We start from the raw sequence: 108,022 nt of genomic DNA, 5'->3' as shown, positions 1-108,022 counted from the left end.
GCTGGCGATGGGCGGTGGCAGCTGGCCCGAGCTTGGCTCGGACGGCGCGTGGGTGGCGCCGCTGGCCGCACGCGGCATCGACCTCGCACCGCTGAAACCGGCCAACTGCGGTTTCGACATCGACTGGACGCCCTACTTCCGCGACCGCCAGGCCGGCGCCCCGTTGAAGCCGGTGGTCGCGCACTGGCTCGGGCTCGACGGCCAGGAACGCACGCAGCAGGGTGAGTGCGTGATCACGGCCAATGGCATTGAAGGCAGCCTCATCTATGCGCTTGCCGCGGACCTGCGCGACCGCCTGGCGCGTGATGGCCACGTGCAGCTGCAGCTGGACCTCTTGCCCGGGCAGACCGAAGCGCAGTTGCTGGACAAGCTGCACAAGCCACGCCAGGGCCGCAGCTTCGGCGAACACCTGCGCCGGCAGCTGGGTCTGAGTGGAGTGAAATCGGCGCTGTTGTTTGAAGTGCTGGGCAAGGACGCCGGCCAGCTGCCGGCCGAAACCATCGCCGCCGCGCTGAAGCGGCTGACGCTGTCGCCGCTGCGGCCGCGACCGATCGACGAGGTGATCAGCACCGCCGGCGGCGTGCGGCTGGAAGCGCTGGATGACACGTTGATGCTGCGCGATCTGCCCGGCACGTTCTGCGCCGGGGAGATGCTGGATTGGGAAGCGCCTACCGGCGGGTATCTGTTGACCGCGTGTTTCGCCAGCGGATTGCGTGCCGGGCGCGGGGTGGTGGAGTACCTCGCCCGCTAGCGCGATTTGCTGTTGCGTAGTGCCTGGATGCGTGCTGGTGGCTGGAACGAGTCGCTGCGTGCATCCGCCCAGAAGTCGTGGAATACCGCGTGGTCGGGCACCCGGCGCAGCAGTTCGCCCGGGGTGAGGTAGCGGTACAGCGAGGCCAGCGAGCGGATCTCCACCGGCGACACGCGGCGCACGATGTGTTCCGGGCCCAGTTCGGCCGGATGTTGCAGGCCGGCCGCGCACAGCAGGTCGCGCAGCGCACGCAAGGTGTTCTCGTGGTAGTTGTGCACGCGGGTGGCCTTGTCGGCCGGGTCCAGGTGCCGCCATCGGTTCGGGTTCTGGGTGGCGATGCCGGTCGGGCAGCGGTCGCTGTGGCAGCTCAGCGACTGGATGCAGCCCAGCGCGAACATGAAACCCCGCCCGGCATTGCACCAGTCCGCGCCCAGCGCGATGGTGCGCGCGATCTCGAAGGCACTGCTGATCTTGCCCGCCGCCCCGACCCGGATACGGTCGCGCAGGTCCAGGCCGACCAGCGTGTTGTGGACCAGCAACAGCGCTTCATGCATCGGCACGCCGACATGGTCGATGAACTCGGCCGGCGCCGCGCCGGTGCCGCCTTCGGCACCGTCGACCACGATGAAATCCGGCAGCAGCCCGGTCTCCTGCATTGCCTTGGCGATGCCGAACCATTCCCACGGGTGGCCGATGGCCAGCTTGAAACCGACCGGCTTGCCACCGGACAGCTCGCGCAGGCGCACCACGAACTGCAGCAGTTCCACCGGCGTGTTGAACGCCGAGTGCTTCGACGGCGACACGCAGTCCACGCCCATCGGTACGCCGCGGGTGGCGGAGATCTCGGCGCTGACCTTGGCGGCCGGCAACACCCCGCCGTGGCCGGGCTTGGCGCCCTGCGACAGCTTGATCTCGATCATCTTCACCTGGTCGGTGTTGGCGTTGGCGACGAAACGTTCTTCGCTGAAACCGCCGTGCTCATCGCGGCAGCCGAAATAGCCGGAGCCGATTTCCCAGACCAGGTCGCCACCCATCTCGCGGTGGTAGGGCGAAATCGAGCCTTCGCCGGTGTCATGGTAGAAACCGCCACGGCGCGCGCCTTCGTTGAGCGCGCGGATCGCATTGGCCGACAGCGAGCCGAAGCTCATGGCCGAGATGTTGAACACGCTGGCCGAATATGGCTTGGCGCAGTTGGGCCCGATCAGCACGCGGAAGTCGTGGTCGGCCACCTCGGTCGGCGCCAGCGAATGGTTGATCCATTCGTAGTCCACCGCGTAGGTGCTGCGCAGCGTGCCGAACGGCACCACGTCCATTTCGTTCTTGGAGCGCTGGTAGATCAGCGCGCGTTGCTGGCGCGAGAACGGCACGTCCTCGAGATCGCTCTGCACGAAGTACTGGCGGATTTCCGGGCCGATCGATTCCAGGCCGTAACGGAAATGCGCCATCACCGGGTAGTTGCGGCGCAGCGTGCTGCGCTTCTGCAGCAGGTCCCAGGTGCCCACGATGACCATCGCCGCGCTGATGCCCACGCCCCAGTACCAGGCGACCCAGTACCCGGCCAGGTACAGCGAAACCGGGAGCAACAGGATGGCGAGCACGTAGACCAGGTAACGATGCATGGCTTTCCTCGATCAACAAGCGGGTTCGAGTCTACAGGCGGTCGTCGACCACGTCCCGTGGCCAGACCGACTTCACGTCGTAGACGATCCCATCCGGCGCCAGCAGCGCGCGGATCCGTGCGGTGTCCATCGCGCGGAAGCGGTCATGCGCCACCGCCAGCACCACCGCGTCGTAGCCCTGCGGGTCGGGCTGTTCCACCCACTGCACCCCGCTGCCTTCCAGCGTGGCCGGACCGACCCACGGGTCCTGCACATGCACCTGCGCGCCGCTGGACTGCAGCGCCTGGGCCAGTTCCAGCGCGCGGCTGTTACGCAGGTCCGGGCAGTTCTCCTTGAAGGTCACCCCCAGCACCAGCACGCGTGCGCCCTGCGGTGCCTTGCCGCGGCTGGCCAGCAGCGCCAGCACGCGTTGCGCCACGTGCGCGCCGACGCGGTTGTTGACCTGCCGCGCGGTGTGGATCAGGTCGGGGTGGTAGCCCACGCTTTCGGATTTGTGCAGAAGGTAGTACGGATCCACGCCGATGCAGTGGCCACCGACCAGGCCGGGGCGGAACGGCAGGAAGTTCCATTTGCTGCCGGCGGCATCCAGCACATCCTGGGTATCGATGCCGAGCCGGTCGAAGATCAGCGCCAGCTCGTTGACCAGCGCGATGTTGACGTCGCGCTGGATGTTCTCGATCACCTTGGCCGCTTCGGCCACGCGGATCGACGGTGCCGGCCAGGTGCCCGCAGTGATGATGCGCGCGTACAACGCATCGACAAGCGCGGCGATCTCCGGGGTGGATCCGGAGGTGATCTTGCGGATGTCGGGCAGGCGCCGCTGGCGGTCGCCCGGGTTGATCCGTTCCGGGCTGTAGCCGCAGTGGAAGTCCTGGTTGAAGCGCAGCCCGGAGCCGGCTTCCAGCAGCGGCACGCAGACCTCCTCGGTGGTGCCGGGGTAGACGGTGGATTCGTAGATCACCAGGTCGCCGGGCTTGAGCACGCTGCCGATCAGGATGCTCGCGTCGCGCAGCGGGCCAAGATCCGGCTGTTCGTGTGCGTCGATCGGGGTGGGCACGGTCACGATGTAAACGGTGCACGCGGCAAGGTCGGCCGGGTCGACGCTGTAGCGCGCCTGCACCGCAGCAGCGAGTTTGTCCGCCGACATTTCCAGGGTGTGGTCGCGGCCCTGCTGCAGTTCGGCGACGCGCGCATGGTCGATGTCGTAGCCGAGCGTGGGCAGCTGCGCGCCGAACGCGACCGTCAACGGCAGGCCGACATATCCCAGTCCGATCACGCCGATGCGTGCCTGTGCGGCGCGGTCGGCCGCCGTCATCCGGCCAGCCCCGCAGGCGCGCGCAGGCGCGGCAACAGGTACGCGGGGGAACGATCGATCATGCGGGGGCACCACCAGGAAACAGTTGCGACAAGCCTAACGCGGCAGGCGCTGCGCCACAAAGAACAAAGCCGCCGCCCGCGGAGAGTACGGACGACGGCCAACAAGTGGTCCAGCTGCGGTTACTTCCCTTTCAGACAACCCCGGGGCATACCCCGGACCGGTCACAGCTGGTAGACACATGGTACGAAGCGGACTGTGATCTTTGTGTTACGAGCGACGCCACTCACGAGCCCAGCGTCACGGCTGCGGGTTCGAGTTCGCCGGAGACGCCGGTCCATACCTCGAGCAGACGCGCGAAGCCGACCCGGCGCTGGCCATCCACGGGCGCGGAAGCGGCGAACCCCGTCCAGTCGGCATCGATGATCGCGCTCATCACGTCCGGGTCGATGCGGGCAGAGGCCATCGTCCAGCGCGGGAAATGACGCGTGCCGACCTCGCCGCGTGCCAGTTCGCGCATCTGCTGGTGGCTGCGCGCGTTGATCACACGCTGCTCGACCGGGGCTACGCCATCATCCGGGCCCTCGATGTACTGCAGGAAGCGCCGGCCATCGAACATCAGCACGCTGGTCACACCGGCCACGCGGTTGAAGTTGGAGGCCTCGGCGAGGATGCGGTCGATGCCCGGACCGTCGATGCCGTCGACTGCCTCGCTTACATAGGCGAACGCCTGCAACGCCATATGCACCCCCCGGTGAAGTCCACATGACTATGCCATGAAGATCGCGGGGGTGAAAAGATGGTTTTCCGGCTCAGGGCGACTCGACGTGGTAGCCGGCCTGGCGCAGCCGCTCGAGATAGCCACCCGGTTCCACCAGGGTGTGCACGGGCACGGTCGCAAAGGTGACCGCGTTGCCGGCCAGCGCTGTGCGTGCCGCGCCCATCCACTTCTCCGCCGCGCGTGCATCCAGGTTGGTCATGCCACGCCGGCGCCCCAGCTCGCTGTCGGCAATCGCGCCGACACAGGCGTCGTACTGGCTCTTCAAGGCCAACTGCTGGAGCGCGTCGATATCCCCTGCCGCCCAGGCGTTGGCGCGCTCGACCAGCAGCGGCATCTGGTGTTCAACCACGTCCAGCGTCCGCTGCAGGCAGGCCACGTCCTGCAGCGGGCTGGCCCGCACTTCCTTCAGTGCGGCGCGCGGATCGTCCACCTTGACCTCCACCCGGGTCACCACGGGCGTCAGGCCGCGGACCTTGTACGCCTTTTCAAGCAGCTTGCCCACGCCGGATCGGGGACTGAGCCCAACCTCGTCGAGGGCAGCCACGTACAGCCGCGTGGCGGCCACCAGCGGGCGGTCCTTCTCCACCCCATTGCCGCGCCCAAGGTAACGGGCCTTCAACGGCTGCCAGCGCGCATACAGCTCCGGCGGCAGAATCTCCTGCAGTCGCCTGCCCTGCGGGTCGTGCTGCGCCTTCATGGCCGAGGGCAGCAGGGTGAGCCGGCTGAAAAAGCCGACATCGGCATCCAGCGTCCAGCCCGGCGGCCCCAACACGGCATCGGCGCTGGCGATGACCGCCTTGACCTCGTCGGCGCGCCAGTCCAGCCTGGCCGGCAGCGGCGATACCGTGCCCAGGATCCACAACGTGTGGCCCTGCGCATTGGTGACCCGCCACATGCCCGGCCCGGGCTGCACGCCGGAGACCACCACCGGCGCCAGGTCGACCACCTCGGGCGGTGCCTGCTGCGCCCTGCCTTCGGGCACACCCGCACAGGCCAGCCACACCAGCAACGCGCCTGCTGCTGCCCTCTTCGCCATGCCTGTCCACCTTCCTGTGCGCCTGCCGTGCAGCGTACGGCGCGCAGCGCAGCGGGGTAAACCGTGCCTCAAGTACCGGTGCCGATCAGCCCGGGTCCGGTGCCTGCCGATAGGGCTCTTCAAACGGGCGGAAATCGTGCTCGTCCAGCGCCGCCGCGATCCATGCCTGCACGCCCGGCAGCGCCCGCACCTGCTGCATGTAGGCGGCAACGCGCGGCGACACCGGCACGGCGTAGGTGTGCAGGCGCATCACCACCGGCGCGAAGAACGCATCGGCGATGCTGAAACGATCGAACAGCAGCGGGCCCTCGTGACGCGCCAGCAACCGCTCCCAGAGCGCCTGCAGACGCTGCAGGTCGGCCACCACGTCCGGCTGCTCGCGCAGTACCCGCGCCCCGACCTCGGGAAGCAGTGCCTCGATGTTCATCGGGAAATGCGAGCGCAACGCGCCGAACCCGCTGTGCATGGCGGCGGTCGCGCTGCGGGCCAGCGCACGTTCGCGGGTCTCCTGCGGCCACAGCGCCGATTCCGGAAACCGTTCGGCCAGGTATTCGGCGATGGCCAGCGAATCCCAGACGACCAGCGCGCCATCGACCAGCACCGGCACGGTGCCCGAGGGCGACAACGCCTCGGCGCTGCGCTTGAACTGCGAGTCCGGGTCGAAGCTGTCAAAGCGCAGCACGACCTCGTCGAACGGAATGCCGGCCTGGGTCATCAGCACCCACGGCCGCATCGACCACGAGGAGTAGTTCTTGTTGCCGATGTGCAGTTTCAGCATATGCAGAATGGCCCGGAGCAGGAAAGCTGATGCTAGCGCCCCCTAGGATTCCGCTACAATCCCTCCGCAGCGCCGCCCGGATGGCGAAACTGGTAGACGCATCGGACTTAAAATCCGCCGGGGGCAACCCCATGCCGGTTCGATTCCGGCTCCGGGCACCAAGGGTTTCGGCCGATTTTCAGGCGCCACACAAAACAGCTCGGTGCAGGTTTTGTGCAGTCGTCAGCCCTTCTCCCACCACTTTCCACGCCCCCTGCCCTTGCGCCGGGCGGACTCTTTGAGCGACGCGGCGCGCTGCTCTTCAGGGGTGCGGCTGTCGGGCAGCAGCAGGTGCCCCAGCTTGGGCTGGAGCTTCGTGGGGTCCGGGCGGTCGGCCGGCGCGGGCTTGTCTGGGGTGTCCATGCGGCCACGATACGCCCAGGGCGGCTCAGGGGATGAGAACCGTGCCGCCCCCGCCAGCAGCACCGCTCAGCGTCGGCAGCACCGGCCAAGGCACGTTCGGGAAGCCAGGCAGCGCCGGGAGATCCCGCAGCTGCTGCCGGTAGACGCCAATCGCCGTCTTCTGCGCGGCCGTCAGTGGAGCGTCAGCCATCAGCGTCCAATCGGTATCCCGCAGTAGCTGGTCGCGCTCGAAGCGCTTCTGGTCGGCCTTGATCCGTGCAAGGAGAGCATCTGGCAACACGTCGACCTTCGTCTCGCCCTGGCTGAGCGGCATGTCTGGCGTAATGGCGCGGTAGCTGGTTTCGGTGATGGCGTACATGGTCACCTCATGAACTTGTACCCGACGCACCAGACGGTGAGGCCGTTGGTAGACGCCGAGTTCAGGCTGTAGTTGAACTGCTGAAGGTCGTTTATCGACATTTCGCCGAATATCACGCCGTTGGCCCGAAGGAACTGCAAGATGCTGGCCGGCCCGGCCGCGCCCATATCCGGGTTGTTGATGTAAACCACTGTGGTCCCGGTGTTCTCGGCGAAGGAATCCATCACGAACCCGGTCACGGGCACCACCCCGGCGACGCTGACCGTCACGCTGGTGGTGGAGTTGCCGTTCGACAGGACCTGAAGGCCGCTCCCGTTGATGTCCGTCAGGTACTTCACCGCGCCGACGGAAGGAGAATGGACGAAGCGAATGACCTGACTGCTGGCGTTCGTCCTGAAGCTGCCGATGTACCGCCGCGAGGTGTCACCGGTCTTGGCCCGGGCGGTGCCGGTGTACGGCGCGGCAGGCGCCGTGGTGCTTGCCTCGGCGCTCACGACCCCGCCGGCCACCGTCAGGTAGACGTGATACCAGGTGCTGGCGGCAAGCGACGGCGTAAGCACCACCGCCGATGCCAGCTCAGCGATGCGCTTGGGCCCAGGGACATAGGCCGCACCCGGGGTGACACGGACCTGCGTGCCGGACACCCACTCCAGCTTCAGGCCGTCGATGTAGCCCTTGGGCTGGACCAGCGGAGCGCGCGCGTCGCCGCCGGCGCCAGTCTTGAACATGACTTGGTCGTCATCGGTTGGGGCGATGAGCGGGTTGCTGGTGTCGGCGTACTTGATGTTGGCCATGGTCAGGTCCTAGCGGTCGAACTCGTAGCCGACCAGGTTGATGGTGACGGAGCCGGTCAGGATCGCGATGATCCCGCCGAGGATGTCGGTGGAGCTGAGGACGCAGTTGAAGCTGCGATCAGCGCCGAGCGTCACGTCCAGCACCGGGCAGGAGCCGGGGATCGCCGCGTACTGGTAGTTGGTGGCCGACGCTGCGGCAACCTCATTGCGCGACACGTACAGGGTGCGGCTCGAGGGGTTCAGCACCTGGATGATTGCGCGCGTGGCAGTCACCGGCAGCACCGCCGAGAGGTCGATATTCGTGCTGGTGGTGGCCGTGAACAGGGACAGCAGGCCCAGAGGGACGCTGCCAGCAGCCACTGCCGCGTCCAGCATGACCCGATTGCCCATCTCCGCTGGGCGCGTGTGCCGGCCCGGGCGCAACACGCTGCTTGCGTTGGTGCGGCCGGAGATCAGGTAGCGCCGGGTCGGGTCGCCCTGCTTGCACCGCGCCGTGCCCAGGTATGGCGCATCGGGCGGCGTGGTACTCGCCTCCAGCGCCATGACCCCGCCGCCGGCGTCGTACCCGTACAGGTGGTAGAACGTGTTGGGCGCTGGGCTGCTGAGCGTCACCGTGGCGGTGCCGTCGCTCAGGACCCGCCCGGTGCCAGGCACATAGCACATGCCCGGCGACATGCTCACGGTCAGCCCGTTCAGCGCGACCGACGCCTGCAGGCCCCGGATGATCGAAATGGACGGATCTGAGGCCATCAGTTCGCGATGCTCCGGTCAGAGACGCGCCGCCACTTCGTGCTGCCCGGCGCGGTGATGTCGTACCAGCACAGCTCCCGTCCGCCCGAGAGGTCGGTGATCAGCACGTACTGCCCATCGGGCGGGTTCACCAGCGCATTTGCCTGCGCCAGGGTCAGCACCTGCAGCGGCGCCGCGGGGGCCACAGTGCTGCTGGGCCAGCCCGGGGGCACGATCGGGCTGTTCGCCATCAGGAAATTGCCGGCCTGATCGGTCAGCTGGTTGCCGGCCTGGTCCGTCAGCAGCGGGTACTCCACCAACCAGAACCGGGAGGCTGGCGCGTTGGCCTGCTCCCAAGCGCCGTTGAGCCCGACGTACGGCGTGCCGTCGGTCGGCGGTGGACCGAAGCCGCCCGCGATGAGCGACACCACCGGATTGCGCGGGTCGGCGTTGTTGACGGCGATGCCGCTGCCGGCCACAACCGACTGCACCGCGCTGTCGGCTTTGCTCAGCGAGATCATCACGGCAGTGGCCAGGGACAGGGTGGGGGCGCCTGCTGCGGCGTTGCCGTTGACCACGTTGATCTGGTTGCTGGTGCCGGTGATCGTGGCCGTGCGCGTGCCCGACACCCTGCCCTTGCCGTCGCGGGTGATCGCCAGGAGAGCGCCCGCGCCAGAGTCGGCCAGATCCTCAAGGCTGATCGTCGGGTCGCCGGCCTCGCCGTCACCGTTGGCGATATCGATGCCGTCGCCAGGTTGCAGCGTGCGCAGCGCCCACTCGCCGTCATCGCGGCGGATGGCAAAGCCCCTGCCGATCAGCGCGGCCAGCTTCTGGATGTTGGCGGGGATCTCGCGGATCAGCTTCCAGATGGTCGAGGCGATGCTGCCCGTGCCGCCGCCACCGCTGGTGGGCTGATTGATCACGTCTTCCGGGCGAATTACCCGGCCGGCCGAGTCCCGTAGGTTCACACCCAGGATGGCGCCCTCGGTCGCGGACGGGTCGACATCGACGAAGCCGCGGGGGTCCTTATGGAGCGGAACTCGCTTCTTGGCGCCCATTACCGCCCCAGGGCGCGGATCTCGGACATGCGGCCGTCGCAGTCCTCAAGGGTGGTAATGTTGGCGTTGTAGGCGGCCACCACGGCTTCGACCGTACGGGTCTTGGCGCGCGTGGCCGGGCACGGCTTGGTCAGCCGATCTTCTACGGGCACCTGCTTTTCGACGGTAACGGTAACGACCTTCGGCATGACTGGAGACTCGGGCTTCTTCGAGCAGCTCCCGAAGCCGCACAGCGGCAGCGCCAAGATCAGAGCAAGGGAATGGCGTCGCACAGCGGCATCTCCAGTTGGGACCGGCACGCCGGCGTGGATTTCGCATCCTGCAGCGCCTTCTCGGCAGCCACGGCGCGGCGCTGGCCGGCAGCGGCCGCCGCTTCAGCGCGAGCAGCAGCCTGTTGCGCCGCCGCCTTGGCCCGGGCGGCTTCATCGATCTGGCGCTGCGACTGGTCGTTCACGTCGCTCAGAAGCTGGCCACAGGCATTGGCAGCGCGCAGGTTCTCGGCAGCCTCAGCCTGGGCGGCATCGCGCGCCGCGGCCAAGTTGTCGATGCGCTCCTGGTCCTTGGCCGCCTGCCGGTCCTTGCCATGGCCGTAGCCGCTGACGAACACAGCAGTGAGCGCGATCATGATGGCGCCTGCCTTCACGGCCCACAGGTACGGGCGGATAGGGTCAATGCTCAGCATGGCGGCTTCTTCCGGGACTTCAGCACCCGGGCGATCACGCCCAGCGCGCCCAGTCCGCGAATCGACCACTTCGCCGGCTCGGGCAGCTCATCCATCCAGCCCATGGCCGCGATCGCGTCGTAGATGTCGGGGAACACCGTGACCAGGCCAAACACCCATACAGATGCCAGCTTCCAGGCGCGGTGCCACCCGTCGATCAGCTGCAGCTTCATTTGATTCCCCTGAGTTGGCGCTGCTCTTTCAGGTCCTGTTCCTGCTGCTCGACCTTGATCGCCAACTTGGCGAGTTCGAGCTTCAACGCAGGCACGTCGGCGAGCTGGGTGTTGATGGTCTGCAGCTGCTGCTGCATGCCGAGCATCTGCTGGTTGGCGACCTGCTGCTGGGTCAGCATTGACTGCACCGAACCGACCAGCCAATAGGCGCTGTAGACGATGGCGGCGGCGAAGATCGTCACGATCCAGCGCTCGACAGGACCGAGCGAAAGGCGGGTGCGGCCGTCCTGGCTCGACTGGGCTTCCATGGTCATGCGGCCCCGCCCACTTTTCCGCCGGCCTTCTGGTAGATGGCCCGCAGCTTTTCGAGGCTCTGTTCGTGCTGCCCGTACCCGGCGCCCGGCAGGCTGGCCCACTCGCGGGCGCACAGGGCGACGGCCTTGTCGAACTGGCCCGCCTTGACCGCAGCCAGCGCCTTGCGCCCCCGGATCAGCTCGATGCAGCCCTTGTCCTGGCTCAACGGCCCGAAGTCCGGCAGGCCCAGCTGTTTTTGCAGGACGCCCCAGGTTCGGGAGAGGAACTGGTAGCGGCCAGCGGCAGTGGATGACAGCTTCGAATTCAGCCGCACCAGCCGGGCCGGGTGCTTCGACAGGTCGGTGAAGAGGCCGCCGCCCACCAGTACGTCATAGCCGTGGTTCCTGGTCGGCTGCCGCCCGTTGTCGGTCCCTTCGGACCAGGCCAGCATGTCCAAGAACGCCACAACGTTCTGGCCGCCAGCCTCTGCTGCTGTGATGGTCGCCATTGCGGCCCCGCCCTGTGTGATGGGGCCATGCTGCAGGGCTACCGGAAGGGATCAACGGAGCCAGTCCGCCCAATTCAGAAAACCGGGCAGTTGTTAGGCATAGACTTCAGCCTCACAACCAAGGAAGTGAAGATGAGCTTTCCAATAAGCCTGTTCGTAAAATCCAAGGCGGAGGACGTCCCCAAAGGTGGACTGTTCTTCGCTAAAGGCAACTGGTGGTTCCGCTGCGACTTTGATACCCCGAAAGGCCCTCACAAGAGCATTCTCTCCGTTGCGGGGCCCAACATTGGCGGTATTGGCAAGGCAGATGGCTCAACCGGCATTACCTTGGCGCCTAACCACGACTGGCTGTTCCGGGTTAAGGATGCTGCCGACGCCGCGTTCAGTGACTCGCCAAAAGCCGGAACAATCGTGGTCGATGAAGGTGGGTCGCCCGTAGTCTGGGGGCACATCATGGGCGTCCCTGAGCACAAACACGGCTTCACCATCGCTGGCGACCAAGTCCCGATGTACAACGAGGCGGACGGTTACCCATACCTCCACTACGCGGCATACCAAGTCTGGGTCATCGACCCGGAAGGGCGTGCCGTCGGCACCGGGCCCATCTTCGAAACTGCAGCCTAAACCACCACAGGCCGGCCGCCCCACGCGGCCGGTGCTACCATCCGCGCATGAGCCGATCCGCCGCCCTCCTGCTACTTCCCTTGGTCCTCGCGGCATGCCGAAAGGAACCTGAGGTCTGGACAGCTTTCGTCTATCCACCGGGGCAGTCTTTCTCCGCAGTGGATCCGAGAGAGGCCGTGAGGGGCACGTTCCCAACCTTCGTGGAATGCCAAGCGCAAGCGATATGGCTGTTGCGCAATTATCGGGAAGGTTTGGACGATGCTGGCCAAGCGCTGGCCGAACAGAGCGGCTGGGGTGACTACGAATGCGGGCTTGACTGCCGCCGCGAAGGTGGCTCTGAACTCTACATGTGCAAGGAAACCCGGAAATGACGCATCCACCGAAAATGGAAGACCGCTGGGCAGGGACTGGCCACTTCCACCCCGTAAGCGCCTGGCAGAAGATCACTCGGACCAACAAGGCACGCGCGTTCGACGCGGAGCATCCGCTCACCTGGTGGGACCGCTTCTGGATCCCCGCGTCGATAGTACTGCTGGTGACCGGCCTGCTTGGCTGCGCCCTCTATCTACTGATCTGGGGTCTCAGAGGCCCCTTCGCCTGATGCGGCCAAGGCATCTGCAACCTCAGAGATCGACTCGTCATCGTTCTCGGCGCTCATCCGCTTCAACACGTTGAGCTGAGCCGGCAGCGCCCCGATGGGCATTTCCGTAGAACGCGCCAGCCACTTCACGAACTTCGGGTTCGTCATGGCGCGCGCCAGCCCATTGGCCAGCACACCGCCGCCCACGGTTACAGCCGCCGGGCCAAGCTGCCCAGTGATCACCAGACCGCCGATGGTGGCCGGGTACGCGATGGCCGCGCCGCGATTCGCGGTGCCGCTGGGATTGCGGAATACCTCTGACCCCTCCTTGATCCGCTCGGCAACCCTGGCCACCTTGTCCATGTTGTCGCTGAATTCCTTGCCATATCGGCCGAACAGCGTGCGCCGCGCCTCCGGGCTGATGTTCCCCCAGTTGGTGAGGAACGTGTTCGGGCTGAAGGCATCGCCCGCAGCGTTCTGGGCGCCTGGATTCGCCAAGCCCATGCGCTTGATCACCGCGGCGCTGACCGCCTTCTGGCCGTCCTCCGGCAGGGAGCGCATGACGGCGCGGAGCGTGGTGGCGCCATCCTTCGTGCCGGCCATCGCGGCCTGGAATACCTTCTCCGGGCCACCGTTCTTGTCCACGATCCGCTCCAGGGTTTCCAGCCGATCGGCGGACGCCTTGAAGTAGTTGCTGGCACGCTTCACAGCGGCAACGGCGCTCGGGCCTTGAGCTTGGGCGGCGGCCTCAAGATCCTGCGACAGCGACGCGTAGAGCTGCTTCAGCTGGGCGGTGGGCCGGTCGGTGGAGAGGGAGAAATCGGACAGCTCCTCGCCGATCTGGCTACGGATCCGCTTCACCGCCTCGTAGGGGATGCCGGCCTGACCAGCCTGCTGCGCGGCGGCCACGTCCTCGGCCAGCGTGTCGGCCATGCGCTGGATCTTCGGGCTGATCTGAGCGCCCGTCGTTGCCTCTGCACCGGCGATGGGCGTGGTCAGTTCGGCCAGGGCTCGCTCCGTGTTGGTGACGCCGATCCGCGTGTCACTCGGGATGTGCTGATCCGCCTGCCAGTACAGCGCCTTGCGCATCGCCCCGGTGTTCTTCGCGAACGTGTCGACGCCCTTCTCGATCGCGCGGCCGGCGCGCTCGCCGCTGATGTTCCGCGCAAGCTGGTTGCTCAGATCTCCCAGGCCTTCCCCGATCTGTTCGTTCTGCTTCTCCGCATACCGGCGCATCACGCCGCCGCTCGTTGGGCCGCCGGCCAGCAGGCTTTCAGCCCCCTGAGCCGTCCAGCCGCCAGTTCCCTGCCCCACCGACGGCGTCGCACCCAGGGTGGCGAAATCGTCGATGGTCTGCTCCAGCGCTTTGCGCCCAGGCTCGCCGCCGCGCAGCCCGCCGCGCAGCACGGACTGCACGCCGCTGGTGGCGATTGCCGGGGTGAAGCCGCCGAGCAGGCCGGCCGCTGCCTGCCCAAGCGGGCCGACACCACTTTCGCGTGCACCAGAGCTGGCCGCTGCGCCGGTCGCGGCGCTGACGGCCTGGAGTGCGGGCTGGGCGGTGAGTAGTTCCGCGCCGCGCTGCCCCAAGGTCGGAATGACCTGGGGCGCAGGCGCCGCACGCGCAACAGTTGGCAGCACCGTGCGCCCAGCGTTTGCCAAGCCGCCGGCACCGAGGGTCAGCCCGGTGCCTGCCAATGCCTCGCCGATGTCGCCTAGCACCCTGTCGCCGGAGGTCTGGGCTTTCGGAAGCCCGAGGCTGTCGCCCAGCGCCGTGGCGTTGTCGCGGAAGCTGGCCACGGGGCGACCAGTGATCTTCGTTTCCAGGGCGCCCAAGGCGTCACCACCCACAGCGCCGAGCAGGCTTCCCACGCTCTGCAGCACCGACCGCGCGCCGAAGGCCAAGTCGCGGGGGATGCCCGCCTTCCAGCCGTCGGCCTGCCGGCCGTCAGCGGTGCTGTCGACGGTCGCCGTCACGCCGCTGAAGTCAGGGCGCTCTGCCTGGACAGCGGGCAGGTCGGTGATCGGCATGGCATCGCGCTGCGTCTTGTACGCCTGCGCCAACCGGCGCGCGTCTTCGGTGTTGCCGGCAGCGTCCGCTGCTCGCAGGGCCTGTTCGAGCTGCTCAAGGGTTGCCATCAGCGGATCCCGTACTTGCCGAGGAGGTCATCGACGCCACCAGCTGGCGCTGGCAGCCCTGGACGTGCGGCAGGTGCAGCCGCCGGCGGCGGACGGTCGCCAAGGGAGGCTGCCCGGCCTGCTGTGATGCGCATCTGAGTGATGGCGCGCTCGCGGCTTCGCCCCTTCGACTGCAGCACGGCCTGGCTATCGCCCGGCTGCGGGAAATAAGTCTTGATCTCGCGATCCATCTCCTCGTCGCCGATGACCGCGCCGGATTCCTTACGCAGCTTCGCGCGCACCCAGTCTTCCTGCTGCTGCCGGTTGACCTGGCCCTTGTCGGACGCGAACTGGTTGAGGAACGTGCCCTCGCCTGCCGTGTAGAAGTCGCGCAGGTTGGCGGCGTTGTAGCCGCCGGCGCGCAATTCTTCCAGCTCCGCCTCGGACTGCACCATGCGCTGCAGGAACCCGGCTGCGCTGCGCTCGCCCTCGGTGGCCTTCGCGGTCGGGTCGCCCAGCGTGCCGGTGATATCGGCCGGGCCGCCGGGGATCGCTTCCAGGCTCCCGTCCGCCTTCCAGCGATATCCGCTCGGCGCCTTGCTGGAGGGACGGCCACCACCGCCCAGGACATCGGCGCGGTCCAGCGCCATGCCCTGCCGGGTGCGCGCCGCAGACGCGTAGGAACTGGCCGCACTGGCGTCGGACGCGCGCGCACGGGCAGCATCGGCGGCCATGCCGGCGCGGCCCTGTTCGGTCGTGCTCACGTCGCCGCCGCCGACCAGGAAGCGGTTGCCGAGCAGGTTCTGACCTTCGACGGAGGCGAGCTGCTGCGGCCCCTTGGCCAGTGCGAACAGCTGAGCATTCGCCCCGTTGTAGTCGCCCGCCAACGCAGCATTGCGCGCGCCGCTGCTCGCGGCAGCGCCGAGTACGTCGCTGAGCTGACTGGCGTCGAAGTTGTCGTTGGCCAGCAGCGCGATACTGCCCAGAGTGCCAAGCGCGTCTTGATCACCGCCCAGAACGCCGCTCACCAGCTCCGGGTTCACCAGCGCCCGCTGGTCATTGACCTGCTGCGCGAGGATCGCCTTCGACCGCGCCTGCCGCGCCTGCTGCAGCGCCTGCTCGACCTGGTACTGCCGGCCCAGCTGGTTGGTGTAGGTGTCCTGGGTGCTGCCGAAGAGCGCGGAGCCCAGCGCCTGCCCGGCGTTGTATGGATCAGCCATCACGCCACCCCCATGGTGTTGGGGTTCCAGACCCCGTAGTAGTTCGCGCCGTACTGCGGCGCAGAGGCGGCGCCCATCATCCCGCCACCGCCACCGGCCATGGCTCCACCAGCGGCAGTAGCCAGGCCGGCAAGCAGGTCCACTTCGGGGCGCCGGCGGATCGCGCGCAGCCGCATCTGGTCGATGAACTGCTGACCGCGGCTATCGCGTGCGGCCATGTCGATGTCGGTGGCCAACCGGCCGTAGCCGAATGCCTCACCCTGCCGCTGCAGCTGGGGCGCGTCGATGCGCGACATCAGCCCGGCGGTGGTCTGCGCGGCGGCGTCTGCACCGGCACGCGCCGCGCCGGTATCGGCCTGGAAGGTGGTGCCGCCGAACGGGGCTTCCAGCCCGGCCACGGCCTGCTTGCGCCCGCGCTGCAGCTGGGTCACGTATTCGCCCAGGCGCTGGGCGCGCTCGTCCGAAGACGTGCTGGCAGCCACGTTGTTGACCTCATCGCTCACGCGACGATCGGCGTCCTGCTGCCGGCGGGACTGGCTGAGCAGGCCCTGCGCGGTCGCCTCGTCCTGCTTGCGCGTGACGCGCTCGGTTTCGGACTGCTGCGCCAGGGTGCCGGCGGCCATGATTGCGAGAGGAATGAACTGGCCCATGGGTTACCCGCCGTAGGCGGCACCGCCGCCGTAGAGATTGAAGTTGGCATCGCGGTTGGCCTGCCGACGGGCAGCCTCATCGCGGCGCTGCTTGACGAACCCGCCGACCGTGGCGAACTGGTCGCCCAGCTGCTCGCCGAACGCCTGGGAGCGCGCGCTCTCGAAGTTCGAGCGCAGGCCGGCCGCCGCCTGGGATGCTGCCGTGGTCGCGTCCAGGCCAGAGGTGGCCAGCTGGATCAGGCGTGCACGGGCTTCCTGGTCGGCCGCCTCGAGCTGCGCACCAGCGCCCTGCGCGCGGCTTTCGACGCTCAGCAGGCCCCGGTTGTAGTCGTCTGCCATGCGGCGGTTCTGGTCCACGTTGACGCTGCCGCCGGACAGGCCGCCGCGCGCCAGGGCGAACTTCAGCTCCCGGGTTGCATCGGTGTTCTGCCGGGCCAGATCGTCCATGCTCTTCGTGCGCACCGCCGATACGAAGTCGGAGATGTCGCGCGCGCGCCGGGGGTTATCGAAGACCGTGTTGATGCGGGCCTGCGTCTGCTTGATCGCCGCCTGCCGCTCCATCTCCAGGCGTGCAGCCACGTCCGCAGCCGACTCACCCTGCTTGGCCGTCTTCGTCAGGCCCAGGGGGTCGAGCCACTTGCCCGCGCCGGACTTCTGGATCGTGCCCGTGGGGTCGGCCCAGTTGCCCTTGCCGATATTGCCGCCGCCAGCCATCAGGCCGCCTCCTTCGTGCGTGCGAAAAGCACCGCGTCCGCGCCATTGGCGCAATAGCGGCTCAGGGTTGCCTCGCGGCGGTAGCCGAGCGAGCGCTCGTACCACTCGAACGTCTTGTCGCGTCCGGCCAAGCCGTAGAGCTGAAGCCGGTGCACCTCGGGGCGCGCCAGCATCTGGTCGTTGAGCTTGCGCGTCACCTTGGTGATCGTGCGCCAGTGCTTCTCCCAGCCGTCCATCGTGCCGAGCTGCCAGCCCTCCCACACGCCCGGGCGGACCTGCCAGAAGCCGCCGGCCACCACGGGCACGTCGTCGGCCAGGATGACGAACTTCGGGCCGTACACGGACGCCATCTTGAGGATGGCCTGCGCCGGGTCGTACTCGGACAGGCCGGTCATGGCCAGATCCTGCTCGATCTCGTCCGGGCGCATCCGCCGCGCCAGGTAGGCGATGTCCTCAATCAGGACCTGCTGGGAGGTGACGACACTCATGGGCCGTTTGCCATGTCGAAGAAGCTGAGCGACACCTGCTGCAGGCTCCATTTCTGGCCCGGCGCGAAATCCACGCGCAGGCTGAAGGTCGGCGCGGCCATCGGGAACGGGATGACGCCGCCCGGGAGCGTGTCCGGATCAACGGTGTACGGATCGGTGAACGCGGCCAAGTTGCGCTGGTCGTAGCCGATGCTGATGCTGGGGATGCCGGAGCTCACGATGTCGAACCCTTCCATCATCTTCGTGACGCTGGGGGTGCCAAAATCGAGGTACGGCCACCAGACGGTCCCGCCGAACGGAATCGTCTCGCCACCCACATCGTCGCCGAGCGCAAAGTCAGTCACAGCGCTGATTTCATCCCCATGCCGCACATAGAGATCGTTGCCCAGCTGGGCGAAGGCATCCACGGAAAACGGGAACAGGTAGCGGCTCCAGGAACCGGCCTTGCCCTGCTTCATGGTGTAGACGAACACGGTGGACTGCATCAGGCACCCCCGAAGGCGAACTGCAGGCGGTTGCCGGTGGACATGCACACCGCGGCGAGGCCGCCGCAGGGCGGGTCGGCGCTCAGCAGGTACTCGGTCTGGTAGCGATCGCGCTGCTGGCGGTAGTACAGCGAGCCGGCGCGCAGGTAGGCCAGGATCACGTCCGAATTGCCCACCTGCCCAGGACGCTTGTCGTCCAGCGTCAGGCGCGGGTTGAGGATGCCCGGGAACTGGGTGAACACCATGCCCGGCACCGCGGTGTCGAACCACCACAGCCAGGCCACGCCGGACTGCACGAACGCGATCGCGGGCTGCATGTTCTGGTCGAACGCCAGCGCAACCTCCGTGATGCCCGGGCGGCTGAAGGCCGGCTGCTCGGTTCCGCCATCCGGGCCCAGGTACACCACGCTGCCATCCACCCTCACCCGCCACAGCTGAACCCACAGGCCCTGCGACGGATCGTTCAACGCCGCGCCGCCCATCTCGTAGTCGATGAGCGGCTGCAGCGTCGAGTTCACCTGCTCCAAAAACGGAGCAGGCTGAGGAGTGGTGGAGAGGCCGCCCGCCGGGATCATGGGGTGTAGCGCCCCCAGCTCTGCCGGATGGTGAAGGTGGCCTTGAAGTTGGCATCCTTCGGCAGCTTCGGCGAGAGGCCCCAAGTCCAGGCCCCGCCCGATTGACCAGTCGAATTCGATTGGACTGCGGCAAAGAACCCGCCGATGCCGCCAGCAATGTTGCCGTCGTTTAGATCCATGTCGATGAGGAACGACCGCGCATACTGCCCGCTCGTGTAGGTCTGCGGGACCATCGTCCCGGCCGAGACGGGCGATGAGGGAAGCGCCCCCTGAGCAGGGATAGCCGCGACCACGCTTGGGCCGGCTATGCCGACATTTCCCGAATTGGTATTGAACCCGATGCCTTGTCCGATCGTTGCAGACCACGCAGAGTCATACGACGAGTTGGTCAATGCTCGGGCCGTCCAGTTGTAGACGACAGAGGCAATGGTCACGGTCCCAGTTGCGTCGGTCAGGGTCGGGTACAACCGAAGCTCGTAGGTGACGTCCAGGATTTCGTCCGGCTGGACCGAGATCGTCGTTGGTGATCCGCCGCCATCCACGATAAGCGCCCGGCTGAACAGAGCACTCGCAGCTGCGGGAGACACACCAACCTCTGCCAGGTTTACTGCCGATCCACCCATGGAACCCGCTGCGAATCGGATGGTACGGCGCCGCCATCCGTAGAAGGTCCCAGTTCGATTGACGCCGGAGGTTTCGGCCTGAAGCGTGCTGCTTACCGCAACCTGGGAAACCAACGCGGTGTTGGTATTGGCTGGCGCCGCGTTTCCGGTGCCAACGCGGCAGTAACCCTGAACCGGGGTCGTGCCGGTGGTGCCCAAGAAGTCCAAGCCCGAGTTGGTGATCAGGTTCGGGAACCAGTCTGCGGCGACCCGGCGGCTTCCGGGGATCTCCACGCCGTCTTCGTCGACGCGGAAGGCCTCCATCTTGTACCAGCCTTCGTAACCGGCGTGGGCGCTGAGGGCGTTGTTGCTCATGTCAGGGTGCCTCCTACGACACTGGACGACAGCCCGATAGCCTCGGGAGCCATGTTGGTGGTGATGAGTGTCTGCTTCAGCGTCCCGGCTTCAACGGCGGAGGACAGCTGAACTGCCTCTTCAGGCACGTTGTAGGCCTTGAGGATGTTGCGCAGCGTGCCGTCAGTGACCGCGCTGAACAGGGCCACCGCCTCGGTGAAGTTGATGGTCTGCAGGAGCGGGCGCAGCGTTCCAGCTTCCACGCTCGACGCCAGGCTGACCGCTTCCGTCGGGATCTCGTAGGCGTGATAGATGTTGCGGAGGGTGCCGCTCTCCACCACCGACGACAGCGAGAAGGACTCGACCGGCGCCTCCAGCGGGTACAGGCGCGTGGTCAGGTACTTAAAAAAACCGTTGGAGCCCGTGCGGTTCTCGACCAGGTCGGCGGTGTCGCCCAGGCCATCGGTGACGCGCAGCGTCCAGATGCCGTCGCCGCCAGTGGCCATCTCGCCCGTCACCAGTCCCGAGCTGTCGATGCTCAGCCCAGCAGGCAGCGCGCCGGCGACGACCTCCACGCTGTACGGCGGCAGGCCACCGGCCACCACGTAGGCGTAATTCACCAGATCGCCGCAGCCGCCCGGCGGCAGCGCGCCGAAGATGCCCAGCGCCGGCGGCGGGTAGTTCGGGAACGCCAACCAATACTGGCCAGCACCCGGGTAGTAGGTGGCCAGCGGTGGCAGACCGGTGCGGTCCGCGTACAGCATCGCCTGCTGGATCAGCACGTCCACCGGTGCGCCGATATCACCCGCCGACAGGTTCTCGGCCGCATTGGCGATGCCGATCGTGCGCACGCCCAGCTGCGACAGATACACCAGGTCATTGGCCACGGGCACTGCGGCCTTCTGCCACTGCGAGCCCACGCCATCCATCTGGTCCAGCAGCGCCATGGACGCCGGATCCGGGTCCACCTGCCAGTTCTGGAAGCTGCTGGCGTTGAGCGCGACCAGGTTGGCGCGGTACTGCGCCAGCACCGCCATGTCATTCGAGTTGGCCTGCTGCAGCCCGGTAGGCAGGTAGCCGGCGTCGTCCGCAGTGCTCCAGTCCAGCGGGTTGGCCGTGGCGCTGTACTTCACAATGTCCTTGTCGGCGGCGAACACCTTGCTCGCCACGATCGCGACGACCTTTGTGCGCGGGCAGCGCTCATCGTCCACGCGCCGAGACACCGCGCGCCAGTTGATCGTCCCGTCCTGCACCATGGCGCCGATATCGGTTGGCCACGCCGGCTCGGTGGTGCCGCTGACGTAGCGCGGCGCGGCGGTCCAGGTGATGCGGCTGGTGGTCACCGCCTCCCAGATCACCTCGTTGTCGATGACCTGCTGGCCCAGGATGCCCGGCCAGGCCGGCTCGCTGCTGCCGGAGGTGCCCGATTCGGCCTGCACCGCCTTGTAGACCAGCCCTTCCGGCAGCCCAGCGGTCGCGCCGCTCACCGATAGGTTATCGCCCAGAATCTGGTCGTTGTGCCCGGCATCGGAGGTCAGGTGGATGGCTGCGCGCGCGTAAGCGGCAGTTGCCGGCGCGGTCGCGGTTACCAGCGACTGGTGCCAGGCTCCGCCCGACCCGTTGTCGACCTTGTTGCCGATATCGGTCTGCAGCAGGGTGTTCAGCCCATCGAACCACTGGATCTCCGTCCAACCCGACGTGCGCCCGGCAGACGATGCGCCCTGCGCGATCATCGAGGTGGCCGTCAGCTTGCCGCCAACGGGCACCACCAGCTGCGCGTTGTTGAGCGCTACACCGTCGGCCTGATTGCCAGGCAGGCGCGCTGCGCCACCACCGCCATACCCACCGGTGGCCACATAGCCGGCCGCGCCGCTGAAGGTCCATCCGGTCGCGCCGCTGGCGAAGTTGCCGTTGGTGACCTGTGGGTTATTCGGCGCAGGCTGGGTGATCGGCTGTACCAGATCGCCGGGCAGGTAGAGGTTGCCCGCTTGCCAGAGAGGTGCCGCCATCAGTTGGCCTCCAGCGCGTTCGATCCTGCCGGCCGCGCGAACTGGTAGCGGTCCGCCACGTCCGGGGGCAGCGTGTTGTTGCTGGACTGCTCGCCCACCACCGGCGTCGGCGTGGCCACATCGCTGTCTTCGAACACCGTGGCGCCCTCGGACGTGGGCCAGGTCGGCTCAATGGCACCGGAGCGCGGCGCGGGGCCGAAGGCATCGGTCACGGTGTACTTGTAGCCGTTGTCGGTCGTGGGAACGACGACCTCGTCGAGGGTGCGGGCCACGTTGCGGACCCACACTGGCAGCGTCTCGATGCCGCTGTCGAGCTGGTAGGCGATGCCGTTCGGATTGGTGGGAACAACCAGCGTTCCGGGTAGATACACCTTGCCCGGCTCCCAAGTCGTGCCGCGCTGGAGCCAGTAGTGGTACACGTCGCCGTTGATGAACTCGGCCGCCACGTACAGGTAGCCCAGGAACGGTCCCGCGAAGTGAATCTCCTCCAGGGGCAGGTCCGGGGCCGTCGGGTGCTTGAGCACCTCGCATTCGGTGACCGGCGTGCTGGCCGGAATGTCCTGCGGAACATGGCTGAAGACGATCAGCTTGCCGTCGTAGGCGCACATGCCTTTCGTGGCGCCGACCGGCAGATAGACCTTGTTCTTCGAGCCCGGGCGCGAGCGCGGTACGCCGGCCTGGTCGACATAGCCGTTGACCAGGTCGTACAGGGTCGCCGGGTCAGCGCCACCCTTCGTGCGCAGCCGATTGATGCCGCCCTTGATGGCGGTAAGCGTGACGATGCGGCCCGTCATGGGAACGGCACCTCTGGCCGCGGCGGGGTCCAGACGGCCTCACCAGTCGGCGGACCTGGCCTATACCGCGCCGTGCCGTGCGTGCCGGCCACAAGGTTGTTGATCATCACCTCGAGCTGCTGGATGTACGTCTGCGCGTCGGCCTGCCGGTAGTGCTGCTTGGCGTTGGCCAGCGCCAGCAGGAACACGATTTCGCTGTCGATCGTGGTCTTGTCGGTGTCCTCGGTGAACCGGCTCAGGTCAAACTTGCCCTTGATCACCAGGTTGCCGAGCGTTTCGTCCGGCGCCGGCCAGATCTCGATGCAGTTGCGGAACTCATAGCGCTGCGGCAGGCCGGTCAGCTCGCTGGTGGTGTACGAGCGCGGGTTGATCCCCTCCGCCATCTCAGCCCACACGCCGTCGCGCTCACGACCAACCCACGTCACCTGGCGCGGGTCGATCACCGCCGGGCAGTTCTGCGGCGCGTCGTGCTCGCTGTTGTCGGGGTAGTCGTACAAGCGCTGACCGGCCACCAACGGCCACGAGAACCAGCGTTCGTTCTTGAATTCGCCGTTCGGACGGCGGAACAGCGCCACCTGGGCGCCGTACAGGAAATCGTTGAGCAGCTCCTTCATGCCCGGCGGCGGGTTGTTCGCCTGCGCCGCGAAGCCGAGACGCACCATCAGCCGCTTGCGCAGCTGAGCCAGCGTGCTGTTCCCGTCGTTACTGGCGCATGCGCACTGGATGGGGTCGGTGATGCTCATCGGAGCCCTCTTGTGAGGCGGGCCGGGTTTCCCCAGCCCGCCTGTTTGCTTCCTACAGACGGCCGATCAGCCGCCCAGGGTCTTGCCGTCGACTTCCTTGGCGTCGTCCAGCAGCTGCTGCAGGTCGGCGGTCTTGGCGTTGCCCTTGTGCTCGATGCCGCGCTTAGTCAGCTCTTCGCGCAGCTCGGCGTGGGTCAGCTCTTCGCTACCGTCGTCGACGGTGACTTCAGCCGCCGGCGGCGGATTGGCCGGGCCGGTGATGCTCGGCGCTTCAGCGGCGGGGCGTGCAGCCTGGACGAGGGCCGCAGCGGCGCGCTGCACTGCCACATCGTTGCTGGCGTCGTCCTGCTCCTGCTTCTCGCCCGGACGGGGCGGAAGGCGGCTGTGGATGACCGCTTCGGACTGCTTCTTGAAGCTGTCGCGGCCCAGCGACATGCCCAGCTCCTTGCCCACGTCGCGCGCGCCGCCGGGGAACACCTGATCGATCACCGGCTTGTACTTGTCGCCGTACTTGGACAACAGGCGCTGGTATTCCTGCGTGGCGTTGTCCGGCAGCTCGATGGCGTGGTAGTCGTCATCGGTGACGTTGACGTTCTCCGCGCCGTGGATCAGCTCCAGGATCGGAACCTCGTGCTCGAAGACGGTGTCGGAGATCGTGACCTCCCGGCTGCGCTCGATGGTCAGGAGCACGACGGTGGCGATGATGGTCTGCTTGCTCATGTTCCCTCCTACGGGAATCTGGATGGGAACGGCCCGCGAACGGGCCGCCCGGAGTTGTCAGCCAGCCGTGGCGTAGACGGTGCCGGCGGCGGACAACTTGATCCACTGCGGCAGGTTCTGGACCTCCGTCTGACTGTTGGCAGCCAGGGTGGCGATCGTGGTGTAGGTGCCGGCCTGCGTGTCGGCGCCCTGCAGCGTCGCTGCGGTGCCCGACAGGTTGGAGAAGGTGGCGCTGCCGCCGCGCAGGAACGGGCTGTTGCCGGTCTTGAACGCGGTATCGGTGATCGGGGTGGACTTCATGGGGCGGTTCCTCTGTAGCTGGGGGAAGGCCCCGGCCGAAGCCGGGGCGCCCGGATCAGGCGATGGACAGGACGGCGTGGACGTTGCGCTTCGACGCGGTCAGGCCGTACTTGTTGGTCTGCGCGTAGTAGGTGACGTAGCGGTCCGGCAGCTTTTCCGGCTTGCGCTTCTTCATCCAGTGGCCCTTGACCGGGCGGAACTTGATGAAGTTGCGGTTGAGCAGGTAGCAGCGCTTGGTCCACGGGTAGGTGATCGCACCCAGCTTCGCGTCCAGCATTTCGAAGGTCGGGTCCCACACCAGCTCGATGCCGCGGTAGAACACCGCAGTGACCGAAGCGTCCAGGCCGGTGCCGCCGTTGGCGCCGATGATGATCTGGCGGTTGACCTCGGTCTTCGCCTCGGCCTTGTAGGCGTTGAGGAAGGCCTGGCCGCAGCGGATGTCGGTCGGGATCGCGCCGCCGTAGCGCACGCACGCGTCGTACATCGCATCCAGCGCAGCGACCACACCGCCCGAGGCGATGGCCATGCTGGCGTTGTTGCGCCAGTAGGTGCTGGTGCCAGCGTTGATGCCGCCGACGATGTCGCCGGTGCCGGGGGTGGTGGACACGATGTGGTCCAGACCCGGGACGGCCTTGGCGCTCTGCGAGCCGTTCTGCAGCAGCTCGAGGGCGAGGCCTTCCTGGATGCCGTTCTTCATGGCGCGCCAGCTGGACTGCAGCAGGTTCACCAGCTGCTCCTTCTCGCCCGAGCTGGCCACCGCGACGCCGGCATCGTCGATGTTGATGCCGTTGGCGATCAGGCGGTCTTCATCGAACCAGAAGCCCTCGTGGTTGCTGTAGTACTGGAACTTGGCCAGGCGGTTCGGGTCACGCTCGTTGTACGTGACCTGGTCGGCGCCGCTGTAGTTCTGGTAGTTGCTGTCGTTCGACACGAAGATCTTCTCGTTGAAGATGCCGTTGCCGAAGAACGAGACTTCCTTGGAGCTGATGAACAGGTCCAAGGTGCGGTGTGCGACAGAGATCTGGTCCACCGGGTCGGTGGTGGAGTAGCTCTCGAGGGTGTAATTGGCGCCCTGCGCGAGCTGCGCGGTAGAAAACGGCATGAGGATGTCCTCGAAGGGAATGGGGTTGTGCTTCCATCCACGTTCGAGGGGGGCGAAGCCTCTATCTGCCCTACCGGGCGCGACCCCGGCTTTCTGCATGCGTGGCGCGGTTGTCAGCCGCAGGGCCAGATTGCCCGGCCTGTGCAACGCGTCAACGGAGACGAGAAACCCCGCCGAAGCGGGGTTCCTGTGCGGTCAGGCTGCGGCGTCGTTGGCCTGGTCGATGCCGAACTCCAACGCCTTCATCGGGTCGTCGAAGGCCGGAACCATCACCGGGCGCGGGCCACCCGGGCGCATCGGGCCGGGGCGCGGTTGGGCCGGAGCAGCAGGGGCTGCTGGCGCGGCTGCCACCGGTGCAGGTGCCTTGATCCGGGCGTACGCCAGCGCGGTGGCCTCGGGCCACTTGCTCGGATGGAGCTCGCTGCGGATGCGGGCCACGGCCTCATTGAGCGCCGGCCGCTTCGCCATATAGTCCGGATCCTGTGCCTTGGCATCCGCGTCGAACTGCTGCAGCCAGTTGATGCCAGCCTGCTCTGCCTGCTGCGCTGCCCGCTCCTGTTCCTGCTGCTGCCGTTGCGCGGCGCTGCTGTAATTCCCCTGCGCACGGGTCGAGGCGATCTCCAGCGCACGAGCGCGCGGCAGGTCACCGGCCTGCACTTCGGCCAGAAGGTCGGCATGGGCGGCAAGCGGGTCGTGTACGCCCGGCACTTCCTTGCCGAGCATCTGGGCCAGGACCGACAGCTCCTTGGCCATCACGTCGTAGGCCTGGCCAGCGGCAGCCATGTCGCCTCGCTGGGCCTTGCCGATCAGGCCGAGGTAGTCCAGCGCTGCGCCGTACTGCTCAGGGTTGGCACCGGTGGCGACGACCATCTGCACCATGTCCTCGCCCACCTTCGAGCGCTCGACCAGCTGCGGCAGGCTCGCGACGTCTTCGATGCCGGCCGCCTTCAGCGCGTCGCGGATGGGAGCCAGCTCCTTGACCTGTCCGGCCAGGGTGCGGAACCGCTCTGCGGTCTTGTCCTTGAGGCCCATCGAGGCGATTTCAGCCTCGGTGTCAGCGTCCGGCTCGGCAGCAGGCGGAGCTGCCGGGTCTACCGGCGGAGCGTTGGGATCGGCAGCCGGATCAGCGGGCGGAGTATCACCGGCCGGCGGGTCCTGGGGTGCGGGATCGGCCGGCGCAGGGTCTGCCGGAGCTGCGGGTTCCACCGGCGCGGCAGGCACAGCTTCCGGGGCGGGCTCGCCACCATCAGCAGCAGCAATGCCAGCGTCCAGCGCGGCCAGGGCGTCAGCAGTGGTGTCGGTCGGTGTGGTGTCCGGCGCGGTGGCCGGGGTGTCGGTCGGGTCGGGCATGGCTTTCTCCAATCAGGCTGCTGCGAGGGGATCGGCGGACGGTGCGCCGCCGGGAGGTGCTGCTTCGACGGGCGGCTGCTGGCCTGCATTGCCACCCTGCGGAGGCGGTGCGCTGCCCTGCACGGGCATGGCCGGCTGCGTGCCGTCGTTCTGCGGAATCAACTGGTCGATGTCGAAGCGCTCGCCGCTGCGCTCGGCCGTCAGGCGCATCAGCTGCTCCATGGCGTCGGCGATCGATTCGGGCGAAGCGCCGCGCAGCTGACCGATCTGGCCGATGCCCTGCTGCAGCAGCGGCAGGAGGTTGGCCCACGACTGGCGCTCCAGCGCAGTGTTCGGCTTGCCCGACGAGCCGGCGCGGATCTCGATGCGCACGAACTCGGTCAGGTCATCCGGCCCCATGTACGGCGGCCAGAACGCGGCCGGGCCGGCGATGAAGCGCACGTCCTCGTCGGTCAGGTACACGCGGGAGATTTCGCAGGTGTACTGCGCCAAGTCGCTCAGGCTGGATTCGAGGCTGTCGCGCCGGCTGCTGCTGCGCGCCTGGAAACCCTGCTGCTGGATGTCGGCCTCGGTGGCAGTCTTGGCCGTGTTGACGGAGCCGGACAGCGCCTCTTGGATGCCCCAGATGCGCTCCAGCTCTGCCACGATGCCAGCGCGGTTGTAGACCTGCGGGTCCATCGGCGGGTATGCGATCGGCACGAGGATCGTGCGCAGGTCGAGATCGGGCCGCGTGGTCTTCACCGGCACCATCTCGCCGACGACGGCCTTCTCCAGCTTCTTGGCCTCCTCGTCGGTCATCGCCCCAGCGTTGAAGCCGGTCTTCGGAATGATGCGCTGGCGGTGCTTGGCCTCGGCCGAGCCGATGCGGTTGTACTCGTCCATGAGCTTGGTCGAGCGGGTGACCAGGCTCTGCGGGTGGCGCTGACCATCCACCTCGGACGTGCAGTTCAGGAAGTACGGGTAGAACCGCGTCGTGGCCGGGGGGTTGAAGCTCGGCTTCACCCAGAACGGCACGCCGGTGATCGTGGTCAGGACCGAGTTGCTCACCGCGTCCCAGATTTCGACGACGCGCACGAAGCTGGCCAGGCCGGTGTCCGGGCTGGTGGTGTAGGCATCCGCCTCGCTGGCGTCCACGTCACCGCCGGCGGCAATGCTCTCGTCCTTGCCCATGCAGGGCTTGCGCGGTGAGTACCGGGTCGCCTTGCCCAGAATCTCCTCCGCCCTCCCCTTCGGGTCGAAGGTGGCCAGGTACGGGCCGAACTGCGCCAAGGCGTCCTCATAGGACAGGAAGGAGATGTCCGCGTTCCACGGCGCGTCCAGGTGGTTGGCGATGGTGAAGCCCGGCGCGGTCTGGAAGTTCTCACCGTCCACCACGTCGACCACGAAGCCACGCGCAACCACCCGCTCCGCACCCTTCTGGATGGTTTCGAGCTGGCGCTGCAGGTCGGCCAGCTTGGCCTCCTGATCCTGCCCGAAGACTCCCTTCACCGTGTCCCACGCCCCAGCGATCACGCCGGCCGAGCCGTCCTCGATCTCGGTCTTGAGCGCGCGCGCCCGGGCGATGTTCTGCTGCAGGTCGTTGATGGCGGTCTGCGTCTCGGGCGAAATCTCCGTGCGCTCCTGCCACGAGGCTTTCAGCACGCCCACGCCGATGGTCAGCGACGAACGCACCCACGGCCGGCCGCGGCGCTTGAGGTTGGCGTCCTTCCACATCTGAGTGCCAACCGCCTCCAGCGTCTCGGCGAACTGCTTCATCTCGCGTGAGCGGCGGGCGTACTGCTTGCGCAGCTTCACCACCTCGTCGTTCACCAGCTTCTCGACGCCGCCTTGGGCCAGGAAGGACTCCTGCGCCTGCATGCTCTGGGCGATGGCCTGCTGCTGGTCCACGCCCATGCCCACCAGGTCGGTGGCCACCTGCCGGCCAACCTCCATGGCGTCGGCCTCGGCCTGCTGCTGCAGCTGGGCCATCAGCTCCTCGTTCGACTCGATCACGTCCCGCAGCTGCTCAGGGCTGGGCATGCGGTGCGCCGGGCCGGGCGACACGTCGAAGTCGGGGTTCCGGGCGTAGAGGAACGATTCCAAGATGTCGATGTAGGTGCCAATCAGGTTGGCGTCGACCATGAAGCCCGAGTCGCCGCGCGCCTGGCGCCGGTTCTTGACGTACTGCCGGCGGGCGTCCTTGTCGTATTCCCGGGCCTCTTCGAACCGCTGCGTCCAACGCTTCACGTCGGCCTGCTCGCGGCTCAGCTTCCTGGCGCGATCTGGATCGGGGTCGGCGGCCATCGCAATGCCGGTTTCGAGGGCGGCAATCGGCTGGTCAGTCATGGCGGATTCGCGAGGTCATTTGCCGTCACGTTGCCGGTTCTGCCCGTGGCATCAACGGACGATCAGTCGTAGTAGCGCGACTTCTTCTCGTCTTCGGCGCGGTCGCTGGCCTCGCGCTGGGCGAACCACTTGTCCGTGAACACCGCCGGTTTCGGGGCCTTCTTCTCGGGCGGCAGGCTGCCGTCGCTCATCATGTCGAGGCCACGGGCGGCCAGGCTGCCCACGTCCACCATGTCGTCGCGCTTCCCGTCCTCGCCCGTGAAGGCGCAGAGCTGGTCAATGAACCTGTCGCCCCACTCGGTGTTGGGCACGTGCACCGAGCCGGTGGCTGCGCGCGCGGCGAAGCCCAGGGCCCGATCGGCCTTGCTGCCGGCACTGGCCAGCCCCTCGCGTGACACGAAGGTCTGCTTCTCCCGCATCGCCTTGTTGATCGCCCCGTCGACCGCCCGGAGGATCACGCCCTTCTCCTCGAAAGCGATCAGCGGCTTGTTGCGCCGGATCATCTGGAGCCAGGCACTGATCCACACGGCAGGGTCTTCCTGCCCGCTCCACCAGTCGGTGAACCACATGTCGCCCACGTGGTCCAAGCCGAAGCAGCCATGCTCGGTCCAATCCGGGTCTGCCTCGGGATCGTCCGCGTCCGGGGCGCAGGCGTAATCGCTGGCCAGGTACTTGCGCAGGCCGCCCGGCTCCTCGCCCAGGTTGAACCGCTTGAACCAGTGGCGCTTGAACAGGATGCCAGCCCGACCGCGCGGCTTGCCTCCATAGATGTGGTCGTGCAGGTCCTGCGAGACGGCCAGCACCTTCAGCCGCTCCGTCTCCATGGCGTCGTTCCACCACGGGTTATCCAGGTAGTTGATCTGGATGACGATCGCGTCCGGATCATCCCCCACCACCCAGCGCTTGTAGGCGTAGTCATCCTCCTGGTCCGGGTTGAACGTCACCCAGATCTCGGCGCCGGTGGTGCGCACGATGGTCGGGATCAGCTTGTTCCAGCTGTTGGTCGAGACGTTGGACGCCTCTTCCACCCACACCAGCGTCGCCCCTTCGAAGGACTTGATGCTGTCGGCGGTGTGGTCCTGCAGGCCCGAGAAGCTGAAGGTCGAGCCGGTCAGCAGGCAGGTGATGCCGTCCTCGGCCTTCTTGTTGATCTTGAAGTAGGCCGACAGGCCCATCCGCTGGATGTAGTCCTCGATGACCCGCTTCGAGGATTGGCCGATGGACTTCTGGATCTCGCGCAGGCACAGGATGCGGTGCTTGGCCTGCATCGACAGCATGACGAGGATCTGGGCCACGCTGTGGGACTTGGCCGAGCCGCGCCCGCCGTACAGAACCTTGAACTGCTTCGGCTCCAGCACCGGCATCAGCTTGACCGGCAAGGTCAGCGGCGTGTGCGGCTCAAGCTTGCGCGGCTGCGGCGGCTTGATGGCCGGCTTCATTTATCCCTGGCGGGCGGGGCCACCGGCATGATGTAGAACGGTGGCGGAGCGGGCAGCTTGTCACCATCGGCGTCGGCCAGCTGGACCTTCTCGCCCCACTTCTTGGGCGTCCGCCGGGCCATCTGCCACTTCAGCACGTCAATCATCACGCGCTTCTGATCAGGCGGAATGGCCAAGTCGAAGGCAATTTCCCGCATGCGCTCAGCGTCCAGCTCGTCACCCTGCTCGCGCGCGCGGGCGTACATCTCGCGGAACTCTTGGCGCTCTGCCAGCCACCGATACGCAGTAGCCTCGGACGGCATGCCGGGCTGCTTCAGGGCGTCTCGCAAGGTCTTGTGTTCGGCGATGAAGGCACATATCTGAGCAGCAAGCTTTGCGCTGTAGGTGTTGGGGCGCCCTACTGCCTTGGTTTTGGCCGTCGCGGCAGCCTTCTTAGCGGGCTTCGCCATATCGAACCCCAGAGGCGATGCAGCTGATCCGCGCCTGCTCCTCGTGGCCCGCCCAGCGAATAGCCTTGGCCCGATGAGCCAAACGCCTCACCTCCCAGGACGGCGGAAGCTGCGAGCCGGCCGACAGGACAGCGGTGTAGCGTTGCGGGTAAGGGATGATGTGCGTGAAGTCGTGACGGGTGTAGAGGTGGGGCGGGAACAGCAACCCCTCCCGAGGAATCCGGACCCCCTGACCATGGAATGGGCCACCCACCGTCACAGCCATCACGTGATCGGCATCCTCCCACTTCCGCAAGAACCAGTCGTAACGGAGACGGCGCTTAGGGCGCCGGGTAACTCGCGCCTTAGAACAGGCCTCGCGCATGGCTTCCACGGCGTCGTGGTCGGAACGAACCGGGTGCGCGGCGGTGCCGATGCGAGAAAAGAGGAGCTTCACGTTCATTCCGCCTCCAGCCGAGCGCGACCCATCTGGGTGATGCCGAAGCGCTCGCCCTGCTCCTGGGCGTACCGGTGGGTCACCAGCGCGTCGAGCAGGTCGTCGCCGCCCCCGTTGTAATTGCGCCACTCCTGCCGGGTCAGGCTGAACTCCGAGGCGAGGTATTGCAGGCCCTGGGCGATGGGATCGTTCGTCACCGCAGGGCCTCCTCGGTCGCACGGGCGGAGATGGTCACGGATTCGAGTTGGCGCTCGTCCCCGCCGCCGCAACGCGGCAACCCGTTCCCTCGGTGCTGGCTGTTGCCCACCTGCCAGCTGGGGCTACCGATACAACCCTCGGTAGACGGGCGCTTGTGTGCGGTCATGCGGCGGTGGCCAGCGGCGGGAACAGGCTCAGCTGCTCGAACCGCTCCACGGCTGGCGGTGCCGGCGCGGCGATGCCCAAGTGCTCCCTGATGTCGTCCAACACCAGCACTGCGGCCAGCTCGTCGGCCTTGGTGAAGCGGTACAGCCCCACCAGCCACGGCCAGTACGGCGAGCGCATGCCCAGCCGCGCCATCTCCACCGCGACCGGCTTGTCCTCGGCCAGGACGAACGCCTGGGAGGTGGTCGGGTCGATGAGCAGGTAGCTGGCCGAGGTGCATGCGCGCTGGTTCTCTGTGATCCGGGGAACGATTCGGGATACCGCCTCGATCGGGCAGGCTGGGTCCACGACGCACAGTGCGCGCGGCTTCCACACCTGCCGGAAAGCGACACTGGTAGTTCTACCGGCTCGGGCTTTGGCTTCAACGGACTTGCTCATGGTTCGAGCTCCCCTGCTGAGTGGGATCACGGTGTTCATGCACTGGCCTTCTGGGTGTACTTCCTGGCATCGCGAGCCAGCCTGTAGCGCTTCGATCCGTGCTTCGCCCCGCTGACGGCGAGCAACCCGCGCGAGGACATGACGCCCAGGGCATGGGATACGGCGTAGCGCTCGTCGCCGGCCGCGCTCAGCCCTTCGGAGACGTCGCCGGCGAAGTGCCAGCCCGGGTTGTCGACCAGCCACTGGCGGATGCGGGCGCAGCGGCTCATGCCGCCTCCAGGGTGATCTCGAGGCGCGGATTGGTCTTGTCGATCCCGGCGCGGCGGATGTGCAGGTCGATGATCTGACTGTCGTCTGCGTAGACGCCCGCATGGGCAAGCGCGTCCAGTGGTGCCTTCAGCATGTTGTCCAAGTCGCGGCGGCGGTTGTCGGGAACCCAGGCCTCGATGCAGACCCTCACCTGCCCCGCACCGAACCCCTTGGCCCCGATGGCGGCATAGCCAACGTGCTGCCGGTACGCCCTGCCGTGGGCAGAGATCAGCGTCTTACCGGCTACGTTGCGCCAGTACTTGTTCAGGCTGGGCGGCAAGGGCAGCACCAAGACACTCATGCCGCGGCCCTAATCAGGCCCTGTCCGAGCCGCTGCAGGGTCACGTTGAGCGCCGCCAGCTCGTCCATCTTCATGACGGTCCACATGCGCTTCTGGCCGTGCCAGCCATTGATGCTGCCCTGATGGCAGTCCTGGCACAGCGCCACGGTCGTGAAGTGGCAGCCCTGTTTGATGTGGTGCGCGGCGGACGGAGGCGGCGCGTCGCACAGACTGCATGGCAGCTCCTTCACCGCCTGCAGGTGCGCGCGCTCGGCTGGGCTGAAAGCCTTGGAGTTCTTGGATCGCATCAGTAGTCACCGCCGTAGTAGCTGGGGCCGTCTTCGCGTTCGCGGCTGTTGTGTTCCGACCACACAGACGCCAGCTCAGCCTTGAAATCGAACTTTTCGCGCCCGTCCTGCGGCTCTTCGGGCCACGGCTCGCCGTCAGCCGGCTTCACCCAGGACTGGCGCAGTGCCGCCAGCTTGCAGGCCGGGCATCCGCCAGAAACCGACACCAGCATCGGATACCCACCCTCGGCCAGGGCGGTCCGCAGCTCAGCTACGGTGGGGCCGAAGTCGTCGCCCGTGGCGATCACATGCAACTTGCAGTGCCGGTTCGGATTGTTGGTGCACCCTGCCTCGTGCTTCTGCATGTGGTGCTTGCTGCCGCCCACCTTCTTGCAGAAGTCACAGCCGTATCGGGTTCGGATGAAGGACCTCATGCTGCAGCCCTCCGCACCGGCCCGAAGTCGGCCAGCTCGTCCTGCGCGCGGGCGGACCACTTCACGCCGCGCTCGGCGCCGAATGCGTGGGTGAACTCCAGGAACTCGCCCATCTTGCGGCGGCTGTACTGGCTGGTTCGGGCGCCGAGCATGACGGTGGTGCCGCCGATGCCCTGCGCCATCCGGGCCTCGCCTTCGAAGGCAGCGGTGAGCACGGCCTTCCAGCTGTCGCTGTCCATCAGGCCGATTTTCCACTCGCCGCCCTTGGTGTGCGGCCATTCGACCTGCCGGGAGATGTCGGCGAGGGTCGCCCACATGCACGAATTACTGTCCAGCGTCCGCTTCGGCTCGCGCACCTCCACGTCGAACTGCTCGCCGGCGGCGGCCCGATGCCGGATTTCCGATATTGCCCCGTCGATCACCAGCGGCAGGTGGGGGTTGTCGCGGCGCACCGCGAATAGGCGCTTGTCCGTCACGGCGAGATCTCCCAGCTGATGTCATTGGCATAGGTGTAGCGAGGATGGCGGGACACCCGTCCCTGTTTCTCCAATGCCTTCAGGGCCGACAGCGCTGAACGCGTCTTGATTCCGATCACATCCGCGACACGAGACGTTCGAACCGGCTCTCGGGCTTGAACCACCATGAACACCGCCTGTTGCAGCTCGGTCACGGCGACACCTCCGGCGCTGCGGGAAGCGGCATCCAGTGGGTCGCGTCCCACAACGGCTCGCCGTCCCAGGTGCAGATGAACCTCTGGTCCTCTGCCGCGTAGATCGCCGCCCACATCACTGCTGTGTCATTCGGTCCGGTCATGTGGGCGGAAGTGAGGAGGACCGGGCTGCCATCCTTCGGAGCCGCCTCAATCGGCTGCCACTGCGGCGTGAGGGCGGCGATGGCCTGCCGCAGCAATGCCGTGTCGACGGTCAACGGCCCTGCGCCAAGGTTTTCGATGTCGGCCAGCATGTTGCGAAGTCCGGAGACGAGGTTGCCTGTAATGGGCCGGTAACGGACGGCCGGTACACCAACCTCATGCTCCGATGCGACCTCTGCCAGCTCGACGCCGACGGCGTGGTCACCCTGACCACCGATCCCTACGGCACCTGCTTCATCTGCCCCGAATGCGGCAGACGGAACTACATCGAGTGCCTGGGCCAGGACGACGCCGGGGTGTTGCTGGCCCAGCAGGTTGACCGTCCCACCAGCCAGTAGGTCGCCTTCCCGAATCGTGAGGGCGGCGACGATGGCGCACAGAACAGGATCGCCTGCGTACATCGGCCCGCGAACGAAGCTTGCTTCTACCCACGCTCCACGGCTTTCCCACTCAGCCGCCAGCAGCTCCCGCGCCATCTTCTCGATGTCGTTCATGCTGCCTCCCACTCGGTGCGATATTTGAAGATGGCCGCGCTCGCCTCGTCGGCACCGATGAAGATCGGATATGCGCGCCAAACTGCGTTGGCGAACTCCTCGGGATCGCCGTGCGCGGCTTTCAGCCGGCGCTGGCCGGCGGTCAGCGCCATCAGCGCCCTTCCGGCGCGGCGATAGCCAGTTACTCCAGACGCCCCTCGACCACGCCCAGGTGTAGAAGCAGCACAGGGCGAAGATCCCCCACTGCTCGGCGGCGATTGCCGACGCGAACCAGAACGGCTGCCCGGCGATGCCGAACAGGCACGCATACCGCCGGACACGCTCGCTCTTGGACTGGGTGAGCCAGATTGCCGTCACACCAGTTGCTGCGATTGCCAGTTGGATAATCACGCCGCTTTCCTCTTGATCTCGCCGTCTCGTTTGTCCCAGCCGGCCTGCCACTGCTTCTGGCGTGCCCGGCCGTCCTCCCCCATCTCGAAGAGCGGGGGCTTCTCGCGCGACTTGTGCATGTCGCGCATGTGGTAGCCGGCCTCGAAGGCGCCGCGCAGTTCGTCAGCGGTGTTCATCAGTCCAGCCCTCCCCGGCGCGCAGCCGGCTTGCCCTGCGGGATGACCGGCTCAGGGCCGTCGTAGTCGTCGATCCGCCCGAAGGCCAGGCCGTTGCGGCCCCAAGCGCGGCCCGTCTCGCCCTCGCGCTGCTTGGCGATGATCATTTCCACGAAGCCGTCGAGCGGGGAATGCACACCCTCGCGCTCGCTGTAGTAGTCGTCGCGGTACAGGAACACGATCAGGTCGGCGTCCTGCTCGATGTTTCCCGACTCGCGCAGGTCCGACATCTGCGGGCGCTTGTTCTGCCGGCTCTCCAGCGCACGGTTGAGCTGGGACAGCAGCACCACGGGGCAGTTCAGTTCCTTCGCCAGCTTCTTCAGGCCGGCGGTGATGTTGCCGATCTCGACCGTTTCGCGGGTCTTGCCCGGCAGCGGCATCAGGTGCAGGTGGTCGATCACGACCAGATCGACTGGGCCCTTCATCCGCTCGCGCCGGCACCGTGCCACGACCTGATGCTCGCTCAGGCCGGCGGTGTCGTCGATCAACAGGCCCGATGCATTCAGCTCCTTCGTGGCCACCGACACACGCGACCAGTACTGCTCCTGCTCCTGATCCGGCTTCTGCAGCCACGACAGCGGGACATCAGCCAGCGAGGCGATGCCGCGGTTGTAGATGCTGGTGTCGGTCATTTCCAGATTGAAGACCAGCGCCCGCTTGCCGCGCAGGGCGTTGCAGACGGCCACGTTCACCGCCCACGCCGACTTCCCCATGCTGGGCCGGCCGGCAACGATGATCAGCTCGCCCGCCTTGAGCCCGTTGGTCATCCGATTGAAGCCGGCCCAGGGCGTCAGCAGCCCCAGCGGCGCGCCGTCGTTCTCGAACCTGCGCTGCAGTTCGGCGAACCAGCGGCTGCCGATCTCCTTGGCGCCCTTCACCGAGCCGCGCCGGATGCTGGAGATCTCCGCCAGGGCCTGCGTCGCCTCGGCGACGATGACTGATGCGTCCTCGCCCTCCGGGTTGAACCCCTTGCCGGCCAGCTCGTTGCCGATCTCGATCAGGCGCCGCTGGGTGGCCTTGCCCTTCACGATCTCGGCGTAGGCAACCACGTTGGCCGAGCTGAAGGCCGAACTTGCCAGTTCCACCACGTCGGTCAGGTCCGGTGCTCCATCCTCGCCCGCGTCGAACTGGTCGGCGACCGTTACGGCGTCGAAGGGCTTGGTTTCTGCTGCCAGCCGCAGGATCGCCGCGTAGATCGCCTGGTGCTTGCGGGAAACGAAGTCCTCCGGCTTGAGCCAGTCGGCGACGCGCGGCAGGGACCCGTTGTCCAGCATCAGGCTGCCCAGCACCGACTGCTCGGCCTCGACGGCCTGCGGCAGCGTGCGCAGCGATTCCAGCGGGAAGTCGGCGACGTTCGCGTTCATGCCGCCGCTCCGAGCTGGGCCTGGCCAGCGTCACGGGCGAGCTGCGCCTGCTTGCCGGCCGTGGTCAGCAGCCACTCGCCGCTGGTCCCGGCGTACCAGAACTTCGGCCAGTTGCCCTCGATGGCGTTGCGGAACGTCTGCCGCCAGCCACGTACGCCGGCCTGCTTCTTCGCCCGGTAGTGCGGCTTGAACCACTGGCTCCAGGCCAGGCCCACGAAGTCATGCGGCAAGCCGATGCTGTCGGCGTAGGCGAACACCGCGTCGTCTTCGGGGATGGCGCGTTCGCCAGAAAGGCGGCACTCAGCGAGGAATGCGTCGAGTCCGATCTTGGCTGCTGGCTTCGGCTTCTGCTCAGCCTTCCCATCCTGAGTTCCCCCCTGTGGGGGGTTAGGGGGGCTTTTATCTTTCCCTTCCTTTCCCTTCCCTTCCCTTCCTCCCTGTACGTCAGTGACGCGTGCCGACGCGTCAGTGACGCGTGCGTTTCCGTCATTGACGGGAGGTTCGGGCAGGGTTGATGCCGATTCCCGGGGGTTCAAGTGCTGGTGCTTCTGGAACTGGGGGATGTAGGCGAGCGAATCACCGTACGCAACGACGAGTCCCGACGCGAGAATCTCGCGTGCCAACGCGTCAATGTCGCAGTCGTCCGCCGGGAAGTACCGCAGCTTGAACGTGCGCGGCTTCCACGACAGGCGGCCTTCCCGGTCAGCCTCACACCACAGAGCGACGTACAGCAGGCGCGCCAAGGGCGACAGGCTGCAGATGTCCTCGCTGGTGAAGAACTCGGGCTTGATGGTGCGAATACGGGCCACTACGCCACCTCTCTCAGATCAAGCTGCGGCGAGGTATGCCGCCGGGCTTCCGCCCTGGCCTGCTCGCGCGCGCATCGGGAGAGATGCTCGGCCCGCTCCGACTCGCTGAGCGGCGGGGACTGCTCGGCCACCTGCACGCACTGCTGCAGCCGCTGGATGGTCTCGGTGCGATTCATGCTTGTGGCCTTGGATGCCTGAGGAGCGGACGATAAGCAGAGGGCAACTACCGCTGGTATGCGCCCCGCAGTGGATAACTTGTGGATTGATGCTCACGGCCAGCGAATCCCCAGCTTGTTGAGCGTCCCGCTCAGCGCTTCGAGGTGCTTCTGCAGCTCAGCCATCGCCTCGGCCGTCGCGGCTTCGGGGGTGATCAGGTAGCGTTCCATCAGGTAGTGGATCGGGGAGACATCGCGCGTTTCGGCGATGTACTTCTCGAGGTCATCGATGGACAGTCCGCGCAGCTTGCCGCCGCTGTCGGCGCCGGCCAGCTTCTCGCTCAGCTTCGACGGGGCCATGTCCAAGCGCCCCGCCACGGCGGTGACACCAGCGCCGCTGTAGACCTTGCTGGCGATGTGTTCGCGCAGCGTCCTGTTGCGGGTGAGGCCGTCTTCGTAGGTAATCGTCAGACTTTTCATGCAGTTATCTCTTCGGTGGGAATGCAGGGGTATTCGTTTTCCCCTGCGTTCCCCTGGTCGGTCACGAAAATGGCCGCTCACCGAAACGGAGAGCAGCCAGTTGGAAATTCAGGTGAGGGAAGACGAGGCCATGTCAGGCGGCCTTACTGCGGCGAGCGGCCTTGAGCTTTGCGGCCTGGGCCAGATCGACGAGCGCCTTGCCGGTCTTGTAGGAGGGCGTGACTGCCTCCCGACGGATCCGGTTGATCGTGGCCTGGTTGACGTTGAGCTCAGCAGCGATGGCCTGTTCGGTCATGCCGCCAGCTACGAGGATCGCGATGGCGTCGGAGGGGTTCATGCGCACGATTATGCATCGTTGCATTCCTTAGTCAATGCATCGTTGCATTCGACCCGACGAACGGTCATGACAGACCATTCCGGGATGAATTTCCTCGCCAAGAACCTTCGATACCTCGCGCGAAGCGCCAACATCAAACAGGCCGCCCTCGGCGAGCGGCTTGGCGTTCAGCAGTCAACGGTGCAGCGGATCATGTCTGGCGCAACCGAGTACCCCCGCCTCGACAGCCTCCTGGCCATCACGTCCTACTTCCACTGCACGCTGGATGACCTGGTTCACCGAGACCTCGAAATGGGTTCGCCGTCGCCGTCTCAACCGGTGGGATTCAGCGATGCCACCATGGCCCAGGCGGTGGAACTGCTGCACATGTTGGCCGAGCTGCGGCCGGATGACTTGCGGTTCCGCCGGGTGTCATGGCGCGCAATACAGGTGACCGCGAAGGCTATTTCCAAGGCTGAGGGGTCGCAAAGGGATGCGGTGCGCATGATCTTGGAGGAATTGATAGAGGAGTGATGACCGTGGCACTTGACCAGATTGCTTTGAAGACCCTTGCCATTGAGCTGGCTGCGGCCCTGCCCCCAGCTCACCCTGACGCGTCGATCGGGTCACCCTTGGACATGTCCCCGCGCGCAAAGAAGATGCGGCATATCCAGCGCATCGCCGACGCCCATGGCTGGCATTCGGCCATCACGCATTTCCTCGACATGAAGGACGCCTGCTACGTGTCCGATCTGTCGGACCCGCAGCTGGAAGACCTTCTAGGCCGCATGCGCGGCTACGTCGACGCGGCGGAGATGGGCTGCAGCTTGGCGGACGCCCTCCCCGCTCACTGAGGCGCCATCGGCGCCCTCCGGGCTTCGCCCAACGAAACGAAGCTGAACCTGCAACTACCGTTCGTCGGCCAGTTGAAAATAAATGCATCCATGCATTGACAGAGAAATGCATGGATGCATAATCACTCCATCGCCCCACACCACCCACTTCCGGGCCGGGGCATGGAGACGAGATGGCGACCGACCGCATCCCCAGCCGTAACGACGACGAAGCCGACCGGGCCGACAGCGCCCGTGCGGAGTGGATCGAGGAGCGCGCCGCCGCGCTGGAGCTGCAGTTCGGCACCGACATCAAGAAGGTCGGCGAGGCTGTGGCCGACTTCTTCCTGGCCGACGACGGCGTTCTGGTCCCGAACCTCACGGCCTTCTACCTGCGCTGGATGGACAGCCGCCGCGCTGGCTTCGAGCTGCACGACCAGCTGAAGCAGGGCATTGCCCCGATCCTCAAGGAATACGCCGAGGACACCGCCCGCGCCGAGTGGGACCAGATGGAAACCGCCGCCAGCGCGGAAGCCGAGAGGGCTGCGGCATGAAGATCATCGAGAAGACCTTCGACCACAACGGCCTGACCGTCGAATTCGTGGAGTTCGAGCCGGTCAACCGAGAGCAGGTTTTGACCGCTAAGCGCGAGATCAAGCACCGGCTGGCGGCCATCAACGCCCGCGAGGCAACCGCATCGGCCAAGCCCACCGCCCACCAGGAGAAAGCCGCATGAGCGCCCAGGTATACGACTTCCGCCAGTTCCAGACTGTGCGCGACAACGTGCAGAAGGCCGGGCTGAACCCGTCGCCGCTGTTCGCCAAGCTGCGCACTGCCCAGCACTCCGGTGATCGCGGCATGGCCGTGGTGGCCGAGGCCCAGCGCCTGCGCCGCATGTTCCGCGACGAGCTCGACCCGAAGGGTGCGGCATGAGCGCCCCTCTCGATGTTCTCCAGTGGCTGGGTGACGAGCGCTTCATGTACGGGCCCGGCACCGAGAGCCGCGCCAAGTGCGAAGAAGCCCACGCCGCAGTCGCCGAGCTGATCGAGGCGGCAGATAAAGCGCTTGCTGCCTTGGGCGCTTACGCCGAAAAGATCGATGGCGAATGGGGCGATTGCTTGGAGCTGGAGCAGCTGCTGGCCAATGGCGAAGAGCCAGAGTACGCCGCCCTTCGCGATGCCATCGCCCGAGTCAAAGGCGGTGCGGCATGAACGTCGACGAGCTGCTGAACACCGTCACGCGCGATGTGTCGCGCACGTTCTTCGTCTTCGGCGGCGCTGCTGGCCTGGTCGTTGGCGCTGCCGCATCGCTGCTGATTCAGGGCTTCGTGTCGTGACGCCGGGTTCCGAGCTGGACCGCCTCTTCGACCAGGTCCTGCAGAGCATCCCGAAGCCGGATCCGTTGGCTTCAACCAACGCCATGCGGGTCACCTTCGACGGCAAGCAGCTCCAGGCCGAACAAATCGACCCTCGCGACATGTACATCGACCCCATCGACGCCGACGAGACGAACTACGGCGTCTGCGCACAAGGAGAGAGTGATGAGTAGGGCTGATGACGTTCTCGCCGACCTGGACCACGAAATCTCTGTGCTGGCCGGTCCTATGTCCACTGCCGAACAGCGTAAGCGCTGGCCGGGCGCGGAATCCGAACATTTGAGGTTGCTGCGAAAGCGGCAGCAGCACGTGGCAGCCAAAGACACCGCTTCCGGAGACGACGCATGCGCCACCTGATCGCCCCGTTCTTCTGCATGTTGGCCGTCGGCCTGTTCCTGGCGCTCACCGTGCGCGCCGTTGAAACCGACGCCGCCAGCTTCGTGCTGATCGGCCTGGCCGGCGCCGCCTTCTTCATCCGCCGCTGCTGGGTCGAAACCCGCCGCGCGTGGCCGACCTTCACCCGCCACCTGGCCCGACGCCGCGAGATGCGCCTGTCGGCGCCGGTGATCCGAATCAACCCTCACAAGGATGATCTGCATTGAACGCCCTGACCCAACCGCAAACCACGCTGGTGGCGCAGCCGCGCCAGCAGTTCGACCTCAGCCCGCAGACGTTCGAACAGGCCCTGACCTTCTGCGACTACCTCGCTGACAGCGACCTGGTGCCGAAGGATTTCAAGGGCAAGCCGGCAAACTGCCTGATCGCCATCCAGTGGGGCGCCGAGCTGGGCCTGAAGCCGCTCCAGGCGCTGCAGAACCTCGCCATCATCAACGGACGCCCCGCGCTGTGGGGTGACGCGGTGATCGCCCTGGTGCGCAGCTCGCCGCTGTGCGAGTACATCACCGAGTCGGACGATGGCGGCACGGCCGTGTGCCGGGTGAAGCGCCGCAACGAATCCGAAGAGGTCCGCACCTTCAGCATGGAGGACGCCAAGGCCGCCGGACTCGCCGGCAAGGCCGGCCCGTGGAGCCAGTACCCGAAGCGCATGCGCCAGATGCGCGCCCGGGCCTTTGCCCTGCGCGACGTGTTCCCGGACGTGCTGCGCGGCATGCCGATCGCTGAGGAGGTGATGGACATCCCGGCAGGGTCGGACCAGCCGCGCACGACGACTGCTGTCACCGCTGACAAGGCGCTGCCGCTCTACTCGGAATCGGACTTCGCAGCGAACCTGCCGAAGTGGTGGGACATCATCGCCAGCGGCAAGAAGTCCGCCGAGGACCTGATCGCGACGCTGCAAACCAAGGCCCGTTTCACGGCCGAGCAGCTGAAGGAGATCCGCAACCCGCCGACTGACGTTGACGAGGGCGATGCGGAGAACGACGACAACACCAATACCGGCGTGGAGAACTGAGCATGAAGACCGTGAGCCTGATCCAGGGGACGCCGGAATGGCATGCCCACCGCGCCAACCACTTCAACGCCAGCGATGCGCCGGCAATGATGGGCTGCAGCCCGTACAAGACCCGCAACCAGCTGGTGCGTGAGCTTGCCGCTGGCGTGTCCGAGGAACACGATTCGGCGACGCTGCGGCGCTTCGCCGACGGGCACCGCTTCGAAGACCTGGCCCGGCCGCTGGCCGAGCGCATCATCGGCGAAGAGCTGTACCCCTGCGTCGGCGTCGTCGGCAAGTTCTCGGCCAGTTTCGATGGCCTGACGCTGCTTGAGGAGGTGGGGTTCGAGCACAAGTCGCTCAACGACGACCTGCGCCTGGCCATGCCGGTGGATGACGGTGTCGCCTGCCTGCCGCTGCACTACCAGGTGCAGATGGAGCACCAGACGATGGTCAGCGGCGCTGGGCGCATGCTGTTCATGGCATCGAAGTGGTCGGGCGACGAACTGGTCGAAGAGCGCCACTGCTGGTACACGCCGAATCCGGACCTGCGCGCCAAGATCGTCGCAGGCTGGATCCAGCTGGAGGCGGACGTGGCTGCGTACGAACCGGAGGCAGCCGCAGCGCCGGTCGCTGCCGGCCGTGCCCCGGATCAGATGCCGGCGCTCCGCATCGAGGTGACCGGCATGGTCACGGCCTCGAACCTCGCCGAGTGGAAGGAGCGCGCGATTGCGGTGTTCCAGGGCATCAGCCAGGACCTGGTCACCGACCAGGACTTCGCCGACGCCGAGAAGACCGTGAAGTGGTGCAGCGACATCGAAACCCAGTTGGCTGGCGCCAAGCAGCACGCCCTGAGCCAGACCGAAAGCATCGACCTGCTGTTCCGCGCCATCGACGACATCAGCGAGCAGGCCCGAGCCACCCGCCTGGCGCTGGACAAGTTGGTCACGAAGCGGAAGGAGGAACGCCGCACCGAGATCGGCAATAACGCCCGTCGAGCGGTGCAGGACCACGTCCGGGCCATCAACGAAACGCTGGGCGAGCACGCGCTGCAGATGCCGGCAACGCTGATCCCTGACCTGCAGGCTGCCATGAAGGGGAAGCGCTCCCTCACCAGTATGCAGGACGCGGTTGACACGGTGGCCACGAACGCCAAGATCAGCGCCAGCCAGACCGCCGAGCGCGTCCGGGCAAACATGGCGATCCTGTCCGAACACGCCGAGCACGCCGCCCTTTTCGCCGACCGAGTGCAGCTGTGTGCCGAGAAAGCGCCGGACGACCTGCGGAACCTGGTCGCGGCGCGCGTCTCCGCACACCAGCTGGCCGAGCAGAAGCGCCTGGACGACGAGCGCGAAAAGATCCGCGTCGAAGAGGCGGAGAAGGCGCGCAAGGCAGCGGAGGCCCAGCAGGCAGTGGCCCAGCAGCCTGCCCCGCCGGTGGAGGTGCCGCAGACCGTCCAGCAGCAGGCGGAGGCGACGTCTCGCCCGGCACCTGCGGCAGCGCAGCGCGACGTTCCCAAGCTCAAGCTGGGTGACATCAATGCGCGCATCTCGCCGCTTTCGATCTCGGCTGACGGCTTGGCCCAGCTTGGCTTTGCGCCAGTCAGCACCGAGCGCGGCGCGAAGCTCTATGCCGGTGACCAATTGCCCGCGATCTGCGAGCGGCTGATCGGCGTCCTGCGCTCCGCTGCCGACACCAGCCTTCCCCTCGCAGCCTGACTCCCCAGCTGCCCGCTCCCCACGGGCAGCACCACCCGCGCCGGCCGGGTTCCCCAAAGTCCGGCAACCTCATTCACGGAGTCAAGCATGAAAGGCCAGCTCGACATCTTCGACCACGACCCGGCGGTACTGGCCGCCAAGCACCGCGAGGCAGCGCAGTTCGCGCTCACCGCAGGCGACCAAGGGTTCTTCACCGCCCAGGAGCGCTACGACCACCTCAGCGCCGAGGCCGAGCGCCTGGAGCGGCTGGCGGCGATGCAGGTGGCCGCATGAAGGCTTTCGCAGGAAAGGCCAGCCTGCGCCGGGCAGCGCCCGCGCACATCACCGCGCGGGAAACCCTGCGCCGGCACCTGCACGAGGCGCGGCACGACCTGAAGTGGCTTGCCGGCGTGTGGGGCTGCCAGGACTTCAGCGTCTGGCGCACGTTCCAGCGCTGCGACCGCCCTCTGCAACCGCACCACGTAGAGCTCGCCATCACCGCACTGGAGCTGGACGAGTTCGACGCCAACGAAATCCGCCTGATCGCCGCCCGCGAGGCTGGCTGGCAGATCGACACGAACTACTTGCTGGGAGAGGGAAATGGGCGATAACAAGATCAGTGAGGCGGCCCCTGCGTTGTGGGGCGTCCGAATCGGAGATAGCGACACCTGGGGGTACGTGGAGGTTGAGTCCGACGCTGACTTCATTGGAAGGCAATCCGGTCTTAGCTACGAGAAGCGGCCTTTTTACACCCACCTCCATGGCGAGGCGGTGCCGGTGGCGTGGTTGATTGACTGGCCGGATGAGCCGGACCTGGGCCACTACTTTGCGGAAGAGCCGAGCATCAACGCCCGGTCGCAGCCCCTCTACACCCACCCCCAGCCCGCAGAGCTGAGCGAGGTGTCCGGGAATTCCGGAGAGTTGCCGCCGCTCCCTGAGCCGAGCGAGATGGGCTACTACATCGACTCGACCATGCGGAAAGGCACCGTGCTCGGCTACAACCGCGAGCAGATGCAGGACTACGCACGCGCCGCCCTCGCCGCAACTGGCAAGCAGCAGGGTGGGGAGGTGCCGAACTTCGCGGCCTGTTGCGCAGAGGGCGGCGGAAGCATCTCCGGGTGTAGCTGCGCAAACACGAACCACGTTTACCTGGCCTCGCAGGCGTCACTTACCGCTGAAGAGCGTGCCCACGGAGAAACAATCGACCAGCGCGACCGCTATCACGAAGTGGCCGATGATTTGGCCGCCCACATCGCGCGGATCACCGGCACGGAACTTGGCGAGCACAGCAGCGTCAACTGCCCGTGGCAGAACGCCATCGAAGCGGCCGAAGGCTACACGCCCGCGCACGCCCCATCCCCCGTCGCCACCCGCAAGCTGGGTGAGCTGGCCGCGCAGGGCTACGTCACCAACGGAGTGGCCATCTTCAACCCGGCTACGGGCAGGCGCGGGCTGGTGGACAACCTGGGGTATGTGGGCTGGCAGGGCGCGCAGGGCATCGACCTGGGCTACATCCGGGCAATGGCGGCGCGCTGGCGCACGGACAGAATGCGCGAAGGCATGGGATGGCAGGAAGCGGTGAGTTCCTGCGCTGATCAGCTCGATGTCGCGCTGGCCCTGCTCGACGGGCGCGATGCGGGGACGGGGGTTGGGAACATCCAGCCGCCGCGCGACCTGCGGACGAAGCTGGGGGAGGTGGGGTGATGCGCGACCTACTCCCCATCCTCGTCGGCTGTGAGTACAGCAACACCGTCGCCCAGGCCTTGCGTGAAGAGGGCTTCGAGGCGTACTCCTGCGACCTGCGCGAGAGCGAGGGTCCGGCGCGCTGGCACATCCAGGACGACATCCGAAACCACCTGCAGCCGAACCGCTGGGCGGCGATGATCTGCCACCCCTACTGCACCTTCAACACCTTGGCCGGCATCCGCTGGATGTACCACCCGGAGGACACCGCGCTGGAGCAGCCCGATCGGCGGCGGCACCCGAAGTACCCCAACCGGATGCGTGACTTCCTGGAGGGCGCCCTGCTGTTCTCGGACCTGATGGCCGCACCGATCGAGTTCATCGCCGCAGAGAATTCGAAGCCGCACGGCTTGGCCATGAGCGTTCTGGGCCGGCCGACGCAGACGGTGCAGCCCTACGACTTCGGCAGCCCGTTTACGAAGGGCGCCACGCTGTGGCTGAAGAACCTGCCGAAGCTGGTGGCCACGCACACGAAGGCGGAGGTGATCGTCCAGCACGGCAAGATCGAGGCCCGGTGCCACCTCATGCCCCCGGGCGATGAGCGGGAGAAGGAGCGCTCCAGGTTTGACCCCGCAGTCGCCGCGGCAATGGCAAAGCAGTGGGGGGGCACATCCTCGAACAGAAGGCTGCCCAGCGACCGCTCATCAACATCCCGCTGGAGCTGGCGGCGTGAACGCGATCATGGCCCACGCTGGTGGGCGAAAGGAGGTAGTGCGATGAAGCTCGGCACACAGGTTTGCCTAGTTGGCACGGACGGCTACATGCCGCCGGTCGGTGCCTGCGGGGTCATCGTTGAGGGCATCGACGACATGGGCGACTACGGCGTGGAGTTCGATGGACACCCGTGCCCTCACCCGCCCGGCACGCACTGGTACGCGCATCGGACCTGGCTGGTCCCGCTACTTCCGCTGGCAGAACCTGTGGATACCGCGGCAAAGGAGGTGGCTGGTGTCGGCAGCTGAAAAACTGATGACCCTGGCGCAGGCGGCCGACCGCTGCGAGTGCTCCACGAAGACCCTGCGCCGCGCGATCGATGCCGGCGAGTTGGCAGCCTGCCGGCTCGGTCAGGGTCCAAAATCCGACAGAATTCACCCAGCCGACCTGAATGCCTGGTGGGCAAAATGCAAGGTAAGGACATGCCCGTCACCAAGCGTCCCAATGGACACTACCAAGTTACCGTCAGCATCGGCGGACGAACAGCTCGCAAGTCTTCTCGGCATTGGTCGTTCAAGGACGCCAAAGAGTACGAGCGCAAGATGCTCGCCTCGGTCCGGGACATTGCGGCTGGTCGCCAGCCGGAAAGACTGATCGCCGATGCGGTGAAAAAGTGGATGGTGGACCACGTGCCGCGGCTGCGCTCGGCGGTGAAGACCGCCGCGCACGTCAGGGCGCTGTTCCCGTACATTGCCGGGCGGAAGCTGTCGGAGGTGTCGCAGGTTTGGGCCGAGATCAAGGCGGCGGAGATCAGCAAGGCGCCGGCCACCGTCAACCACAAGGGCCGCATCCTGCGCCAGGTGACGCGGATGGCGTGGCGGGAATGGGGGTGGCTGGAGCGGCCGGCGGTGATTGCCCTGCTGCCGGAGAAGCCGCGCGAGACGTTCCTGACGACGGAGCAGGTCGAAGCACTGGCGCGGGCGTGCCCCAACGCGGCGGCGGGCGACTACGTGCGCCTGGCGGCCTACACCGGCATCCGGCGTGGCCACCTGCTGCGGCTCACCGCGCATGAGGTGCGGGATGGCTTCATCCACCTGGACCGCACCAGCAAGACGAAGACCCTGCAGCTGGTGCCCCTGCACCCGCGCGTGATCGGCATCGCTGGCCGCCTGCCGCTGGGCGTGTCCGATGACCAGGTGCGGGACTCGTGGGCCAAGGCGCGCGCCGTCTGCGGGCTGCAACACGTGCGCTGGCACGACCTGCGACATACTTGCGCGTCGTGGCTGGTGCAGGCCGGGGTGCCGCTGCACACGGTGTCGGAGGTGCTGGGCCACAGCTCCACGGCGATGACGCGGCGGTACGCGCATCTGGCGCCGGATCACCTCGCCGAAGCCATCAAACGGCTCGCATAATTCGGTGCAGGTTTTGTGCAGTCGATGGGGCCAAAGCTGCCATTTCTGTCCAGCACGGCCCCTTGTAATTCAGTAAGTTGCGCTTGAACTGGTGACTTAAAATCCGCCGGGGGCAACCCCATGCCGGTTCGATTCCGGCTCCGGGCACCACCTCAGATCGCCCGCGAATAGCGCACCGGCTGATCCGGCTGGGCCAGATAACGGTCGAAGCACATCGCGAGCAGGCGCAGCAATGGACGCCCCCGCGCGGTGGCGCGCACCACGCCGTCGCGGTACTCGGCCAGGCCGTCGGCCTCCAGCGCCGTCAATGCGGCGAGCGCATCGGCGAAGTACTGGTCGAAATCGACACCATGGCGTGCCCCCAGCGCGCGGCCATCCACCTCGCCCTGGCACATCAGCTGGTTGATCAGCGCGGCGCGCAGCGCATCGTCCGCATCCAGGGTCAGCCCCCGCCACACCGGCAGGCGCCCGGCATCCACCGCCGTTTCCCAGCCCGGCAGGTCGCGCGGGTTCTGGCTGTAGCAGTTGCCGATGCGGCTGATTGCGCTGGCGCCCAGCCCGACGAGGTCGGTCTGCGCGTGGGTGGTGTACCCCATGAAGTTGCGGTGCAGCTGGCCGGCGCGCTGGGCGCGGGAGAGATTCTCTTCCGGCAGTGCGAAGTGATCCATGCCGATGTACTGGTACCCGGCCAGCGACAGCCGACGCACCGCCAGGCCGAGCAGCGCCAGCTTCTGTTCCGGGCTGGGCAGCGCGGCATCGGGGATCTGCCGCTGCGCCTTGAACAGGTTGGGCAGGTGCGCATAGCCGTAGATCGCCAACCGGTCGGGGCGTTCGCGCAGCACCGTTTCCAGGGTGCGCGCGAAACCCTCCAGGGTCTGGTGCGGCAGGCCATAGATCAGGTCCACGTTGACCGAGCGCAGGCCATGCTCGCGGCACGCACGCAGCACCTCCAGCGTGGCCTCCACGCCCTGCTCGCGGTTGATCGCACGCTGCACTACCGGGTCGAAATCCTGGATGCCCAGGCTCGCCCGGTTGAACCCCAACGCGCCCAACCGGGCGATGTCCTCGCGGGTGACGAAGCGCGGATCGAGCTCGATCGAGAAGTCGCGAGCGGCCGAGGTGCTGAACGAAAAGCGCTGGCGCAGGCCCTCGATCAGCTCGCGCATCTGGGTTGCGGCCAGGAAATTCGGGGTGCCGCCGCCAAGGTGCAGCTGCACTACTTCGCGCGAGGCGTCGAACAGCGGTGCGATCAGGTCGGCTTCGCTGAGCACGCGCGCGACATACGCCACGCCCTTGCCATGGTCGCGGGTGATCACCCGGTTGCAGCCGCAGTAGAAGCACGGGCTGCTGCAGTACGGCACATGCACGTACAGCGACAGCGGCAGCGCTTCGGCATTGCTGGCCGCGATCGCGGCACGCAGCCCATGCTCATCGAAGCCGTCGTGGAAATGCGGCGCGGTGGGATAGGAGGTGTAGCGCGGGCCAGGCCGGTCGTGACGGCGCAGCAGGTCCGGGTCGAAGTGCCAGGCAAGCCCGGCGGCGGCAGGTGAAAGGGTATCCATGGACCCAGCGTGCGCGCCCGCGCGTGGCCCTGCATTGAGCCAGATCAATCCAGGCGCGGTCTTCCGGCGAGCGGCAGTTCGGGCCAGCGCTGCATCTGGATGCGCCGCCAGAAGGTGTCGGCGATGCGCGTGGCCACGTCGTCGGCCAGCTGCTGCATGGGCGGGTTGCCCAGTTCCGCTGTGGTGCGCCGGAACAGCAGCAGCCAGCGGTCGAACAGCGCGCGCTCCAGCTCGGGCATGGCCATGTGCTTGGACATCGGGTTGCCGTTGAAGCGGCGGGTGCCGCGCAGCATGGCCGACCAGAAATCCACCAGCTGGGCCAGATGCACGTCCCAATCGTGGATGCGCGCCTCGAACACCGGGCCCAGCTGCTCGTCCCGGCGCACGCGGGCGTAGAAGTCGTGCACCAGGCGGGTGACTTCCTGCTCGCTGCACAGCGCCAGGGAGGCGGCAGGCAGCACGGGGGCGACGGACGAGGACATGCGGTCATGATGCTACGCCGCCTTGATCAGGATCAATGTGGCGTGCTGTCGCAGGGCCTACTGTGCAGGCCATGGACACGCTGAACGCCCCGCCTGGCAACCGTCGCCGCCTGCTGATCCAGCAGTGGGGTGCGGTGCTGTGGCCGAGCTTTGTCGCAGCCGGGCTGGCCTGCGCGGTGTTTTTCGCCTTCGTGGACCCGTTGCGCCTGCGCGACATCACCTTTCCGGACCAGTCGCTCAGTCGCGAACTGGGCTACACGCTGGGCTTCTTCATGTTCTGGTCGTTAACCGCTGCCGCCAGCGCGGTCACCGGCTACCTGCTGCGGCCGCGGCCGCGCGATGAAGACGAGCTGCCGCTGGGATGACGCCGGCTGCGCCCCCTGCCCTGCGCTGGCGCGCCCTGGTATGGGCAGCGCTGCTCATGCTGTTCTACGCCCTGCCCTGGCTGCGCTGGAACGGGCGGCAGGCGCTGCTGTTCGACCTGCCGGCGCGTCGCTTCGACCTGTTCGGGCTGACCCTGTGGCCGCAGGACGTCGGCGTGCTGTTCGGGCTGGTCGCGGTGCTGGCCTGCACGCTGGTGCTGCTGACCACGATGGCCGGGCGGGTCTGGTGCGGGCATGCCTGCCCGCAGACGTTGTGGAGCGGCCTGTTCCGCTGGATTGAACGCAGCGCCACCCGACGACTGCGACCGCCGGCCCTGGCCCGCGTGGTCAAACACCTGGCCTGGGCCGCGGTCGCACTATGGACCGGTATCACCTTCGTCGGCCTGTTCAGTCCGATCCAGCCGCTGGTGGCCGGCTTCTGGCCGGCCCGCTGGAGCGGCTGGGAAACGTTCTGGGTGCTGTTCTACGCCACGGCCGCGTGGGCCAACGCCGGCTTCCTGCGCGAACAGGTCTGCATCGACCTGTGCCCGTATGCGCGGGTGGCCCCGATGCTCTGCGATGCCGACACCCCGAAGGTCTGCTACGACGCCCGCCGCGCCGAACCGCGCGGCCCCCGCCAGCGTGGACAAGGTTCGGTGCAGCAACGCGGTCGTGGCATGCTCGATCCGACCAGTGCCAGCGACTACGCCTTCCGTGCGGCGCATCCGGCCTTGGCCGGCCCGCCGCCGCGCTTCGCCGACGATCGGCTGGGCGATTGCCTGGACTGCGGTGCCTGCGTCCAGGTGTGCCCCATGCAGCTGGACGTGCGCGCCGGGCCGCAGCCGGACTGCATCGCCTGTGGCGCGTGCGTGGATGCCTGCGATGCGCAGATGCGCGCGTGGCGGTTTCCGAGCGGGTTGGTCCAGCTGGCCAGCGAAAACGAGATGCAGGGAAGGCCGCGACGGTGGCTTCGTCCGCGCACGCTGGCGGCACTGCTCAGCCTGGCCGCGCTGCTCGGTATCGGGCTGCATTACCTGTAACCGCCATCCCCGGGCGGTTGGCCTCAGCGCGTGCGGTTGTCGGGCGGCGGCACCATCTGCGCGCGCCGGACAATGCCGAGCTGTTCAATGATCAGGGCCAGTTCGTTGGTCACCTGGGTGCGGCCGCGGCCCTGCGGCACCAGGCGTTCAAGCACCTGCTGGTAGGTGGTCCAGAACTCCGGCCCACACCCATGCTTGCTGTAGCTGGCCTCCAGCTCGGTGCGGACGCCGTCAGCCAAGTCATTCGCGCCGTATCGCATACGACCTCCCTTGGACCTGCCCTGCATCGAAGACGAGCAATTCCCCCTGCCAGGCTTGCGCCTGTCGCCCCGCCGCTGGGAGGCGGCGGGACTTCACCCACGTTTCACCCCACCCTTTCATGCCCTTCGCGCCAAGTCAACCAATGGTGAACAGGCGATCAAACATGCCCTGAATGGTTCAGGCACGCCCCTGCCCACGCAGGCAGGATGCCGCGCGGTTGTTGACACCGTGATGTCAGCCCGCGAAGACCCGGCGGGTGGTCAGCCCCCCATCCGCCAGATGCCATAGGCGCTGATGGCCACGCCGGCGCCCAGTACCATCCAGGACACGCCGTTGAAGCGCTTGAACACCTTGGCCAGGCCGAACGAGAGCACGATCGCCGCCAGCCCAAACCCCAGCACGACCACGCCGCTGACGTTGCTGGGCGAATCCCAGAACGAACCGGGCGCGCCGACGGCTGCAAACCACAAGGCGATATCCATCGAACATCCTCGACACAAAACGGTACTGCACAGTAGGTGCGCGCTCGTCCGGGCGAGGTGAAGGACAGAAACGAAAAACCCCGCCGAAGCGGGGTTTGTCGAACTACTGGAGGCCTGGGTCGGAATTGAACCGGCGTACGCGGATTTGCAGTCCGCTGCATGACCACTCTGCCACCAGGCCGGTGACCTTATAAAACAAGACCCCGAGAACGGGGCCTGGTCAGGATTTGGAGCGGGAAACGAGACTCGAACTCGCGACCTCAACCTTGGCAAGGTTGCGCTCTACCAACTGAGCTATTCCCGCAAAATCAGGCGCATATGTTACCGGAACCGCGGGTAACACACCAGCCTTTTACACTTCATCGCCGCTTGCCACCGCGGAGAAAAACAAGGCCCCTCGGGGGCCCTGTCGAAATCTGGAGCGGGAAACGAGACTCGAACTCGCGACCTCAACCTTGGCAAGGTTGCGCTCTACCAACTGAGCTATTCCCGCAGTGTTGCTGCGTCCTGCGACCGGCACCTGCGTCGAAGGAGCGCTATTGTGTCGGGATTCCTTCACGTCGTCAACAGGTTTATGCAGCGGTATTCAGCCGTGCAGGCGCATGCCGCGACGATGAAAATAGACCTGTTCGGCCACCCGCCGCAGCAGGCGGGACTGCAGCAGCAGATCCAGCGGCCAATCCGCCTGCAGGTGGTCCATGGCCCAGCGCAACACCCGTTTGCGCCGGAACGTGGGCGCGGCGCGGACTGCGACGCTTTCGGCCGCAGGCCCCCTGCCGCGCAGGTGGCGGGCCACCGCATCGCCGACCGTCCAGCCATGCCGCCAGGCCGAATGGATGCCACCGGCCGACATCGGCGAAACGATACCGGCCGCGTCGCCGGTAAGGATCACGCCCGGCGCGGCGATCGGCCCGCGTGCGAGCCCGCAGGGGACCAGCCCGGCGCGGGTCGCGCTGGGGCGGGCCGCTTCGGGCAGTCCGATCACGCTGCGGATGTGCGCCAGGAAACCCGCCATATCCGGCTGGCGCGCTTGCGCGGGGTCGTGGCGCAGGGCCAGCCCGATCTGCACGCCGGTTGGGTTCTGTGCCGCCCATCCGATGTAGCCGGGCGCGAAGCGACGGCTGGCGAAGCAATGCAGCGCGCCACCGTCTGGCAGCTGCAGGCCTGAAAATTCCTGCTCGACCCCGAACAGGGTGTCGTGTACCCGACCCAGCCCGGTGCGCTGGGCGACGCGCGAACTGGCGCCGTCAGCGCCCACCAGGTAGCGCGTGCGACCTGCCCCGGCCACCTGCCAGCCCTCGCCGTCGCGCACGGCCTCGGTGAAGGACTGCCGCAGCCGCAGCTCGACACCATGCGCAGGCAGTTCGCCTGCCAGCCAACGCATCAGGTTCGGCGTGTCGGTGGTCATGAAGTAGTAGCCCGGTGCGGCCAGCTGCACGCTGCGCAGGTTCGGCGCATACAGGCGCACGCGTTCCACGCGCTGCAGCAGTGCCTGCGGAATGCGCTGCAGCCAGGTCTGTTCAACGACCTCTTTGACCAGGATCCCGGTCGTATGCAGGCGCGCGCCCGGATCTTCCTTGCGTTCCAGCACGCACACGCGCAGGCCGAATTCGGCAGCGGCCAATGCGCAGGCGGCGCCGGCGAAGCTGGCGCCGACCACGACCAGGTCCCAGTCGTATGCGGCGTTGGGGGTGTTCATTGCGGTGCGATCCTGCGACTACGGGCGCACAGGATCGCGGCGGCAGGCGGGGCGGCCATGAAGTGCCGGTGAAGCGGAAATGAAGCGTGGCCGCCAACGAAAAAAGCGACCCGAAGGTCGCTTTTTTCTTGAATCTGGAGCGGGAAACGAGACTCGAACTCGCGACCTCAACCTTGGCAAGGTTGCGCTCTACCAACTGAGCTATTCCCGCTTGGGAGGCGAAATTCTACAGCCAAACGCGGTGCTGTCAACAGCCCTCAGCCCTTCTTTTTCAGGCGCGCGGTTTCACGGGCGGCGCGTTCGTCCTCGCGCAGGCTCGGCCACGCCGCATGCAGGTACTGCAGGCCGGAGAACAGGGTGAGTACCGCAGCGATCGCCAGGGTCCAGTCGCCGACATGAAATACCGGTTCGCCCATCCAGATATCGGACACCGGCGTGTTCGGCGCCACCGAATACAACAGGCACAGCAGCGCGACCATCTGCGCGGTGGTCTTGATCTTGCCGATCAGGGCCACCCGCACCTTCGCACGCTGGCCGATTTCAGCCATCCATTCGCGCAGTGCCGACACCGCGATTTCGCGGCCGACGATGACGGCTGCCCAGAACGCCATCCACGGCGTGGGGTGGCCCTGCACGATCAGGAACAGCGCCACGGCCACCATCAGCTTGTCCGCAACCGGGTCCAGGAAGGCGCCGAACGCCGAGGCCAGGTCGTAGCGGCGGGCGATCCAGCCATCCAGCCAATCGGTCAGCGCGGCGATGCCGAAGATCGCCGCCGAGGCGAAATTGGTCCAGGTGTAGGGAAGGTAGAACACCAGCACCAGCACCGGGATCATCACGATCCGCAGCAACGTCAGCCAGGTGGGGAGGGTCAACTTCATTGCGTCTCTCTACTCGCCGGCCGCAGGGGGCGTGGGCAGTCCATGAAGGTTAGCGTAGATGCGTGCGGCAAGGGCGTCATTGATGCCCTCCACCTTTGCGATTTCCGCCTCGCCGGCCGCCTTCAGGCCGACCAGCCCGCCGAAATGCTTGAGCAGGCTGGCGCGCCGGCGCGGCCCGATGCCGGGAATGTCCTCCAGCTTGCTGGTCATGCGCGCCTTCTGCCGGCGGCCCCGATGGCCGGTGATCGCAAACCGGTGCGCTTCGTCGCGGACCTGCTGGATGAACTGCAGGGCCGGTGATGCGGCGCCGGGGCGCAGCTCGCGGCCATCGGGCATCACCAGCGCTTCGTGCCCGGCGCGGCGCTCCACGCCCTTGGCCACGCCCACCAGCAACACCCCTTCCACGCCGAGGTCGGCCAGTGCGGCCTGCGCCTGGGCCAACTGGCCGGCGCCGCCGTCGATCAGCAGCAGGTCCGGCAGCACGCCCTCCTCTTCCACCGCACGCCGGAAGCGACGGTCGATGGCCTGGCGCATGGCCGCGTAGTCATCGCCGGGTTCGATCCCGCTGATGTTGAAACGCCGGTACTGGCTGCGCACCGGGCCGCTGGCATCGAACACCACGCATGAAGCCACGGTGGCTTCGCCCATGGTGTGGCTGATGTCGAAGCACTCCACGCGCTTGACCTGCTCAGCCAGGCCGAGCATCTGCCGCAGGTCCTCGCTGCGCGCATGCTGGGCGCTGCGGCTGGTGAGCTCGCTGACCAGCGTGATCTGCGCGTTGCGGCTGGCCAGCTCGACATAACCGGCCCGTTCGCCGCGCACGTTCCACTTCAGCTGCACCTTGGCCTCGGCCGAAGCGCTGAGCGCCGACTCGATCAGGCTGGCATCCGGAATCTCGCGGTCCAGCAGGATCTCGCGCGGCGGGGAATGTTCGGCGTAGTACTGCGATACGAAAGCGCCAAGCACTTCGTCCGCGCTTTCCTCGCCGTTGGTGCGCGGGAAGAACGGTCGCGTGCCCATGTTGCGGCCATCGCGGAACGCCAGCAGCATCACGCAGGCGCTTGCGCCCTGCGTGGCGCAGGCCAGCACGTCGAGGTCGGCGGCGCGGCCATCCACGTACTGGCGGGTCTGCATGCTGCGCAGGGACGTGACCAGGTCGCGCAGGCGCGCGGCCTGCTCGAATTCCAGCGCTTCGCTGGCCGCCTGCATCTGCGTACCCAGCTCGCGCGCAAGCTGGTCGCTCTTGCCTTCCAGGAACATCGAGGCACGCCGCACCGATTCGGCATAGTCGTCGGCGGCCACCAGGTCCACGCACGGCGCGCTGCAGCGGCCGATCTGGTACTGCAGGCACGGTCGCGAGCGGTTGCGGAACACGCTGTCCTCGCAGCTGCGCAGCTTGAACAGCTTGTGCATGAGGTTGAGCGTTTCGCGCACCGCAGTCACCCCCGGGTAAGGACCGAAGTACCGGCCCGGCACCGCGCGCGGACCGCGGTGCAGCGCGATGCGCGGCCAGTCTTCGCGGGTCAGCAGCACGTGGGGATAGGTCTTGTCGTCGCGCAGCGAGACGTTGTAACGCGGCGACAGCGACTTGATCAGCTGGTTTTCCAGCAGCAGCGCTTCCGCCTCGGAACGCGTCACGGTCACATCCATGCGCGCGACCTGCGACAGCATGGACATGATCCGCGCGGTCTTGGGCGCGCCATTGAAGTAACTGCCCACGCGGTTGCGCAGCGCGCGGGCTTTGCCGACATACAGCAGGGTGTCGTCGGCGGCATACATGCGGTACACGCCGGGCGCGGTGCTCAGGTGGGCCGCGAATGCCTTTCCATCGAAGGCCGGAGCGGTAGTGAGGGTCATTCGCTGATCGGCACGTCGCTCAGTACGCCGCTGACCGGGTCGAAACGCAGTACGGCATGGGCATCGGTCTCGGCGATCCACACCGCACCGCCGCCCAAGGCCAGCCCGGCCGGGCCATGCAGCCGGCGCGGCAGCGCCACGGTACTCAGTTCGCCGCCGCCCAGGCGCAGGGTGCGCAGTCGGCCGTTGCCGGCGTCGGCGATCCACAACACGGGCGCGTCCGGGCTCATCGCAATGGCCTGCGGGTACTGCAGCTGGGCAGCGGTGCGCGGGCCATCCTGGTCGCCGAACGACCACATCCCCTGCCCCACCAGCGTCTGCACCAGGTCGCCACGCAGCTGCATCGACCGGATCGACGAACCCAGCGCGTCGCATACGTACAGCACCTGCTGCACCGCCGCCAGCGCGGCCGGCTGCGCGAACGCGGCCAGGTGGCCGCTGCCGTCACGCTCGTCGATCGCGCCGGAGCCGGCGCGCCAGGACAACGTGCGCTGGCCCAGGTGATAGCTCCAGATGCGGTTGTCGCCGGCCATCGCGATATGGATCTGGTTGTCGGCGACCACCAGACCCTGCGGATGGTTCAGGGGGGTCTGGCGCGGGTCGCCCACCGCGCCTTCGCGCGGCTCGCCCGGACGGCCATTGCCGCACAGGGTGTCGACCTGCCCGGTCAGCAGGTGGATCCGGCGCAACGCATGGTTGCCGGTGTCGGCGACGTACAGCCACTCGCGTTCCAGGGCCAGGCCCTGCGGCCGGTTGAACGCGGCCTCGCCCGGGCCGCCATCCATCATGTCGGCGGTGCCCATCCCGAACTGGCGAAGCACCCGCCCGGCATGGCTGCACTCGAGGATGCGATGGTGGCCGCTGTCGGCGATGTACAGCCGCTCGGTGCTCACCGCCAGCGCGGTCGGGAACAGCAACGGCAGGCGCGGCTCGGGATGCAGCTCGCGCTGGCGCGATGCGTCCGCATCCAGCGGGCTGGACGTCCCCTGGCAGAGTGCATTGAGCGCACGATCCAGCTCCTCGCCGAAGCCGACCAGGCGGTCGACCTCACGCCCCTGTGCATCCAGCAGCACCAGGGTCGGCCAAGCCGCCACGTTGAACCGGCGCCAGCCGTCCCAATCGGCATCCAGCAGCGCCGGCACGGTCACGCCCTGTCGGCGGAGCAGTTTCAGCGCCTGCTCCGGTTCGCGCTCGAAGTCGAAGCGCGGCACCTGCAGGACCAGTACCTGCAGCTTGCCGGGGTTGCGCGACTGCCATTGGCCAAGCTCGGCCAGCCGGTGCGCGCACCACACCGAGGCGGCGTTGACAAAGGCCAGTACCACCGGGCGACCACGCAGTTCGGTCAGGGTGGTCGGGGCGGCATTGAGCCACGTGGCGAATTCGGGCAGATCCTGGACGGGCTGTACGTTCATGCGCTGATTATGCCGGACTGGGCGTCATGCAACCGTCGTGCCACCGTCAATTTCGCGGCGGGCCAGCCAGCCCTCGGCACGCGCCAGGTCCTCGGGCGTATCGATCCCCGGCGGGAAGGCGGCCGGCGACAGCGCCACACTCAGCCGGTGGCCCGCCTCCAGCACCCGCAGCTGCTCCAGCGATTCCAGCTGTTCCAGCGTGCCCGGCGGCAACGCGGCGAACTGCTGCAGGAAACCGGCCCGGTAGGCATAGATGCCGATGTGGCGCAGCCAGTGGGGGCCGGAGAGGCGCTCGCGCGACTGCGCGAAGGCGTCGCGGTGCCAGGGAATGGGAGCGCGGCTGAAGTACAGCGCGTCCAGGTTCTGCTGGCGTACCACCTTGACCACGTTCGGGTCGAACAGGGTCTCGGCATCCTCCACCGGGGTGGCCAGGGTCGCCATGGCGGCACCGCTGTAGACCAGCGCTTCGGCCACCGCGCGGATGCCCTCGGCCGGGGCGAACGGCTCGTCGCCCTGCAGGTTCACCACCACGGTGTCATCGGACCAGCCGGCCTGGCGGGCGCATTCGGCCAGCCGGTCGGTGCCGGAGGCATGGCTGGCGGCCGTCATCGCCACCTGCACGCCGTCCAGGCCCTGCAGGGCGTCGGCGATGCGCGCATCGTCGGTGGCCACCCAGACCTCGCGCGCACCGGCCAGCAGCGCGCGTTCGGCCACGCGCAGCACCAGCGGTCTGCCGCCGAGCAGCCGCAGCGGCTTGCCGGGCAGCCGGGAGGCGGCGTAACGCGCCGGAATGGCGACGACGAAATCGACGGGCTGGCTCATGCGGACCTCTCGGCAATACACGGGAACAATTGCCGCCAGTGTGCCGCAAACGCGGTGCTCAGCGCTTGCCGAGTTTGTCCACGCGGTCCAGCAGGTTGACCCAGAACGCGGCGGGAAGATCGGCCGACAACGGCACCGAAAAATGCCATTCGTTGGCGAACGCCTTGCACTTCACCGCGTCCTTTTCAGTCATCAGCACCGGCAGTTCGCTGCCAAAGCGAAGGTCCGCCGCCTGATACGCATGGTGGTCGGCGAAGGCATGCGGGACCACCCCGATACCGTGCGCACGCAGCATGTCGAAGAAGCGCTGCGGGTGCGCGATCCCGGCCACGGCGTGCACGCGCTGGCCACGGAAGTGCGACAACGCGCGGGCACGGCCGCCGCTGAGCGGCTGCGCGCTGTCGATATGCAGCTGCATCGCCCATTCGCCGAACCCGCAGGAGGCGAGCGCGGACGGATCGGCGCTGGCCTGGCCCAGGTTGACCACGCGGAAGTCGCAGTCGCGCGCGCGTTCGGCGGGTTCGCGCAGCGGCCCGGCCGGGATCAACCGGCCGTTGCCGTAGCGGCGTTGTGCGTCCACCACTTCGATTTCGATGTCGCGCGCCAGCCGGTAGTGCTGCAGGCCGTCGTCGCAGACGATGATGTTGCAGCCCGCCTCGACCAGCGCGTTGCCGGCGGCCACGCGGTCGGCATCGACCCGGACCGGCACGCCGGTTTTCCACGCGATCAGCACCGGTTCGTCGCCGCCCAACGCGGTCGGCGTGCCTGCCTCGACCCAGCGCGGGACCTTGGCCTCTTCGCGCCCGTAACCGCGACTGGCCACGCCCGGCTTCCAGCCCGCCTCGCGCAGGCGGTCCACCAGCGCGATGGTCAGCGGGGTCTTGCCCGTACCGCCGGCGGTCACGTTGCCGACCACGATCACCGGCACCGGCAGCGCGTGGCGCTTGCGCCAACCGCGCCGGTACAGCCCACGGCGCAGCGCCACCACGGCGCCGTACACCGGCGCCAGCAGCCGTGCGGCAAACGGAATCGCACTGCCGTCGTACCAGTACGACGGCGTCTGGGAACCCTTGGACGCCATCAGGGCTGCCTTTCGCGGAACTGCATCTTGTGCAGGTGCTCGTACAGCCCGCCCAGCGCCAGCAGCTCGCGGTGGGTGCCGCGCTCGACGATGCGGCCGTGGTCCATCACCAGCACCTGGTCGGCATGTTCGATGGTGGACAGGCGATGTGCGATCACCAGCGTGGTGCGCTCGGGCATAAGGCGCTGCAGGGCATCCTGCACCAGCCGCTCGGACTCGTTGTCCAGCGCGGCGGTGGCTTCGTCGAGGATCAACACCGGCGCGTCGCGCAGGATCGCGCGGGCGATCGCCAGGCGCTGGCGCTGGCCGCCGGACAGCAGCGCGCCGTTCTCACCCACCGGGGTCTGCAGCTGCTGCGGCATGCGCTCGATGAACTCCCACGCATTGGCGGCCTCGGCGGCAGCGCGGATCTGCTCGTCGCTGGCGTCCATGCCGTAGGCGATGTTGGCGCCCACGGTATCGTCGAACAGCATGACCTTCTGCCCGACCATCGCCACCTGGCGGCGCAGGTCGGCCAGCGGGTAGTCGTCCAGCGGCACGCCATCGAGCAGGATGCGGCCGCCGCTGGGCTCATAGAAACGCGGCACCAGCCGGATCAGGCTGGTCTTGCCGCTGCCGGAGCGGCCGACGATGGCCGTTACCGTGCCCGGCTTGGCATCGAAGGTGATGTCGTCCAGTGCGATGCCGGTATCTTCGCGATAACGCAGCATCACGTGCTGGAAAGACAGCTCGCCACGCACGCGCTGGGCGCGGGTGCTGCCTTCGTCGCGCTCGACCGGCAGGTCAAGGATGCCGAACAGGCGCTCGGCAGCGGCCACGCCGCGCGAGATGGAGGTCTGCACGCTGGTCAGGCGGCGCAGCGACGGGATGATGGCCATCATCGAGGTCATCAGGCCCATGAACTGGCCGGCATTCAAGCGCCCGGCCAGCGCTTCGCGGGTGGACACCCACACGATCACGGCCAGCGCCAGCGCGGCCAGGAACTGCACGGTGCTGGACGCCAGCGCACGGGTGGTTTCGACCTTCATGTTCAGGCCGAGCATGCGGTTGGCCAGCCGCGAGTAACGCGAGATCTCGTGCGCCTGGGTGCCATGCACCTTCACTTCCTGCTGCGCGGCCAGCGACTGTTCGGCAGTCTGCGCCATGCTGCCCATGCCGTCCTGGATGCCGCGGCTGATGCGCCGGTAGCGCTTGCCCACGAACGAGACGATCACGCCGATCAGCGGCACCACCACCAGCATCGCCACGGTCACCTTGACGCTCATCTGCAGCATCACCACCAGCATGGCGATGATGGTCAGGGTGTCGGCGACCAGGGTCTTGAGCGCATCGGCGCTGGCCTGGGTGACCTGCTCGGTGTCGTAGTTAAGGCGGCTGACCATCACCGGCGTGGCTTCGCTGTCGAAGTGCGACGACGGCAGGTGCAGGTACTTGGACAGCACCTGTTCGCGCAGGTCGCGCACCACGCTGCGGCCGGTGCGGGCCAGTGCGTAATCGCTGACCAGCGTGGCCAGGCTGCGCATCATGAACAGCCCGAGGATGGTCAGCGGCAGGATCACCGCCATGCGCGGCTCGGGGTTGACGAAGCCGCGGTTGACCAGCGGTTCCATCAGCTTGGTGAAGTGGTAACCGGCCAGGGCTTCGACCACCATCGCGATGACGGCGGCCACCATGAACACCCAGTAGGCGCGGGTGTAGCCCAGCAGGCGTTTGTAGATCGGCCATACCGGCGCGTGTTGTTTACTCATGGACGCACCTCCGGCGCGGTAGCGATGGCGATGCGACGGAAACCGAGCTGGCCCAGGGCATCCTGGGCGGTCACTACGGCCTGGTACGGGGTGCGGGCATCGGCGCGCAGCAGTACGGTCTGCTCACGGTCGGTGCCGGCGACGGCGGCAATGGTCTGCTTGACCGATTCCACGTCGGTGCGCAGCACTTCCTGGTCGTTGATGAAGTAACGCCCTTCGGCATTGACCAGCACGCTGAGCGAGCGCGGCGGCTCGGTGGTGTCCTGCTGGCTGGCGGTCGGCAGCTGCAGCTGCAGCGTCGAGCGCGCGTCGAAGGTGGTGGTGACCACGAAGAAGATGATCAGCACGAGGATGACGTCGATCAGGGGTACCAGATCGATGTGCACCTCGTCCTGGACCCGGTCGTTGCGGATACGCATCCGTCAGCCCTTGGCCGTGACGGGCGCGGCGCCGGCCGCCGGCGCGGTGCCGGCGCGCGGTGCCGCGTTCATGACGCCGGGGCGGCCGTCCAGTGCATCCAGCAGGGCCGAGGCCTCCATTTCCATCTCGATCACGTAACCGCCGATGCGGCCCTTGAAGTAGCGATGGAACATCAATGCCGGGATCGCCACGATCATGCCGGTGGCGGTGCACACCAGCGCCTTGCCGATGCCGCCGGCCAGCTGGTTCACATCGCCCACGCCGTGGTCGAGGATGCCCAGGAACATCTGGATCATGCCCACCACGGTGCCAAGCAGGCCCAGCAGCGGGCCCGCCGATGCGATGGTGCCCAGCGCGTTCAGGAACCGCTCCATGCGATGCACCAGACGCCGGCCGGCATCTTCGATGCGCTCGCGGATCTGGTCGCGCGGGCGGTTGCGCGCTTCCAGCGCCACGGCCAGCAGCGCGCCCAGCGGCGAGTTGGCCCGCAGCGACTGGATGTGATTCGGATCGAGCTTGCCGCGCGCGGCCCAGTTGCGCACTTCCTGGCCCAGCCCCGGGGGCAGGACCTCGTTACGCCGCAAGGTCCAGAAACGCTCCAGGACGATTGCCAAAGCCAGTACACCCAACAGCAGCAGCGGCACCATCGGCCAGCCACCGGCCTTGACCAGTTCCCACACGTTTCAACCCTCCGGCCCATTGGCCGCCTGTATGACCGCCGATAGGATAGCAGCCGACCGCGTCCGCTCCGCGGCATCCCACCAACGGCGTTCGAAAAGACGCTGTTCGCGCACCTGCAACCCCTCCTGGCCCAGCCACAGGCGCAGCGCGCCGCTGTCGGCGGTGTTCAGCACTTCGGCAGGGGCCGCCCGCCAGCGCTGCACGACGTCCGGGCGCGGATGCCCGAACCGGTTGCCATGGCCGGCCGAGACGATGGCCAGGCGGGGCGACACCGCCTGCACCCAGTCGGCGGCGGACGAGCCGGCACTGCCGTGGTGCGCCACCAGCACCGCGTCGGCGCGCAGCGCGGCCGGTACCGTGGCAACCAGCGCGGCCTCCTCGCGCTGGCCGATGTCGCCCGTCAACAGCACCACGCCGTGCGCGGTCTGGATGCGCAGCACGCAGCTGCTGGCGTTGCCTGCGTAGTCCATGCCCGGCGGCGGGTGCAGGACGGTGAAGTCCACCCCGTCCCAGCGCCAGGCCTCGCCGCTGCTGCAGGGCAGCTGGATGGCGGGCACCGCACCCGACGGCGCCTGCAACGGTGGATCGCGAAAGGCGCGGCGCACTGCAGGCATGCCACCGGCGTGGTCGCGGTCGCCATGGCTGAGCAGCAGCCGGTCGAGCCCGGCCTCGCCCAGCGCGTGCAGGGTCGGCACCACCACCCGTTCGCCGGCGTCGAATCCCCCTTCCGCGGCGGGGCCGGCGTCGTACAGCAGGCGGTGGTGGCGGGTGCGCACCCACACGGCCAGGCCCTGCCCCACGTCCATCACCAGCAGCTCGACCTCGCCGGGGGCGGGACGATCGCGGGCCGGCCACAGCAGCGGCAGGCACAGCAGCAGCGCCGGCAGGCGCATCCCGGCGGCGCGCGGCAGCAACAGCCAGAACACCCCGAGAACGGCGACCGGAACCGCCGCGACGCCCGCCTGCGGCGCCCACCACAACGCCCACGGCTGGCGCGCAAGCGCCCCGAACAGCCACCAGCTCGCGTCGAAGCAGGCGGCCGCCCAGCGCCACGGCCAGCGCCCCGCCCCGTCGATCAGGGCTTCAAGCCCGGTGCCAAGCAACGCCAACGGCACCACCACCAGGCTCCACCAGGGAATGGCCAGCAGGTTGACCAACGGCCCCGCCCGCGAGGCCTGCCCGAACAGCGCCACGGTGAGCGGCAACAGCGCCAGGGTGGCCACGCCCTGTGCGGCCAGGAAGGTGCGCAGCCAGTGCACCCCGTGCCCCGGCAGGCACCACACCAGCCACAGCACCCCGGCGAAGCTGAGCCAGAAGCCCGGGGCAAGCACCGACAATGGATCCACCAGCAGCACCGCCAGCGCCGCCAGCGCCAACGCCTGGCCAACGGTGGCCGGTCGTCGCACGCAGCGGGCGGCGGCGACCACCGCGATCATCAGCACCGTGCGCACCGTGGGCAGCGCGAAGCCGGCCACGGCCGCATACAGCGCGGCACCGGCGACGGCCGCCAGCGCGGCCGCCAATGGCCGTGGCCAATAGCGTCCCAGCGCAGCAACCGCTCGCCAGGCCAGCCCCGCCAGCCACGCCGCGAACCCGGCCACCAGCCCGACGTGAAACCCGGAGATCGCCACCAGGTGGGTCAGGCCGAGCGCGCGCAGATCATCCCAGTCGCCCTGCCCCAACCCGCGGGTATCGCCCAGCGCCAGCGCCTGGATGAAACGGGCGCCAGGGCCCGGCACGTGTCCCGCGATGGCATCGGCCATGCGCTCGCGCCACGCCGGCAATCCGGTCGGGTCGCCCAAGGCCATCGCCGGGGCGCGCACGTGCCCGGTACCGCTCAACCGCTGCAGCAGCGCATGCCGCTCGGCGTCGAAGCCACCCGGGTTGCGCAAACCACGCGGTGGGCGCAGCCGCGCGTGGAGCTGCCAGCGTGCGCCGGCGCGAAGCGAGCAGCGCAGCGCCGGTTCGGCTGCAGGCGCGCGCGCAGTCGCTTTTGCCGCAGTGACGTCATACCAGGCCAGCGCAAGCTCGCGGCCACGCAGGTGCGCGGGCATCGTCGCATCGTCATCCACGCGGAACCGGAAGCGGGTGCTGCGTGATCCGTGTTGCGGCAGCTCCACCACCCGGCCGCGCAACACGTGGTCCGCAGCCGCAGGCAACTGCAGGGCCAGGCCGGCATGGGCGTGCAGGGTGACCCAGCCGATCCCGGCCAGCACTGCGCCGCACCACCGTGCACGCGGCAACGCACACCAGACCCCCGCACCGCACACCAGCGCGCACCACGCAGGCATCCGGGGCAACAGCACCGGCGCGAACACCACACCGCACACACCGGCCAGCAGTGCGACCGCACATGCCTTGCCGAACAGGGGCAAAGGCGCTGGAAACGAACGGGAGAAGACGTCCGACAGGAACGACATGCAGGCCACCACGCGCTGGAGCCTGCATCCTTGGCCTGCAGCAACGATGTCGCCATCAGGTGGGTGCGGAACGCGGTGTGGGAAAGCGCCGCTGTCACGGAACCCACAACGCAAAAAAGCCGACCTGAGGGCCGGCTTTTCTGTTGTTCCACCTCAGTCACTGGGACTGGAGTGGTGGGCGGTACAGGGTTCGAACCTGTGACCCCTACCATGTCAAGGTAGTGCTCTACCGCTGAGCTAACCGCCCGTTTGTCTCGCTGCGCCGCTGCAATTGCGTCGGTGCAGGCCGCGTATATTACGGACGTCGGGTGTGAAGAGCAACACTTTTGTGAAGGTATTTCACAACGCGTTGTTCAGCCCAGGCTGGCCTCCTTCAGCTGGCGGATCTGGTCGCGCACGCGCGCTGCATCTTCGAACTCCAGGTCGCGGGCGTGCTGGTACATCTGCTGCTCCAGCGCCTGCAGCCGCTTGGCGATCTGGGCCGGTTCCAGGGTGCGGTAATCCACCGCCTCCTCGGCCACCCGGCCACCGCGTCCCTTGCCTTTGCCCCGCGCTTCCTTCTCGGCCGCTTCGGAGCGCGCACCTTCCAGCACATCCACGATCGGGCGCAGCACCGATTTGGGCACTATGCCGTGCGCTTCGTTGTACTCCACCTGCTTGGCACGACGGCGGTCGGTTTCGTCTATCGCCGCCTGCATCGAACGGGTGATCTTGTCCGCGTACAGGATCGCCTTGCCGCGCAGGTTGCGTGCGGCTCGGCCGATGGTCTGGATCAGCGAGCCGGTCGAGCGCAGGAAGCCCTCCTTGTCCGCGTCGAGGATCGCCACGAGCGATACCTCCGGCATGTCCAGGCCTTCGCGCAGCAGGTTGATGCCGACCAGCACGTCGAACTTGCCCAGGCGCAGGTCACGGATGATCTCCACGCGTTCCACCGTATCGATGTCCGAATGCAGGTAGCGCACCCGGATGCCGTGTTCGGTGAGGTACTCGGTGAGGTTCTCGGCCATGCGCTTGGTCAGCGTGGTGACCAGCACGCGGTCGCCGAGCTTGATGCGCTCGTTGACCTCGCTCATCAGGTCGTCAACCTGGGTGCCCACCGGGCGGATCTCCACCACCGGGTCGATCAGGCCGGTCGGGCGCACCACCAGTTCGGTGATTTCATCGGCGGCTTCGCGCAGCTCGTACGGGCCCGGCGTAGCGGATACGTAGATGCTGCGCGGGCAGCGCGCTTCCCACTCTTCGAAGCGCAGCGGGCGGTTGTCCAGCGCCGAGGGCAGCCGGAAGCCGAATTCGACCAGGGTTTCCTTGCGCGAGCGGTCGCCCTTGTACATCGCGCCGATCTGCGGAATGGTCACGTGCGATTCGTCGATGACCAGCAGCGCATCGGGCGGCAGGTAGTCGAACAGGGTCGGCGGCGGCTCGCCGGCGGCCTTGCCGGTGAGGTGCCGCGAATAGTTTTCGATGCCGTTGCAGAAGCCGACCTCGGCCATCATTTCCAGGTCGAACTGGGTGCGCTGCGCCAGGCGCTGCGCTTCCACCAGCTTGTTCTGTTCGTACAGCTGCTCCAGCCGCACCTTCAGCTCGGCCTTGATCGTATCCACCGCCGACAGCACCCGCTCGCGCGTGGTGGCGTAATGGGTCTTGGGGTATACGGTGTAGCGCTGCAGGCGGCGCAGGCTTTCACCGGTGAGCGGATCGAACATGCTGATCTGCTCCACTTCGCCATCGAACAGTTCGATGCGCACCGCTTCGCTGTCCGATTCCGCGGGGAATATGTCGATGACCTCGCCGCGCACGCGGAACGTGCCGCGGTGCAGCTCGTACTCATTGCGGGTGTACTGCAGCTGGGTGAGATGGTTGATCAGGTCGCGCTGGTCGATGCGTTCGCCGGTGGACAGGATCAGGCGCAGCGACAGGTAGTCCTCCGGCGCACCCAGTCCATAGATTGCCGACACAGTGGCCACCACGATCGCATCCGGGCGCGACAGCAGGGTCTTGGTCGCCGCCAGCCGCATCTGCTCGATGTGCTCGTTGATCGAACTGTCCTTCTCGATGAAGGTGTCCGATGACGGCACGTAGGCTTCGGGCTGGTAGTAGTCGTAGTAGCTGACGAAGTACTCCACCGCGTTGTGCGGGAAGAACGCCTTGAATTCGCCGTACAGCTGCGCGGCCAGGGTCTTGTTCGGGGCCATCACCAAGGTGGGCTTCTGCACCTGCTGGATGACATTGGCAATGGTGTAGGTCTTGCCCGAGCCGGTCACGCCCAGCAGGGTCTGCTTGGCGATGCCGGCTTCGAAATTGGCCGTCAGCTTCTCGATCGCGGCCGGCTGGTCGCCCGCCGGGGAGTACGGAGATACAAGTTCGAAGCGATCGCTCATGGTGCCGCCATAGACCGGGCCTTCCATTATAGCGGGGGGTTGGGTGACGGCCGGCTGAGGGGGTGTCCTACCCTGGAGGCTGCCTTTGACCGATGGTCGGCCTGCTCCGGACAGGGCACGGTGACGCCTTGTCTCCGGTATCCCCCCATGCACCGCCCTAGCCCCTTGCCCCGGCCCCGGGGGTTCACCCTGCTGGAACTGATGGTGACCCTGCTCATCCTGGCGGTGCTCTGCGCGCTGGCCCTGCCCTCGCTGAGCGCCAGCGTCAGCCGGATGCGCGCCGACATGCTGCGCATGCAGCTCGTCTCGGTGTTCAACAGCGCGCGCAGCACGGCGATCACCCGCGCCGCGCCGGTGGCCGTCTGCCCTAGCGAGGACGGCATGCACTGCGGGAACGACTGGAGCCGGGGATGGCTGATCCACCTGGACCGTGGATCGGAATCGGGGACGGCCCCGCCCTCGCCGACGGATGTCCTGCAGTACCGCCCCGGGTACCGGGATGGCTCGGTGGTGGCGCGGTCCAGCCAGAATCGCCCGCGCCTGCGCCTCCAGCCCGACGGGCGCAGTGGCGGCAGCCCGCTCACGGTGGCCATCTGTGCCGGAGGGCAGCTGCATGGCGAAGTGGTCGTGAACAACGTGGGCCGCACCCGGGCCGCGCGCAGGCGGGACACCGTGGACTGCCCGCACTGAGCGGCCGCGCCTACCTCTACACCAGCCACCAGAACGACAAAAGCCGCGATTGCTCGCGGCTTCTGCAGAAACTGGCGCCCGAAGTTGGACTCGAACCAACGACCCCCTGATTAACAGTCAAGTGCTCTAACCGGCTGAGCTATTCGGGCGGGGACGCGAATTCTAGACGTTCACTCGTGGCGTTGCAACCGCCGGCGGCCATTTACCAGCAATCCAGCGCACTGGTGTTGGCCGGGGTCTTCACCCCCGCCTGGTTCACCGAGATGGTGCCGCACGGGTCCTTTGCCTGGTCACCCTGCGGAACCGCCGTAATCGTAAACGCGTTGGCACTGGTCGAAGCATAGGTCACCTGGTACATCGGCTTGCTGCCATCGCGTGGCGAGGCGATGGTGGTGCCGCTGTTCTCCACGAACTTGAAGTTCGTATAGCTGTTGTTGAGCGTGTGCTGGCGCTCGGCGCGCTGTGCGTACTCCACCAGCTCCGCCTTGGCCGCGGCGCGCTTGGACTTGCGCACCTGGGCGGTATAGGAGGGATAGGCGATGGAGGCGAGCACGGCGATCACCGCGACGACGATCATCAGCTCGATGAGGGTGAAGCCCATCACCTCGCGTGGCCCACGCCCGTTCATGGAAGAAAGCTTGCTCACTTGATCTGTCTCCACGATTGACGACCACACGGATAAGGAATGTACAGCGTGTCGGTTCCGAACTGGATACCGCCCATACAGACGCTGGACGGAACGTTCGGCGGCGGGATTGCGCCTCCGCCTCCCCCAAGTGCAGGCGGCGACTGGCGCGGCAATGCAAACGCATTTGCGTTGGTGATGGGCGACCCAGTCTTGGACGTGCTCTTGAAGCCCGCGGTTCCAACGGCGAAGGCGGTGCCGGTCGGCGAACCCAAGGTCGCGCGGCCCAGCGCCCCTGCACCGGTCAGCGGCTGCAGCCCAAACAGCCAGTTCTCGCCGGGAACCGCGCAGCTGGTGCTGGCGTTGGTCGGGTCACGCGGAACGTACGTTGGCATGTAGACAATACCGTTGGACAGCGACGGATTGGCTACGAAGCGCTCGCGGTATGCCAGGTCGATGAACCAGCCGCGCGAGCCGGTCGGCGGCGTGCCTGCGGTCAGCGTTCGTTGCGAGCCCGAGAAGTTGGCTGTGTAGCCAGACAGGTTTTCTCGGGAAAGTCCGGTCCCGATCGGACCATTGACCGTATCGTTCACGGCATACAGCGTCTGCAGCGAGCTGTCCCTCGGATCGTCCTCGAACGAGAAGCTCCCCGTCCCGAAATACAGCATGACACCGCCGCTGTTACCGGCGCCGGCAGTAATTCCGCCGGTGATCGGCTGGCGTATCCGCACCCCGGATTCCGTGGAAGGCAGCGTGGTGAACAACGGCACGCTCAGATTGCCGGTGCTGCGCAGATCAAATTTCCACACGGCACCCTTCTGGTCCGTACCATACACCGTATCCGAGTAGCCGTCCCGGGTGCGCTTCTGCTGGTTGGTGTCGCCCCAGCGGTCAACCACCACGATACTGGCCAGCCCGTTGCTGCCAGAGGGCACGCCCGTCCCAGCTTCCACCGCCTCGATCATCCGCGCCTTGCCGTCCTCGATATTGACGACGAAGAGCACGGCCTTTCCGCTGGCACTGTTGAACCCGTTGCCGAAAATCGCCTTCCAGGTGGCCTGTCCACCCTCCAACACCGGAACGATCACCGGCTTGCCCAGCACGAACCCGATATTGTCGCGGACGTCCTTGGGCAGCGTTGTATCCAGGTCGCTGATTTCCCAGCGCTTGCTGTTGGCATCGAACGCAGTACCGTGGGTGACATCGAGACCGAACACGCTGCGCCCGCCTGCGCCCGACGCCCCCACCAGCGTGGTATGCCAAGCGGAGTTGTAATACGTATCTCCCACGGCGATTTGACCGTCAACATAGTACTTGTGCTTGAACTTCTGCCCCACCTTCGAGGTGGCATCGTAGGGCACGAGCAGGTTGGCCATATGCCCGAGCGAAGTGCTCGGAATATAGGCAAACGCTTCGGTTCCGCCTCCGGCGACGACGCTGCCGTCCCCCTTCATGCCACCATTGAAAGCGTGCAGCATGCCGTCATTGGCACCTGCGTACACCATGTACTGGGCCTTCGCGCTCTTGTCGTCCAGGAAGTTCTGGTACGAGGTTTCGAGGGTGCCGCCGAAGCGGCGATAACCAAAGTCGTCGATGGGCGAGGTAATCACGGGGGTGGAGTTGATGATGTCGCCAAGCCGCGTCGTACGGTCGCGCAGGCGACCCCCATTGCGCTTTTCGCCTGAGGTATCGCCGCGCAGGTAGGCCACCGCGCCGGCGTCAGTTACGCTGGTGCGGGCCACGACGTCGTCGCAGACCAACATACCGGGATTCTGGGCGGTCTTGCTGCACAGATCCGCGAGCGTGACGGTTGCGGTAGAGAAATCATGCGTCTGGCCGCTGCGCGTAAAGAAGATCCGCCGCGACGCAGCTGACGGCAGCCTTGCGCTTGCCTCCCAGAAATCGGACTGCACCAACGCACGCGTGGTGGGGTCGACCGACAGCCGCACGGCGGTCAGCGTGCTGGACCAGTCCGTCCCTTCATTCTTGATGTCATAAGACGATCCGGCAGTAATCGAGCCAACCCCGATGCGCGCACCGCTCGCACCCGTGCCGCTGGCCGGCGCGCCGCCGGAACCCACTGCCTGCAGCACGCGGGCCATGGCTGCGGTGATGTCCACCGGGGTGCGGGCGTTGATGTACTCGCCACGGGTATTCACGGCAGCGTGCCAGATATCGTCAACCGTGCTGCGCTCGTCGTCCTCGCGAGGCGGCCAGTTACCGTAGATCGATGCGTCCTTGTAAGGATCCTGCTTGAGGTTGGAATTGAACAGATTACCGCGCGCGCCCAGCGTCACACCATAGAAATTCAGGTGAAGATTGGTCTGGCAATCCAGGCTCTTGTCACCATTTCCGCACGCCTCTGGTACCGGCACCATCCCGGACGGCAGGTCCGGCCGCAATGGCGGCTGGGCGCCATTGTTGTTGTAGAAGCGGGTCACGATGTCCGCCATGGTGTTGGAGTACGAGTCACTGAACGGCGTGCCCATGTTCTGGTCGTTGTTGCCAACGGTGGGACCACCGCCGTTGCTGAAACCGTCGGTGAACAGCATCACCGCGTTCTTCTGGCAGGAGTTGGTGATGGGTGCGCCGTCGTCGGTGCGGGTAAACTGCAGGGCCGCCGCGTTTACCGCCTGGCGATTCGGCGTGCCACCGCTTGCCGTCAGCGAGAGCATGTCCGCGTACAGGGCCGCCTTCTCGTCAGCGTTTCCCATGGAACGCATGGCCAAGCGCTTGTTGGTGGCGGTTCCACTGTCGTAACTGCCGTTCTGGTTGATGCGGAAATAGCCCACCTTCAGCTCTTCCACGCCTTTCATCGAGCGTGTCATGCCCGCGATCATCGCGCGGTTGCGGTTGCCGTAGTAGGTAAACCAGTTCGCGAAATTCCGCGACGCCGCAGTATCGCCGGCCAGCGTGTATTTCCACATCGTGCAATTGGTGCCGCAAGCATTGAATACCTTTTCGCGGGTGGCCCCTGCGTACGCATCAACGACGCCGGGCAGCTGCGGGCGGGGCTCGCCATCTGCCGTAAAGGGTACGAAGAACGTGGCGGGCACGTACTCGATGGCGATATTCGCCTCACCCCTGTTCGATGGCCAGGTGTAATCCGTGTTGTACTGGTAATTGGTGTTGTTGTATCGGAACCGCGTGTTTGCAGGAATCACCATGCCCGTCTGCATGCGGAAACTGTCGTTGGCGGCCGTGCTGTAATAGTTGGCAACCAGATTCACGGTAGCGGTGCCGCCATTGGGCTGGGGATTGATCAGCGCCGCCGTGGGGGAACTCGGGAGGTAATCCTCCAGGCCCGACTTCGCCCAGGGCTCGTACGTTACCGTCGGGTCGTAGTAGCTGGGGTTATAGGCAGCAGACCGGGCAAAACCGAGCGAATTGATCGGCGGAATGCCATAGTAGTTATTGATGCGCGGACCCGGCACGACGAAAAAGTAATCGCAGTTGCCGGACGTGTACAACTGCCCGTTGGCGTCGAAGAAGCTCTGGCGGGTGGTATTCCAGCACCCCTCGCCATCGCGGCCCGGGAACTGGGTCTGGAAGTTCATGGAGCCGGAGTCGTCCACTGCCATGATGAACGACGCCGGTGCCGACGTCTTGCTGGCCAGTGGCTCCTGCGCCAGGACCCCTTTGCCCTGTGCCGCGATCAGCGAGTAGCCGACGATTGCCAGGCCGATTGCTGCTACCGTCGAACCGGCAGCCGTCCACTTGAATCTGCGCGAAGCCATGACCGCGTCCTCAGAGCTTGAAAATGGTATCGATCACCGTCCACGACGACGGGTTCGCCGTGTTGTCAGTGGAGTACGCGGTGATCTGGAACGATGCGGAATCGTCATCGTTGGGCTGTCCTTCGTCCAGCGGATTGCCGCCGGGTCCGCCGCATTTGTCGATGCGCCGGACATTGACAGCGGGCAACGCGGGGACCGGCTTCTGGCGGGCCCACGCGACCGGGTCAAACCCGTCCTCACAATTTATCGAAATCGACGTCGCGCTGATCAGGCTTCCGTCCGGCAGCGCCGTGCGGTCCGTGATGGCTTCTGCCGCGCGCTCAGTGTTGCGCAACACCCCCTCCGTCGCCTGGAACGAGCGACTGGAAGCACGATAGTTCGATGCCATTTTTTCCTGCATGCCGGCCACCTGCATGCCGGCCACGCCGATCAGGGCAAGCAGCAGCAGCATGATCAGCGCGACGTACAGCACCGCGCCACGTTGACTGCGTGGGATGGGACGAGGAAAGTGCGATGGACGATTCATGATCAGTTCCCGAACAGGCGGTTGCGCAGGGCAATGCTGACTTCATAGGCAGTGCGATATCGGCCATCGGTCGCGGCGGACTGGTCATAGGTCATGCCGAGCACGCCCAGACGGGCCGCCGCATCGGTCGGCCGGGAGTTGGCGTTGCTATCGATACGATTGGCGCTCCGCGCAACCAGGCCGACCTGGACCATGCCAACGCGACGCCATTGCCCGGCGCCGGTGGCGTTGGCATCCGTGGTGACCCCCGAGGCCACGTTCTGCACAGCCATATTGCCGACCGGTGGTGTTGCCGCAGCGATAACTGGCGTCGCATCCAACCCATACATCAGCTGCAGGTTTTCGATACCTTCCACCAGCTCTTCGTTGATCGCATACACACCCGCCGAGTTCGCGCGTGCGCGACGCAGACCAGGGCCGTTCGCACCCTCGCCTATGTAGTACACCATTGATTCCGCGCGATATACCACCGTCGGTTCCGGCTGCGGGGCATAACGGGTGAAGTCCACCGTGCCGCCGGTGATCTTCCCTGCGGTGATGCTGCCCGCAAAGACGTCGGCCGTCTCGCAGTTGGCGATGCCAAACAGTGTTGGTATCGCCACGCCGCTCTCGGTAAGGCGATTCAACGCGCCAGCGTCTACCGTCAACTCCTGACCGTTGATTCCGAGGACCGGCACGCCTTCCGGCGCCAGGAAGCGCAGCACCAGGACGTCGCTGCCGGCTACTGGCGCGGGGTTGAGACCGGTGATGGAGACTGGCATGCCGGCCGGAATCGCGCCTGCCCCTACCGACAGCGTGTTGGTGGGGCCGGTGTTGCCGGCTTCATAACCCTGGATTGCCACGCTGAAATCCAGCGGACTGCCACTTCCCGTACCGGCAGCAAGGTTGTTCTTCAGTGCCGATGTCCCTTTGATGAAGTGCGCCTGGTCGTTGACGCAGCCCGTGTGGCCCGCCATGCGGATGTCGCGCTCAAGATAATCCAACGCGAACCGGCCGTTCTCCTGGGCGCGGGCCACGCCCTCGGACAGCCGTGACGCCGCATGGGAAGCAATGAATATCTGGGTAATCCCCAACATCAGGATCAAGCCGATCACCAGGGAGATCATCAGCTCGACCAGGGACAGACCAGTCTGGCGGGTACGGAACATGTGCGGCCCTTTCATAGCTGGGTCTGGATGGCGAAGGTGGTGGCGGCGTCCGGTGCGGTTCTGCTCCAACGCTCGTCCGCCCAGCTGATCGAGATGTTGGCGACACCGTTGTTCACGGTGACCGTGGCCGATGCGTTGTCGCCTAGCGCCTTCACCACCTGGCACTGCCAGCGCGTGATGTTCTGTTCGAGGGTCACAGCGCCGATGTCGCGTGCGCAGACGCCGGCCGCAGTCTTGCTGCCGGAGGCGAAGCTGGCATTGGCGTACCAGGCCGACTGGAACCGATTGCTCCGCATCTGCTCGGAGAGGTCATACGCGAGGTTGGTGGCCTGGGTGCGGTAATTCGCACTCTGCACGTAGCGTACGCTCATGGTCTGCAGCAGTGCGAACCCAAGCAGGCCGAAGGCGAGAACCACTACCGCCACCAGTACTTCCAACAGGCTGAAGCCGCGCTGGTGGCCGCGCGGTCGGTAGGGTTTTCGGATCACTGGCATGCTCCCTTGACGGCGGTGACCTGGCCAGAGGCATTGATGGTCAGCGTGCTCTGCAGCGGCTGGTTACCGCAGTTGGTTGGACGCAGCTTCACCGTCTGATCGGCCCCGGCACGACGACGGCCGCGCGCGTCAAATGCAATCGGCGCCGGCGGACCAGTCACGGTCAAGGCACTATTGAACGCCGTATACCGCAAGACCGTTTCGCTGCTGCTGAAAGCGCCGTCACCATCGCTGTCGCTGAACACCATCATCCCGGCCCCCCACTGACCATTGCAGGTCGTGCCATTGCTGCTGCCGCACACCACCCCGCCCTGGTTGTTGCGGATCGCGTCGTTGCGCGCGAGGTTGACCATCCCGATGAGCTCGTTGTGGGCGGTCGCTACCCGGCTGGAGCGGATCAGGCTCTGGAAACTAGGAAACGCGATAGCGGCCACCACTCCGATCACCACCAGAGTGATCATCAGTTCGACCAGCGTGAAGCCCTTGGACAGGCGTGCAGACATGGGACGCTCCCCAGCGTGATGACACGAACAATGGACGCCCTGCCGCCCAGCGGCAAGCGACAGCAGGACGAACGGTCGCCCGGAGGCGACGGGCGTCAAACCGTTGACACCCGTACGGTTGGGCGGGGGTGGCGCGGGCTCCCGACCCGGCCACCCCGCTTTCTCAGGCCAGCACCCGATAGCAGGGCTGGTACTCGCCCGAGATCTTCATCCGGCGCTGTTCGACGAAGGCACGCAGGAGTTCATCCAGGGCCTGCATCATGTCGGCGTCGCCGTGGATCTCGAACGGACCGAACTGCTCGATACGGCGCATGCCGTCCTCCTTCACGTTGCCGGCGACGATGCCGGAGAAGGCGCGACGCAGGTCGGCCGCCAGTGCATGCGGCGGGCGCCCGTGGTGCAGGTGCAGCGCGGCCATCGCTTCATGGGTCGGCACGAACGGCTGCTGGTATTCCCACGGGATCTCGATGGACCAGTTGAAGAAGAACGAATCCTTCTGCACCAGGCGGTGCTCGCGCACGCGCTTGATGCCGGCCGACATCTGCCGCGCCACCGCGACCGGGTCGCCGATGATGATCTGGTAACGCTCGGCCGCGGCATCGCCCAGGGTCAGGCGGATGAAGCGGTCGATCTGCTCGAAGTACGGCGCGGCCACGGTCGGGCCGGTCAGGATCAGCGGGAACGGCAGGTCCTTGTTTTCTTCGCGCAGCAGGATGCCGAGCAGGTACAGGATCTCCTCGGCGGTACCCACGCCGCCGGCGAACACGATGATGCCGTGGCCGATGCGCACGAACGCTTCGAGACGCTTCTCGATGTCCGGCATGATCACCAGATGGTTCACGATCGGGTTCGGCGATTCGGCGGCGATGATGCCCGGCTCGGTCAGGCCGATGTAGCGCGTGGTGTGCTTGCGCTGCTTGGCATGGGCAATGGTGGCGCCCTTCATCGGGCCCTTCATCGCGCCCGGGCCGCAGCCGGTGCAGATGTCCAGGCCGCGCAGGCCCAGCTCGTAGCCGACCTGCTTGGTGTACAGGTACTCATCGCGGCCGATCGAATGGCCGCCCCAGCACACCACCAGGTTCGGGTCGCCCGGGTTGAGGATGCGCGCGTTGCGCAGCAGCCCGAACACCGCGTTGGTGATGCCTTCCGACGACTCCAGCTCGGCCGCGTAGGCCGGGCCCATTTCGATGGCCATGTAGGCCAGGTCGCGCACGACCGCGAACAGCAGTTCGGCCACGCCGCGGATGATCTCGCCGTCCACGAACGCCATGGCCGGTGCATTGACCAGATCGATGCGCACGCCACGGTCCTGCTGGGCGACCTGGATGTCGAAATCGGGGTACAGATCGCGCGCCGCGCGCGGATCGTCCGATGCACTGCCACTGGTCAGCACGGCCAGCGCGCAGCGGCGCAGCAGCTCATGCATGCCGCCGCCGGAGGCATCGCGCAGGCGCGCCACTTCCGCGCGCGACAGCACATCCAGCCCACCGCGCGGGTAGATCCGCGCGTCCTGCACCGGCAGCGTGCGCGCCGGCTTTTCCGTGATCGTCATTTCCATTCTTTTCGCTTCCTCAAGGTTGCCGACTGTACCGCTGCCCCCTTAAAAAGCAAAACGGCCGGGAAACCCGACCGTTGGATGCGTTTCGACCCCGGCGACGCCTCGGGGGCTGCCGTACGTGCGCGATTTTCGCGCAACCGGACGAGCATACGCTCATCCGCCAACGCAGACAAGCGCCCTCGCCTTCTTCGATACCACACACAGCAGAACGGCCGGGTTTCCCCGGCCGTTCTGTTTACCTTGCCACTAGCTCAGTTCATCAGAACTGGTAGCGGAAGCCCAGCTGCACCGACCACTGCGACACGCCGACGTCGAAGCCGTCCGCGTCATTGTTGGCCACCGCCGGCTCGTCCGCGCCGCGGAAGTTGTACACGTACTTGCCGTCCTTGATGCCCTGCAGGGTGGCCACACGCGCATCGGCGAAGAAGCCGTAGTCGTAGATGTTGCCCCAGTCCTTGTTGATCATGTTGCCGATGTTCTGGACGTCCAGCCAGATCTCCGACTTGTGACCCTTCATGAAGCCCGGCAGTTCCTGGCTGATGCGCAGGTCGAAGGTGTTGATCCAGCCGGTACGGAACTGATTGGCCGGGGCCGCCTGGCCGGCGTACTTGGCCAGCTGCGGATTGTTCTTCAGCCACTCGAAGAACGAGGCCTCCATGGCCGGATCGGCGGTGAACTGGCCACTCTGGGTCAGGTTGCCGAACAGCACGTCGCCCGGGCCGGTCGGCACGTAGAACAGGTCGTTCGCGGTGCGGCTGTCGCCGTTGGCGTCGTTCACGTAGACGTAGCTGTACGGACGGCCGCTGCGACCTTCGTAGACCAGGCCGACGCGGGTTTCGTAGTCGCCGAAGAACTTGTGCTTCCAGTTCAGCGCACCCGACAGGCGGTCGCGGATCTGGTAGCGCGAGGTGTTCTCGATCTCGTCATTGGCGTTGAAGGCGTACTGGTAGCCCCAACCCGAGCTGGCGGTGGAGCTGGTCAGCGTGCCGACTTCGGTGGCATCGGTGTAGGTGTAGCCCAGGTTCCAGGACCAGTCGCTGGCGGCATCCCACGGCTTGGCCAACGAGACGGTGAACTGCGAGGTGCGGCCCTTGTCGGTGTTGGCGATTTCGTACACCGCGTCGTAGGCCTGGTTGCGGCCTGCGCGTGCGTTGCCGGTGGCCCAGGCATTGCCGGTGCTGCCGCGGGAGTAATACATGTCACGGCCGTCCGGACCCTGATACTGCACCGGACCCAGGTTCAGGTTCTTGTAGTACAGGGCATCCTTGACCTTGGTGACCAGCAGCTCGGCCGAGGCCACGATGCCGTACCACGGGGTTTCGTGGTCGAAGGCCAGGTTGGCCTTGTACACCGACGGCATGTTGAAGTCGCTGCCGACGAAGTTGACGTTCTGGCGGTTCGAGCCCGGCGTGGTCGGGACCGGCTGGCTGTCCTTGCTCGGGTTGAACGGCAGCGCCGGGTTGTAGCCACTGGTGTAGGCGTAGACCGAATTATTGAAGCCGGTCGCCGAGTAGCTGTTGCTCAGCCACACCTGCGGGGCGTCACCCTGGAACAGGCCCACGCCGCCGCGCAGCTGGGTCTGGCGATCGGTGTCGAAGGTGTAGTTGAAGCCGACGCGCGGCTGGATCAGGAACTTGTTGCTCAGCACTTCGCTGTTGTCCAGGCCGAAGAACTGCGACGCTGCGGCGTTGTAAGCCGGGGCCGGGCTGGTGTCGGCGCGGTCGGCACGCACGCCCATGGTCAGGGTCAGGTTGTTGTTGACGTACCAGGTGTCCTGCACGAACAGGGCCAGGTTGCTGAACTTGTAGTCCGCCGGAATCGAACCCGGGGTGCGTTCCGGATTGTAGTTGTAGCTGCTCCAGCGGCCGGCAGCGAAGTTGTCCAGGCCGTAGAAGGTGTACGCGCCCCACGAGTTGGCGCCGAAGTAGTTGTAGATGTCGTTGGTGTCGTACGACGCGCCGAACTTGACGTCGTGGTCACCCAGGGTCCAGGTAGCGGCGGCGTAGTAGTTCCACGCCTTGGTCTCCAGGATGTTGTCCTGCGAGTTGACTTCGGTACCGAGGTACAGCGAGTCGCCGGACGGCGAGGCTTCGTTGCCCTGGAAGAAGATGCGGATGCTCGGCGCGTCGGTCGAGACATTACGGATCGCCGAGTACTCGCGATACGAGGCCTTCAGCTCGGTCGAGAAGTTCGGGGACCAGTCGCTGAACAGCTGGGCGACGTAGCTCTCGTTGGTCTTGTCGTGCTGGTACCAGTACGAGCTCAGCGAGGCCGAGCTGGTGGTCATGCCGTTGATGCGCAGCTTGCTCTGGTCGATCTTGCTGTAACGGATGTTGGCACGGTGGTTGTCGCTGATGTTCCAGTCCAGCTTCAGCGCGTACTCTTCCATCTCCGTATCGCCATTGCTTTCCAGGCCACCGGCGGCAATGCCGTAGCCTTCAGCGATCTGCTGCGCACGGGTCACGTCGGCCAGGGTGAACTGCGGGTTGGCCTTGCCCAGCGCGGTGCCGCTCAGGTCGGCGCCCGGGGCGGCCTGCTTGAACTTTTCGTAGTTGGCGAAGAAGAACAGCTTGTCCTTCACGATCGGGCCGCCCACGGTCATGCCGTAGGTTTCTTCCTTGGTGAAGCCGTTGAACTTCTGGCCTTCCGGGTTGTCGCCGAACCAGTCGCCGTCACGGTAGGTGCCGTAGACCGAGCCGTGGAAATCGTTGGTACCGGACTTGGTCACCGCGTTGACGGTGGCACCGGCGGCGGCAGCGATGCTGACGTCGTAGTTGGACAGGTTGATGTCCAGTGCTTCGATGGCTTCCATCGCGACCGGCTGGCGACGGGTCGGCATGTTGTTGCCTTCCAGGCCGAAGGTGTCGCTGGCGGACACGCCGTCGATGTTGATCGAGTTGAAGCGCGGGTTCTGGCCACCGGCCGAGATCGAGCCCGAGGCGCGGTCGATGAAGGTCACGCGCGGGTCAAGACGCATCAGGTCCTGGATGTTGCCGCCGATCGACGGGGCCGTCTCGATCTGCTGCTGGCTGATGTTGGTGCCCGAGCCCATCTTGGTCGAGCTGAACACTTCCGAGCCACCGGCCACGGCCACGACCTGCACGGCGTCCAGGTTGGTCGCCGCAACGTCGCCGGTCAGGGCAGCGTTGACGGTACCGGTCTGGTTCACGCCCAGGTACACGCCTTCTTCGGTCTTGGTGCCTTCACCGGGCTTGTTGATGGTGATGGTGTACGGACCACCCACACGCAGGCCGCGCGCGTTGTATCGACCCGCCGCATCGGTCGTGGCGCGGCTGACCGTGCCCGACTCGGTGTGCGTGATGGTGACTTCGGCGCCAGCAACAGGCTGGCCAGCGGCAGACGTTACCTGGCCGCCGACACCGGCAGAGGTGCTCTGGGCGAAGGCGGGGGCGGCAGCAAGTACTGCCATGAGGCCAAGGGTGAGCTTGGACATCCGGAGACAGCGTGGGTCGATCATTGGGAGTAGCCTCGATGCGAGTTGGCGATGGCGGAAAAAAAGCGCGCCCAAGCAGCCATTCAGCGGCTGTCTGGACTTTTATCTGGGTTCCCTTGCCGCAGGCTGGTTTCAGCCGCAACGGTTAACACTAGATTAACACGATAAGCCCGCTATATGACCGTTTGGCGACAAAACACACGCCATCACAACGCGATCGTGACGCGTCCTTCACGTTTGGCTGAACAGGGTGCTCCGCCGTGGTTCCTTCGCGTTCAGGTTCGAGGGCGCGGATTCTCGCGTAACCGCTTCCAGGGAAGGGTAAGTCGCGGCTGTTTCCAGCCGGTTACGACAGGTCCAGCACCGTGCCGCGGTGGGCGATGCCCTGGGCCGAGAGCAGTTCGACGGCCGCCGCAGCGCAGGCCACCGGGTCGCGGGCCATGCCGTCTTCGTCGATCGAGTAGGCGCGGGCGCGCAGCGCGGTGCGCATCGGGCCGGGCTGCAGGCCGCTGACCCGCACCGGGCTGTTGGCCAGCTCGTCGTGCAGCGCGGTGATCAGGCCGCGCAGGCCATGCTGGGCCGCTCCATAGCCGCCCCAGAAGGCCCGCCCTACCCGCGCGGGATCATCCACGGTGAACACCAGCGCGGCATCGTCGCGCTGGCGCAGCAGCGGCAGGCAGGCCTGGGCCAGCCAGGCCGGTCCGGTCAGGTTGACGTGCACCGCCCGCGCGAACGCGGCCGGGTCGGCGTGTTCGAACGGGGTGAGGCCGGCAAAGTCGGCGGCACAGTACAGCACGCCATCAAGCCGGCCGAGCTCGGACTGCAACCGCTCGGCCAGGGTGGCGTAGTCGTCCGGGGTGGCCCCTTCCAGGTCCAGCGGGTACAGCAGCGGCTCGGGGCCGACCGCTTCCACCGCCGTGTAGACCCGGTCCAGCCGGCGCGGCTTGCGCCCCAGCAGGACCACGGTGGCACCCGCGGCGGCGCAGGCAATGGCGGCGGCACTGCCCAGACCCCCACCCGCACCGGCCACCAGGATGACGCGATCGGCAAGCGATGCGGTCCCGACCGCAACGGACGGGACCGCACTCACGGCTGAGATGCCTCTTCGACGATCCGCTTGAGTTCGCCGGATTCGAACAGCTCCTGGATGATGTCGCAGCCGCCGATCAGCTCGCCATTGATGAACAGCTGCGGGAACGTCGGCAGGTTGGAGAAGCGCGCCAGGTTGGCCCGGACCTCGGGCAGTTCCAGCACGTTGACGGTGCGCAGCGACACGGCACCGGCGGCCATCAGGGCCTGCACGGCGCGGCTGGAGAAGCCGCACATGGGGTACTGCGGGGTGCCCTTCATGAACAACACGAGGGGGTACTTGTCCACTTCGGCCTGGATCTCTTGCATTACCGCCACCACGACTCTCCCTGCGCCACGGGACACCCGACCTCGCCGGTCGGATAGACTTCCCAGACGGTCATTGTAATCCTACTGGCCCTGCCTCCGGCGCCCCGTCTCCAGCCTGCAGCGACCCATGCCCCTCGAACTCCCCCGCCTGCCCTATGACCGCACCGCCCTGCAGCCGCATCTGTCGGCTACCACCCTGGACCTGCACCATGGCCAGCATCACCGGGGTTACGTGGATGCGGTAAATGCACGCATCGAGGGCACCGAGCTGGCCGAGCTGCCGCTGGAAGAGATCGTGCGGCAGAGCCAGGGCAGCCTGTTCGACGCGGCCGCCCAGGCCTGGAACCACGCGTTCTATTGGCAGTGCCTGCACCCGCGCGGCGGTGGCGAACCGCAGGGGCGGCTGGGCGAACTGATCAGCCGCCATTTCGGCGACGCGAAGCGGTTGCGCGAGGAATTCGACCGGGTCGCGCTGGGCGTGTTCGGCGCCGGCTGGGTGTGGCTGGTGCAGCACCCCAATGGTGCGCTGGCGATCCAGGCCACCCGTAACGCCGGCACCCCGCTGACCGGCCAGAGCACCCCGCTGCTGGCCTGCGATGTGTGGGAACACGCGTATTACACCGACTACCAGAACGAACGCGGCCGATACCTGGACGCGTTCTGGAAAATCGTCAACTGGGATTTCGTGGCCACGCAGTTGCGCGATTGAAGCGCGGTCACGACCGTTGGTCGTGACCGCGCTTCATCAATCGCGCAGGGCGGCGACGGCAGGGGCCACCTGATCCGGACGACCCAGCTGCTGCCCCACGTCTTCAAGGGCAGCCGCCAACGCTCCGGCCTCATCCTCGCGCAGCGTGGCATGCCCGACCTTGCGGCCGTCGCGCGGCTCCTTCCCGTAGTCGTGCCAGTGCCCGCCAGGCTGTGCCAGCACGGCATCCGCATCGGGCATTTCACCCAGCCAGTTGAGCATGCAGGCATGGCCCAGCATGCGGGTGTCACCCAGCGGCAACCCCACCACGGCACGCAGGTGGTTCTCGAACTGCGAGGTTTCGCTGCCTTCGATGGTCCAGTGCCCGGAGTTGTGCACGCGCGGCGCCATTTCGTTGGCCAGCAGCTCCTCGCCCCGGCAGAACAGCTCCAGCGCGAACACGCCCACGTAATCCAGCCGTTCGGCCAGCGTCCGCGCATAGCCGATGGCGGCGTCGTGCTGTGCGGGTGTCAGTTGCGCCGGGGCCAGGCTGGCCGACAGCACGCCTTCCACATGCCAGTTGCCGGTGACCGGCCAGGCGCGGAACTCGCCGTCCTGGCCGCGCACGGCGACCACGCTGACTTCGCGCTCGAAGGCGACGAAGCCCTCCAGGATCAGGCCGGTGCGGGCCACCTGGCCGCCCAACGCATCCCACGCCGCATCGATGTCGGCCGCACTGCGCAGGCGGAACTGGCCCTTGCCGTCGTAACCGAAGCGACGGGTCTTGAGGATGCACGGCAGGCCGAACTCGGCCACCCGGGTGGCCAGTTCGTCGCGGCTGCCGATGTCGGCGAACGCCGGCAGCGGAATGCCGAGCTGGCGGAAAAGGGTCTTTTCGCTCAGGCGGTCCTGGGCGACGGCCAGCGCGTCCGGATTCGGATACACCGGCACTCGTCCGGCCAGGAACTGCGCGCTGCGGGCGGGCACGTTCTCGAAGTCGAAGGTCACCACGTCCACCCGTTCGGCGAACGCGGCCAGGGCGGCCTCGTCCTCGAACGCGGCCACCTGCAGCGGCGCCAGCTGCCCGCCACAGGCGTCCGCGGCCGGGTCGAACAGTTCAAAGCGCAGCCCCATCGGCGCGCCGGCCAGGACCATCATGCGGGCGAGCTGGCCGCCGCCCAAGATGCCAACGGTCACCGTGGTCATTGACGCGGATCGTCGTGGGCCATGACGTCTTCGGTCTGGCGGGAACGGAAACCCTCCAGCGCCTGGCCGATGGCCGGCTGCTCCGGCGCCAGCATGGCGGCGGCAAACAGCGCGGCGTTGGAGGCGCCGGCATTGCCGATGGCGAAGGTGGCCACCGGGATGCCGGCCGGCATCTGCACGATCGACAGCAGCGAATCCATGCCGTTCAGGGCCTTGGACTGCACCGGCACGCCCAGCACCGGCACCGCGGTCTTGGCCGCGATCATGCCCGGCAGGTGCGCGGCGCCGCCGGCACCGGCAATGATGGCGCGCAGCCCGCGCGGGCCCGCCTGCTCGGCGTAGGTGAACAGCACGTCGGGCGTACGGTGCGCCGACACGACTTTCACTTCGTAGGGAACACCGAGCGCGTCCAGCTTCTGCGCCGCGTGCTGCATGGTCTCCCAGTCGGAGCGGGAACCCATGACGATGCCGACGAGCGGCGCGGATTGGTTGGGGGTCATTGGCCGTCACCTGCCTTAAAGACGTATTCTAGCCGCCTTCCACGCAAGACGAAGAACCCATGGATCGCAAAGTCATCGACCTCCTGTGCGCGCCCCGCACCGCCCAGCGCCTGTCCCTGCTGGATTCCAAGGGCCTGGACGCGCTCAACCGGGCCATTGGCGCCGGCACGGTGACCAACCTCGAGGGCACCCCGCTGGTCCAACCCGTGCGCGAAGCGCTGCTGACCCAGGACCGCAAGCAGATATTCCGCGTCAACGATGGCATTCCCGTGCTGCTGCCGGAAGAAGCCATCGAGACCGCCCAGATTGCCGATTTTCCCAAGTAATGAGCCTGAGCGTGCTGACGCCTCCTGACCCCGGCCAGGTGCAGGCCGATGTCGCCCGCGCCCTGGCCGAGGACATCGGCCCGGGAGATGTGACTGCCGCCCTGCTCCCGGACCGCCCCGACAGCGCCTACCTGCTATGCAAGCAGGATGCGGTGATCGCCGGCCGGCCGTGGTTCGATGCAACCCACCAGGCCTTGGACCCGCAGGTCCGGATCGAGTGGCGGGTGGCCGAAGGCGATGCGGTGCCCGCCGGCACCGTGCTGGCGATCCTGCACGGGCGCAACCGCAGTCTGGTCAGCGCCGAACGCACCTCGTTGAATTTCCTGCAGACGCTGTCGGGCACCGCCACCACCACCGCACGCTACGTAGCGGCGGTGACCGGGACCGGCACGCGCATCCTGGACACCCGCAAGACCCTGCCCGGCCTGCGCGCGGCGCAGAAGTACGCGGTGCGCTGCGGTGGCGGCGACAACCATCGCCAGGGCCTGTACGACACGGTGATGCTCAAGGAAAACCACATCCGCGCCGCCGGTTCGCTGACCGCTGCGGTCAACGCCGCACGGGCGCAGTGGCCACAGCTGCCGCTGGTGGTGGAAGTGGAAGACCTTTCGCAGCTGCGCGAAGCGCTGGCGGTGGGGTGCGACCGCATCCTGATCGATGACTTCGACGCGGCCACCCGCCGTGACGCGGTGCGGATCGCCGCCGGACGCATCCCGCTGGAGGTTTCCGGCAGCGTGGACCTGGCCGGGCTGCGCGCAATTGCCGAGGACGGCGTCGATTGCATCTCGATTGGCGGGCTGACCAAGCATGTGCAGGCGATTGATCTGTCGTTGAAGCTGGGCGATCCGCCCTGATCGGGTACCGACCAACGGTCGGTACCTACCGGGGCATTCGTACCGACCAACGGTGGGTACCTGCCGGCGACACCGGTGACGCAGCGCTGCCTTCACGGGCTTCCCCTGCCGGCTCTGCGACGCTTCCCGTGCCCCCACCCGGAGAGCGCGGATGCGCCCGCTGCCCCTGCTTGCCTGCCTGACTCCCCTGTTCCTGCTGCTTCCCGGCGCTGCCGCCGCTGCCGAGGTCTGCGACATCCCGCCGCGCTATGGTCTGAGCCCGCTGGCGGCGAGCATCGTGCGGACCGCCTGCAACGAGCACCGACTGTGGTACCGGCCCTTCATCGATGGTGAAGGCCGTGCGCGCAACCTTGGCGTCAGCGAGGCCGAACGGGAATACCTGGCCGACGACGGCATGCCCGCGTGGCAGCGCGTGGTCGGCTACTGGCGCGACAGCGGCACGCTGGGGCCGATGGGCAGCCAGCCTGGCGCCACCAGCTGCATGGAGCCGTTCGGTTCGCGCTACACCGACAGCGACTGTCGTGCGTTCCTGATCGACAACCCGTGGTCGGCCGCCTTCATCTCCTGGGTGATGAGCCGCGCCGGAGTGCCCGGCTTCACCCGCTCGCCGCGCCACATCGACTACATCCGCGCCGCTTACCAGAACACCGGCCCGTACCGGATGGCGGATCCAGCGCAGGAAAAGCCCGCGCCCGGCGACCTGTTGTGTTACCTGCGTGGCCGCAACGAATCATTGAGTTACGCCGGGCTGGTGCAACAGCTCAGCGGCGGCACGGTGGCGAACTGGAAATCCCACTGCGAGGTGGTGATCGCAGCGAACATGGGCGGCGACCACACGCTGTACCTGATCGGCGGCAATGTGATGAACACGGTGGCAATGCGCAAGCTGTCGCTGGATCGCAGCGGCCGCATCCAGCTGCCCCCGGCCCCCTCCAGCGATCCCTACGACATGGGCTGTACCCCCGGACGCGAAGACGAGTGCAACTTCAACCGGCAGGACTGGGCGGCGCTGCTCAAGCTGGGGGCGACCTCGCCGATGGGGTCGACGCCCAGCTACCCGCCATCGCCATCGCCTGCGCCGGCCAGCGGCCCGCTGCCGGCACCAACCCAGCCTGGCGTGCCAGCCACGACGCCTCCGCCAAAGCCCACCTTCCCGCGCGTCGTGCCGCCGCGGCCGACACAGCCCCCGCCGCAATCGCCTGCCCCGCAACAGCAGCAGCCGCAGCCGCAGCCGCAGCCGCAGAAGCAGGATGGGTCGCCGGCTTGATCCGGCGCCGGTTCGTCGCCATCTTGGTCGTTCCTGACCCCGATTCCGCACCGAGCCGCCGATGCCCAGTCTTATCCTGTTGATGATTGCCGGCGCGTTCGCCTACGCCTTCTGGAACTCCTCGCGCGCCGCGGCCGAACGCGCCATCGAACTGGGCCGCAACGCCTGCCGCGCCGCCGACGTGCAGTGGCTGGACCAAGCCGTGCATGCCAGTGGCATCCGCGTCTGCCGCAAGGACAACGGCTGGCTGGGCTGGGAGCGCACCTACCGCTTCGAGTACTCACACGACGGCATCGACCGCCATACCGGGCGGATGGTGCTGCGCGGCGATGAACTGGTGGCCTTCGTCGGGCCCTCGGCCGCGCGCATCAGCGAAATCCGGCGCAGCGTGGACACCACCGGCGCCGAGGACGTGTAGAAACGAAATCGCCGCCCGAGGGCGGCGATTTCTTACTTGACCACCCGAAGGTGCGGGCGACCGCTCGGCTTGGGCGGGGTGTCATCCGGGGTCGGCGTGTCATCCGGCGGCAGGGTATCGTCCGGGCTCGGCTCGTGGCCGGGAATATCGTCCGGCAGTGCCATGCCCTGCCCGGTTTCACGGGCATAGACGGCCAGCACGGCCGAGATCGGCACCTGCACCGGGTAGCTGGTGCCCGAGAAGCGGGCCGAGAAGCTTACGCTCTCGTTGTCGATGTGCAGCCGCACCACCGCGCGCTCGGCGATGTTGAGGACCACGCGACCGTCCTTCACCGCGCTCTGCGGCACCTGTACGCCAGGCATGCCAGCGTCGACCAGGATATGCGGGGTCAGGTCGTTGTCGTTGATCCATTCCACCAGCGCCCGCAACAGGTAGGGGCGATGGCTGGTCATGCGGAAAGTGTCTTCAGTCATTGTGGGGTGCCGCGGAAATGTGACAAGTGTACGCGCCCACCCGTGCAGCGGTCAGCATGCACGTCCCCCGGCGTAAAGCGCCGATGCAGCGAACCGCCGATCAGACCGGCAGGTCGCGCAGCTTCTTTTCCTGGTCGGTCAGGCTGCGGATGAAGCCCGGGTGGCGGAAAATGCGGTTGCCGTAATCCTCGATGGACTTGCCATCCTTGGGCAACGGCACGTCCAGCGACTGCAGGCGCCAGATGATCGGCGCCATGGCGCAATCGGCCAAGCTCATTTCCGGGTTGAGGAAGAACTTGCTGGCCTTGAACAACGGCACCGCACTGGTCAGCAGTTCCTTCAACCGCTTGCGCCCGGCCTCGGCCTGGGTCTTGTTGCCGAGCTGGATCGCCTGCACCTGCGGTACCCAGTCGTGTTCGATGCGCAGCATCGCCAGCCGGATCCGCGCACGCGAGAGCGGGTCCACCGGCATCAGCGGCGGGTGCGGGTAGCGTTCGTCCAGGTATTCGCTGACCACCGAGGCCGCGTACAGCACCAGCTCGCGCTCTACGAGCGTGGGCACCGAGTGGTACGGATTGAGGTCGATCAGATCCTCGGGCGGGTTCTGCGGGTCGACGGGCACGAAATCGTAGGTAACGCCTTTGGCAGCCAGCACCAGGCGCACGCGATGGCACAGCACGTCGTCGTTCGAGGAAAACAGCGTCAGGGTGTTCCGCATGCGTACGCTCGCCGCCATCAAAGGCTCTCCAGCGATCGGTATCCGCCGGTCGCATCGGCGCTGCCGGCCCATTGCCGACAGTCGTCACAGTACCCGAGTGTGCAACTGCCCATCACAAAAGCCAATAGGCCGATCGACTTACGCCGTATCGATCAATGCACGTCCTTCCAGTACTCCTTCTTCAGCAGGTAGGCCAGGAAGGTGAGCAGTGCCAGGAACAGGATCACCCACACGCCCAGCTTCTGCCGCTTCAGCGCCGCGGGTTCACCCGCGTACTCCAGGAAGTTGGTGATGTCCCGCACCGCCTGGTCGTACTGCCCCGGGTCGACGTTACCGGGCTGTGCCAGCGTGAGCCCGGTCACCGGCGCGTCGGCACCCGGCGCCTCCGGCTTGCCGTGCACGGCGTGTTGCAGGCCCTGCATTTCCCACAGCGGGTTGGGCATGGAGGCGTTGGGGAACAGCGCGTTGTTCCAGCCCAGCGGGCGGCTGGGGTCCAGGTAGAACGACTTCAGGTAGGTATAGACCCAGTCGCTGCCACGCACCCGTGAGATCAGGCTGAGGTCCGGCGGCATTTTGCCGAACCACTTCTCGGCTTCCGCCTTGGGCATCGTCACCGGCACCGGTTCGCCGATCGGCACGCCGGTGAAGTTGAGGTTGTTCATGACCTCTTCTTCGCTCAGCCCCAGGTCCTGCGCCATCCGCGAATAGCGCAGGTATTTGAGCGCATGGCAGCCGGAGCAGTAGTTCATGTACAGCTGCGCGCCGCGCTGCAGCGACGCACGGTCGCCCAGGTCGTTGCCAGCCTGCAGGGTCTTGCCGCCTTCGGCGGCGCCGGCGACGGTGCTGGCCAGCATCAGGGCGGCCGCGCAGGCCAGCCGGACAATCCAGTGGTCAGTCATGCGTGGTCACCCGGTCCGGTACCGGCAAGGTCCTGTCCAGCTTGGTCCATAGCGGCATGGTGATGAAGAAGGCGAAGTAGAGGAAGGTCAGCACGCGGCCGACATAGGTTTCATGCGCATCGGTACCGGGCCCGGAACCGATCACGCCCAGCCAGATGAAGCACACCGCGAATACGCCCAGCAGCGCGCGCGACAGCCAGCCGCGATAGCGGTAGGACTTCACCCGCGCCTTGTCCAGCCACGGCACCAGGAACAGGATGGCGATGGCCGAGAACATCACGATCACGCCGCCGAGCTTGTTGGGCACCACGCGCAACATCGCGTAGTACGGCGTGTAGTACCACACTGGTTTGATGTGCTCGGGCGTGACCAGGCGGTTGGCCTCGGTGAAGTTGTCGTGCTCCAGGAACAGGCCGCCAAAGCCGGGCGCGAAGAAGATGATGAAGGCCGCGATGATCAGCAGGAAGCCGGCGCCGACCCCGTCCTTGAGCGTGTAGTACGGGTGGAACGGAATGCCGTCGGTGGGCGCGGTGGCCGACCAGCGGTTGCCCTTGGGTCCCTTCTTGATCTCCACGCCATCGGGGTTGTTCGACCCCACTTCGTGCAGCGCGCCCAGGTGCAGCACCACCAGCAACAGCAGCACCAGCGGCAGGGCGATCACGTGCAGGGCGAAGAAGCGGTTGAGGGTGGCATCGCTGGGCAGGTAATCGCCCATGATCCACTCGGTCAGCCCGTTGCCGATCACCGGAATGGCGCCGAACAGCGAGATGATCACCTTGGCGCCCCAGAACGACATCTGCCCCCACGGCAGCACGTAGCCCATGAAGGCTTCGGCCATCAGCACCAGATAGATCAGCATGCCCAGGATCCACACCAGCTCGCGCGGCTTCTGGTAACTGCCGTACATCAGGCCGCGGAACATGTGCAGGTAGACCACGATGAAGAACAGCGAGGCCCCGGTGGAGTGCATGTAGCGGATCAGCCAGCCCCACTCCACGTCACGCATGATGTATTCAACGGAGTTGAACGCTTCCAGCGCACTGGTCTTGTAGTGCATCGTGAGGAAGATGCCGGTCACGATCTGGTTGACCAGGATCAGCAGCGCCAGCGAACCGAAGTAGTACCAGATATTGAAGTTCTTCGGCGCGTAGTACTCGCTGACATGCTTGCGGTACACCGGCATCAGCCCGGGCGCGCGCGCGTTGACCCAGTCGGCGACGCCGGTGGCGGTACGGGAAAGGATGTTGGCCATGATCAGGCTGCCCCCTGCGGATCGACGCCGATGATGATGGTGCTGTCGTCCTGGTAATGGTGCGGCGGCACCAGCAGGTTGATCGGCGCCGGGACGCCATCGAAGACGCGACCGGACATGTCGAACCGGGATTTGTGGCAGGGGCAGAAGTAGCCGCCCTTCCATTCCGGATCGAACGGCTCGGGACGGATCTCGGCAACCATTTCCGGCGAACAGCCCAGGTGGGTGCACAGCCCGACCAGCACCGAGACCTCGGCCTTGATCGCGCGGAATTCGGGGTTCTGCTTGAGCACGTAGTCCGGCTGCTGGTCCTTGTTCTCCGACGCAGGATCCTTCAGCCGCCCATCCAGCCCGTGCAGGGCGTCAAGGATGGCCTTGGACCGTTTGACGATCCAGATCGGCTGTCCACGCCACTCCATGACCAGTCGCTGGCCTTCCTGCAGGGCGCTGATGTCGGCAAGCACAGGGGCACCGGCCAGTTTGGCGCGGGCGCTGGGATTCCAGGACTTGATGAACGGAACTGCGGCGAAACCGACGCCGACTGCTCCCACCACTGCGGTGGTTGCGGAAAGAAATCGTCGACGTCCAGTGTTGACTGGATCGTTTACCCCATCGTTGGCCATCCGGCACTCCGATATTGATTTAGGTAGCTTGAGGCTGCCAGTAGACCGGTGGGGGCCAGTCCACAATGAATCCTGATCGACTATAGCGGAACCTGACTCGGCGACACAATGGTGGTCGTACCACGAGGCCCGGCCAACGGCCGGCGCTGCCGGGGCATCGTCCACATCTGTAGCGCCAGGCGTTGGCCGGCCTTCGCGATGCGGTCGAATGCGATGAAGGGTTACTGCGTGGAGGCGGTGGCGCCGCGGTAGCGGTCGGCGAGCAGGGCGACGCGCTTCACGTAGTACTGCGTCTCGCTGTAAGGCGGCACGCCACCATGACGATCCACCGCGCCCTCGCCTGCGTTGTACCCTGCAGCGGCAAGGGTCAGGTTGCCGTTGAACCGCTTGAGCAGCCACGACAGATACTGCACGCCGCCGCGGATGTTCTGCGCCGCATCATAGGAATCGGTGACGCCGAAGCGGCGCGCGGTGGGCGGCATCAGCTGCATCAGGCCCTGTGCTCCGGCGCGGCTGAGCGCGGTCGGGTTGTAAGCCGATTCGGCGTGGATGATGGCGCGGACGACCGCCTCTTCCACCCCGAACTCGCGCGCGGCTGACGCGATCTCTGCCTGGAAGGCGGTGGTGTTGAGGCGGACCGAACCGAAGTTCACGCCCGGACTGGCACCGCAGGCATAACAGCGCTCGATGAAGCTGTAATGGATGGTGCGGACCTGGCCCAGGCTGGCCATCTGCGCGGGCCGGCGGCTGGTGTAATGCCGCACGCCATCCTTCATATACGAGTAGACCTGCCCGTTGACCACGCGCTGCGCCTTGCCGGTGCGGGCCGCCGGCGCCGGCGCGGCAGTAAGCACGGTGGCGGCCTGGGCGGGTGCCGGGGTCGGGGCCAGCGCGGTGCCGGACGCGGCACCGTCCTGGACCGGCGCAGCGGTTGCCACGACCGCAGGGGCGGGCACAGGGGCTGGAGACGGTGGCGGAACGTAACGGCGCGGGGCGCTGCGGTCGGGACGGTAGTTGCTGACCACGCTGCAGCTGGTGCCGGCAATGCGTTTGCTGACATAGCTGGGAATGCCGTCCGCGCCAACACACTTGTACAGGGTGCCCGCACTGGCCGGCACAGCGGTCAGCGCAGCCAAGGCCAGCGCAGCGATCCCCAAGATCCCCTTCATGGGGCGGAGTGTCCCCGTTTCGCGCGCCGTTGCCAAGCCCCGCAGCCACGCAGGGCGTGGCTCTACCGGGCGCCCGGGGTACAATGGACGGCTACCCGGCAGCCCTCCCCGGCTGCCTGCCCGCCCACCCGACTGGAATAAGCGCCATGACCGGGACGCCAGCTTCGACCCTGCCGACCTCGGCCGGCACCGCCGTGCCTGCCATCGATTCGCCCCGCCCCGACCTGCTGCCCCTGCCCGGTTCCCGGCCGCAGGTGACCGGCCCCGTGCGCGGCAAGCTGTACATCAAGACCCACGGTTGCCAGATGAACGAGTACGACTCGACCAAAATGGCCGACGTACTTGCCGCCGAAGAAGGCCTGGAGCTGACCGACGACCCGGCCGAAGCCGACGTGCTGCTGATGAACACCTGCTCGATCCGCGAGAAAGCGCAGGAGAAGGTGTTCAGCCAGCTGGGCTACTGGAAGGCGCTGAAGAACAACGGCCGAGGCGTCATCATCGGCGTGGGCGGTTGCGTGGCCTCCCAGGAAGGCGAAGCGATCATCAAACGCGCCCCGCATGTGGACCTGGTGTTCGGCCCGCAGACCCTGCACCGCCTGCCCGAGCTGATCCGCCAGCGGCGCGAATCGGGCAAATCGCAGGTGGACATCAGCTTCCCCGAGATCGAGAAGTTCGACCGCCTGCCGGAGCCGCGGGCCGAAGGCGGTTCGGCGTTCGTGTCGATCATGGAAGGCTGCTCCAAGTACTGTTCGTTCTGCGTGGTGCCCTACACCCGTGGCACCGAGGTCAGCCGCCCGTTCGAGGACGTGGTGGTGGAAGTGGCGCAGCTGGCCGCGCAGGGCGTGCGCGAGATCAACCTGCTGGGCCAGAACGTCAATGCCTACCGCGGTCCCTATGGGGACGGCGAGTTTGCCGACCTCGGCCTGCTGATCCGTACCATCGCCGAGATCGACGGGGTGGACCGCATCCGCTTCACCACCTCGCACCCGCTGGAGTTCAGCGATTCGCTGGTGGACGCTTACCGCGACGTGCCGCAGCTGGCCAATTTCCTGCACCTGCCGGTGCAGGCCGGCAGCGACCGCGTGCTGTCGGCGATGAAGCGCGGCTACACCGCGCTCGAATTCAAGGCCAAGATCCGCAAGCTGCGCGCAGTACGCCCGGACATTTCGATCAGCTCGGACTTCATCGTCGGCTTCCCTGGCGAGACGGACGCGGACTTCGAGAAGACCATGAAGCTGATCGAGGACGTAGGCTTCGACCACAGCTTCTCCTTCATCTATTCGCGCCGACCGGGTACGCCCGCGGCCGACCTCGAGGACACCATCAGCGATGCGGAGAAGCACGCGCGGCTGTCGCGCCTGCAGGCCCGGATCAACGAGCAGGCAGCCGCCATCTCCCATGCAATGGTCGGCACGGTGCAGACGGTGCTGGTGGAAGGTCCGTCGCGCCGCGATCCGAATGAGCTGACCGGCAAGACCGAGAACATGCGGTCGGTGAATTTCCCGGGGCAGGCGCGATTGGTCGGCCAGCTGGTCGATGTGGAGATCACCGAGGCATACAGCAATTCGCTGCGCGGACGGCTGGTCATCGCGTGAGGCCACGTACCGACCAACGGTCGGTACCTACCGGGTAGATGCCGACCGTTGGTCGGCATCCGCGCTAATCCAGGCGCTTGCGGAACCGCAGGATGGCCAGGGTCATCATCACCACGATGAAGCCCAGCAGTGCCAGCACCTCCGGCCACAGTTCCCACCAGCGGGCGCCGCGCAGCATGATGCCGCGCACCAGGCGCAGGAAGTGGGTGAGCGGCAGGATCTCGGCCAGCCACTGCACGATGCGCGGCATGCCAGCGAACGGGAACATGAAACCCGACAGCAGGATCGATGGCAGGAACACGAACATCGTCATCTGCATGGCCTGGAACTGCGACTGCGCGCGGGTCGAGATCAACAGGCCCAGCGCCAGGTTGGCGGTGATCAGCAGCACCGCCGCCAGGTAGACATCCAGCACGCTGCCGCGCACCGGCACCTCGAACAGCCACATCCCCAGCAGCAGCACCAGGGTGGTCTGGACCAGGCCGATCACCGCATACGGCAGCACCTTGCCGACCATCAGCTCGCTGCGGCTCAGCGGCGTGGCGATCAGCAGCTCCATGTTGCCGCGCTCGCGTTCGCGCACGATCGCCACGGCGGTGAACATCACCATGGTCATGGTCAGGATGATCCCGATCAGGCCGGGCACGATGTTGATCGCCGAGCGCCGCTGCGGGTTGTAGAACGCCACCACGCTGATCTGCCCGGCCGCACCCGATGCGCCCGCGCGCAGTGGCCGGTCGTTGCGCACCGGCCGGGTGTCCAGCGGCACCTGGGCCAGCTGCACCGCCGCGCTCTGCACGACGGTATCGCTGCCATCCACCAGCACCTGCACCGCCTCACGGCCGTCGAACCGGCGTCGCTCGAAATCAGGCGGCACCACGATGCCGATGCTGACCTGCCCGCGCCGCAGCGCGGTCATCAACTGGTCGGGAGTGTCCACGTGCAGGGTCGGGGCGATCACCCCGGTGGCCACCATGTCGGCCAGCAGCGCGCGCGAGGCCGCGCTGCCGGCCTGGTCGGCGATGCCGGTCTCCAGGTGGCGGAGGTTGAGGTTGATCGCATAGCCGAACAGCACCAGCTGCATCACCGGAATGCCGACGATCATGGCCAGGGTGATGCGGTCGCGGCGCATCTGCCGCAGCTCCTTGAGCACGATCGCCCACAGCCGCCGCAGGTTCATGGCGTGGCTCCGGCCGCGGCGGGCGTCTCGCGGCCGCGCGTGGCCGAGACGAACACGTCTTCCAGGTTGGCGGTGCTGCGCAGCACCTCCGCACCCTGTCCGGCTGCGCGCAGCGCCTGCTGCAGGCGCGCTTCGGCATCGTCGCCGCTGTCCAGCAGCACGCGCAGCGTATTGCCGATCTGCGCCACGCTGAGCACTCCGGGCAGGCCTGCCAGCGCCCGCTGGGCTTGTCGTGGCTGCGCGGCATGCACTTCCAGGGTGCGCCCCTGCAGTGCGGCGGTGAGTTCGGCCGGGCTGCCATCGGCCACCAGCACCCCCTGGTCGAGGATGGCCAGGCGGTGGCAGCGCTCGGCCTCGTCCATGTAATGCGTGGACACCAGCAAGGTGGTGCCGGCGTCGGCCAGGTCGAAGAGCTTTTCCCAGAAATCGCGCCGCGACTCGGGGTCCACCGCACTGGTCGGCTCGTCCAGGAACAACAGCTCCGGCGCGTGGATCACCGCACCGGCCAGTGCCAGCCGCTGCTTCTGGCCGCCGCTCATGGTGCCGGCCAACTGCTTCTGGCGGTCCTGGAAATGGTAGTGCTCCAGCAACTCGTCGATGCGCTGCCGCGCCCGGGCGCGCGGGATGTCCTGCACCGCTGCCAGGAATTCCAGGTTCTCGCGCACGGTGAGGTCTTCAAACAGCGAAAAGCGCTGGGTCATGTAACCAATGCGCCGGCGCAGCGCTTCAGCCTGTTCCGGTATGCGCAGGCCCAGCACTTCGATCTCGCCCGCGCTCGGGGTGAGCAGGCCGCACAGCATCCGGATGGTGGTGGACTTGCCCGAGCCATTCGGCCCCAGGAACCCGTACACGTTGGCGCGCGGCACGCTGAGGTCGACATGGTCCACCGCCACCAGCGGCCCGAACTGCTTGGTCAGCCCCCGCGCGCGGATCGCCGGTTCGGCGGTGTTCAAAACACCACCCGCACCGGCACGCCGGCGGGCAGGTCCGCCAGCGGCGCGCCGCCACCGGCGCGGTCCAGTTCGATTTCCGCCAGCCAGCTCAACCGCGACACGTCGTCGCCACTGAGCGCGTAGTACGGCGTGAAGCCGGGATCGCTGCGGATGCTGCGCACATGGCCGGCAAACGCGCCGTCGCGACCCTGCAGGTGGACCTGGGCCGCCTGCCCCACCCGCACCTTCAGGCGCAGTGGCTCGGGCAGGTACACCCGGGCGTAAGGGTGGTCGCCGACCAGCAGCACCACCAGCGGGGCCCCCACCGGCGCCTGGTCGCCCAGCCGGTAGGGCAGCGCATCGACGCGCCCGGCGCGCGGGGCAACGAGGTCGAGCTTGCGCAGCGTCACTGCCTGCGCGGCGGCCTGGGCCTGTGCCGACTGCAGGGCCGCTTCGCCTTGGGCTACCTGCTCCACGCGGGTACCGTGTTCCAGCGCCAGCAGCGCCTGTTCGGCAGCCTGCACCGCGCCTTGCGCGCTGCCGGCGGCCGCCCGCGCGCGGTCCACATCGGCAGCGGCCACCAGCTGCTGCCGACCCAGCGGCTGCAGACGGCGGTAATAGGCCGACGCATCGACGGCCTGCGCGCGTGCCGACGCCAGGTTGGCCCGCGCCTGGTCGATGTCCTCGCGGCGAGGGCCCTCACGCAGTTCCTGCAGGGCCTGCCCGGCCTGGCTGGCCTGCGCTTCCAATGCCTGCAGCTGGGCGGCGGTGCGGATCGGCTCCAGCTGCAGCAGCGCCGCCCCGGCGGCCACCTGCTGGCCTTCGTGGACCCGGATGGCCACGATGGTTTCCGCCGCGGGCGCCGGCACGGTGATGCGATCCCACTCCAACGTACCGAGTGCAGCCGGCGGCTCCTGCCGACACGCCGACAGCAGCAGGCCCGCGCCGGCCAGGAGCGCCCCACGCACGGACAGGTAGATGGCTGCGGACATCGACGCGGCTCCGGCAGGGCACGGCGGGGGAAGAAGAGGTCACCTTGCGCATGCCGCCGTGAAGGATCGGTCACGCGTGCCAGCGGGCCCGCGCACTGGTCATGAAATGATCACCCTTCCGCAGCCATTGCGCCGCAGGGGGTACAGCGGCTTATCCACACCTTTCCCGCGCAACCGCCCACAAGCGGTGTGGAAAACCCCGAGGTAGATGTCGCTTTTTTGACCACGCACGCGACAGCATTGCGGCAGTAGGGCCGTCAGAGACTATCCACAGGTTGCTGCACTGCTGCTGCACAGCCGCTGTGGAGAACCGCGCTGCTGTGGCGAGGCCTGCACGCCCGCGCTACCCTGTCCTTCCTATCCCCAACTTGCGGCACGGTCCTGGCGACCGCAGCCGCCGGACGCAATGACCGCACTGGCACACCGCGACTTCACCCTGGCGCCGGAAGACAACGAACGCCTGGCCAACCTGGCCGGCCCCTTCGACGAGCACCTGCGCCAGATCGAACTCAAGCTCGGCGTGGAAATCGCCAACCGCGGCCACGTCTTCCGGGTCACCGGCCCGAAGGCCGTGGCCGAGGAAGCACAGGCGCTGATCGAAGCGCTGTACCTGGAGGCGGCCGAGACGCCCTTCGACAGCCACGCCATCCACCTGCGCCTGAACCAGGCCAACGTGGAGCATCTGGTGGAGCGCAGCTACGAAGCGCAGGAAGTCACCATCAAGGTCAAGCGCGGCACCGTGCGCGGGCGTGGTGCCAACCAGGCACGCTACCTGCACCAGATCACCACCCACGACATCAACTTCGGCATTGGCCCGGCCGGTACCGGCAAGACCTTCCTGGCCGTGGCCAGCGCGGTGGATGCGTTGAACGAATCGCGGGTGCAGCGCCTGATCCTGGTGCGCCCGGCGGTGGAAGCGGGCGAGAAGCTGGGCTTCCTGCCCGGCGACCTGAGCCAGAAGGTCGATCCTTACCTGCGCCCGCTGTACGACGCGCTGTATGAAATGCTGGGCGTGGAAAAGGTGATCAAGCTGCTGGAGAAGAACGTCATCGAAATCGCGCCGCTGGCCTACATGCGTGGGCGCACGCTCAACGATGCGTACGTGATCCTGGACGAAGCGCAGAACACCACCGTCGAGCAGATGAAGATGTTCCTGACCCGGCTGGGCTTCGGCTCCACCGCCGTGGTCACCGGTGACCTGACCCAGACCGACCTGCCCAAGCACGTGAAGTCCGGCCTGCGCGATGCCATCGAGGTGCTGCGCGACGTGGACGGGGTGAGCTTCACCTTCTTCGAGGCCCGCGACGTGGTGCGCCACCCGCTGGTGGCGCGCATCGTCAGCGCCTACGACCGCCGCGACCTGCAGCAGGTCAAGCCGGGCGCCGAATGAGCGCGGCCATCGCGGCGCGGCGCCACACGCGCGATACTGTCGTTTCCTGATAGAACCCGAAGTACCGGAACCGCCATGACCAAAGGCCCCATTCGACTCGATGTCGCCGTCAGCTACGCCCTGCCCCGTGCCGGGTTGCCGTCGGCGGTGAGTTTCCGCAGATGGGTGGCTGCGGCACTGAACGGCCGCATCCGCGAGGCCGACCTGGCCATCCGCGTAGTCGACGCCAAGGAGGGCCAGTCGCTGAACCGGCACTACCGCGGCAAGGACTACGCCACCAACGTACTCAGCTTCCCCGCCGAGCTGCCCGAGGGCCTGCCCAAGGGGGTCAAGTTCCCGCTGCTGGGCGACCTGGTGATCTGCGCGCCGGTGGTGGCCGCCGAAGCGTTGGAACAGGCCAAGGTGCTCAATGCCCACTACGCGCACCTGACCGTGCACGGGGTGCTGCACCTGCTGGGCTGGGACCACGAGGACGACAAGGAAGCCGAAGCCATGGAACAGCTGGAGCGCGAGATCCTGGCCGACCTCGGCATCGCCGACCCCTACGCCGGCGAGCGCTGAGCCGCCGCCCCTGACGGACGTTTCCTGCATGACCTTCGCACGCCCCGCCTGCCTGTGCCTGCTGGCCCTGTTTTCCACCCCTGCCATCGCCGCCGCCCCGACGACGGCCGCCCCTGCCGCCGCGCCGCTGGACCTGGCCGCGCTGATCGAGTGCCGCCAGCGCGTGGCCGACTACGACGCGGTCGCCCCGGTCGTGGCCGACCCGCTCAAGGCAGTGGCCAACGGCATGCAGCCGCTGCCGCAGAACAACCAGTTCATGAGTGAGTACCGCCTGGCCACGCCGTTGACGGTGTTCGGCCAGCGTACCGAATACGTGGCGGTGTCCGGGGCCAGCATCATGGCGATCCTGGACGTGGCCGATCCCCGCCCGATGGCCAAGACCCTGGCCCTGGAAGACGGCGTGGACAACCCGGACAAGTTCATGGCCGGCCGTGAAGTGGTCAGCCGGGACGTGACCGATCCGCGCACCGGCGAGCCGATGATCGAGTCGATCATCCTGAGCCTGTCCACGGTCAAGACCCACCCCGGCAAGACCCTGGCCGGCTGCACCTACAGCCTGGACCTGCCCGCCGAGGACGAAGCCCCGACCGGCACCCCGGCAGCGCCGGCCGGCGCCCTGCCCCCGTCCGTGAACACCCCGCCGGGCGGGCGCTGACAGCGGCCCGCATCCTGCTAGACTGGCGCCAACGCCCGGCTCGCCGGGTGCCTTTTTTGCAGAGATGTCTGAAGACGACAGTAGTGGCTCCGTTCCGGAGCAAAATGAGAAGAAGCGCAGCTGGCTTGAACGCCTGACGTCTGCCTTCTCCGGCGAACCCCACACCCGCGACGAGCTGGTGGCGGTACTGCACTCCGCGCACGAAGACGGCCTGATTGCCGCCGACACGCTGCGCATGATGGAGGGCGCGATCTCGGTGGCGGAACTGACCGTGGGCGACGTGATGATCTCGCGTTCGCAGATGGTCTCGCTGCCGGTGGAAGCCCCCTTCCTTGAACTGATGAAGCAGGTGGTCGAATCCGGCCATTCGCGCTTCCCGGTACACGGTGACAACAAGGACGACATCCTCGGCGTGCTGCTGGCCAAGGACCTGCTGCGCGGCGTGGTCGCCGACAACGGGCCGGCCAACGTGCGCGAGCTGCTGCGCCCGGCGGTGCTGATTCCCGAAGCCAAGAAGCTCAACGTGCTGCTCAAGGAATTCCGGCTCTCGCGCAACCACATGGCGATCGTGGTGGACGAGTACGGCGGTGTTGCCGGGCTGGTCACCATCGAGGACGTGCTGGAGCAGATCGTCGGCGAGATCGATGACGAGCACGATGAAGCCGAAGACCACACCGCGCAGATCGCGATCCAGGCCGATGGCCAGTACGTGGTCGACGCGCTGACCCCGATCGGGGATTTCAACGAGCGTTTCGGCGCCGCGTTCCCGGACGACGACTACGACACCATCGGTGGCCTGGTCACCGAGGCAATCGGGCACCTGCCCGAAACCGGCGACGAGCTGACCCTGGACCGCTTCGTGTTCCGGGTGGCGCGCGCCGATGCCCGCCGCGTGCAGGCGTTCCACGTGACCGTGCTGCCGCCCGACGCCATCATCGAGGATTGACCCACGCCATGCGGCCCCTGCTGACGCGGTGGCCGTTGTGCCGCCTGTTGTTCCTCCTGTTCCTGGCCAGTGTGTCCAGCCTGCCGCTGGCTGCACTGGCACAGGCAGCGCCTGAACCTGCGGCGGCCAGCGCCGCCGCGCCGCCTGCTGAAGCGCCGCCACCGCGCATCGGCATCGTGACCATGCAGCCGGGCAGCATCTTCTTCGAGCGCTTCGGGCATGACGCGATCGTGGTCGAGGACCCGGTCACCGGCGACGCCACCTCGTACAACTTCGGCTATTTCGACCCCAGCGAACCGGACTTCGTCGGCCGCTTCCTGCGCGGCGAGATGATGTATTACCTGGTGGCGCTGCCGCTGGACCAGGACCTCTCCTACTACCGCGACAGCGGCCGGGGCGCCAACCTGCAGTGGCTGGACCTCAGCCCGGAGCAGGCGCGTGCGCTTGCCGCGTCGCTGGCCGAGCGCGCCAAGCCGGAAAACGCGCGCTACCGCTACGACTATTACACCGCCAACTGCGCCACCATGGTGCGCGATGCGATCGATGGTGCGCTCGGCGGCGGGCTGCACTCGCAGCTGTCCGGCCGTTCGCGCGGCAACACCTACCGTAGCGAATCGGTGCGCCTGGCCTCGCCGGCCCCGTGGATGTGGCTGGGCTTCGACATCGGGCTCGGCCCGTTCGCCGACCAGCCGCTGTCGCGGTGGCAGGAAGCCTTCGTGCCGATGCGCCTGGCCGACGCGCTGCGCGAGGTGCGCAACAGCGACGGCCGCCCGCTGGTGCAGGCCGAACAGGAGCTGCTGCCGCACCGCATCGCCCCGGAACCGGCTGAATCCGCGCGCCGCTGGTGGCCGTGGCTGCTGTGCGGGCTGGTGCTGGCTGCCGGCGTGCTGGCCCTGCGCCGCCGCCGGCGCCTGCTGGCCGCGCTGGCCCTGCCGCTGTGGCTGTTCTGCGGGATCGCCGGCGTCCTTCTGGCCTACCTGTGGGGCTTCAGCGCGCACCACGCCGCCTGGGCCAACCGCAACCTGCTGCAGCTCTCGCCGCTGTGCCTGCTGCTGCTTCCCGGCGCGGTGACGCTGCTGCGCGCACGCATACCCGGCGCCTGGTTCCGCTGGACCTTGTGGGCGGTTGCCCTGCTTTCCCTGCTCGGCCTGGTACTGCACTGGCTGACCCTGCAGGCGCAGGTGAACCTGCAGTGGATCGTGCTGCTCTTGCCGCTGCACGTGGCGCTGGCCTGGACACTGGGCCGTCGTGACCCAGCTGTCACGCATCGCTGACGCAGGATATCGCTCATGGAACACGCTGCCGCCTCCAATCCGACCTGTGTCATCAACTGCGTTCACTACGACGACCAGGGCAAGCGACACGACATCGCGCTGGATGCGATCAGCGATGTGATCGCCAGCAAGAACGGTTTTGTGTGGGTGGGCCTTTACGACCCGGCCGACGCGGTGCTGCTCAAGCTGCAGGAGGAATTCTGCCTGCACGACCTGGCCATAGACGATGCACGCAACGCCCACCAGCGGCCCAAGGTCGAGGCCTACGGCAATTCCCTGTTCGTGGTGGTGACCACCGCGCAACGCGTGCAGGACCGCATCGAGTATGGCGAAACACACGCTTTCCTCGGCCCGCGCTTCCTGGTGACCGTGCGCCACGGCGCATCGCTGTCCTACGCCCCGGTCCGCGCCCGGGTGGAACGCGAACCGCAGTTGCTGACCATGGGCGCCTCCTACTGCCTGTATGCCGTGCTGGACTTCGTGGTCGACAACTACCTGCCGATCACCACCGACTTCCGCGACACGCTGGATTCGCTGGAGAAGGACATCTTCGCCGACAGTTACAAACGCACCACGGTGGTACGCCTTTACGAGCTCAAGCGCGAACTCAACAAGATGCGGATGGCGGTCGCACCGCTGCAGGACGTGCTGGCGCAGCTGCGCCGCTATCCCGGCGAGCTGATCCCCGACGAAGTGAAGCTGTACATCCGCGACGTGCACGACCACGCCGTGCGCATCAGTGATGTGATCGACACCCTGCGCGAGATGCTGGGTACGGCGCTGAGCGTGAACCTGTCGCTGGTGACCCTGGCCCAGGGCGAGACGGTCAAGCGCCTCGGTGCGTGGGCCGCGCTGCTGGCCGCCCCGACCCTGATCACCAGCTGGTACGGCATGAACTTCACCCACATGCCCGAGCTGGACAAGCCGTGGGCCTACCCCGCGATGATCGTCGGCGTCGGCGCGATCTGCGTGGGGCTGTACCGCCTGTTCAAGCGGGTGCGGTGGTTGTAGCTCAGGCCACGTAAACGGTTTTGATGTTCATGAACTCGTGGATGCCGTGGTCGGCCAGTTCGCGACCGAAGCCCGAGCGCTTGCTGCCGCCGAACGGCAACCGGACATCGCTTTTGACGATGGCATTGACGAATGCCGCGCCGCATTCCAGCCCCTTGGCGATGCCTTCGCCGCGCACCGGATCTCCACTCCACACGCTGCCGCCCAGCCCGAAGGTGGTGTCGTTGGCCACCCGCAGCGCATCGGCGTCGTCGCGCACGCGCAGGATCGCCGCCACCGGCCCGAACAGTTCCTCGTCGTAGGCCGGCATGCCCGGTTCCACATTGTCGAGGATGGTCGCCGGGTAACCCGCATGGGTGCCGGCCACCGGCTCGCCGCCCAGCAATACCTTGGCCCCCTTGCCCACGCTCGCCTGCACCTGCTTGTGCAGCTCCTCGCGCAGGTCGGCACGTGCCATCGGCGCCAGCGTGGTCTTCTCGTCCTGCGGATCGCCGTACACGCGCGCTGCGGCCGCTGCGACGAACTTCTCCACGAACGCGTCGGCAATCGCATCGACCACGATGAAGCGCTTGGCGGCGATGCAGGTCTGCCCGCTGTTGTCGAAGCGCGACTTCACCGCAGCGGCAACCGTCTTGTCCAGGTCCGCATCGTCCAGTACCACGAACGCATCGCTGCCGCCCAGCTCCATCACGCACTTCTTGAGCTGGTCGCCGGCGTTGGACGCGATCGAGCGTCCCGCCCGCTCGCTGCCGGTCAGGGTGACCGCCTTGACCCGCTTGTCGCGCAGCACCTCGGCGGCCTGGTCGTTGTCGATATGCAGCACATCGAACACGCCCTCGGGCAAGCCGCCGTCGCGGCACACCGCCAGGATCAGGTCGGCGCACTGCGGCACGTTGCTGGCATGCTTGAGCAGGGCCACGTTGCCGGCCATGAACGCCGGCGCCAGGAAGCGGAACACCTGCCAGATCGGGAAGTTCCACGGCATCACCGCGAACACGCAGCCGATCGGTTCATAGCGCACGTAGCTGCGCTGGGCTTCGGTGTCGATCAGCTGCGGCTTGAGGTAATCGGCGGCGTGGTCGGCGTAGTACTCGCAGGCCTGCGCGCACTTCTCCACCTCGGCCAGCGCCTCGCCCTTGAGCTTGCCCATCTCGGTGGTCATCGCCTGCTGGATGTCGTCCCTGCGCGCGCGCAGCTGGCCGGCGATGGCACGCAGGATGGCGCCACGCTCCTGCAGCGAACGGGCCGACCACGTCGGGAAGGCCGCGGCGGCGGCGGCCAGCCGCTGCTCGATCCCGGCGGCGTCCAGCAGCTCGTGGCGGTAAGTCACACGGCCCGTGGCGGGGTTGACGATTTCGACGGTCATCGCGGTGCTCCGAAAGACAGGCACCCATTCTGCGCCCGGCCCCGTGAGCCGGGTGTTGTGTCAGCCCTTTTCCTGCAGCGCCATCTGCATGTCGCGCTGCCGGCGCTTCTCGCTGCGCGAGGTAATGAACCACCCCACCACCGCCGCGATCGACACCGCCAGCACCATCAACGTGGCCAAGGCGTTGATCTCCGGCTTGATGCCCATCCGCACCGAAGCGAACACCTTCATAGGGAGCGTGGTCGAATTCGGCCCCGCGACGAAACTGGCGATCACCACGTCATCCAGCGACAGGGTGAAGGCCAGCAGCCAGCCGGCCACCAGCGCCGGGGCGATGATCGGCAGGGTGATCTGGAAGAACACCTTCAGCCGGCTCGCGCCCAGGTCCATGGCCGCCTCTTCCAGCGAGCGGTCCAGCTCCTGCAGCCGCGAGGACACAATCACGGTCACGAAAGACAGCGTGAACGTGACATGCGCGATCCAGATGCTGCCCACGCCTCGGCTGGGGAAGCCGGGAATGCCCCCCATCGCCACCAGCAGCGTCATCAGCGAGAAGCCCAGGATCACTTCGGGCATCACCAGCGGCGCGGTGATCAGGGCGCCGAACACGGTCTTGCCCGGGAAGCGCTTGAAGCGGGTCATCACCATCGCGGCCATGGTGCCCAGCACGGTCGCCGCGCTGGCGGTCCAGAACGCCACCTTCAGGCTGATCCACAGTGCATCCAGGATCTGCCGGTTGTTGAACAGCTCGCCGTACCAGCGCGTGGAGAATCCCGACCACACCGTGGCCAGCTTCGACGCGTTGAACGAATAGATCATCAGCAGCAGGATCGGCAGGTACAGGAAGGCAAAGCCCAGCCCCAGGACCGTCCAGCCCAGCCAGCGGCTGCGGCGCACCATGCTCATGTCAGCTTCCCTTCCAGCTCTCGCTGCTGCACCCGGTTGAACAGCAGGATCGGCACCAGCAGCAGGGCCAACATCACGATTGCCACCGCCGAGGCGGTCGGCCAGTCCCGGTTGTTGAAGAACTCGCCCCACAGCACCCGGCCGATCATCAGCGTATCCGGCCCGCCCAGCATTTCCGGGATCACGAATTCGCCCACGGCGGGAATCATCACCAACATGCAGCCGGCGATGATGCCGGTGCGCGACAGCGGCAGGGTGATGCGCAGGAACGCCTGCCACGGCTTGGCACCGAGGTCGTAGGCGGCCTCCAGCAGGCGGTTGTCCAGCTTCACCAGGTTGGCGTACAGCGGCAGCACCATGAACGGCAGGTAGCAGTACACGATGCCGATGTAGGCGGCGGTCGGGGTGTACAGGATCTGCAGCGGTGCATCGATGACCCCGATCTTCAGCAGCAGCTGGTTGAGCAGGCCGTTGCGGTCGAGGATGCCGATCCACGCATACACCCGGATCAGGAACGAGGTCCACGACGGCAGCACCACCAGCATCATCGCCACGTTGCGCGCGGCCGGGCTCATCCGCGAGATCACATATGCCATCGGGTAACCGATCAGCAGCGTGAACAGCGTGGCGATCACCGCGATCCTGATCGAGCTCAGGTAGGCGAGCACGTACTGGCTGTCCTTGACCATGGCCGCGTAGTTGCCCAGGTTGAGCTTGAGCGAGAACGCACCGTCCACGTATTCCAGCAGCCACGTATACGGCGGCGAGCCGACCTGGGTGCGCGCGAACGAGATCATCAGGATGATCACGAACGGCACCGCGAAGAACAGCAGCAACCACAGGTACGGCGCGGCGATCACGCCGCTGCGCGTGCCGGGGAGCCAGCGCTTCCAGCCGGTGGCGTTCATGCGGTGAGCACCACGCCATCGTTGTCGCGCCAGTGCACCCAGACGCTGTCGCCCCAGGTCAGGCCATCGCTGGCCCAGCGCTGCGAGTTGGCGAAATTGGACAGCACCTTGGCCCCGCTGGGCAGGCGCACGTGGTACACCGAATGACTGCCGAAGTAGGCGATCTCCTCGATCACGCCCTGCGCCTTGTTGGTGTCGCCGGCCGGTTCGTCCTTGCCGATCATCACCTTCTCGGGGCGCAGCGCGAACGCCACCGGCTGCCCTTCATAGCCGGTGATGCCGTGCGCCACGTAGATGGGCGCCGGGAACAGCGGCGTGCGCACGGTGACGTACTCGGGCAGGTCCTCGTCGATCACCCCGTCGAACAGGTTGACCGAGCCGATGAAGCCGGCCACGAAGCGGTTGGCCGGCTGTTCGTAGATCTCGTCCGGTTTGCCGACCTGCTGGATCCAGCCGGCATCCATGACCGCAATGCGGGTGGCCATGGTCATCGCTTCTTCCTGGTCGTGGGTGACCATCACGCAGGTCACCCCCGAGGTTTCGATGATGTTGACCAGCTCGATCTGCATCTGCGAGCGCAGCTTCTTGTCCAGCGCGCCCATCGGCTCGTCCAGCAGCAGCAGCTTGGGCCCCTTGGCCAGCGACCGCGCCAGCGCCACGCGCTGCTGCTGGCCGCCGGACAGCTGGTGCGGCTTGCGCTTGGCCAGCTTCTCCAGCTGCACCAGCTCCAGCATCTCGCCGACCCGGCGGCGGATGGCATCGCGGGCCAGGCCATCCTGCTTGAGGCCGAAGGCGATGTTCTGCTCCACGCTCATGTGCGGGAACAGGGCATAGGACTGGAACATCATGTTTATCGGGCGCTGGTACGGGGGCAGCGCGTTGATGCGCTGGCCGTCCAGGTCGATGGTGCCGGCGGTCGGGGTCTCGAACCCGCCCAGGCAGCGCAGCAGGGTCGATTTGCCGCTGCCCGAGCCGCCCAGCAGGGCAAAGATCTCGCCCTTGCGCACGTCCAGGCTGACGTCGTCGAGTGCGACGAAGCCGTCGAATTCCTTGCGCAGCGCGCGGATGGACAGATAGCCCGGCTCCAGCGCCGGGGCGACCTCGCCTTCCGGCTTGGCTTCGAATGACATGGGCAGCGGCTCCAGGAGCGGCGTCAGGACGGGGGAATGGCCCATTTTAGCGACCGTTGGCGACAGCAGCGATACCGGATCGTGGCGGTTGGGCCCAGCCGGGCCAATGGTCTCAGGAAGAACCCTAATAAGCGTGCCGCCGAGGCGACGTGAACGCCCTGCCTTTGTCGCGTCCACCCGGTACAGACGCGACGGTGTCGAAGTGCCCCTTGACATGCCTGGCCCATTCCCGCGAGAGCGGCAGCTGAAAACGCCTGAACGCTTGTCGCTCCCGGTCTTCCGAAACGGTAGTTCGGCCGGTTCCTTGATGGCGTGCACACCTTCCAACACGCGTGAACTACAGGCAAGTGACGCGTCACATTCCGCGCGACATCGCGTTGACCTCCCGAAAGTGGGAGCGCGATACCTCCACGAACGCCGAACACGCACATCACAAGGAGTTGCCCATGCAAGCCATCCCCGACGCACGGCCCTATGACGCAGTTGTCATTGGAGCAGGACACTCCGGCCTGTCGCTCAGCGCCTTGCTGGTGGAGGCAGGCGTGCGTCATCTGGTTCTGGAAGCGGAAACCATCGGCTCCAGCTGGACGCGGCGGTGGGATTCCTTCCGCCTCAACACGCCCAATTTCCTGACCGCCCTGCCCGGCTACCAGTACGACGGCGCGGATCCCACGGGTTTTGCCACCGCGTCCGAGGTCATCGACATGCTGACCGACTATGCGCGCCGGCGGCGGCTGCCTGTCGTCGAGGGATGCGTCGTGCATAGGGTGTTTGCGGCAGGCGACGGCTACCGCGTCATCACCAGCGACGGCACGCTCGAAGCACGCTGCGTGGTCGTGGCCAGCGGGGAGTACCGCCGCCCGCGCTGGCCGCGGGCGTTCTTCTCTCCTGCCTCCGAGCTGCAGGTTATCCACTCCGGCGATTACCGGCGACCCCAGCAGCTCGGCCCGGGCGCCGTGCTTGTAATCGGCGGCGGCCAGTCCGGCGCACAGATCGCCCAGGACCTTCGTACTGCAGGGCGCGAGGTGTACTGGTCCATGGCCGATCGTTTCTCGCACATCCGCCGGGTACGCGGCAGGGATTCCATGCACTGGTGGGACATGCAGGGGCTGCTGCACCGGCACGTAAGCGAGCGGCCGGACGTGGTGGCGGGGGTGCCGGGCGCGATGCAGAAGGCAAGAACGGCGGAGTTCCCCTTGGTATCTGGAACCGGCGCGCTGGGCATGGGCAGCTCCATCAGCCTGCTGTCGATGCACCGCGACGGCATCGTGCTGCTCGGCAGGCTGGAGCACCTGGAAGGCCACATCGCGCACTTCCGCGATGCGCGACCGCAGATCCGCGAGGCCGTGGCCGGCACCCGCG

At 66.9% G+C, this 108,022-nt stretch carries 124 protein-coding genes and 7 tRNA genes (2 of these 131 running past the window's edge); 35 read left to right on the top strand and 96 right to left on the bottom strand.

What is annotated here, in order from left to right:
* Positions 1-751 carry the 3' portion of a TIGR03862 family flavoprotein gene (locus tag V9K91_RS05495; RefSeq protein ID WP_336443780.1) on the top strand. The gene continues 494 nt to the left of window position 1, outside the view, so the window shows 751 of its 1,245 coding nt (coding positions 495-1,245); its start codon lies beyond the left edge, outside the window; its stop codon occupies positions 749-751.
* On the opposite strand, the gene V9K91_RS05490 is transcribed toward V9K91_RS05495, so the two are convergent.
* The 5 genes from V9K91_RS05490 to V9K91_RS05470 form a co-directional block, all read right to left on the bottom strand.
* Positions 748-2,370 (bottom strand): FMN-binding glutamate synthase family protein, encoded by a 1,623-nt coding sequence (locus tag V9K91_RS05490; protein WP_336443779.1) that lies wholly within the window; start codon positions 2,368-2,370, stop codon positions 748-750. The two genes, V9K91_RS05495 and V9K91_RS05490, sit on opposite strands and share 4 nt — an antisense overlap.
* Positions 2,371-2,401: 31 nt before the next feature.
* Positions 2,402-3,685, bottom strand: a complete 1,284-nt coding sequence (locus V9K91_RS05485) for a nucleotide sugar dehydrogenase (protein WP_336443778.1) — start codon at positions 3,683-3,685, stop codon at positions 2,402-2,404.
* A 286-nt stretch (positions 3,686-3,971) separates the two neighbouring features.
* Positions 3,972-4,427, bottom strand: coding sequence for a BLUF domain-containing protein (locus V9K91_RS05480; RefSeq protein WP_249834047.1), 456 nt, complete (start codon positions 4,425-4,427; stop codon positions 3,972-3,974).
* A 70-nt stretch (positions 4,428-4,497) separates the two neighbouring features.
* Positions 4,498-5,502 carry a TraB/GumN family protein gene (locus V9K91_RS05475; protein ID WP_336443777.1) on the bottom strand — a complete coding sequence of 335 codons (1,005 nt, stop codon included), beginning with the start codon at positions 5,500-5,502 and terminating at the stop codon, positions 4,498-4,500.
* A gap of 85 nt (positions 5,503-5,587) precedes the next feature.
* Positions 5,588-6,280, bottom strand: a complete 693-nt coding sequence (locus tag V9K91_RS05470) for a glutathione S-transferase family protein (RefSeq protein WP_336443776.1) — start codon at positions 6,278-6,280, stop codon at positions 5,588-5,590.
* 74 nt (positions 6,281-6,354) lie between these two features.
* Here V9K91_RS05470 and V9K91_RS05465 point away from each other — a divergent pair.
* Positions 6,355-6,441, top strand: a tRNA-Leu gene (locus V9K91_RS05465).
* 61 nt (positions 6,442-6,502) lie between these two features.
* On the opposite strand, the gene V9K91_RS05460 is transcribed toward V9K91_RS05465, so the two are convergent.
* From V9K91_RS05460 to V9K91_RS05415, 10 genes are read right to left on the bottom strand one after another with little or no spacing between them, the layout of a single operon-like run.
* Entirely contained in the window at positions 6,503-6,682 is a 180-nt protein-coding gene (locus V9K91_RS05460) for a hypothetical protein (RefSeq protein ID WP_336443775.1), read from the bottom strand.
* A gap of 25 nt (positions 6,683-6,707) precedes the next feature.
* Positions 6,708-7,040, bottom strand: coding sequence for a tail fiber assembly protein (locus V9K91_RS05455; RefSeq protein ID WP_336443774.1), 333 nt, complete (start codon positions 7,038-7,040; stop codon positions 6,708-6,710).
* A 2-nt stretch (positions 7,041-7,042) separates the two neighbouring features.
* The gene (locus V9K91_RS05450; RefSeq protein WP_336443773.1) at positions 7,043-7,834 is read right to left on the bottom strand and encodes a hypothetical protein; all 792 of its coding nucleotides are present in this window, start codon (positions 7,832-7,834) and stop codon (positions 7,043-7,045) included.
* Positions 7,835-7,843: 9 nt separating this feature from the next.
* Positions 7,844-8,584: a hypothetical protein gene (locus V9K91_RS05445; protein ID WP_336443772.1), complete on the bottom strand. Its 741-nt coding sequence runs from the start codon at positions 8,582-8,584 to the stop codon at positions 7,844-7,846.
* Positions 8,584-9,621: a hypothetical protein gene (locus V9K91_RS05440; RefSeq protein ID WP_336443771.1), complete on the bottom strand. Its 1,038-nt coding sequence runs from the start codon at positions 9,619-9,621 to the stop codon at positions 8,584-8,586. Before V9K91_RS05440 ends, V9K91_RS05445 begins: the two co-directional genes overlap by 1 nt.
* Positions 9,621-9,809 carry a hypothetical protein gene (locus tag V9K91_RS05435; protein WP_336443770.1) on the bottom strand — a complete coding sequence of 63 codons (189 nt, stop codon included), beginning with the start codon at positions 9,807-9,809 and terminating at the stop codon, positions 9,621-9,623. The genes V9K91_RS05440 and V9K91_RS05435 overlap by 1 nt, the downstream gene beginning before the upstream one ends.
* 59 nt (positions 9,810-9,868) lie before the next feature.
* Complete coding sequence (locus V9K91_RS05430; protein WP_336443769.1) at positions 9,869-10,303, bottom strand: hypothetical protein; 435 nt, start codon at positions 10,301-10,303, stop codon at positions 9,869-9,871.
* Positions 10,297-10,515 carry a hypothetical protein gene (locus V9K91_RS05425; protein ID WP_336443768.1) on the bottom strand — a complete coding sequence of 73 codons (219 nt, stop codon included), beginning with the start codon at positions 10,513-10,515 and terminating at the stop codon, positions 10,297-10,299. Before V9K91_RS05425 ends, V9K91_RS05430 begins: the two co-directional genes overlap by 7 nt.
* Positions 10,512-10,829, bottom strand: coding sequence for a hypothetical protein (locus V9K91_RS05420; RefSeq protein WP_336443767.1), 318 nt, complete (start codon positions 10,827-10,829; stop codon positions 10,512-10,514). The genes V9K91_RS05425 and V9K91_RS05420 overlap by 4 nt, the downstream gene beginning before the upstream one ends.
* On the bottom strand, positions 10,826-11,317 hold the full coding sequence (locus V9K91_RS05415; protein WP_336443766.1) for a glycoside hydrolase family 104 protein: 492 nt from the start codon (positions 11,315-11,317) through the stop codon (positions 10,826-10,828). Before V9K91_RS05415 ends, V9K91_RS05420 begins: the two co-directional genes overlap by 4 nt.
* A 27-nt stretch (positions 11,318-11,344) precedes the next feature.
* On the opposite strand from V9K91_RS05415, the gene V9K91_RS05410 reads away from it, so the two are divergent.
* Positions 11,345-11,941 (top strand): hypothetical protein, encoded by a 597-nt coding sequence (locus tag V9K91_RS05410; RefSeq protein ID WP_336443765.1) that lies wholly within the window; start codon positions 11,345-11,347, stop codon positions 11,939-11,941.
* Positions 11,942-12,506: 565 nt separating this feature from the next.
* On the opposite strand, the gene V9K91_RS05405 is transcribed toward V9K91_RS05410, so the two are convergent.
* From V9K91_RS05405 to V9K91_RS05235, 35 genes are all read right to left on the bottom strand, one after another.
* Positions 12,507-14,657, bottom strand: a complete 2,151-nt coding sequence (locus V9K91_RS05405; RefSeq protein WP_336443763.1) for a hypothetical protein — start codon at positions 14,655-14,657, stop codon at positions 12,507-12,509.
* Positions 14,657-15,856, bottom strand: coding sequence for a hypothetical protein (locus V9K91_RS05400; RefSeq protein ID WP_336443762.1), 1,200 nt, complete (start codon positions 15,854-15,856; stop codon positions 14,657-14,659). Before V9K91_RS05400 ends, V9K91_RS05405 begins: the two co-directional genes overlap by 1 nt.
* Positions 15,856-16,506 (bottom strand): hypothetical protein, encoded by a 651-nt coding sequence (locus tag V9K91_RS05395; RefSeq protein ID WP_336443761.1) that lies wholly within the window; start codon positions 16,504-16,506, stop codon positions 15,856-15,858. The genes V9K91_RS05400 and V9K91_RS05395 overlap by 1 nt, the downstream gene beginning before the upstream one ends.
* A gap of 3 nt (positions 16,507-16,509) precedes the next feature.
* Positions 16,510-17,220: a hypothetical protein gene (locus V9K91_RS05390; RefSeq protein ID WP_336443760.1), complete on the bottom strand. Its 711-nt coding sequence runs from the start codon at positions 17,218-17,220 to the stop codon at positions 16,510-16,512.
* Complete coding sequence (locus tag V9K91_RS05385; RefSeq protein ID WP_336443759.1) at positions 17,220-17,708, bottom strand: hypothetical protein; 489 nt, start codon at positions 17,706-17,708, stop codon at positions 17,220-17,222. The genes V9K91_RS05390 and V9K91_RS05385 overlap by 1 nt, the downstream gene beginning before the upstream one ends.
* Positions 17,705-18,166, bottom strand: coding sequence for a hypothetical protein (locus V9K91_RS05380; RefSeq protein ID WP_337308176.1), 462 nt, complete (start codon positions 18,164-18,166; stop codon positions 17,705-17,707). Before V9K91_RS05380 ends, V9K91_RS05385 begins: the two co-directional genes overlap by 4 nt.
* 26 nt (positions 18,167-18,192) lie before the next feature.
* The gene (locus V9K91_RS05375; protein WP_336443757.1) at positions 18,193-18,711 is read right to left on the bottom strand and encodes a hypothetical protein; all 519 of its coding nucleotides are present in this window, start codon (positions 18,709-18,711) and stop codon (positions 18,193-18,195) included.
* 53 nt (positions 18,712-18,764) lie between these two features.
* Positions 18,765-19,745 carry a hypothetical protein gene (locus V9K91_RS05370; protein ID WP_336443756.1) on the bottom strand — a complete coding sequence of 327 codons (981 nt, stop codon included), beginning with the start codon at positions 19,743-19,745 and terminating at the stop codon, positions 18,765-18,767.
* On the bottom strand, positions 19,742-21,733 hold the full coding sequence (locus tag V9K91_RS05365; protein WP_336443755.1) for a hypothetical protein: 1,992 nt from the start codon (positions 21,731-21,733) through the stop codon (positions 19,742-19,744). The genes V9K91_RS05370 and V9K91_RS05365 overlap by 4 nt, the downstream gene beginning before the upstream one ends.
* Positions 21,733-22,527 (bottom strand): hypothetical protein, encoded by a 795-nt coding sequence (locus V9K91_RS05360; RefSeq protein WP_336443754.1) that lies wholly within the window; start codon positions 22,525-22,527, stop codon positions 21,733-21,735. The genes V9K91_RS05365 and V9K91_RS05360 overlap by 1 nt, the downstream gene beginning before the upstream one ends.
* Positions 22,524-23,270 carry a hypothetical protein gene (locus V9K91_RS05355; protein ID WP_336443753.1) on the bottom strand — a complete coding sequence of 249 codons (747 nt, stop codon included), beginning with the start codon at positions 23,268-23,270 and terminating at the stop codon, positions 22,524-22,526. Before V9K91_RS05355 ends, V9K91_RS05360 begins: the two co-directional genes overlap by 4 nt.
* Positions 23,271-23,336: 66 nt before the next feature.
* Positions 23,337-23,990 (bottom strand): hypothetical protein, encoded by a 654-nt coding sequence (locus V9K91_RS05350; protein ID WP_336443752.1) that lies wholly within the window; start codon positions 23,988-23,990, stop codon positions 23,337-23,339.
* A gap of 57 nt (positions 23,991-24,047) precedes the next feature.
* A complete protein-coding gene (locus tag V9K91_RS05345) occupies positions 24,048-24,290 on the bottom strand; it encodes a hypothetical protein (protein ID WP_336443751.1) in 243 nt (80 codons plus the stop codon).
* A 55-nt stretch (positions 24,291-24,345) separates the two neighbouring features.
* The gene (locus V9K91_RS05340; RefSeq protein WP_336443750.1) at positions 24,346-25,392 is read right to left on the bottom strand and encodes a phage major capsid protein; all 1,047 of its coding nucleotides are present in this window, start codon (positions 25,390-25,392) and stop codon (positions 24,346-24,348) included.
* Positions 25,393-25,587: 195 nt separating this feature from the next.
* A complete protein-coding gene (locus tag V9K91_RS05335; protein WP_336443749.1) occupies positions 25,588-26,742 on the bottom strand; it encodes a hypothetical protein in 1,155 nt (384 codons plus the stop codon).
* A 12-nt stretch (positions 26,743-26,754) separates the two neighbouring features.
* Positions 26,755-29,067 (bottom strand): hypothetical protein, encoded by a 2,313-nt coding sequence (locus V9K91_RS05330; protein WP_336443748.1) that lies wholly within the window; start codon positions 29,065-29,067, stop codon positions 26,755-26,757.
* 62 nt (positions 29,068-29,129) lie between these two features.
* The gene (locus tag V9K91_RS05325; RefSeq protein ID WP_336443747.1) at positions 29,130-30,506 is read right to left on the bottom strand and encodes a PBSX family phage terminase large subunit; all 1,377 of its coding nucleotides are present in this window, start codon (positions 30,504-30,506) and stop codon (positions 29,130-29,132) included.
* Entirely contained in the window at positions 30,503-30,955 is a 453-nt protein-coding gene (locus V9K91_RS05320; RefSeq protein WP_336443746.1) for a hypothetical protein, read from the bottom strand. Before V9K91_RS05320 ends, V9K91_RS05325 begins: the two co-directional genes overlap by 4 nt.
* Positions 30,939-31,397 carry a hypothetical protein gene (locus V9K91_RS05315; RefSeq protein ID WP_336443745.1) on the bottom strand — a complete coding sequence of 153 codons (459 nt, stop codon included), beginning with the start codon at positions 31,395-31,397 and terminating at the stop codon, positions 30,939-30,941. The genes V9K91_RS05320 and V9K91_RS05315 overlap by 17 nt, the downstream gene beginning before the upstream one ends.
* Complete coding sequence (locus V9K91_RS05310; protein ID WP_336443744.1) at positions 31,394-31,588, bottom strand: hypothetical protein; 195 nt, start codon at positions 31,586-31,588, stop codon at positions 31,394-31,396. The genes V9K91_RS05315 and V9K91_RS05310 overlap by 4 nt, the downstream gene beginning before the upstream one ends.
* A 163-nt stretch (positions 31,589-31,751) precedes the next feature.
* A complete protein-coding gene (locus V9K91_RS05305) occupies positions 31,752-32,192 on the bottom strand; it encodes a hypothetical protein (RefSeq protein ID WP_336443743.1) in 441 nt (146 codons plus the stop codon).
* A gap of 35 nt (positions 32,193-32,227) precedes the next feature.
* On the bottom strand, positions 32,228-32,461 hold the full coding sequence (locus tag V9K91_RS05300) for a hypothetical protein (RefSeq protein ID WP_336443742.1): 234 nt from the start codon (positions 32,459-32,461) through the stop codon (positions 32,228-32,230).
* On the bottom strand, positions 32,458-32,802 hold the full coding sequence (locus V9K91_RS05295) for a RusA family crossover junction endodeoxyribonuclease (protein ID WP_336443741.1): 345 nt from the start codon (positions 32,800-32,802) through the stop codon (positions 32,458-32,460). Before V9K91_RS05295 ends, V9K91_RS05300 begins: the two co-directional genes overlap by 4 nt.
* A complete protein-coding gene (locus tag V9K91_RS05290) occupies positions 32,799-33,089 on the bottom strand; it encodes a hypothetical protein (RefSeq protein ID WP_336443740.1) in 291 nt (96 codons plus the stop codon). The genes V9K91_RS05295 and V9K91_RS05290 overlap by 4 nt, the downstream gene beginning before the upstream one ends.
* Positions 33,089-33,502, bottom strand: coding sequence for a hypothetical protein (locus V9K91_RS05285; protein WP_336443739.1), 414 nt, complete (start codon positions 33,500-33,502; stop codon positions 33,089-33,091). Before V9K91_RS05285 ends, V9K91_RS05290 begins: the two co-directional genes overlap by 1 nt.
* Positions 33,499-33,978: a recombination protein NinB gene (locus V9K91_RS05280; RefSeq protein WP_336443738.1), complete on the bottom strand. Its 480-nt coding sequence runs from the start codon at positions 33,976-33,978 to the stop codon at positions 33,499-33,501. Before V9K91_RS05280 ends, V9K91_RS05285 begins: the two co-directional genes overlap by 4 nt.
* A complete protein-coding gene (locus tag V9K91_RS05275; protein ID WP_336443737.1) occupies positions 33,975-34,172 on the bottom strand; it encodes a FaeA/PapI family transcriptional regulator in 198 nt (65 codons plus the stop codon). The genes V9K91_RS05280 and V9K91_RS05275 overlap by 4 nt, the downstream gene beginning before the upstream one ends.
* Complete coding sequence (locus V9K91_RS05270) at positions 34,169-34,867, bottom strand: DUF551 domain-containing protein (RefSeq protein WP_336443736.1); 699 nt, start codon at positions 34,865-34,867, stop codon at positions 34,169-34,171. Before V9K91_RS05270 ends, V9K91_RS05275 begins: the two co-directional genes overlap by 4 nt.
* Positions 34,864-35,019: a hypothetical protein gene (locus tag V9K91_RS05265; RefSeq protein ID WP_336443735.1), complete on the bottom strand. Its 156-nt coding sequence runs from the start codon at positions 35,017-35,019 to the stop codon at positions 34,864-34,866. Before V9K91_RS05265 ends, V9K91_RS05270 begins: the two co-directional genes overlap by 4 nt.
* Before the next feature lie 234 nt (positions 35,020-35,253).
* A complete protein-coding gene (locus V9K91_RS05260; protein WP_336443734.1) occupies positions 35,254-35,433 on the bottom strand; it encodes a hypothetical protein in 180 nt (59 codons plus the stop codon).
* Complete coding sequence (locus tag V9K91_RS05255) at positions 35,433-36,836, bottom strand: replicative DNA helicase (protein ID WP_336443733.1); 1,404 nt, start codon at positions 36,834-36,836, stop codon at positions 35,433-35,435. The genes V9K91_RS05260 and V9K91_RS05255 overlap by 1 nt, the downstream gene beginning before the upstream one ends.
* Positions 36,833-37,645, bottom strand: a complete 813-nt coding sequence (locus V9K91_RS05250; RefSeq protein ID WP_336443732.1) for a hypothetical protein — start codon at positions 37,643-37,645, stop codon at positions 36,833-36,835. Before V9K91_RS05250 ends, V9K91_RS05255 begins: the two co-directional genes overlap by 4 nt.
* Positions 37,645-37,821 (bottom strand): hypothetical protein, encoded by a 177-nt coding sequence (locus V9K91_RS05245; protein ID WP_336443731.1) that lies wholly within the window; start codon positions 37,819-37,821, stop codon positions 37,645-37,647. Before V9K91_RS05245 ends, V9K91_RS05250 begins: the two co-directional genes overlap by 1 nt.
* Positions 37,822-37,914: 93 nt before the next feature.
* The gene (locus V9K91_RS05240) at positions 37,915-38,280 is read right to left on the bottom strand and encodes a hypothetical protein (RefSeq protein ID WP_336443730.1); all 366 of its coding nucleotides are present in this window, start codon (positions 38,278-38,280) and stop codon (positions 37,915-37,917) included.
* 133 nt (positions 38,281-38,413) lie between these two features.
* A complete protein-coding gene (locus V9K91_RS05235) occupies positions 38,414-38,617 on the bottom strand; it encodes a hypothetical protein (RefSeq protein WP_336443729.1) in 204 nt (67 codons plus the stop codon).
* A 66-nt stretch (positions 38,618-38,683) separates the two neighbouring features.
* Between V9K91_RS05235 and V9K91_RS05230 the strand changes: the two genes are divergently transcribed.
* The 16 genes from V9K91_RS05230 (at position 38,684) to V9K91_RS05155 (ending at position 47,700) form a co-directional block, all read left to right on the top strand.
* Positions 38,684-39,130, top strand: a complete 447-nt coding sequence (locus V9K91_RS05230) for a helix-turn-helix transcriptional regulator (RefSeq protein ID WP_337308175.1) — start codon at positions 38,684-38,686, stop codon at positions 39,128-39,130.
* The gene (locus V9K91_RS05225; protein WP_122582530.1) at positions 39,130-39,450 is read left to right on the top strand and encodes a hypothetical protein; all 321 of its coding nucleotides are present in this window, start codon (positions 39,130-39,132) and stop codon (positions 39,448-39,450) included. Before V9K91_RS05230 ends, V9K91_RS05225 begins: the two co-directional genes overlap by 1 nt.
* 173 nt (positions 39,451-39,623) lie before the next feature.
* Complete coding sequence (locus V9K91_RS05220) at positions 39,624-39,983, top strand: hypothetical protein (protein WP_336443727.1); 360 nt, start codon at positions 39,624-39,626, stop codon at positions 39,981-39,983.
* Entirely contained in the window at positions 39,980-40,165 is a 186-nt protein-coding gene (locus tag V9K91_RS05215) for a hypothetical protein (RefSeq protein WP_336443726.1), read from the top strand. The genes V9K91_RS05220 and V9K91_RS05215 overlap by 4 nt, the downstream gene beginning before the upstream one ends.
* Complete coding sequence (locus V9K91_RS05210) at positions 40,162-40,362, top strand: hypothetical protein (RefSeq protein WP_336443725.1); 201 nt, start codon at positions 40,162-40,164, stop codon at positions 40,360-40,362. Before V9K91_RS05215 ends, V9K91_RS05210 begins: the two co-directional genes overlap by 4 nt.
* Positions 40,359-40,640 carry a hypothetical protein gene (locus V9K91_RS05205; protein WP_336443724.1) on the top strand — a complete coding sequence of 94 codons (282 nt, stop codon included), beginning with the start codon at positions 40,359-40,361 and terminating at the stop codon, positions 40,638-40,640. The genes V9K91_RS05210 and V9K91_RS05205 overlap by 4 nt, the downstream gene beginning before the upstream one ends.
* Positions 40,637-40,765, top strand: coding sequence for a hypothetical protein (locus V9K91_RS05200; protein ID WP_336443723.1), 129 nt, complete (start codon positions 40,637-40,639; stop codon positions 40,763-40,765). The genes V9K91_RS05205 and V9K91_RS05200 overlap by 4 nt, the downstream gene beginning before the upstream one ends.
* Positions 40,762-40,977 (top strand): hypothetical protein, encoded by a 216-nt coding sequence (locus V9K91_RS05195; protein WP_336443722.1) that lies wholly within the window; start codon positions 40,762-40,764, stop codon positions 40,975-40,977. Before V9K91_RS05200 ends, V9K91_RS05195 begins: the two co-directional genes overlap by 4 nt.
* Before the next feature lie 171 nt (positions 40,978-41,148).
* A complete protein-coding gene (locus V9K91_RS05190; protein WP_336443720.1) occupies positions 41,149-41,406 on the top strand; it encodes a hypothetical protein in 258 nt (85 codons plus the stop codon).
* Entirely contained in the window at positions 41,403-42,215 is an 813-nt protein-coding gene (locus V9K91_RS05185; RefSeq protein WP_336443719.1) for a hypothetical protein, read from the top strand. The genes V9K91_RS05190 and V9K91_RS05185 overlap by 4 nt, the downstream gene beginning before the upstream one ends.
* 2 nt (positions 42,216-42,217) lie before the next feature.
* On the top strand, positions 42,218-43,912 hold the full coding sequence (locus V9K91_RS05180) for a YqaJ viral recombinase family protein (RefSeq protein ID WP_336443718.1): 1,695 nt from the start codon (positions 42,218-42,220) through the stop codon (positions 43,910-43,912).
* 87 nt (positions 43,913-43,999) lie between these two features.
* Complete coding sequence (locus tag V9K91_RS05175) at positions 44,000-44,185, top strand: hypothetical protein (protein ID WP_336443717.1); 186 nt, start codon at positions 44,000-44,002, stop codon at positions 44,183-44,185.
* Positions 44,182-44,502 (top strand): hypothetical protein, encoded by a 321-nt coding sequence (locus V9K91_RS05170; protein ID WP_336443716.1) that lies wholly within the window; start codon positions 44,182-44,184, stop codon positions 44,500-44,502. Before V9K91_RS05175 ends, V9K91_RS05170 begins: the two co-directional genes overlap by 4 nt.
* Positions 44,492-45,595 (top strand): hypothetical protein, encoded by a 1,104-nt coding sequence (locus tag V9K91_RS05165; protein WP_336443715.1) that lies wholly within the window; start codon positions 44,492-44,494, stop codon positions 45,593-45,595. The genes V9K91_RS05170 and V9K91_RS05165 overlap by 11 nt, the downstream gene beginning before the upstream one ends.
* Entirely contained in the window at positions 45,595-46,596 is a 1,002-nt protein-coding gene (locus V9K91_RS05160; protein ID WP_336443714.1) for a hypothetical protein, read from the top strand. Before V9K91_RS05165 ends, V9K91_RS05160 begins: the two co-directional genes overlap by 1 nt.
* Positions 46,597-46,770: 174 nt before the next feature.
* On the top strand, positions 46,771-47,700 hold the full coding sequence (locus tag V9K91_RS05155) for a site-specific integrase (RefSeq protein WP_336443713.1): 930 nt from the start codon (positions 46,771-46,773) through the stop codon (positions 47,698-47,700).
* A 152-nt stretch (positions 47,701-47,852) separates the two neighbouring features.
* Here the strand turns inward: V9K91_RS05155 and hemN are convergent, their stop codons facing one another.
* Together hemN and V9K91_RS05145 are read right to left on the bottom strand one after the other, a co-directional pair.
* The gene (hemN, locus tag V9K91_RS05150; RefSeq protein WP_336443712.1) at positions 47,853-49,262 is read right to left on the bottom strand and encodes an oxygen-independent coproporphyrinogen III oxidase; all 1,410 of its coding nucleotides are present in this window, start codon (positions 49,260-49,262) and stop codon (positions 47,853-47,855) included.
* A 44-nt stretch (positions 49,263-49,306) separates the two neighbouring features.
* On the bottom strand, positions 49,307-49,744 hold the full coding sequence (locus tag V9K91_RS05145; RefSeq protein WP_336443711.1) for a group III truncated hemoglobin: 438 nt from the start codon (positions 49,742-49,744) through the stop codon (positions 49,307-49,309).
* An 80-nt stretch (positions 49,745-49,824) separates the two neighbouring features.
* Here V9K91_RS05145 and V9K91_RS05140 point away from each other — a divergent pair, with 80 nt between their 5' ends.
* The gene (locus V9K91_RS05140) at positions 49,825-50,109 is read left to right on the top strand and encodes a hypothetical protein (protein ID WP_249834348.1); all 285 of its coding nucleotides are present in this window, start codon (positions 49,825-49,827) and stop codon (positions 50,107-50,109) included.
* The gene (locus V9K91_RS05135) at positions 50,106-51,146 is read left to right on the top strand and encodes a 4Fe-4S dicluster domain-containing protein (RefSeq protein ID WP_336443710.1); all 1,041 of its coding nucleotides are present in this window, start codon (positions 50,106-50,108) and stop codon (positions 51,144-51,146) included. The genes V9K91_RS05140 and V9K91_RS05135 overlap by 4 nt, the downstream gene beginning before the upstream one ends.
* Before the next feature lie 23 nt (positions 51,147-51,169).
* Here the strand turns inward: V9K91_RS05135 and V9K91_RS05130 are convergent, their stop codons facing one another.
* The 18 genes from V9K91_RS05130 to uvrB form a co-directional block, all read right to left on the bottom strand.
* On the bottom strand, positions 51,170-51,406 hold the full coding sequence (locus V9K91_RS05130; protein WP_068850770.1) for a hypothetical protein: 237 nt from the start codon (positions 51,404-51,406) through the stop codon (positions 51,170-51,172).
* Positions 51,407-51,667: 261 nt separating this feature from the next.
* Complete coding sequence (locus tag V9K91_RS05125) at positions 51,668-51,889, bottom strand: hypothetical protein (protein ID WP_093534068.1); 222 nt, start codon at positions 51,887-51,889, stop codon at positions 51,668-51,670.
* Positions 51,890-51,996: 107 nt separating this feature from the next.
* Positions 51,997-52,070: transfer RNA gene (locus V9K91_RS05120), tRNA-Cys, on the bottom strand.
* Positions 52,071-52,117: 47 nt separating this feature from the next.
* Positions 52,118-52,193 (bottom strand) — tRNA-Gly (locus V9K91_RS05115).
* Positions 52,194-52,306: 113 nt separating this feature from the next.
* Positions 52,307-52,382, bottom strand: a tRNA-Gly gene (locus V9K91_RS05110).
* 93 nt (positions 52,383-52,475) lie between these two features.
* Positions 52,476-53,588, bottom strand: a complete 1,113-nt coding sequence (locus V9K91_RS05105; protein ID WP_336443709.1) for an NAD(P)/FAD-dependent oxidoreductase — start codon at positions 53,586-53,588, stop codon at positions 52,476-52,478.
* 135 nt (positions 53,589-53,723) lie between these two features.
* Positions 53,724-53,799, bottom strand: a tRNA-Gly gene (locus V9K91_RS05100).
* Between the two features lie 46 nt (positions 53,800-53,845).
* A complete protein-coding gene (gene pgsA / locus V9K91_RS05095; RefSeq protein ID WP_068850761.1) occupies positions 53,846-54,469 on the bottom strand; it encodes a CDP-diacylglycerol--glycerol-3-phosphate 3-phosphatidyltransferase in 624 nt (207 codons plus the stop codon).
* 9 nt (positions 54,470-54,478) lie between these two features.
* On the bottom strand, positions 54,479-56,326 hold the full coding sequence (gene uvrC / locus V9K91_RS05090) for an excinuclease ABC subunit UvrC (RefSeq protein WP_068850758.1): 1,848 nt from the start codon (positions 56,324-56,326) through the stop codon (positions 54,479-54,481).
* Complete coding sequence (locus tag V9K91_RS05085; RefSeq protein ID WP_210132255.1) at positions 56,323-57,738, bottom strand: hypothetical protein; 1,416 nt, start codon at positions 57,736-57,738, stop codon at positions 56,323-56,325. Before V9K91_RS05085 ends, uvrC begins: the two co-directional genes overlap by 4 nt.
* 24 nt (positions 57,739-57,762) lie before the next feature.
* The gene (kdsB, locus tag V9K91_RS05080) at positions 57,763-58,560 is read right to left on the bottom strand and encodes a 3-deoxy-manno-octulosonate cytidylyltransferase (protein WP_095364026.1); all 798 of its coding nucleotides are present in this window, start codon (positions 58,558-58,560) and stop codon (positions 57,763-57,765) included.
* A gap of 58 nt (positions 58,561-58,618) precedes the next feature.
* The gene (lpxK, locus tag V9K91_RS05075) at positions 58,619-59,641 is read right to left on the bottom strand and encodes a tetraacyldisaccharide 4'-kinase (RefSeq protein ID WP_093534058.1); all 1,023 of its coding nucleotides are present in this window, start codon (positions 59,639-59,641) and stop codon (positions 58,619-58,621) included.
* Positions 59,641-61,389 carry a lipid A export permease/ATP-binding protein MsbA gene (gene msbA, locus V9K91_RS05070; protein ID WP_320459187.1) on the bottom strand — a complete coding sequence of 583 codons (1,749 nt, stop codon included), beginning with the start codon at positions 61,387-61,389 and terminating at the stop codon, positions 59,641-59,643. Before msbA ends, lpxK begins: the two co-directional genes overlap by 1 nt.
* A complete protein-coding gene (locus V9K91_RS05065; RefSeq protein WP_068850743.1) occupies positions 61,386-61,808 on the bottom strand; it encodes a biopolymer transporter ExbD in 423 nt (140 codons plus the stop codon). Before V9K91_RS05065 ends, msbA begins: the two co-directional genes overlap by 4 nt.
* Before the next feature lie 3 nt (positions 61,809-61,811).
* Positions 61,812-62,489: a MotA/TolQ/ExbB proton channel family protein gene (locus V9K91_RS05060; RefSeq protein WP_336443708.1), complete on the bottom strand. Its 678-nt coding sequence runs from the start codon at positions 62,487-62,489 to the stop codon at positions 61,812-61,814.
* Positions 62,490-62,492: 3 nt separating this feature from the next.
* Positions 62,493-64,910 (bottom strand): DNA internalization-related competence protein ComEC/Rec2, encoded by a 2,418-nt coding sequence (locus V9K91_RS05055; RefSeq protein ID WP_336443707.1) that lies wholly within the window; start codon positions 64,908-64,910, stop codon positions 62,493-62,495.
* A gap of 172 nt (positions 64,911-65,082) precedes the next feature.
* A tRNA-Val gene (locus V9K91_RS05050) sits at positions 65,083-65,157 on the bottom strand.
* Between the two features lie 106 nt (positions 65,158-65,263).
* On the bottom strand, positions 65,264-67,288 hold the full coding sequence (gene uvrB, locus V9K91_RS05045) for an excinuclease ABC subunit UvrB (protein ID WP_068854624.1): 2,025 nt from the start codon (positions 67,286-67,288) through the stop codon (positions 65,264-65,266).
* A gap of 147 nt (positions 67,289-67,435) precedes the next feature.
* On the opposite strand from uvrB, the gene V9K91_RS05040 reads away from it, so the two are divergent.
* Complete coding sequence (locus tag V9K91_RS05040; protein ID WP_306989174.1) at positions 67,436-67,978, top strand: GspH/FimT family pseudopilin; 543 nt, start codon at positions 67,436-67,438, stop codon at positions 67,976-67,978.
* Between the two features lie 72 nt (positions 67,979-68,050).
* Here the strand turns inward: V9K91_RS05040 and V9K91_RS05035 are convergent.
* The 11 genes from V9K91_RS05035 to grxD all read right to left on the bottom strand — a co-directional run bounded on the left by V9K91_RS05035 (position 68,051) and on the right by grxD (position 81,430).
* Positions 68,051-68,127 (bottom strand) — tRNA-Asn (locus V9K91_RS05035).
* 53 nt (positions 68,128-68,180) lie between these two features.
* Positions 68,181-68,606 carry a type IV pilin protein gene (locus tag V9K91_RS05030; RefSeq protein WP_095364021.1) on the bottom strand — a complete coding sequence of 142 codons (426 nt, stop codon included), beginning with the start codon at positions 68,604-68,606 and terminating at the stop codon, positions 68,181-68,183.
* A 14-nt stretch (positions 68,607-68,620) separates the two neighbouring features.
* A complete protein-coding gene (locus tag V9K91_RS05025) occupies positions 68,621-72,340 on the bottom strand; it encodes a PilC/PilY family type IV pilus protein (protein WP_336443705.1) in 3,720 nt (1,239 codons plus the stop codon).
* Positions 72,341-72,350: 10 nt separating this feature from the next.
* The gene (locus tag V9K91_RS05020; protein ID WP_068850725.1) at positions 72,351-72,866 is read right to left on the bottom strand and encodes a PilX N-terminal domain-containing pilus assembly protein; all 516 of its coding nucleotides are present in this window, start codon (positions 72,864-72,866) and stop codon (positions 72,351-72,353) included.
* Positions 72,867-72,868: 2 nt separating this feature from the next.
* Positions 72,869-74,014, bottom strand: a complete 1,146-nt coding sequence (locus V9K91_RS05015; RefSeq protein ID WP_095364020.1) for a PilW family protein — start codon at positions 74,012-74,014, stop codon at positions 72,869-72,871.
* A gap of 11 nt (positions 74,015-74,025) precedes the next feature.
* Complete coding sequence (gene pilV / locus V9K91_RS05010) at positions 74,026-74,502, bottom strand: type IV pilus modification protein PilV (protein ID WP_237334331.1); 477 nt, start codon at positions 74,500-74,502, stop codon at positions 74,026-74,028.
* On the bottom strand, positions 74,499-75,011 hold the full coding sequence (locus tag V9K91_RS05005; protein ID WP_068850716.1) for a GspH/FimT family pseudopilin: 513 nt from the start codon (positions 75,009-75,011) through the stop codon (positions 74,499-74,501). The genes pilV and V9K91_RS05005 overlap by 4 nt, the downstream gene beginning before the upstream one ends.
* A gap of 163 nt (positions 75,012-75,174) precedes the next feature.
* The gene (ppnN, locus tag V9K91_RS05000) at positions 75,175-76,563 is read right to left on the bottom strand and encodes a nucleotide 5'-monophosphate nucleosidase PpnN (RefSeq protein ID WP_336443704.1); all 1,389 of its coding nucleotides are present in this window, start codon (positions 76,561-76,563) and stop codon (positions 75,175-75,177) included.
* A 265-nt stretch (positions 76,564-76,828) separates the two neighbouring features.
* Positions 76,829-80,023, bottom strand: a complete 3,195-nt coding sequence (locus V9K91_RS04995; protein WP_068850709.1) for a carboxypeptidase regulatory-like domain-containing protein — start codon at positions 80,021-80,023, stop codon at positions 76,829-76,831.
* 346 nt (positions 80,024-80,369) lie between these two features.
* Positions 80,370-81,113, bottom strand: a complete 744-nt coding sequence (locus tag V9K91_RS04990; protein WP_336443703.1) for an SDR family NAD(P)-dependent oxidoreductase — start codon at positions 81,111-81,113, stop codon at positions 80,370-80,372.
* The gene (gene grxD / locus V9K91_RS04985; protein WP_068854623.1) at positions 81,110-81,430 is read right to left on the bottom strand and encodes a Grx4 family monothiol glutaredoxin; all 321 of its coding nucleotides are present in this window, start codon (positions 81,428-81,430) and stop codon (positions 81,110-81,112) included. Before grxD ends, V9K91_RS04990 begins: the two co-directional genes overlap by 4 nt.
* A gap of 118 nt (positions 81,431-81,548) precedes the next feature.
* Between grxD and V9K91_RS04980 the strand changes: the two genes are divergently transcribed.
* On the top strand, positions 81,549-82,130 hold the full coding sequence (locus tag V9K91_RS04980; protein ID WP_068850703.1) for a Fe-Mn family superoxide dismutase: 582 nt from the start codon (positions 81,549-81,551) through the stop codon (positions 82,128-82,130).
* Positions 82,131-82,166: 36 nt separating this feature from the next.
* On the opposite strand, the gene V9K91_RS04975 is transcribed toward V9K91_RS04980, so the two are convergent.
* Positions 82,167-83,315 (bottom strand): 5-(carboxyamino)imidazole ribonucleotide synthase, encoded by a 1,149-nt coding sequence (locus V9K91_RS04975; protein ID WP_249834036.1) that lies wholly within the window; start codon positions 83,313-83,315, stop codon positions 82,167-82,169.
* On the bottom strand, positions 83,312-83,815 hold the full coding sequence (purE, locus tag V9K91_RS04970; RefSeq protein ID WP_068850697.1) for a 5-(carboxyamino)imidazole ribonucleotide mutase: 504 nt from the start codon (positions 83,813-83,815) through the stop codon (positions 83,312-83,314). Before purE ends, V9K91_RS04975 begins: the two co-directional genes overlap by 4 nt.
* 59 nt (positions 83,816-83,874) lie before the next feature.
* On the opposite strand from purE, the gene V9K91_RS04965 reads away from it, so the two are divergent.
* From V9K91_RS04965 to V9K91_RS04950, 4 genes are all read left to right on the top strand, one after another.
* The gene (locus tag V9K91_RS04965) at positions 83,875-84,141 is read left to right on the top strand and encodes a hypothetical protein (RefSeq protein WP_068850694.1); all 267 of its coding nucleotides are present in this window, start codon (positions 83,875-83,877) and stop codon (positions 84,139-84,141) included.
* 11 nt (positions 84,142-84,152) lie between these two features.
* Positions 84,153-84,995 carry a carboxylating nicotinate-nucleotide diphosphorylase gene (nadC, locus tag V9K91_RS04960; protein WP_249834035.1) on the top strand — a complete coding sequence of 281 codons (843 nt, stop codon included), beginning with the start codon at positions 84,153-84,155 and terminating at the stop codon, positions 84,993-84,995.
* Positions 84,996-85,146: 151 nt separating this feature from the next.
* A complete protein-coding gene (locus tag V9K91_RS04955) occupies positions 85,147-86,262 on the top strand; it encodes a DUF2272 domain-containing protein (protein WP_249834034.1) in 1,116 nt (371 codons plus the stop codon).
* 61 nt (positions 86,263-86,323) lie between these two features.
* A complete protein-coding gene (locus tag V9K91_RS04950) occupies positions 86,324-86,680 on the top strand; it encodes a DUF3301 domain-containing protein (protein WP_068850685.1) in 357 nt (118 codons plus the stop codon).
* 32 nt (positions 86,681-86,712) lie between these two features.
* On the opposite strand, the gene V9K91_RS04945 is transcribed toward V9K91_RS04950, so the two are convergent.
* From V9K91_RS04945 to V9K91_RS04920, 6 genes are all read right to left on the bottom strand, one after another.
* Positions 86,713-87,153: a ClpXP protease specificity-enhancing factor gene (locus V9K91_RS04945; protein ID WP_093534021.1), complete on the bottom strand. Its 441-nt coding sequence runs from the start codon at positions 87,151-87,153 to the stop codon at positions 86,713-86,715.
* A gap of 100 nt (positions 87,154-87,253) precedes the next feature.
* Positions 87,254-87,889 carry a glutathione S-transferase N-terminal domain-containing protein gene (locus tag V9K91_RS04940; RefSeq protein ID WP_068850679.1) on the bottom strand — a complete coding sequence of 212 codons (636 nt, stop codon included), beginning with the start codon at positions 87,887-87,889 and terminating at the stop codon, positions 87,254-87,256.
* 134 nt (positions 87,890-88,023) lie between these two features.
* Complete coding sequence (locus tag V9K91_RS04935) at positions 88,024-88,725, bottom strand: cytochrome c1 (protein ID WP_237334347.1); 702 nt, start codon at positions 88,723-88,725, stop codon at positions 88,024-88,026.
* 37 nt (positions 88,726-88,762) lie between these two features.
* The gene (locus tag V9K91_RS04930; RefSeq protein ID WP_068850673.1) at positions 88,763-90,022 is read right to left on the bottom strand and encodes a cytochrome bc complex cytochrome b subunit; all 1,260 of its coding nucleotides are present in this window, start codon (positions 90,020-90,022) and stop codon (positions 88,763-88,765) included.
* 2 nt (positions 90,023-90,024) lie between these two features.
* A complete protein-coding gene (petA, locus tag V9K91_RS04925) occupies positions 90,025-90,645 on the bottom strand; it encodes a ubiquinol-cytochrome c reductase iron-sulfur subunit (RefSeq protein WP_068850670.1) in 621 nt (206 codons plus the stop codon).
* A gap of 221 nt (positions 90,646-90,866) precedes the next feature.
* The gene (locus V9K91_RS04920; protein WP_095364012.1) at positions 90,867-91,814 is read right to left on the bottom strand and encodes a lytic transglycosylase domain-containing protein; all 948 of its coding nucleotides are present in this window, start codon (positions 91,812-91,814) and stop codon (positions 90,867-90,869) included.
* Positions 91,815-91,960: 146 nt separating this feature from the next.
* On the opposite strand from V9K91_RS04920, the gene miaB reads away from it, so the two are divergent.
* Positions 91,961-93,409: a tRNA (N6-isopentenyl adenosine(37)-C2)-methylthiotransferase MiaB gene (gene miaB / locus V9K91_RS04915; RefSeq protein ID WP_336443702.1), complete on the top strand. Its 1,449-nt coding sequence runs from the start codon at positions 91,961-91,963 to the stop codon at positions 93,407-93,409.
* Between the two features lie 64 nt (positions 93,410-93,473).
* Here miaB and V9K91_RS04910 read toward each other — a convergent pair whose 3' ends face one another.
* The 3 genes from V9K91_RS04910 to V9K91_RS04900 are packed head-to-tail and all read right to left on the bottom strand — an operon-like array spanning position 93,474 to position 96,513.
* Complete coding sequence (locus tag V9K91_RS04910) at positions 93,474-94,589, bottom strand: ABC transporter permease (RefSeq protein ID WP_249834031.1); 1,116 nt, start codon at positions 94,587-94,589, stop codon at positions 93,474-93,476.
* Complete coding sequence (locus V9K91_RS04905) at positions 94,586-95,521, bottom strand: ABC transporter ATP-binding protein (protein WP_249834346.1); 936 nt, start codon at positions 95,519-95,521, stop codon at positions 94,586-94,588. The genes V9K91_RS04910 and V9K91_RS04905 overlap by 4 nt, the downstream gene beginning before the upstream one ends.
* A 17-nt stretch (positions 95,522-95,538) precedes the next feature.
* Positions 95,539-96,513, bottom strand: coding sequence for an HlyD family efflux transporter periplasmic adaptor subunit (locus V9K91_RS04900; RefSeq protein ID WP_249834030.1), 975 nt, complete (start codon positions 96,511-96,513; stop codon positions 95,539-95,541).
* Positions 96,514-96,919: 406 nt separating this feature from the next.
* On the opposite strand from V9K91_RS04900, the gene V9K91_RS04895 reads away from it, so the two are divergent.
* The 6 genes from V9K91_RS04895 to V9K91_RS04870 all read left to right on the top strand — a co-directional run bounded on the left by V9K91_RS04895 (position 96,920) and on the right by V9K91_RS04870 (position 102,350).
* Positions 96,920-97,903: a PhoH family protein gene (locus tag V9K91_RS04895; protein ID WP_068850654.1), complete on the top strand. Its 984-nt coding sequence runs from the start codon at positions 96,920-96,922 to the stop codon at positions 97,901-97,903.
* 75 nt (positions 97,904-97,978) lie between these two features.
* On the top strand, positions 97,979-98,464 hold the full coding sequence (gene ybeY / locus V9K91_RS04890; RefSeq protein WP_249834029.1) for an rRNA maturation RNase YbeY: 486 nt from the start codon (positions 97,979-97,981) through the stop codon (positions 98,462-98,464).
* A gap of 28 nt (positions 98,465-98,492) precedes the next feature.
* Complete coding sequence (locus V9K91_RS04885; RefSeq protein WP_336443701.1) at positions 98,493-99,119, top strand: hypothetical protein; 627 nt, start codon at positions 98,493-98,495, stop codon at positions 99,117-99,119.
* 64 nt (positions 99,120-99,183) lie between these two features.
* Positions 99,184-100,065, top strand: a complete 882-nt coding sequence (locus V9K91_RS04880; RefSeq protein ID WP_068850649.1) for a transporter associated domain-containing protein — start codon at positions 99,184-99,186, stop codon at positions 100,063-100,065.
* Between the two features lie 8 nt (positions 100,066-100,073).
* Positions 100,074-101,339, top strand: a complete 1,266-nt coding sequence (locus V9K91_RS04875; RefSeq protein ID WP_249834028.1) for a DUF4105 domain-containing protein — start codon at positions 100,074-100,076, stop codon at positions 101,337-101,339.
* Positions 101,340-101,354: 15 nt separating this feature from the next.
* The gene (locus V9K91_RS04870) at positions 101,355-102,350 is read left to right on the top strand and encodes a magnesium and cobalt transport protein CorA (protein ID WP_249834027.1); all 996 of its coding nucleotides are present in this window, start codon (positions 101,355-101,357) and stop codon (positions 102,348-102,350) included.
* Between the two features lies 1 nt (position 102,351).
* On the opposite strand, the gene V9K91_RS04865 is transcribed toward V9K91_RS04870, so the two are convergent.
* Genes V9K91_RS04865 through potA form a run of 4 tightly spaced genes read right to left on the bottom strand, consistent with a single transcriptional unit; the run spans position 102,352 to position 106,660 of the window.
* Entirely contained in the window at positions 102,352-103,716 is a 1,365-nt protein-coding gene (locus V9K91_RS04865; RefSeq protein WP_249834026.1) for an NAD-dependent succinate-semialdehyde dehydrogenase, read from the bottom strand.
* Between the two features lie 60 nt (positions 103,717-103,776).
* Positions 103,777-104,622 (bottom strand): ABC transporter permease subunit, encoded by an 846-nt coding sequence (locus V9K91_RS04860; RefSeq protein WP_093533873.1) that lies wholly within the window; start codon positions 104,620-104,622, stop codon positions 103,777-103,779.
* On the bottom strand, positions 104,619-105,530 hold the full coding sequence (locus V9K91_RS04855) for an ABC transporter permease subunit (RefSeq protein ID WP_068850639.1): 912 nt from the start codon (positions 105,528-105,530) through the stop codon (positions 104,619-104,621). The genes V9K91_RS04860 and V9K91_RS04855 overlap by 4 nt, the downstream gene beginning before the upstream one ends.
* On the bottom strand, positions 105,527-106,660 hold the full coding sequence (gene potA / locus V9K91_RS04850; protein WP_093533947.1) for a polyamine ABC transporter ATP-binding protein: 1,134 nt from the start codon (positions 106,658-106,660) through the stop codon (positions 105,527-105,529). The genes V9K91_RS04855 and potA overlap by 4 nt, the downstream gene beginning before the upstream one ends.
* Positions 106,661-107,106: 446 nt before the next feature.
* Here potA and V9K91_RS04845 point away from each other — a divergent pair, with 446 nt between their 5' ends.
* On the top strand, positions 107,107-108,022 hold the 5' portion of the coding sequence (locus tag V9K91_RS04845; RefSeq protein WP_249834025.1) for an NAD(P)/FAD-dependent oxidoreductase. The gene runs 455 nt beyond the window's last position; 916 of the gene's 1,371 nt are visible here — the first part of the coding sequence; the start codon lies at positions 107,107-107,109; its stop codon lies beyond the right edge, outside the window.

Origin of the sequence: Stenotrophomonas sp. CCNWLW57 (genome assembly GCF_037203925.1) — a bacterium.
Lineage (GTDB): Bacteria > Pseudomonadota > Gammaproteobacteria > Xanthomonadales > Xanthomonadaceae > Stenotrophomonas > Stenotrophomonas rhizophila_A.
This window is presented reverse-complemented; position numbering and strand designations above follow the sequence as displayed.

Coding starts and splice junctions, on each gene's coding strand:
- V9K91_RS05490 (WP_336443779.1), bottom strand. CDS start 2,370: ATGCATCGTTACCTGGTCTACGTGCTCGCCATCCTGTTGCTCCCGGTT.
- V9K91_RS05485 (WP_336443778.1), bottom strand. CDS start 3,685: ATGACGGCGGCCGACCGCGCCGCACAGGCACGCATCGGCGTGATCGGA.
- V9K91_RS05480 (WP_249834047.1), bottom strand. CDS start 4,427: ATGGCGTTGCAGGCGTTCGCCTATGTAAGCGAGGCAGTCGACGGCATC.
- V9K91_RS05475 (WP_336443777.1), bottom strand. CDS start 5,502: ATGGCGAAGAGGGCAGCAGCAGGCGCGTTGCTGGTGTGGCTGGCCTGT.
- V9K91_RS05470 (WP_336443776.1), bottom strand. CDS start 6,280: ATGCTGAAACTGCACATCGGCAACAAGAACTACTCCTCGTGGTCGATG.
- V9K91_RS05460 (WP_336443775.1), bottom strand. CDS start 6,682: ATGGACACCCCAGACAAGCCCGCGCCGGCCGACCGCCCGGACCCCACG.
- V9K91_RS05455 (WP_336443774.1), bottom strand. CDS start 7,040: ATGTACGCCATCACCGAAACCAGCTACCGCGCCATTACGCCAGACATG.
- V9K91_RS05450 (WP_336443773.1), bottom strand. CDS start 7,834: ATGGCCAACATCAAGTACGCCGACACCAGCAACCCGCTCATCGCCCCA.
- V9K91_RS05445 (WP_336443772.1), bottom strand. CDS start 8,584: ATGGCCTCAGATCCGTCCATTTCGATCATCCGGGGCCTGCAGGCGTCG.
- V9K91_RS05440 (WP_336443771.1), bottom strand. CDS start 9,621: ATGGGCGCCAAGAAGCGAGTTCCGCTCCATAAGGACCCCCGCGGCTTC.
- V9K91_RS05435 (WP_336443770.1), bottom strand. CDS start 9,809: ATGCCGAAGGTCGTTACCGTTACCGTCGAAAAGCAGGTGCCCGTAGAA.
- V9K91_RS05430 (WP_336443769.1), bottom strand. CDS start 10,303: ATGCTGAGCATTGACCCTATCCGCCCGTACCTGTGGGCCGTGAAGGCA.
- V9K91_RS05425 (WP_336443768.1), bottom strand. CDS start 10,515: ATGAAGCTGCAGCTGATCGACGGGTGGCACCGCGCCTGGAAGCTGGCA.
- V9K91_RS05420 (WP_336443767.1), bottom strand. CDS start 10,829: ATGACCATGGAAGCCCAGTCGAGCCAGGACGGCCGCACCCGCCTTTCG.
- V9K91_RS05415 (WP_336443766.1), bottom strand. CDS start 11,317: ATGGCGACCATCACAGCAGCAGAGGCTGGCGGCCAGAACGTTGTGGCG.
- V9K91_RS05410 (WP_336443765.1), top strand. CDS start 11,345: ATGCTGCAGGGCTACCGGAAGGGATCAACGGAGCCAGTCCGCCCAATT.
- V9K91_RS05405 (WP_336443763.1), bottom strand. CDS start 14,657: ATGGCAACCCTTGAGCAGCTCGAACAGGCCCTGCGAGCAGCGGACGCT.
- V9K91_RS05400 (WP_336443762.1), bottom strand. CDS start 15,856: ATGGCTGATCCATACAACGCCGGGCAGGCGCTGGGCTCCGCGCTCTTC.
- V9K91_RS05395 (WP_336443761.1), bottom strand. CDS start 16,506: ATGGGCCAGTTCATTCCTCTCGCAATCATGGCCGCCGGCACCCTGGCG.
- V9K91_RS05390 (WP_336443760.1), bottom strand. CDS start 17,220: ATGGCTGGCGGCGGCAATATCGGCAAGGGCAACTGGGCCGACCCCACG.
- V9K91_RS05385 (WP_336443759.1), bottom strand. CDS start 17,708: ATGAGTGTCGTCACCTCCCAGCAGGTCCTGATTGAGGACATCGCCTAC.
- V9K91_RS05380 (WP_337308176.1), bottom strand. CDS start 18,166: ATGAAGCAGGGCAAGGCCGGTTCCTGGAGCCGCTACCTGTTCCCGTTT.
- V9K91_RS05370 (WP_336443756.1), bottom strand. CDS start 19,745: ATGAGCAACAACGCCCTCAGCGCCCACGCCGGTTACGAAGGCTGGTAC.
- V9K91_RS05365 (WP_336443755.1), bottom strand. CDS start 21,733: ATGGCGGCACCTCTCTGGCAAGCGGGCAACCTCTACCTGCCCGGCGAT.
- V9K91_RS05360 (WP_336443754.1), bottom strand. CDS start 22,527: ATGACGGGCCGCATCGTCACGCTTACCGCCATCAAGGGCGGCATCAAT.
- V9K91_RS05355 (WP_336443753.1), bottom strand. CDS start 23,270: ATGAGCATCACCGACCCCATCCAGTGCGCATGCGCCAGTAACGACGGG.
- V9K91_RS05350 (WP_336443752.1), bottom strand. CDS start 23,990: ATGAGCAAGCAGACCATCATCGCCACCGTCGTGCTCCTGACCATCGAG.
- V9K91_RS05345 (WP_336443751.1), bottom strand. CDS start 24,290: ATGAAGTCCACCCCGATCACCGATACCGCGTTCAAGACCGGCAACAGC.
- V9K91_RS05340 (WP_336443750.1), bottom strand. CDS start 25,392: ATGCCGTTTTCTACCGCGCAGCTCGCGCAGGGCGCCAATTACACCCTC.
- V9K91_RS05335 (WP_336443749.1), bottom strand. CDS start 26,742: ATGCCCGACCCGACCGACACCCCGGCCACCGCGCCGGACACCACACCG.
- V9K91_RS05330 (WP_336443748.1), bottom strand. CDS start 29,067: ATGACTGACCAGCCGATTGCCGCCCTCGAAACCGGCATTGCGATGGCC.
- V9K91_RS05325 (WP_336443747.1), bottom strand. CDS start 30,506: ATGAAGCCGGCCATCAAGCCGCCGCAGCCGCGCAAGCTTGAGCCGCAC.
- V9K91_RS05320 (WP_336443746.1), bottom strand. CDS start 30,955: ATGGCGAAGCCCGCTAAGAAGGCTGCCGCGACGGCCAAAACCAAGGCA.
- V9K91_RS05315 (WP_336443745.1), bottom strand. CDS start 31,397: ATGAACGTGAAGCTCCTCTTTTCTCGCATCGGCACCGCCGCGCACCCG.
- V9K91_RS05305 (WP_336443743.1), bottom strand. CDS start 32,192: ATGAGCAAGTCCGTTGAAGCCAAAGCCCGAGCCGGTAGAACTACCAGT.
- V9K91_RS05300 (WP_336443742.1), bottom strand. CDS start 32,461: ATGAGCCGCTGCGCCCGCATCCGCCAGTGGCTGGTCGACAACCCGGGC.
- V9K91_RS05295 (WP_336443741.1), bottom strand. CDS start 32,802: ATGAGTGTCTTGGTGCTGCCCTTGCCGCCCAGCCTGAACAAGTACTGG.
- V9K91_RS05290 (WP_336443740.1), bottom strand. CDS start 33,089: ATGCGATCCAAGAACTCCAAGGCTTTCAGCCCAGCCGAGCGCGCGCAC.
- V9K91_RS05285 (WP_336443739.1), bottom strand. CDS start 33,502: ATGAGGTCCTTCATCCGAACCCGATACGGCTGTGACTTCTGCAAGAAG.
- V9K91_RS05270 (WP_336443736.1), bottom strand. CDS start 34,867: ATGAACGACATCGAGAAGATGGCGCGGGAGCTGCTGGCGGCTGAGTGG.
- V9K91_RS05265 (WP_336443735.1), bottom strand. CDS start 35,019: ATGGCGCTGACCGCCGGCCAGCGCCGGCTGAAAGCCGCGCACGGCGAT.
- V9K91_RS05260 (WP_336443734.1), bottom strand. CDS start 35,433: ATGAACACCGCTGACGAACTGCGCGGCGCCTTCGAGGCCGGCTACCAC.
- V9K91_RS05255 (WP_336443733.1), bottom strand. CDS start 36,836: ATGAACGCGAACGTCGCCGACTTCCCGCTGGAATCGCTGCGCACGCTG.
- V9K91_RS05245 (WP_336443731.1), bottom strand. CDS start 37,821: ATGAATCGCACCGAGACCATCCAGCGGCTGCAGCAGTGCGTGCAGGTG.
- V9K91_RS05240 (WP_336443730.1), bottom strand. CDS start 38,280: ATGAAAAGTCTGACGATTACCTACGAAGACGGCCTCACCCGCAACAGG.
- V9K91_RS05235 (WP_336443729.1), bottom strand. CDS start 38,617: ATGAACCCCTCCGACGCCATCGCGATCCTCGTAGCTGGCGGCATGACC.
- V9K91_RS05230 (WP_337308175.1), top strand. CDS start 38,684: ATGACAGACCATTCCGGGATGAATTTCCTCGCCAAGAACCTTCGATAC.
- V9K91_RS05225 (WP_122582530.1), top strand. CDS start 39,130: ATGACCGTGGCACTTGACCAGATTGCTTTGAAGACCCTTGCCATTGAG.
- V9K91_RS05220 (WP_336443727.1), top strand. CDS start 39,624: ATGGCGACCGACCGCATCCCCAGCCGTAACGACGACGAAGCCGACCGG.
- V9K91_RS05215 (WP_336443726.1), top strand. CDS start 39,980: ATGAAGATCATCGAGAAGACCTTCGACCACAACGGCCTGACCGTCGAA.
- V9K91_RS05210 (WP_336443725.1), top strand. CDS start 40,162: ATGAGCGCCCAGGTATACGACTTCCGCCAGTTCCAGACTGTGCGCGAC.
- V9K91_RS05205 (WP_336443724.1), top strand. CDS start 40,359: ATGAGCGCCCCTCTCGATGTTCTCCAGTGGCTGGGTGACGAGCGCTTC.
- V9K91_RS05200 (WP_336443723.1), top strand. CDS start 40,637: ATGAACGTCGACGAGCTGCTGAACACCGTCACGCGCGATGTGTCGCGC.
- V9K91_RS05190 (WP_336443720.1), top strand. CDS start 41,149: ATGCGCCACCTGATCGCCCCGTTCTTCTGCATGTTGGCCGTCGGCCTG.
- V9K91_RS05180 (WP_336443718.1), top strand. CDS start 42,218: ATGAAGACCGTGAGCCTGATCCAGGGGACGCCGGAATGGCATGCCCAC.
- V9K91_RS05175 (WP_336443717.1), top strand. CDS start 44,000: ATGAAAGGCCAGCTCGACATCTTCGACCACGACCCGGCGGTACTGGCC.
- V9K91_RS05170 (WP_336443716.1), top strand. CDS start 44,182: ATGAAGGCTTTCGCAGGAAAGGCCAGCCTGCGCCGGGCAGCGCCCGCG.
- V9K91_RS05165 (WP_336443715.1), top strand. CDS start 44,492: ATGGGCGATAACAAGATCAGTGAGGCGGCCCCTGCGTTGTGGGGCGTC.
- V9K91_RS05160 (WP_336443714.1), top strand. CDS start 45,595: ATGCGCGACCTACTCCCCATCCTCGTCGGCTGTGAGTACAGCAACACC.
- V9K91_RS05155 (WP_336443713.1), top strand. CDS start 46,771: ATGCCCGTCACCAAGCGTCCCAATGGACACTACCAAGTTACCGTCAGC.
- hemN (WP_336443712.1), bottom strand. CDS start 49,262: ATGGATACCCTTTCACCTGCCGCCGCCGGGCTTGCCTGGCACTTCGAC.
- V9K91_RS05145 (WP_336443711.1), bottom strand. CDS start 49,744: ATGTCCTCGTCCGTCGCCCCCGTGCTGCCTGCCGCCTCCCTGGCGCTG.
- V9K91_RS05135 (WP_336443710.1), top strand. CDS start 50,106: ATGACGCCGGCTGCGCCCCCTGCCCTGCGCTGGCGCGCCCTGGTATGG.
- V9K91_RS05130 (WP_068850770.1), bottom strand. CDS start 51,406: ATGCGATACGGCGCGAATGACTTGGCTGACGGCGTCCGCACCGAGCTG.
- V9K91_RS05125 (WP_093534068.1), bottom strand. CDS start 51,889: ATGGATATCGCCTTGTGGTTTGCAGCCGTCGGCGCGCCCGGTTCGTTC.
- V9K91_RS05105 (WP_336443709.1), bottom strand. CDS start 53,588: ATGAACACCCCCAACGCCGCATACGACTGGGACCTGGTCGTGGTCGGC.
- pgsA (WP_068850761.1), bottom strand. CDS start 54,469: ATGAAGTTGACCCTCCCCACCTGGCTGACGTTGCTGCGGATCGTGATG.
- uvrC (WP_068850758.1), bottom strand. CDS start 56,326: ATGACCCTCACTACCGCTCCGGCCTTCGATGGAAAGGCATTCGCGGCC.
- V9K91_RS05085 (WP_210132255.1), bottom strand. CDS start 57,738: ATGAACGTACAGCCCGTCCAGGATCTGCCCGAATTCGCCACGTGGCTC.
- kdsB (WP_095364026.1), bottom strand. CDS start 58,560: ATGAGCCAGCCCGTCGATTTCGTCGTCGCCATTCCGGCGCGTTACGCC.
- lpxK (WP_093534058.1), bottom strand. CDS start 59,641: ATGGCGTCCAAGGGTTCCCAGACGCCGTCGTACTGGTACGACGGCAGT.
- msbA (WP_320459187.1), bottom strand. CDS start 61,389: ATGAGTAAACAACACGCGCCGGTATGGCCGATCTACAAACGCCTGCTG.
- V9K91_RS05065 (WP_068850743.1), bottom strand. CDS start 61,808: ATGCGTATCCGCAACGACCGGGTCCAGGACGAGGTGCACATCGATCTG.
- V9K91_RS05055 (WP_336443707.1), bottom strand. CDS start 64,910: ATGTCGTTCCTGTCGGACGTCTTCTCCCGTTCGTTTCCAGCGCCTTTG.
- uvrB (WP_068854624.1), bottom strand. CDS start 67,288: ATGAGCGATCGCTTCGAACTTGTATCTCCGTACTCCCCGGCGGGCGAC.
- V9K91_RS05040 (WP_306989174.1), top strand. CDS start 67,436: ATGCACCGCCCTAGCCCCTTGCCCCGGCCCCGGGGGTTCACCCTGCTG.
- V9K91_RS05030 (WP_095364021.1), bottom strand. CDS start 68,606: ATGAACGGGCGTGGGCCACGCGAGGTGATGGGCTTCACCCTCATCGAG.
- V9K91_RS05025 (WP_336443705.1), bottom strand. CDS start 72,340: ATGGCTTCGCGCAGATTCAAGTGGACGGCTGCCGGTTCGACGGTAGCA.
- V9K91_RS05020 (WP_068850725.1), bottom strand. CDS start 72,866: ATGAATCGTCCATCGCACTTTCCTCGTCCCATCCCACGCAGTCAACGT.
- V9K91_RS05015 (WP_095364020.1), bottom strand. CDS start 74,014: ATGTTCCGTACCCGCCAGACTGGTCTGTCCCTGGTCGAGCTGATGATC.
- V9K91_RS05005 (WP_068850716.1), bottom strand. CDS start 75,011: ATGTCTGCACGCCTGTCCAAGGGCTTCACGCTGGTCGAACTGATGATC.
- ppnN (WP_336443704.1), bottom strand. CDS start 76,563: ATGACGATCACGGAAAAGCCGGCGCGCACGCTGCCGGTGCAGGACGCG.
- V9K91_RS04995 (WP_068850709.1), bottom strand. CDS start 80,023: ATGTCCAAGCTCACCCTTGGCCTCATGGCAGTACTTGCTGCCGCCCCC.
- V9K91_RS04980 (WP_068850703.1), top strand. CDS start 81,549: ATGCCCCTCGAACTCCCCCGCCTGCCCTATGACCGCACCGCCCTGCAG.
- V9K91_RS04975 (WP_249834036.1), bottom strand. CDS start 83,315: ATGACCACGGTGACCGTTGGCATCTTGGGCGGCGGCCAGCTCGCCCGC.
- purE (WP_068850697.1), bottom strand. CDS start 83,815: ATGACCCCCAACCAATCCGCGCCGCTCGTCGGCATCGTCATGGGTTCC.
- V9K91_RS04965 (WP_068850694.1), top strand. CDS start 83,875: ATGGATCGCAAAGTCATCGACCTCCTGTGCGCGCCCCGCACCGCCCAG.
- V9K91_RS04955 (WP_249834034.1), top strand. CDS start 85,147: ATGCGCCCGCTGCCCCTGCTTGCCTGCCTGACTCCCCTGTTCCTGCTG.
- V9K91_RS04950 (WP_068850685.1), top strand. CDS start 86,324: ATGCCCAGTCTTATCCTGTTGATGATTGCCGGCGCGTTCGCCTACGCC.
- V9K91_RS04945 (WP_093534021.1), bottom strand. CDS start 87,153: ATGACTGAAGACACTTTCCGCATGACCAGCCATCGCCCCTACCTGTTG.
- V9K91_RS04940 (WP_068850679.1), bottom strand. CDS start 87,889: ATGGCGGCGAGCGTACGCATGCGGAACACCCTGACGCTGTTTTCCTCG.
- V9K91_RS04935 (WP_237334347.1), bottom strand. CDS start 88,725: ATGCTGGCCAGCACCGTCGCCGGCGCCGCCGAAGGCGGCAAGACCCTG.
- V9K91_RS04930 (WP_068850673.1), bottom strand. CDS start 90,022: ATGGCCAACATCCTTTCCCGTACCGCCACCGGCGTCGCCGACTGGGTC.
- petA (WP_068850670.1), bottom strand. CDS start 90,645: ATGGCCAACGATGGGGTAAACGATCCAGTCAACACTGGACGTCGACGA.
- V9K91_RS04920 (WP_095364012.1), bottom strand. CDS start 91,814: ATGAAGGGGATCTTGGGGATCGCTGCGCTGGCCTTGGCTGCGCTGACC.
- miaB (WP_336443702.1), top strand. CDS start 91,961: ATGACCGGGACGCCAGCTTCGACCCTGCCGACCTCGGCCGGCACCGCC.
- V9K91_RS04910 (WP_249834031.1), bottom strand. CDS start 94,589: ATGAACCTGCGGCGGCTGTGGGCGATCGTGCTCAAGGAGCTGCGGCAG.
- V9K91_RS04900 (WP_249834030.1), bottom strand. CDS start 96,513: ATGTCCGCAGCCATCTACCTGTCCGTGCGTGGGGCGCTCCTGGCCGGC.
- V9K91_RS04895 (WP_068850654.1), top strand. CDS start 96,920: ATGACCGCACTGGCACACCGCGACTTCACCCTGGCGCCGGAAGACAAC.
- ybeY (WP_249834029.1), top strand. CDS start 97,979: ATGACCAAAGGCCCCATTCGACTCGATGTCGCCGTCAGCTACGCCCTG.
- V9K91_RS04885 (WP_336443701.1), top strand. CDS start 98,493: ATGACCTTCGCACGCCCCGCCTGCCTGTGCCTGCTGGCCCTGTTTTCC.
- V9K91_RS04880 (WP_068850649.1), top strand. CDS start 99,184: ATGTCTGAAGACGACAGTAGTGGCTCCGTTCCGGAGCAAAATGAGAAG.
- V9K91_RS04875 (WP_249834028.1), top strand. CDS start 100,074: ATGCGGCCCCTGCTGACGCGGTGGCCGTTGTGCCGCCTGTTGTTCCTC.
- V9K91_RS04870 (WP_249834027.1), top strand. CDS start 101,355: ATGGAACACGCTGCCGCCTCCAATCCGACCTGTGTCATCAACTGCGTT.
- V9K91_RS04865 (WP_249834026.1), bottom strand. CDS start 103,716: ATGACCGTCGAAATCGTCAACCCCGCCACGGGCCGTGTGACTTACCGC.
- V9K91_RS04860 (WP_093533873.1), bottom strand. CDS start 104,622: ATGAGCATGGTGCGCCGCAGCCGCTGGCTGGGCTGGACGGTCCTGGGG.
- V9K91_RS04855 (WP_068850639.1), bottom strand. CDS start 105,530: ATGAACGCCACCGGCTGGAAGCGCTGGCTCCCCGGCACGCGCAGCGGC.
- potA (WP_093533947.1), bottom strand. CDS start 106,660: ATGTCATTCGAAGCCAAGCCGGAAGGCGAGGTCGCCCCGGCGCTGGAG.